The organism is Mycobacterium scrofulaceum (assembly GCF_001667885.1).
Taxonomy (GTDB): domain Bacteria; phylum Actinomycetota; class Actinomycetes; order Mycobacteriales; family Mycobacteriaceae; genus Mycobacterium; species Mycobacterium scrofulaceum_C.
This window is the reverse complement of sequence record NZ_LZJW01000049.1, coordinates 1-112,899: the sequence shown is the minus strand read 5'-3', so window position 1 is coordinate 112,899 and position 112,899 is coordinate 1. Positions and strand designations below refer to the sequence as shown.

The following is a 112,899-nucleotide window of genomic DNA, read 5'->3' as shown; positions in this document are numbered from 1 at the left end:
AACGTGTCCGACCCCGTCTACGCGCCGAACTCGTTCGGCGGTCCGCACGCCGACCCGGCGCGCGCAGCGGAGATCCGCTGGCATGCGGACGGCGACATGGTGCGAGCCGCGTACACGCTGCACGCCGAGGACGACGACTGGGGGCAGGCCGGCACCATGGTCCGCGACGTCCTCGACGACGCTGCCCGGGACCGCTTGGCGCACAACATCATTGGCCACGTATCCAAGGGTGTCAAGGAGCCGGTGCTGTCGCGGGTGTTCGAGTACTGGCGCAACGTCGACCCCGACCTCGGCAAGAAGGTCGAAGAGGGCGTGCGGGGTAACGGGGGCTGACCAACGCGCCGCCGTCCTGGCATGATCGCTTGAATGACCATGCGGGTTCGCGCGGCCGTGATCACCATCGGCCTGGCCATCGGGGGCGCGGTCGCGCCCCCCGTGGCGACCGCCCACCCGTCGGACCCGGGGGTGGTGAACTACGCCGTGCTGGGCAAGGGGTCGGTCGGCAACATCGTGGGCGGCCCGATGGGCTGGGAGTCGGTGTTCACCCGACCGGTCCAGGGCGACTGGGTGGACGTTGCGGTGTGCAACAACTGGGCCGACATCGGGCTGCCCGAGGTGTACGACGACCCGGACCTCGCGTCCTTCAACGGTGCCGTCACGCAGACGTCGGCCAACGACCAGACCCACTTCGTCAAGCAGGCGGTCGGGGTGTTCGCCACCGACGACGCCGCGGGCCGCGCCTTCCACCGCGTCGTGGATCGCACGGTGGGCTGCTCGGGCCAGACCACCGCGATGCATCTGGACAACGGGTCCACGCAGGTGTGGTCGTTCGACGGCGGGCCGCCCGGTCCGGCCGACGCGAACTGGACCAAGCAGGAAGCCGGCACCGATCGGCGCTGCTTCAATCAAACCAGGCTGCGCGAAAACGTGTTGCTGCAAGCCAAGGTCTGCCAATCTGGCAACGCCGGGCCGGCGGTCAACGTGCTGGCCGGGGCAATGCAGAATGCGCTGGGGCAGTGAGCGGGGTTCGGGAGCCGGGTCGGGCAGGCTTGAAAATCGGCACGATCGGGAATATGTCGGGGCCATCTGCTAGATGAAGAAGTGGCGGTTGCCGTCCCCTGGGCTGGGTGGGGAGACAGGTCCGCCGACGCGTGTTCAGGCTTGCTCAGGCCCGAAGGGATAGTGATATGACGTTCGCCGCTATCACTACCGCGGGCTCCGAGCTGGCCGGCCCCGAGATGGCCGACTCGCAGGCCGCCGCGCGCTACATCGCCGACGGCTGCCTGGTGGACGGCCCGCTGGGGCGCGTGGGTCTGGAATTGGAGGGCCACTGCCACGACCCGGCCGACCCGTACCGCAGGCCCGGCTGGGCCGAGATCGGCCAGGTGCTGGAGGGCTTGCCCGAGCTGCCCGGCGGCAGCCGGATCACTTTGGAGCCCGGCGGTGCCGTGGAGCTGTCCGGTCCGCCGGCCGACGGGGTGGTCAGCGCCATCGAGGGGATGCGGCGCGATCAGGCCGTGCTGCGGTCGGCGTTCGCCGCCGCCGGGCTGGGGCTGGTTTTCCTCGGGGCGGACCCGCTGCGCCCGCCCAAACGCATCAACCCGGGCGCGCGTTACCGCGCGATGGAGGAGTTCTTCGCGTCCAGCCGCTCGGGCGACGCGGGCTCGGCGATGATGACGTCCACCGCATCCATCCAGGTCAACCTGGACGCCGGGCCGCGGGCCGGCTGGGCCGCGCGCGTGCGGCTGGCGCACGCGCTGGGGCCCACCATGATCGCGATGGCCGCGAACTCCCCGATGCTGCGCGGCGAGTTCACCGGGTGGGCCTCCACCCGGCAATGGGTGTGGGGCCAGATGGATTCGGCGCGGTGCGGGCCGGTCCTGGGCGCCAGCGGCGACGACCCCGGAACCGACTGGGCGCGCTACGCGCTCAAGGCCCCGGTGATGCTGGTGCACGCACCGGACGCCGCCGCGGTCACGCAATGGGTGCCCTTCGCCGACTGGGTGGACGGCCGGGTGTTGCTCGGCGACCGCCGCCCCACCGTTTCCGACCTGGAATACCACCTGACCACGCTGTTTCCGCCCGTGCGACCGAGGCAGTGGCTGGAAATCCGCTATCTCGACAGCGTGCCGGACGAGTATTGGCCGGCCGTGGTGTTCACCCTGACGGCCCTGCTCGACGACCCCGGCGCGGCCGAATCCGCCGCCGAGGCGGTCGAACCCGTGGCCACCGCCTGGGACACCGCCGCCCGGGTCGGCCTGCGCGACCGGCGGCTGTACGCCGCGGCCAACAAGTGCGTGGCGATCGCCGCCGAGATGGCGCCGCCGGAACTCGTGGATTCGATGCAGCGGCTGGTCGACGCGGTCGAGCGGTGCCGATGTCCCGGCGACGATTTCTCCGATCAGGTGATCCAGCACGGCATCGCGCCCACAGTGGCGCGCCTGGCGCGAGGGGGGCTGTGAGTTCTCCTGATGGTGTCGGCCCGCCGCGGCAAGTCCCCCGCATGCGGGTGGTGCCCGCGGCGCTTGGTCTGCAGTCGTCATGCCGGGCGAGCCTTGCCGACGATTTGGCGCGGGCGCGGACGCGAACGTTGGGGCTGGTCGAATTCGACGACGCCGAACTGTACCGGCAGTACGACCCCTTGATGAGCCCGCTGGTGTGGGACCTCGCCCACATCGGTCAGCAGGAGGAGTTCTGGCTGCTGCGCGGCGGTGACCCCGGCCGTCCGGGCATGTTGCCGGCCGCCGTCGAGGGGCTCTACGACGCGTTCGTGCACACCCGCGCGAGCCGGGTCGAGCTGCCGCTGCTGTCCCCGGACCGCGCGCGGGCGTACTGCCGGACGGTGCGGTCGGCCGCCCTCGACGCCCTCGACGCCCTGCCCGAGGACGCCGACAGCTTCCCGTTCGCGTTGGTGATCAGCCATGAAAACCAGCACGACGAAACCATGTTGCAGGCGTTGAACCTGCGCAGCGGCGCCCCGCTGCTGCGCGACACCGTGGCCTTACCGCCGGGCCGGCAAGGCGTGGCCGGCACCTCGGTGTTGGTGCCCGCCGGCCCGTTCGTGCTGGGCGTGGACGCGGCGACCGAACCGTATTCGCTGGACAACGAGCGGCCCGCGCACGTCGTCGAGGTGCCGGCGTTCCGGATCGGCCGGGTGCCGGTCACCAACGGCGAGTGGCGGCACTTCGTCGACGACGGTGGGTACCGGCAGCCGCGCTGGTGGTCCGAGCGCGGCTGGGAGCATCGCCAACGCGCGGGCCTCACGGCGCCGCAGTTCTGGAGCGCCGACGGGCGCACCCGCACCCGGTTCGGCCACGTCGAAGACATCCCGGCCGACGAGCCGGTGCAGCACGTCACCTACTTCGAGGCCGAGGCGTACGCCGCGTGGGCCGGCGGGCGGCTGCCGACCGAGATCGAATGGGAGAAGGCCTGCGCGTGGGATCCGGCCACCGACAGCCGGCGCCGCTATCCGTGGGGGTCGCAGCCGCCGTCGGGCTCCCTGGCCAACCTGGGTGGCGCGGCGTTGCGGCCGGCGCCCGTCGGCGCCTACCCGGCGGGCGCCTCGGCGTACGGTGCGGAACAGATGCTGGGCGACGTGTGGGAGTGGACCTCCTCGCCGCTGCGGCCGTGGCCCGGGTTCGTCCCGATGATCTACGAGCGCTACTCGCAGCCGTTCTTCGACGGTGATTACCGGGTGCTGCGCGGCGGCTCGTGGGCGGTGGAGTCCAGCATCCTGCGGCCGAGCTTCCGCAATTGGGACCACCCGATCCGGCGCCAGATCTTCTCGGGCGTCCGGTTGGCTTGGGACGTCGAGGATTCCGCCTGATGTGCCGCCACCTGGGCTGGCTCGGCTCCGATGTCACCGTCTCCTCGCTGGTGTTGGACCCGCCGTACGGCCTGCGGGTGCAGTCGTACGCCCCACGGCGGCAAAAGCATTGCCTGCTCAACGCCGACGGATGGGGCGTCGGGTTTTTCGACCGCTCCGCGGACGGCCCAGTGCCGCGCCGCTGGCGCAGCCAGGCGCCGTTGTGGGGCGACGTGTCGTTCGACTCCATCGCGCCGGCGCTGCGCAGCCACTGCGTGGTCGCCGCGGTGCGTTCGGCGACGGTCGGCATGCCGATCGACGTCAGCGCGACGGCGCCGTTCACCGACGGCCAGTGGCTGTTGTCACACAACGGCGTGGTCGACCGCGCCGTGTTGCCCGTGACGTCGCGGGCCGAATCGGTTTGCGACAGTGCGTTACTCGCGGCCGCCATCTTCGACCGTGGACTCGACGCACTCGCCGAGACCATCACCGAGATCGCGGCGGCCGATCCGAACGCCCGGCTGAACATCCTGGCCGCCAACGGTTCTCGCCTGCTGGCGACCACCTGGGGTGACACGCTGTCCATCCTGCGCCGCGCCGACGGCGTCGTCCTGGCCAGCGAGCCCTACGACAACGACTCGGATTGGGAGGACGTGCCGGACCGCCACCTCGTCGAGGTCACCGCGGCCGGTGTCGCGCTGACCCCGCTGGATCACTCGGAAGGTTATCGATGACGCTGACTCTGTCCAACCACCTGGCCGCCGACTCCGCTTACCGGGCGCTGCGCCGCGACGTGTTCGACGGCCTGCAGCAGACGCCGAAGTCGTTGCCGCCCAAGTGGTTCTACGACTCGTTGGGCAGCCACCTGTTCGATCAGATCACCCGGCTGCCCGAGTACTATCCGACCCGCGCCGAGGCCGAGATCCTGCGCGCCCGCTCGGCCGACATCGCGGCGGCCAGCGAGGCCGACACGCTGGTGGAGCTCGGCAGTGGAACCTCGGAGAAGACCCGGCTGCTGCTCGACGCGCTGCGGGAACGCGGGCAGCTGCGCAGGTTCGTCCCGTTCGATGTCGACGCCGGCATACTCTCGTCGGCCGCGGCGGCCATCCAGCGGGAATACGTGGGCGTCGAAATCAACGCGGTCTGCGGCGATTTCGAGGAACACCTGAACGAGATCCCGACCGGCGGGCGCCGCCTGTTCGTGTTCCTGGGGTCCACGATCGGCAACTTGACACCCCAACCGCGCGCGCAGTTCCTCTCGAGCCTGTCCGCCCAGATGGGGCCGGGCGACACTCTGCTGCTGGGGACGGACCTGGTCAAGGACACCGACCGCCTGGTGCGCGCCTACGACGACTCGGCCGGGGTGACCGCGGCGTTCAATCGCAATGTGCTGGCCGTGATCAATCGGCAACTCGACGCCGACTTCGACGTCGAGGCCTTCCAGCACGTAGCGCGCTGGAACGCCGATGAGGAACGCATCGAAATGTGGTTGCGTGCCGGCCACGCCCAGCGGGTCCGCGTCGACGCGTTGGACCTGACCGTCGATTTCGCGGCCGGCGAGGAGATGCTCACCGAGGTGTCGTGCAAGTTCCGCCCGGACGGGGTTAACGCCGAATTGACCGGCGTGGGACTGCGTCCCACCCGGTGGTGGACGGACGCCGCGGGTGACTTCGGGTTGTCGCTGGCCGTCAAGTGACGCCCGCGGGATCGCTGGCTGACCGATGGCGGGCGGCCCGCCTGCCGGTGGCCGGGCTGCACCTGGACAGCGCGGCCTGTTCGCGCCAAAGCCTTGCCGTGATCGACGCCGCCACCCAGCACGCGCGCAACGAGTCCGAAGTCGGCGGGTACGTCGCGGCCGAAGCCGCCGCGCCCGCGCTCGATGCCGGACGGTTGGCGTTCGCCGCGCTGGCCGGCATGCCCGACGCGGAAGTGGTGTTCACCACGGGCTCCCTGAACGCCCTGGACCTGCTGCTCGGCGCCTGGCCGGCGGACCGCCGCCGGGTGGCGTGCCTGCCCGGCGAGTACGGACCCAATCTGGCGCTGCTGGACGCCCACGGATTCGACCGTCAGCTGCTGCCGACGCTCGAGGATGGCCGGGTGGCGCTCGACGACGCGGCGCTGGCCCTGGATGCCGACCCGCCCGATCTGGTCCACCTGACCGCGGTCGGCAGCCACAGCGGCGTGGTGCAGCCGCTGCCGATGGTCGCGCAACTGTGCCGGGAGTTGGGGCTGCCACTGGTGGTCGACGCCGCCCAGGCGCTTGGCCAGGTGGACTGCGCGGTCGGGGCCGATGTCACCTACGCGTCGTCGCGCAAGTGGATCGCCGGGCCGCGCGGTGTCGGTGCCCTCGCGGTGCGCCGTGAGCTGATGGAGGGTCTGCGGCCGCGGCTGGCGGCACCGGATTGGCTCGCGGGGTCCTTCTCGGTGGCCCAGCAACTCGAATTCGGTGAAGCCAATGTCGCTGCCCGCCTTGGGTTTTCGCTTGCGCTGGGCGAGCACCTGGCGTACGGGCCGGAGGCCGTGCGCGCGCGGCTTGCCGACCTGGGCGGCGACAGCCGTCGGGTGCTGGGCGACGTGGCCGGCTGGGCGGTGGTCGAAGAGGTCGAGGAGCCCAGCGCCATCACCACGCTGGCCCCCGTCGACGGCGCCGACCCGCAAGCGGTCCGATCGTGGCTGCTCGCCGAGCGGCGGATCCTCACTACCTTCGTGGGCGTGCAGCGGGCGCCCCTGCAACTGGCCGGGCCGGTGCTGCGGATCTCGCCGCACGTCGACACCACCACCGGCGACCTGGAGACCTTCGCCGAGGCGCTGATCGCCGCGACCGCGGCGACGTCGGCTTGAGAGTCAGGCCGCCTTGTGCGCCGTCAGCAGGTAGGCGGGCATCTTGGTCCGGCCCTTCTCGTCGCGGTCATGCGGCGGGAATTCGAAGGGCGCATCGGGAATCTCGACGGCATTCGACAGGATGAATGCCGGGCGGATCTCGTCGATTTCCCAATACTTGCTCACTGCGGCGCGCAGTTCGTCCTCGTCGACTTCGTTCGGCTTCGGTTGCATCTCTGCGGGAAAGGCGCCCTTGGCGAACACCAGGACGAACAAGCTGGCTCCCGGCGCGGCCGCGCGGTGGATGGAGCTCAGGTAGCCGTCGCGGCCCTCGACCGGAAGCGAGTGGAACAGCGTGGAATCGACGACGGTGGAGAACCGGCCGTCGTAACCGCGCAACGACGTGATGTCCGCCTGCACGAAGCTCGCTGTGGTCAGGCCGCGGTCCTGGGCGGCCTTGGTGGCCGCCGCGACCGCGGTCGGCGTCAGGTCGACACCGACCACCGTGTAGCCCTGGGCGGCGAGCGCCAACGACAGCTCGGCGACCCCGCAGCCGGCGTCCAGCACGTCGCTGCGGAACTTACCGGCCGCGGCCAATGCGGCCAGTTCCGGTTGCGGTTCACCGATGTTCCACGGCGGCGGACCCTGGAAGTGCGCCTGCTCCCGGTATGCGCTGTCCCAGTCCATGACCTGATCGTCCGGCATGGTTTTCAACGTACCCCGCGGTCAGGACTCCCAGGTGTGCACCGGTTCGTTGGCGTGCATGTGCTCGCAATACCGGCGCAGCATCTCGGCCAGTGCCGCCGGACGGGTCATCCCGGTCTCTTCCAGCGCGCGCACGGTGGACACCTGCCAGCTGGCGCCGTTGCGGCCGGTCCGGGCGCGGCCCTCGATGACCCCCAGGAAGCGGTCCCGCACGTCTGCGTCCACACCCCAGCGGCGCAGTCCCTCGTCGGCGATGGGCAGCAACGTGTCGAGGACCAGCGTGGTGGCCCGCACCTCGCCCAATCCCGGCCACTGCACCCGGGCGTCGATGCCGTTGCGCGCCGCCTCGAGGAAATTCGCTTGTGCCGCAGCGAAATCCATGCGCGCCCAGACCGGCTCGTGGTCCTCGGAAAGGCTACGCAGCAGGCCGTAGAAGAAGGCCGAATTGGCCAGCATGTCCACCACGGTCGGGCCGGCCGGCAACACCCGATTCTCCAGCCGCAGGTGCGGTCGCCCGTCGACCACGTCGTAGACCGGCCGGTTCCATCGGTATACGGTGCCGCTGTGCAGCCGCATTTCGGCCAGCCGCGGCGCCCGGCCCGCGGCCAGCTCGGCGAGCGGATCCTCGTCGGACACCTCGGGCAGCAGCGGCGGGAAGTAGCGGATGTTCTCCTGGTACAGGTCGAGGACCGAAGAGATCCACCTTTCACCGAACCACACCCGCGGCCGCACACCCTGGGACTTCAGCTCCTCGGGCCGGGTGTCGGTGGACTGCGTGAACAGCTCGATGCGCGTCTCGGCCCACAGCTGGTGGCCGAAGAAGTACGGCGAGTTGGCTCCCAGCGCTAGCTGCGGCCCGGCCACCGCCTGGGCCGCGTTCCAGTTGGCGGCGAACGTCTCCGGCGCGACCTGCAGGTGCAATTGGATGCTGGTGCAGGCGGATTCGGGCGCTATCGACACGGCCTGCCAGCTCAGCGGTTCGGGGCCGGAGATGTTGATCGGGATGTCCTCGCCGCGGGCGGTGAAGATCGAGTCGTTGAGCGCGGCGTACCGGCGCGAGTCGCTCATCCAGCCGGCAACCAGATGCTCGGGCATCAGCGTGGGCAGGATGCCGATCATCACGATGTGCGCCCCGCCGACTCCGGCCTTGATCTCGGCGTCGTTCAGGCTGGCCCGCACCTCGCCTTCCAGGTCCAGCGCGGTGTGTCCGGGCAGCGCGTGGGGCGGCACGTTGAATTCGATGTTGTAGGCACCCAATTCCGGCTGGAATGCCGGATCCCCGATGGCGTCCAGCACGTCGCGGTTCGACATCGCCGGCTGGTAATCGGCGTCGACGAGGTTGCACTCGATCTCCATGCCCGTGAGCGGCTTGTCGGCGTCAAAGCGCGACTGCGCCAGCATCGTCGCGAAGACGTCCAGGCATAACTGGAGCTTGCGCCGGTATTCCCGCCGATGTGCGCTGTTGTACGTGGTGCGCTTGACCTCTTCGCCCACACCGCCGATGGAACAGGGTAACCGGCGGTAACGCAAGCTACGCCGTGAGCTTGTCGTGCCGGGCAGACCGTGATGGACTCCTGACGTGTCCGAGTTTGTCGCCGCCATCGACCAGGGAACCACCAGCACGCGCTGCATGATCTTCGACCACGACGGGGCCGAAGTGGCTCGCCATCAGCTCGAGCACGAACAGATCCTGCCCCAGGCGGGGTGGGTCGAGCACGACCCGGTCGAGATTTGGGAGCGTACCTCCTCGGTGCTGATGTCGGTGTTGAACCGCGCCAACCTGACCGCCAAAGACATTGCCGCGCTGGGCATCACGAACCAGCGGGAAACAACGCTGGTGTGGAATCGGCGCACCGGGCGGCCCTATTACAACGCGATCGTCTGGCAGGACACCCGCACCGACCGCATCGCGTCGGCGCTGGAACGCGACGGCCGTGGCGAGGTCATCCGCCGCAAGGCGGGCCTGCCGCCCGCGACGTACTTCTCCGGCGGCAAATTGCAGTGGATCCTTCAGAACGTCGATGGGGTGCGGGAGGCCGCCGAAAGCGGTGACGCCCTGTTCGGCACCTCGGACACCTGGGTGCTGTGGAATCTGACCGGCGGCCCGCGCGGCGGCGTGCACGTCACCGACGTGACCAATGCCAGCCGGACCATGCTGATGAATCTCGAAACCCTCGATTGGGACGACGAGTTGCTGTCCTTCTTCGACATCCCGCGTGCGATGCTGCCGGCGATCGCCCCGTCGTCGTCGCCGCAGCCGTACGGCGTCTCCGCGCAAACGGGGCCGGTCGGGGGCGAGGTGCCGATCACGGGGGTCCTCGGTGACCAGCACGCCGCGATGGTGGGCCAGGTGTGCCTGGCGGAGGGCGAGGCGAAAAACACCTACGGCACCGGAAACTTCTTGCTGCTCAACACCGGCGAGACGATCGTGCGATCGGACAACGGGCTGCTGACCACCGTCTGTTACCAGTTCGGCGACGCCAAACCCGTGTACGCGCTTGAGGGTTCGATCGCGGTCACCGGAGCTGCCGTTCAGTGGCTGCGCGACCAGTTGGGCATCATCAGCGGCGCCGCGCAAAGCGAGTCGCTGGCGCGGCAGGTCGCCGACAACGGCGGCGTGTATTTCGTGCCGGCGTTCTCCGGGTTGTTCGCGCCCTATTGGCGATCCGACGCCCGCGGAGCGATCGTGGGGCTGTCGCGGTTCAACACCAACGCGCATCTGGCCCGCGCGACGCTGGAGGCGATCTGCTACCAAAGCCGCGACGTGGTGGACGCGATGGCGGCGGATTCCGGTGTGCGCCTTGAGGTATTGAAGGTGGACGGCGGCATCACCGCCAACGACCTCTGCATGCAGATTCAGGCCGACGTGCTCGGGGTCGACGTGGTGCGGCCGGTGGTCGCCGAGACGACCGCGCTGGGCGCGGCGTACGCGGCGGGTTTGGCGGTGGACTTCTGGGCCGATCCGTCCGACCTGCGGGACAACTGGCACGAAGACAAGCGATGGACGCCGGCGTGGACCGACGAGCAGCGCGCCGCCGGCTACGCCGGTTGGCGCAAGGCGGTGCAGCGGACCCTGGACTGGGTCGACGTGACCTGATCCAGGGTCCGCTGTGTCAGGGCCTAGTCCTCGCCCAGGATGCCGTAGACCTCGCGTCGCGCATTGTTGAGGATCTCGACGATGCGCTGCTGCTGCTCGGCGGTGGCGGTGTGCGCGGACTGCGCGACCGCGCCGAACAGCTGGCCGATGGCCGCCCGCAGGTTCATGTGACCCGGGTCGGCGCCTTCGGCGATTTCGTCCCACGGCGGGGTCTCGACCTTCTCGGCCGCCGCGCGGCCCTCGTCGGTCAGCTCGAACAGCTTCTTGCTGCCCTCGCTCTCGCTCGCGGTGATCAGGCCCTCGTCGGTCAGCAGTTGCAGTGTCGGGTAGACCGAACCGGGGCTGGGCTTCCAGAGCCCGTTGCTGCGTTCGGCGATCTGCTGGATCATCTCGTAGCCGTGCATCGGCCGCTCGGCGAGCAGCACCAGGATGGCCGCCCGGACGTCACCGCGCTTGCCGCGACCGGGGCCGCCGCGTCGCCATCCGCCGCGCCGGCCGCCAGGGCCGAAACCGAAACCCGGACCGAATCCGGGGCCGAACCCCGGGCCGAACCCGGGACCGAAACCAGGGCCGAATCCCTGGTCCCCCGCGTGGTCGCGGAGGTGTTCGAAGAATTCGCGCCGGGCCTGGCGCCTGGCGCCGTGCAGGGCGCGCCGCTGTACCGGGCCGGCGGCGAAGCCGAAGCCCTGACCGGCGAACGGTCCGATGGGGGGAGTGAATGGGTTGCTCATTGTTTGTAGTCCTCACGTTGTCGGAGAGCGCACCCGTCTGTGCGCTTCGAAGTATCACGATATATCGGAAACGATCGCGATGCAACGGGTGATGCCGCGGCGGCCCTCGTGAGGCCCTTGACCTGCGGTCGACGACCGCACCGGCCGCCACTCGCACGCCCGGCCCCGTTTGCGCGCGATAGGCGGCGGGTAGGAACTCTGGGATGAACGCTGACAACTCCAACCTCGCGGTGGGCAGCGGAACGTCCGGTGCGACCGGCCCCGCGCAGGGTGGCAGCGGACCCAGAAGTGGCGGCCGCAACGTGTGGCCCTGGGTCAACTGGGCGCTGGCGCTGGCCACGGTGCCCGCTGCCGCCATCGTGATGCTTTTCGCGCTGGGAGCGGTGATGAGTACCGACGGCTGCGCCGACGGCAATTGCCCGGGCCACGGGGGAATCGATTTCGGGGTCGCGTTCTACGGCGCCCCTGCCGTCGCCGTCGTGGTGATCGTGATTTCCCTGTTCACCGCCAAGCGTCGCGGCGGCATCGCGGTGCCCCTGTTCGGTTGGGCGCTGTTGATCGCCGACGTCCTGCTCATGGTGGCGAGCGTCTCCGGCTAGCGCACCCGTCAGCCCGGTGGCGAGAAACCGCCCGGGGCGGGATTCGACGGGGCCTGCCGCGGTGGGCCCGGGTCCGGCCACGGGACGGCTTGTTGTGGTGGCGCCGGAGGCCACGACTGCCACGGTGCCGGGCCGGCCTGCGGCATTGCGGGACGCAGCCTGGCCAATTCGCGGCGGTGCCGTTCGGCGAGCACGGCGGCGAGCACCAGCTCCGGCGGGGTGCCGGGCGGGGGCGGCGGCGCGATGCGGCTCATCACGTCGCCGGCGATGCGGTATGCCATCTGGAGGCGTAACTGGCGATCGAGTTGCGGTGCACGCGAAAGGAATTGGCGTGCGACCTCGGCCTGGCCGGGGGACAGTCCGGAAAGTTGCAGCGACGAGGCCCACCAGGCCAGCGAAGGCGGCATCACCGGCGGGGGACCCAGGCGCGGCCCGCGCTCGTTCACGACCACCGTGCCGGCGAAGATGTCGCCGATGCGCTTGGCCTTCGGCGACAGGATGCTGCAGATGACCGCCGGACTCCCGAACAGCATCCAGATCTCCACCACCGCAGCCAGGGCCCGAAAGAGGGCCTGGCGGAACCGTTCTGGGCCCCCGTCGTCGGACACCACGCGCAGTCCCATCGCGATCTTGCCCACCGAGCGCCCGCGCGTTGCCGTTTCGAGCGTCACCGGATAGCCGACGAGCACCAGCACCGTAAAGATCAGCAGCACGGCGGTGCTCAGCGCCGAGTCGTACTGGGTCAGCGTGGCGGCCCACAACATCAGTCCGAGCACATAGCAGACGACCATCACGGCGATATCGATCAGTGCGCTCAAAGTCCGCACCGGCAACTGGGCGATCTGCACGTCGAGCACGACCGCGTCGCCGGTCACCACCTCCGACATAACACCGAACGGTACAGGGCGATTAGGCTGCGCAGGGTGGACGTCGACGCATTCGTGCTGGCCCATCGCGGCACCTGGGACCGCCTGGACCGGCTGGTCGGGAAACGTCGCTCGCTGACCGGCGCCGAGGTCGACGAGCTGGTGGAGCTCTACCAGCGGGTGTCCACCCACCTGTCCACGTTGCGCTCGGCGTCGTCGGACTCGCTGTTGATCGGTCGGCTCTCGAGCCTGGTCGCGCGCGCCCGTTCCGTGGTGACCGGCGCGCACGCGCCGTTGAGCAGCACCTTCGTGCGGTTCTGGACGGTGTCCTTCCCGGTGGTCGCCTACCGGTCGTGGCGGTGGTGGCTGGGCACCGCGGTGGCGTTCTACGGCGTGGCCGTGGTGATCGCCTTTTGGGTGGCGGGCAATCCGGAGGTGCAGTCGGCCGCCGGAACCCCAAGTGACATCGAACAATTGGTCAACCACGACATCGCCGCCTACTACAGCGAACATCCCGCCGCCGCGTTCGCCCTGCAGATCTGGGTGAACAACTCCTGGGTGTCCGCGCAGTGCATCGCGTCGTCGGTCCTACTGGGACTGCCGATTCCGTTCGTGCTGTTCCAGAATGCCGCAAACCTGGGACTGATCTCGGGGCTGATGTTCCAGGCCGGCAAGGGTGGTCTGCTGCTCGGCCTGCTGATTCCGCACGGGTTGCTGGAGCTCACGGCGGTGTTCCTGGCGGGTGCCGCGGGCATGCGGCTGGGGTGGTCGGTGATCGCGCCCGGCGACCGGCCGCGCGGGCAGGTGCTCGCCGAGCAGGGCCGCGCCGTCGTCTCGGTCGCGATCGGTCTGGCCGGCGTGCTGTTGGTTTCGGGGCTGATCGAAGCGCTGGTCACGCCCTCGCCGTTGCCGACGTTCGTTCGGGTCGGCATCGGGGTCATCGCCGAGGCGGCGTTCCTCGCCTACATCGTGTACTTCGGTCGCCGCGCGGTGCGGGCCGGTGAGACCGGTGATATCGAGGACGCGCCCGACGTGGTTCCCACCGGCTAAAGCCGATTGCCCGCCTTCTCCTCATGCCGTTGCACGGCGTGCATCGTCGGCGGGCTAGAGCCGGCCGGTGGCCTTCATCGCCAGGTACCGGTCGGCCAGGGCGGGCGCCAGTTCGGCGGGTGGGGCGTCGACGACCTCCACCCCGCTGCGGCGCAGCCGCGTGGCGATCGCACGGCGGTCGTTGCGGGATCGTTCGGCGGCCGCCGCGTCGTAGACGGCGGCGGGATCCGAACGCCCGGCGGCCATTTGGTCGACCCGCGGATCCGCGACGGCCGCGACCATCAGGTGGTGTTTCGCCGACAGTTGCGGCAGCACCGGTAGCAGGCCCTCGTCGAGGGCGGTCGCGTTGAGGTCGGTCAGCAGCACGACGAGTGAACGCCGGCGGGCTCGCCGCGCGATGGCGGAAACCATTGCGGTCCAATCCGGTTCGAGCAGCGCCGGTTGTAACGGGGCCATCGCCTCGACGAGGTGCGCGAGCAGTTCGGTGCGAGAAGCCCCGAAGACGCCGGCCCGGGTGATCCGGTCGTGGGCGAGGAAGTCGACGTGGTCACCGGCCCGCGACGCGAGCGCCGCCAGCAGCAGCGCGGCGTCCATCGACCAGTCCAGCCGGGGCCAACCGGCGGGGTCGGCGGCGGTCGGGTCTACGCCCACCCGGCCCGCCGCGGTGCGCCCGGTGTCCAGCACGATCACGACACGCCGGTCGCGTTCGGGGCGCCAGGTGCGCACGACGACGTCGGCTCGCCGCGCGGTGGCGCGCCAGTCGATCGACCGGACGTCGTCACCGACGACATACTCGCGCAGTGAGTCGAATTCCGTTCCCTGCCCGCGGATCAGCGTGGGCAGCAGCCCGTCGATCTCACGCAGTTTGGCCAGCCGCGCCGGCAGGTGCTTGCGGGACAGGAAGGGCGGCAGCACCCGAAGCAGGCCGGGCACCGATTGTGAACCCTGCCGTCCCGCCAGTCCGAGCGGGCCGATGGACCGGGCGGTGACCACCGCCGCGCGCTGCTCGCCGCGGCGGACGGGCCGCAGTTGGGACTGGACGTGCTGGTGCTGCCCGGGGGGAATGTTGACCGGATGGATGCGGGGGCGCGCGCCCGCGCTGGGCGGCCACGCGTCGCGAACCTGGCCCCGGAATCGGCGCCGGCCGTGGTTGTGGATCAGCAGCCCGACGTCCACCTGCTGCGCGAGCCGGGCGGAGCGGTCCGGCGACCGGGTGTAGCGCAACTTGCGGGTGCTGGCCGCCAGCGCGATGTCCACGAACACCGCACCCAGAAGGGCGATCAGCAGCATCCCGAAAGTCCTTGCCGGCCAAGGGGAGAACGCGATGGGCAGGACGCACATCAGCGCGACCAGCCCGGTGCGTCCGGTCAGGACCACTAGCGGGGCACCGGAACCGACGCCAAGATTCCGTCGAGGACGCCGTCGGGGGTGGCCCCCTCGAGTTCGGCCTCGGGGCGCAGCATCACCCGGTGCCGCAGCGTCGATCGGGCCATGGCCTTCACGTCGTCGGGGGTGACGTAGTTGCGGCCGGACAGCCAGGCCCAGGAACGGGCCGTGGCCAGCAACGCCGTCGCCCCGCGCGGCGAGACGCCGAGCTGCAGCGCGGGCGAGGAGCGGGTGGACCCGACGATGTCGACGATGTAGCCCAGCACCTCGTCGGCGACCAGCACGTGGCGGACGGCGTCGCGCCCGGCCGCCAGTTCGGCGGGCCCGGCCACCGGTTTGATCGCCGACAGGTCGCGCGGATCGAAGCCGTGGGCGTGCCGGCCGAGGATGGCGATCTCCGAATCCCGCGGCGGCAGCGTCACATTCAGCTTCAGCAGGAAGCGGTCCAGCTGGGCTTCGGGCAACTGATAGGTGCCCTCGTATTCGACGGGGTTCTGGGTCGCGGCGACGATGAACGGGTCGGGCAGGGGCTGGGCCACGCCTTCCACGCTGACCTGGCGCTCCTCCATGGCCTCGAGCAGGGCGGCCTGCGTTTTCGGCGGGGTGCGGTTGATCTCGTCGGCAAGGAGCAGATTGGTGAACACCGGACCGGGACGGAACGTGAACGCGGCGGTGCGCGCGTCGTACACCAGCGACCCCGTGACATCGCCGGGCATCAGATCGGGGGTGAACTGCACGCGCTTGAACTCCAACCGCAACGCGGCCGCCAGCGCCCGCACCAGCAGCGTCTTCGCCACTCCCGGAACGCCTTCCAACAACACATGGCCGCGACACAGCAGCGCGATCACCAGGCCGCTGATCACCCCCTCCTGCCCGACGACGGCCTTGGCGAGCTCGCCGCGCAGCGCCAGCAGCGCGTCTCGCGCCGACTCAGCCGTGGGGGTGGTCTCCGCTGGGGAAGGGGTCTGCGTCACGTCCGTGTGACCTGCCTTTCGATGTCGTCGAGCGCACGGGCAAGTTGTAACAGGTCGTTGTCGGTCGCCGGGGGCGGGCCGAACAGCTGGTAGGAGACGTACGCCGGATCCGCCCCGCTGCGGGCGGCCACCGCGGCCGCCACCGCGGGCGCCGACGCGCCGGTGTTCAGTCCGAGCCGGGGCAGCAGCCGCTGCATGGTGGCGGTGCGCAGCGCGGCGGCGGCGCGGTCGCGGGCCCGGCGGGAGCGGTACAGCCGACCGCGGCCCTCGACGGTCTCCGACGCGCGCACCACGACGGGCAGTGCCTCGGCGACGAGCGGGCCGGCCCGCCGGCCCCGCCACAGCGCAACGAGCAGGACGACCAGGCACAGTTGCCAGACGATCCACGTCACGCTTCGCGGGATCAGGTCGGCGATCGAGCCCGGCGGCGGCGCTTCACCCTCGATCCGGTGGGGCGCGTACCAGACGAGCCGGGGGCAGGCGCCCGCGAGGTTCATCGCCAGGGCGGCGTTGCCCGCCTGCAGCAGGGCGCCGTTGGTCAGGAAGTCGGTGCTGCCGACCGCGGTGATGGTCCGCCCGCCGTCCCGGAAGCGGACGAGCGCGCCGCCGTAGCAACGGGTTAGGGGTCGGCCGTCGGTGGCTCGGTAGGTGTCGCTGGGGCCGAATCGAACCGGCCCGGCCCGGGTCGCCTCGCGCAGGGTGCAATCGGGGTCGCTGTCGAAGTCGTCGGCCGCCGAGACGCGCAGGCCGGGCATCAGTGCCTCGCGAGTGCGTGAGGTCGGTTCCACGAGCAGCAGATCGCCGGGCGCCCTGGACAGGCGGTCCAGCAGCGACTCGGTGAGGTATTGGCTCTGCGCCACCAGGATCAGCGAGTCGGGGCGCGCCGCCCGTTCGACATCGGCGATGTTGTCGGCGACAACGACGTCGACCCCGCCGTACCGCAGCAGCGCCACCAGCGCGTGCGCACCGTCGGGTCCTGTCGACGCCGGATCCATCCGCGCTCCCGGGCGCGGCGCGGTCAGGTAGGCATCGACACCGGCGATCAAGGCGAGCACGGTCAGGGTGAGGATCACCCAGCGCCAGGATCGCCAGCGCTGCAACGAAGTCGGGCCTGCCGGGTCGGGACGCGCCGTGGTCGCCATCACCGCACCTGTGCCCATGAGTCGGGCGCGGCGGGTTGCCCCGGACCCGCGGGGACAGCCGCCGAGCGGGAGCGCAGGTGGTCGTCGAGGTCGGCGATCATCTGGTATGCGCTCTGGGTTCCGGGGCGCTCCCCGTAGGTGACGTCGTTGAAAGCTGTTGCGGCCTGGGTCAATTCGCCGGCGAGGTGTGGCAGGGCGGCACCGGCGTCGACGGCCAGTTCGTTGGCGGTCCGGCCGGGTGCCGGGTTCAGGACACCGGTCTCCTCGAGCTGGCGGGCGACCGCCCGAAGCCGGTGCCGGATCGCCGCGGCCCATTCGCCTTGCGCCGCATAGTCTTCGGCCGTCGTCCGATGCTGGGCGGCGGTGAGCTGCCCGGCTTCGAATAACTGGTAGTCACCGCCGCGGTTGGTGCGCATGGTGCGTCGGGCGACGTGGATCGCGACCGCCAACGCGATCGCCAGCATGATGAAAAGCACGGTGGCCGTGAGCCACCCGCCGGGAAAGGAGGCGGTCTTCTGCAGCAGCCGGTAAATGAGCTCGTTGAGCCACTCGGCCATCTGATGCCCGGCCGAGCCCTTCGAGTAGATCGGCTTGTTGAGCTCGGCCTGGGCGGCCTCATGCGCGGCATCGCGGTCGATGTCGATGGAGGGCACTGTCCCACTCGTCCTCAGACCGGCCGCGTCAGCCAGAGGTTGTCGGTGGAGGCGGCGGCTGGCCCACCCGCGGCGCCGGTCTGCAGCACCAGATCGAAAGCCTCGGCACGCATTCGGCGATCCGTGTACAGCAGCGCGATGACCCCGGCGCTGAACGGTGCGGTGATGATCTCGCCGATCGCGCCGCCCACCGACGCGACCGCGGTGCTCACCAGGACCGCGGCGGTCGACGAGGTGATCATGAAGAACTGGCTGACGATGTTGAACGGCACCGCGACCGCCCCGCCGATAACGGAGGTCACCAGGAAGGTGAGCAGCCGGATGCCCAGCACCCGCCAGAAGCCGTTGTGGACCAGCCTGAACGATCGGGTGATGGCGTCCAGGACGGGCAGTCGCTCCAACACGATCAGCACGGGCGCGAACGACACCATCGTGTACAGGTACACCAGCAACGCGATCACGGCCAGCGCCAGCGGCAGACCGAGAACGACCACCGCCGCGGCGCGGCCGATGGCCGCCAGCACCCCGATGATCACCGCCACCAGGCCGGCGATGACCGCCAGCGCGGCACCTTCCAGCGCGGCAAGCCCGAGCAGGGGCAGCAGCCGGCCGCGGATCTTGGCCCAGGTTTCCCCCATGGTGATCGGCGTGCCGAATACCGCCCGCCCGACGATGACGGTGAGCATCCCGGACAGCAGCATGCTGCCCAGCCAGGCCACCACCGTGCCGGCGCCCACCGACGTCAACCAGGCGCCGATGACGCCGGTGGTCAGCTGGTCGGCCCGATCGGTCGTCAGCCTGCCGTAGGCGGCCAGCGGTCCGAAGAAGGCGGCCTTGGTGATGATCTGAATGACCACCACCACAATGGCGGTCAGCCCGAGCGTCGCCTTCGGGTTGGCCCGGACGTAGCCGACCGCGCCGTTGAAGATGTCGCCCAGCGTCAGCGGTCGCAGCGGGATGATGCCGGGTTTGACCGCGCCGGGGGCCAGTTGCGGCGGGCGGTAGCCGGGTGGGGGCCCGTATCCCGGTGGCGGGCCAACCGGATAGCCAGGCGGCGGCGCGGTCACCGGGTTCCGCGTTGTTTGCGGGCGGGCCCGTCGTTCGTCATGGGCTCCATCCTGTCGGTGGTCCGGGCATTTCTCAATCATGGTCAGGCGGTCGGCGCGTAGCGTCTCTGGCATGGCCGAACTCAAATCCAGGCTGCGGGCCGACCTTACCGACGCGATGAAGAGTAAGGACAAGCTGCGCACGGCAACCCTGCGCCTACTGCTCGCCGCGATCCAAACCGAGGAAGTCTCCGGCAAACAGGCCAGGGACCTCTCCGACGACGAAGTGATCAAGGTGCTGGCCAGGGAGTCCCGAAAGCGGGCCGAGTCGGCGGAGATCTACACCCAGAACGGCCGCGGGGAACTCGCCGCCAACGAGCACGCCGAGGCGCGGATCATCGACGAATACCTGCCGACGCCGCTCACCGAGGCCGAGCTGGCCGACGTCGCCGACACCGCGATCGCCCAGGTCGCCGAGGAGATCGGCGAACGCCCGAGCATGAAGCAGATGGGCCTGGTGATGAAGGCGGCCACCGCGATCGCGGCCGGCAAGGCCGACGGCGCCCGACTGTCGGCGGCGGTCAAGGAGCGGCTGTAGCCAGCACCACCCGGGTGCCGTCCGGGGCCCGCCTGGTCACGCGCCGGGCGTCGAGCTGCTCGAGAAGCGGAACAGCGACCCGCCGGGTGGTGCCGAGCGCCCGGCGCGCGTCGCTGACGGTGAACGGCTGCGGCAGCCCCGCGAGGACGCCGGCCGCCCGCTCCAGCGCGCCGGCCCCCAGCACGACGCCGTCGGCGATCCTGGCCAGCCGCCCGGCACGCACCGCGGCGGCCAGCTCCCGGGGTCCGAGCTTGAGCTCGGCCAGTTCGTCGGCCTCCGGCGCCCGGAAGGGCTCGGCGGCCAGCCACTCCTCGACCGTGCGCACGGCCTTGTCGACCCGGGCCGGCAGACCCGCGCCCGGCGAACGAACCACCCCGTCGGCCACCTGAAACCCGGTGCCCTCGAGCAGCTTCGGCAGCAGCTCGGCCGCGGGCATCCCGGCCCGCTGCCGCAGCGTCTCCAGCGGCATCCCGGCCGCGACGTCGTGCTCGTCCGCCCAGATCCGCACCGCCGCGATCGCGCGCTCGCGCCGCCCGGCCCACCACTCGGGATCCACCACCCAATCGCCCACCCGCTGGCCGGCGAGCGGCAGGCCCATCGCGCGCAGTTCGTCCGCCCGCGCGCAGGCGGGCGGCCGCGCCGCACCGGTCGCCAACTGCGCGGCCCGCTCCCGGGCGGCGCCCCGGCGGCGCAGCGCCGGCGGCCGGACGTCGAGCACCTTGATTCCCGCCGCGATCCGGTGCTCGCCGGGGTCGCGCAGCAGCCCGACGTCCCCGACGCGCAAGGGCAAGGGCCTCGCCAGGCGCAGCCGGGCCGCCGCGGGCCCGAGCGGACGCACCTGCACCGGCACGGCCGCGGACCCCACGTGCAGCACCAGCTGCCGGTGCAGCGCCCCCGCCGACCGCAGCGCGACGTCGACTTCCGCCGTATCCAGCCACACGCCCGGCGTCCGGACGGTGTCGCCGCGACCGATGTGCTGGCGGTCGACTCCCCGCAGGTTCAGCGCGACGCGCGCCACCGGACCCACCGCCGCCCGGTCGCGGCCCAGCGATTGCAGCCCGCGGACCGTCACGCGCCGGCCGGCGTGCTCCAACTCGTCGCCCACCCGTACCGTGCCCGCCGCGAGGGTGCCGGTCACGACGGTGCCCGCGCCCCGGACGGTGAAACTCCGGTCCACCCACAGCCGCACGTCGGCGCCCGGGTCCGGGGCCGGTAACCGGTCGGTCAGCGCCAGCAGCTCCGCGCGCACTCGCTCCAGGTCGGCCCCGATCGCGACCGGAGCGCCGGCCAACGAGGTGGCGGACAATCTCTCGCGCGCCTGCTCGATGGCCGGGCCGGGATCGGCGAGGTCCGCCTTGCTGATCACCACCAGCGCGTGGCGGACCCCGAGGGCGTCCAGCGCCGCGAGGTGCTCGTCGGACTGCGGCATCCAGCCCTCGGTGGCGGCGACGACGAACAGGACCGCCGGAACCGCGCCGACGCCGGCGAGCATGTTGGCGACGAACCGTTCGTGCCCGGGCACGTCGACGAACGCCAGCTGCCTGCCGCCGATCTCGGTCCACGCGAAGCCGAGGTCGATCGTCAGGCCGCGGCGCCGCTCCTCGTCCAGCCGGTCCGGCCACATTCCGGTGAGCCGGTGCAGCAGGGTCGACTTGCCGTGGTCGACGTGTCCGGCGGTGGCTAAGACGAACATGCCCGCACCGCCGCCGCGAGCAGCGCGTCGTCCTGCGGCGCCACCGTGCGCAGGTCGAGCAGGCAGCGGCCCGCCTCCAGCCGCCCGACGACCGGCGGGCTGGCGGCGCGCAGGGCGGCGGCGAAGGACTCGGGCAGGCTCACCGCGGCGCTGGGCAGCCGCACGTCCGGGGCCCCGCCCCCGCCGACGGCCGAGACGCAGTCCACCGGCTCGGCGTCCGGCAGCGCGGCGGCCAGCGACGCTGCGCGGGCCCGCAATTCGCTCAGGTCGGCGGCCAACGCCTCGGCCACCGGCGGGGGCGGCCCGGTCAGGGTGGCTTCCAGCGCGGCGAGGGTGAGTTTGTCGACGCGCAGCGCGCGTGCCGCCGGGTGGCGGCGCAGCCGCTCGATGAGCTCGGCGTCGCCCAGCAGCAGGCCGGCCTGCGGGCCGCCGAGCAGTTTGTCGCCGCTCGCGGTGACCAGGTCGGCGCCGTCGCGCAGCGTCGATGTGGCGTCGGGCTCGTCGGGCAGCACGGGGTGCGGGCACAGCAATCCGGAGCCGATGTCGACCACCAGCGGCACACCCAGCTTCGCCAGCTCCGCCACGCCGACCGCCGAGGTGAACCCGGTGACGTGGAAGTTGGACGGATGGACCTTCAGGACGAAGCCGGTCTGCGGCCCGATCGCCTCGGCGTAGTCGCGCAGGCTGGTGCGGTTGGTGGTGCCGACCTCGCGCAGCCGCGATCCGGCGGAGGCCAGCAGTTCGGGGATGCGGAACCCGTCGCCGATCTCGACCAGCTCGCCGCGGCTGAGCACGATCTCCTTGCCCGGGGCCAACGTCAGCGCCGTCAGTAACAGCGCGGCGGCGTTGTTGTTCACGACGTGCACGCCGCCGGCGGTGGGCACCGCCCGCGACAGCGCGGCCAGGGCGGCCCGGCCGCGCCGCCCGCGGCGGCCCGTGGTCAGGTCCAGCTCGACGTCCGTGGTCCCGGCCGCCGCGACCACCGCGTCGACCGCGGCCCGCGACAGCGGCGCCCGGCCCAGATTGGTGTGCACGACCACGCCGGTGGCATTGATGACCGGACGCAGGCTCGACGCGGTCGCCGGCAGGGCGGCGACCGCGTGCTCCGCGACCTGCTCGGGGTCGATCTCTCCCGCCCGCGCCCGCTGCTGCGCCTCGGCGATCACGGACTTCACCAGCGAGCGGCCGAGCACGCGCTGGGCTTCGACCAGGCGAGGGTCGGCGAGCAGGGTGTCGGTGCGCGGCACCCGCCGGCGCGGGTCGCTCATGCCGGGCTCGACGAAGTATGGCGGAGGCGGACGGGAATCGAACCCGCCAGCGGCAGCGTCTGCCGTTCGACGGTTTTGAAGACCGCGCCGGTCACCAGACCGGACACGCCTCCTCGGACCATGCCGACAATTATGTATCCGTGACCTATCGACTGACTCAGTACGCCCACGGCGGCGGCTGCGCGTGCAAGATCCCGCCCGGCGAGCTGGAGGACATCGTGCGCGGGCTGGGGGTGGGCGCGCCGCGCGACCCGGTCGGTGAGTTGTTGGTGGGCCTCGATCACGGCGACGACGCCGCCGTGGTGCGCATCGAGCGCGGCACGGCGCTGATCGCGACGACCGACTTCTTCACGCCCGTGGTGGACGACGCCTACGACTGGGGACGCATCGCCGCCACCAACGCGCTGTCCGACGTCTACGCGATGGGCGGGCGTCCGGTGGTGGCGGTGAACCTGCTGGGCTGGCCGCGCGACGTGCTGCCGTTCGAGCTGGCCGCCGAGACGCTGCGCGGCGGGTTGGACGTCTGCGGCCTGGCCGGCTGCCACCTCGCCGGCGGGCACAGCGTCGACGACCCGGAGCCCAAATACGGCCTGGCCGTCACCGGGATCGCGGATCCGAACCGCTTGCTGCGCAACGACTCCGGCAAGCCGGGCACGCCGCTGTCGCTGACCAAGCCGCTGGGCGTCGGGGTGCTCAACAGCAGGCACAAGGCCACCGGCGAGCGCTTCGAGCAGGCGATCGAGGCGATGACCACTTTGAACGCCGAAGCATCCGCCGCGGCGTTGGCGGCCGGTCTCGAATGCGCCACGGACATCACGGGTTTCGGGCTGCTCGGGCACCTGCACAAGCTGGCGCGGGCCAGCGGGGTGACGGCCGTCGTCGAGGCCGCGGCGGTGCCGTATCTGGACGGTGCGCGGGAGGCGCTGGCGGCGGGCTACGTCAGCGGGGGAACCCGGCGCAACCTCGACTGGGTGGCCCCCCACGCCGACCTGTCCGCGGTCGGCGAGGACGACGCCCTGCTGCTCGCCGACGCCCAGACGTCGGGCGGACTGCTGATCGCCGGTGAGATCCCGGGCGCGACCGTGATCGGTGAGCTGGTGCCGCGCGGCGAGCACACGATCGTGGTCCGTTGAGCGGGCGGGGTTTCATGCGCGCGCACTAGGGTAGAAGCCATGGCTATGCGCAAGCTTTTCCTGGAGTGGCCCGTCGTGCGTCAGCTGCGGTCGGGGGACAAGCTCGGCCGCGGGTCGGCGGTCACGTCGAAACAGACCCGCGCCGTCACGCCGCGCACGACGACGGCCGACCGCGTGGTCCAAAGCATCTGTCCGTACTGCGCGGTCGGTTGCGGCCAGAAGGTGTACGTCAAGGACGAGCGGGTGGTCCAGATCGAGGGCGACCCGGACTCGCCGATCTCGCGGGGCCGCTTGTGCCCCAAGGGCGCTGCCAGCGAACAGCTGGTGAACTCGCCCGGCCGGCAGCTGCACGTGCTCTACCGCCCGCCGCGGGCGACCGAATGGCAGCCGCTGGATCTCGACACCGCCATCGACATGGTGGCCGACCGCTTCGTCGAAGCCCGCCGCCACGCCTGGCAGGACATCGACAAGAAGGGCCATCCGCTGCGGCGCACCATGAAGATCGCCGCACTCGGCGGCGCCACACTGGACAACGAAGAGAACTACGTCATCAAGAAGCTCTTCACCGCCGCCGGCGCCATCCAGATCGAGAATCAAGCCCGTATTTGACACAGCTCCACGGTTCCCGGTCTGGGGACCTCCTTCGGGCGCGGTGGCGCCACCCAGACACTGCAAGACATGGCCAACGCCGACTGCATCGTCATCCAGGGCTCCAACATGGCCGAGTGTCATCCCGTCGGGTTCCAATGGGTCGAGGAAGCGAAAGCGCGCGGCGCCAAGGTGATTCACGTCGACCCGCGCTTCACCCGCACTTCGGCGGTCTCCGACAAACACATCCCGATCAGGGCCGGCTCGGACGTGGTGCTGCTCGGCGCCCTGATCAATTACGTCATCTCTCGCGATCTGTGGTTCTCCGAGTACGTGCTGGCGTACACCAACGCGGCCACCTTGATCAATGAGAACTACCGCGACACAGAGGATCTGAGCGGCCTGTTCTCCGGCTACGATCCAGAGACCGGACAGTACGACTCGTCGAGCTGGGCCTACGCCGGACAGGAAGAGGAGGCGAGCCGTCAGGAGCAGGGCGCCAGCGCCTCCGCCCGGGCGGCCGGCGACGTGCACGGCAGCGGTGGTCCACCCCTGCCACACGCCCGCGTGGTTCGCGACGAGACCCTGCAGCATCCCCGAACGGTGTTCCAGATCGTCAAGCGGCATTACGCCCGCTACACGCCGGAGATGGTGCGCGACGTGTGCGGTATCAGCCTCGAGGACTTCGATTACCTGGCGCGCGCGGTCACCGAGAACTCCGGCCGCGAGCGCACCACTTGTTTCGCGTATGCCGTCGGATGGACACAGCACACCCTGGGTGCCCAATTCATCCGCACCGCAACGATTCTGCAGCTGCTGCTGGGCAACGTCGGCCGCCCGGGCGGCGGCATCATGGCGCTGCGGGGGCACGCCACGATCCAAGGGTCGACCGATATTCCGACGCTGTTCAATCTGTTGCCGGGCTACCTGTCGATGCCGAAGGCCGGTGTGCACGACACGTACCGCGAATACATCGAAGCGGTCGGGCCGAAGAACCAAAAGGGTTTCTGGGCCGACGCGGATACCTACATGGTCAGCCTGCTGAAGGCATGGTGGGGTGACGCGGCCCGCGCGGACAACGACTGGGCCTACGACTATCTGCCGCGGCTGTCCGGGCCGCACGGCACCTATCAGACGGTGATGTCGATGCTCGACGACGAGGTCGACGGATACTTCCTGCTCGGCCAGAACCCGGCCGTCGGGTCGGCGCACGGCCGGCTGCAGCGCATGGGTATGTCGCACCTGAAATGGTTGGTGGTCCGCGATCTCAACCTCATCGAGTCGGCCACCTTCTGGAAGGACGGCCCCGAAATCGCTTCCGGCGAGCTGAAGACCGAGGAGATCGAGACCGAGGTATTTTTCTTCCCCGCCGCGACGCATGTCGAGAAGGCCGGCTCCTTCACCCAGACCCAACGCCTCGTGCAGTGGCGGCACAAAGCCGTCGACCCGCCCGGTGACTGCCAAAGCGAGCTGCAGTTCTTCGTCGAGCTGGGCAAGCGAATCCGCCAGCGGCTGGCCGGGTCCACCGACGAGCGCGACCGGCCCCTGCTCGATCTGACCTGGGACTATCCCACCGACGAGCACGGCGAGCCCGACGCCACCGCGGTGCTGGCCGAGATCAGCGGCTGTTACCTGACCGGCCCCAAGGCCGGGCAGCCCGTGCCGGGGTATACCGAACTGGGTGCCGACGGTTCGACATCGTGCGGGTGCTGGATCTACTCGGGCGTGTACGCCGAGGGTGTCAACCAGGCCGCCCGCCGGGCGCCGCTGGGCGGTCCAAGCCCGAGCCAGTCGGAGTGGGGTTGGGCGTGGCCCGCAGACCGGCGGATCCTCTACAACCGGGCCTCGGCCGACCCGGACGGTAAACCGTGGAGCGAGCGCAAGCGCTACATCTGGTGGGACGAGCAGCGCGCCCGCTGGGTGGGCGACGACGTGCCCGACTTTCCCGTCGACCGCGCCCCGCACGTACGGCCGGATCCCGACATCGGCGGCCCGGATGCGTTGGCCGGCGACGACCCCTTCATCATGCAGGCCGACGGCAAGGGCTGGCTGTTCGCGCCGAAGGGTATGGTCGACGGGCCGTTGCCCACGCATTACGAACCGCAGGAGTCGCCGGTCGCGAACGCGTTGTACCCCCAGCAGCGCAATCCGGGGCGAATCACCTTCCCGCGCAAGGACAATCTCAGCGCGCCCAGCGCCGGAGAGCCCGGCGCCGACGTGTATCCGTATGTGTTCACCACCTACCGGCTGACCGAGCATCACACCGCGGGCGGGATGAGCCGGTGGCTGCCCTACCTGTCGGAGCTGCAACCGGAGATGTTCTGCGAGGTTTCGCCGGAGTTGGCGGCCGAACGCGGTCTCGAGCCCTACGGGTGGGCGACGATCATCTCGCCGCGCGCGGCGATCGAGGCCAGGGTGTTGGTCACCAAACGTGTTGCGCCGCTTACGATCGACGGTCACACGGTGCATCAGATCGGCCTCCCATACCACTGGGGCGTCGGCGGCGATGCCGTGGTCAGCGGGGACGCGGCCAACGACCTGCTAGGCGTGACGCTCGACCCCAACGTGCAGATCCAGGAGTCGAAGGCCGGCTCGTGCGACATCCGCCCGGGGCGGCGGCCGCAGGGCGAGGACTTGCTGCGCCTGATCGCCGAATATCAGTCGCGCTCGGGAGCCACCACCGAGACCGGCAACGTACGGATCAGCGACGGCGTCTGGGAGGGGCAAGCCGATGGGTAAGCTGAGCGGACCGACCGACGCGACGAGGGACGCCGGTTGGGTCGAACCCAAGCCGCGCAAGGGTTTCTTCACCGACACCTCGATCTGCATCGGCTGCAAGGCCTGCGAGGTGGCCTGCAAGGAGTGGAACCGCAACCCGCGCGACGGCGACCTGGAACTGCTGGGTTCCTCCTACGACAACACCGGGGCGCTGGGCGCCAGCACCTGGCGCCACGTCGCCTTCGTCGAGCAGGGCCGCGACCGGATCGAGGAGGCACGCGAATCCGGCCGCGCCCTAATCGATTTGGGTATGCCTGCGCTGCCGGGTGCCGCGCCCGCACCGGACCTCACGCCGCCGGATACTCCGGAATTCCGCTGGCTGATGTCGTCGGACGTGTGCAAGCACTGCACCCACGCCGGGTGCCTCGACGTCTGCCCGACGGGTGCGTTGTTCCGCACCGAGTTCGGCACCGTCGTCGTGCAGGCCGACGTCTGCAATGGGTGCGGGACCTGTGTCGCCGGCTGCCCGTTCGGTGTGGTCGAGCGTCGCAGCGACGGCACCTACACGACGCCCGCGCAGCGTGCGGATCGTCCGGCCGAGACGCCCGTGGCCGGGGTGGCGCAGAAGTGCACCCTCTGTTACGACCGGCTCGTCGAGGACCAGATCCCCGCCTGCGCCAAGACCTGCCCGACGACGTCGATCAAGTTCGGTGATCACGACGACCTGGTGGCCACGGCCCGGGAACGGGTCGCGCGGTTGCACGCCCAGGGCCAGACCGAGGCGCGCCTCTACGGCGCCAACGAGCACGACGGCGTGGGCGGCACCGGCTCGATCTTCCTGCTGCTCGACGAGCCGGAGGTCTACGGCCTGCCGCCCGACCCGCGCGTGTGCACGGCCGACCTGCCGCAGATGTTCAAGAGGGCGAGCGTCGCCGCGGCGGGGATGTTCGCCGCCGCGGCGTGGGCGTTCTGGAAGGGCCGGTGAAACACCCATGAGCACTTCGGAATACGACAGCCTGCGCCCGCCGGAGCCTGCGGGCGGCAAGCGGCGCAAAGGCAGGCGGGCGGGCCGCCGGGGCGGGGGCGACGGATCCCGCGAGGTGCCGATGGTCCCCGAAGTCGAATTCAGTTCGTACTACGGGCGTCCGGTGGTCAAGCCCGCGCCATGGGGACATGAAGTCGCCGCCTACCTGTTCCTGGGCGGCGTCGCGGGAGGGTCGGGTCTGCTCGCGGCGGGTGCCCAGCTCACCGGCCGGGACACGTTGCGGCGCAACACCAGACTGTCCGCCCTGATCGCGGTGATGCTGGGCGCGGCGGCGCTGGTCAAGGATCTGGGCCGTCCCGAGCGCTTCGTCAACATGCTGCGGACGGTCAAGCTGACCTCGCCGATGAGCATCGGCTCGTGGATCCTGAGCCTGTTCAGCGCCGGGATCGGCGTCGCCGCGGTCTCCGAGGTCGACCGGATGACCGGTGAGCGAATCCCGTTGGGCCCGTTGCGGCCCGTGCTGCGCGCCGTCGAGGGACCGGCCGGATTGGAAGCCGCCGTGTTCTCCCCGCCGCTCGCCGTCTACACCGCGGTGCTGCTCACCGACACCGCGACCCCGACGTGGAACGCCGCCTACCGGGACCTGCCGTTCGTGTTCGTCAGCTCGGCGAGCCTGGCCGCGTCGGGGCTGGCGATGATCACCACCCCGGTCGCCGAAGCCGGCCCCGCCCGCACGCTGGCCGTCATCGGCGCGATCGGCGACCTGGTCTCCGCACGATTCACCGAATACCGGATGGACCCGGTGACCAGGGAACCGCTGCACCGCGGCAGACCCGGCCGGTTGTTGGCGTGGAGCGAGCGGCTGGCCGCGGCGGGCGGCCTGGGCGCGTTGCTCGGCGGGGGGCACCGCGGTGTCGCCGCCCTGTCCGGGCTGGCGTTGCTGTCGGCGTCGGCGATGCTGCGGTTCGGCTTTTTCGAGGCGGGGCTGGAGTCGACGCGCGACCCCCGCTACACGATCGAGCCGCAGAAACGCCGGCTGGAGGCGCGTCGCGCGGCCGGCGTCACGGGGGACTCGATCACCACCGCGGGCTGACCGGGGCGCGGTTGGTGCCGCCGCTCGCGAGCGTAAGCCCGCTGCGATTCTCGGCCCGATTTTTCGCACTGCGATTACGCTCGCGCGCGCAGGGGCGGCAGCGCCGGGCGTGCGGCGCGGTTTGCGCCGGGCGGACCGGGGTAACTATAGGGACATGACGAAGTTTGGCTACACTCTGATGACCGAGCAGAGTGGACCCAAAGACCTTGTACGACAAGCCGTTTCAGCCGAGGAGCGCGGTTTCGACTTCGAGGTGTGCAGCGACCACTTCTCCCCCTGGCTGACCTCGCAGGGCCATGCGCCCAACGCCTGGACCGTACTGGGCGCGGTGGCGCACGCCACCGAACGGGTCGACCTCTACACCTACGTGACCTGCCCGACGATCCGCTATCACCCGGCCATCGTCGCCCAGCAGGCCGCCACCGTGCAGATCCTGTCCGACGGTCGGTTCACCCTGGGCCTGGGCAGCGGCGAAAACCTCAACGAGCACGTCGTGGGCAAGGGCTGGCCGACCGTCGAGCGCAGGCAGGACATGCTGCGCGAGGCCATCAAGATCATCCGCGAGCTGTTCGGCGGCCAGCTGGTGAACTTCAGCGGCGAATACTTCCAGGTGGACTCCGCGCGCCTGTGGGACGTGCCCGAGGTCCCGGTCGCCATCGCCGTGGCGTTGTCCGGCGACAAGGGCGTCGAGAGATTCGCCAGGCTGGCCGACCACTTCATCGCGGTCGAGCCCGACGGGGAGCTCGTCGACGCCTGGCATGCCGCGCGCCAGGCCGCCAATCTCGCCGGCGGCGGCCGTGTGGTCGGTCAGATCCCGGTGTGCTGGGACCCCGACCGCGACACCGCCATCGAACGCGCCCACGACCAGTTCCGCTGGTTCGCCGGCGGGTGGAAGGTCAACGCCGACCTGCCGACGCCGGCCGGTTTCGCCGGCGCGACTCAGTTCGTCCGCCCCGAAGACGTCGCCGATTCCATCCCCTGCGGGCCCGACCTCGACGCGATCGTCGAGGCCGTGCGGCCGTATTGGGAGGCCGGGTTCACCGACGTGGCCCTCGTCCAGGTCGGCGGCGAATCGCAAGACCTCTTCCTGAAAGAGGCCGCCGAACCTTTGCTTGCCGCACTGCGTAGCGCAGCAAAGTAATCCCACGTTTGGGCGGTATCTGCCCGGGTACCCGGCCTCCATCGTGCGTGCCGGCCGTACGGGTGGCTGAGCCGCGCGACCACCGGCAAGCAGCGCCGGGTGCCCGTTGACCTGCAAAGCAGCTGTCTTGCAGCAACTTTGCCCGAGATGAGTTCGCCGCAAGGCAAGGAGAACTGACGATGGGCGATCGAAACGCCAACACCACCTCCGCGTTGGTCAAGGCGCTCAGCGGCGCCAGCTTCGGGCTGGGCTTGAGCGAGTTGGTGGCCCCCGGGAAAGTTGCTGCGATCGCCGGCGTCGACGACACGGCCCGGTCGCGCCGGGTCATCCGGGCGCTGGGCGCGCGGGAATGCGGCCATGGCGTGGCACTGCTGGGCGGTCCCGACAACATGGTCTGGACGCGGGTGGCCGGTGACGTCCTGGACATGGCGCTGCTGGTGGCCGGGGTGGCCGCCCGCGGCCCGGGCCGGCGCAGGCAGGGCACCATCTCGGCCGTCGTGCTCGCCGGCATCGGCGGACTGGACCTCTACACGGCGCTCCGCACGCTCGACGGCGGCGGCCGCCACGTGAACGGCTCCCGGCATCGCACCTTGCGGGCCGCGGTCACCGTGCGGCGCACGCCGGAGGAGGTGTACCGCTTCTGGCGGGACCTGCAAAACCTGCCCAGCTTCATGCACCACCTGAAGTCGGTCACGCCGACCACCGACGGGCAGTCGCATTGGGTCGCCAACGCCCCGGCCGGCAGGTCGGTGGAGTGGGACGCCCAGATCACCGAGGACGACCCCAACCGGCGGATCGCGTGGCAGTCGCTGCCCGGCTCGGTGATCGAGAACGGCGGCAGCGTCGAGTTCATGCCCACCGCCACCGGCGACGGCACCGAAATTCGCGTCAGGATCGGCTACCACATCCCGGGCGGCCTGTTCGGCAAGGCGGCCGCGAGCCTGTTCGGTGAGTCCCCCGAGCAGCAGGTCAACGACGACCTCCGCCGCTTCAAGCAAATCCTGGAAACCGGGCAGGTGTTGCGTTCGGACGGGTCGCCAGAGGGCACGGCGTCGGCCCGGCAGATGCACCAACAGCCCGCGCAACCGAACAAAGGAGCCAGCGTATGAAGGCCACCGTCTGGGCGGGCCGCAACAGCGTCCAAGTGGAGTCGGTCCCGGATCCGAAGATCCTCAACGATCGCGACGCCATCGTGCGCATCACCTCGACGGCGATCTGCGGTTCAGACCTGCACCTCTATGACGGTTACATCCCCACCGTGAAGCACGGCGACGTGCTGGGGCACGAATTCATGGGCGAGGTGGTCGAAGTCGGCAAGGGGGTCAACAACCTGGCGGTCGGCGACCGGGTGGTGGTCCCGTTCCCGATCGCGTGCGGGGCGTGCTCCGCCTGCCGGCGTGACCTGTACTCGCTGTGCGAAAACTCCAACCCCAACGCCGGCATCGCCGAGAAATTCATGGGCCACTCGCCGGCGGGGCTGTTCGGTTATTCGCACATGCTGGGCGGTTTCGCCGGCGGCCAAGCCGAATACGCGCGGGTGCCATTCGCGGACGTCGGGCCCCTGAAGATCGACGACGACCTGACCGATGAGCAGGTGCTGTTCCTGTCGGACATCTTGCCTACGGGCTACATGGGCGCGGAAATGTGTGACATCACCCCCGGCGACATCGTGGCGGTGTGGGGCGCCGGACCGGTCGGCCTGTTCGCGATCATGAGTGCCTATCTGCTCGGCGCATCGAAAGTCATTGTAGTCGAACAGGTTCCGTATCGGCTCGAGCTTGCCCAGAAGATCGGCGCCGTACCAGTCAACTTCGCCGAGACGTCGGTGCTCGAGGAATTGCGTGACCTCACCGCCGGCCGCGGACCGGACCATTGCATCGACGCCGTCGGCATGGAAGCGCGCAGCGGGTCCACCCCGGTGGATGCCTACGACCGCGTCAAACAGGCCGCCAGGCTGGAAACCGAACGCCCGCATGCCATCCGGGAAGCGGCGATGAGTTGCCGCAACGGCGGCACCCTTTCGATCATCGGGGTGTACGGCGGCCTGATGGACAAGTTCCCCATCGGGGCGGTCATGAACCGGTCGTTGACCATCAAGACCGGTCAGTGTCACGTGCACCGATACATGCGCCCGCTATTGGAGCGGATTCGCAACGGCGACATCGACCCGACCATTGTTGTCAGCCACCACTTGACCCTCGACCAAGCGCCCCACGGCTACGAAATCTTCAAGAACAAAGAGGACCGCTGCACCAAGGTGATCCTCAATCCGACGTAATGGAAAGTCCGTCGAAAGTCTGTCGATAAAAAAGGGGAATAGCCATGTCAAATGAATTGCAAGGCAAGAGGGTCGCGATTCTGGCGGCCGACGGCGTCGAGAAGGTCGAACTCGAGCAGCCCCGCGCCGCCCTGAAAGATGCCGGCGCCCAAGTCGAGCTTCTTTCGCTGAAGACCGGAGAAATCCAGGCCCGCAACCACGACCTCGAGCCGGCCGGAACCTTCACCGTCGACCGGGCGGTGTCGGACGCGTCGGTCTCCGAATTCGACGGCCTGGTGCTTCCGGGCGGCACGGTGAACCCCGACAAGCTACGGTTGGACAACTCCGCGGTCTCCTTCGTGCGCGACTTCGTCGCTTCCGGAAAGCCGGTCGCCGCCATCTGTCACGGCCCGTGGACGCTGGTGGAAGCCGGTGTGGCCGAGGGCCGGACGCTCACGTCTTATCCGTCCATTCGCACCGACCTGCGTAACGCGGGCGCCAACGTCGTTGACGAAGAGGTCGTCGTCGACGGCAATTTGATCTCGAGTCGCTCACCGTCGGACTTGCCGGCATTTTGCGCGACGATTGTCAACCAATTCGCGCATGCAGCCGCTGGTTAGCGGAAAACGGCCTTTCCCCACACCGTTTGAAGGCGACGGTTTGCGGGCATTACTCAGGCCAAGCAGTGATCGCCGCCGCGATCCGTAGAAAGGCCAAAGTTGACCACAACGTATCCAGGACCCGCTGTCTCGGCCGCTTCGAACGTGTATCAGCCCCAGGACGATTCCCGTTTACTGGTGAATGTGATGCAGGACAGTTCGCTCATCCCGGGGCGACGCATTCTCGACTTGTGTACTGGCAGCGGATTCGTCGCGATCGCCGCCGCCGGGATGGGCGGCGCGGACGTGACGGCCTTCGACATCTGCCCGCACGCGGTGGGCTGCTCTCGCAACAATGCGGCCGCCTTGGGTGTGAATGTCGATGTGCGCAAAGGCACCTGGAGCGATGCGCTCGACTGCGCGCCGTTCGACGTCGTCGTGTCGAACCCGCCATACGTGCCGACTCCGCCGAACGGCGACACGGAGTATATCAGCCCCAGCGCGGGTCCGTCGTGGGCATGGAACGCCGGTCCGGATGGCCGGATGGTCTTGGATCCGCTGTGCGAGGCGGCGCCGAAGTTGTTGTGCGACGGGGGATCCCTGCTGCTGGTGCACTCGGCGCTGGCCGGCGTCCAGCAATCACTCGATTCCCTCAAGTGGGCTGGGATGGACGCGAGAGTTGTTGCGTCCAAATGGATACCGTTCGGGCCGGTGATGACGGCCCGGGCGACGTGGCTGGAGAGCGTCGGCCTGATACCCCGCGGACTCCGGGAAGAGGAACTGATCGTGATCCGGGCGGACAAACGGTGACCACCCGCGTACAGGTGGTTGCCGGCGGGCCGGTGCTGGTGTCCGGTCCGGTGCGGATCGAGATGCCGAACGGCGAGGTCGTCGAGTCCGACCGGTTCATGGTGGCGATCTGCACCTGCCGGCGCAGCGAGAAGTACCCGTTGTGCGACACCAGCCATCGCCGATGCCGGAACCTGGCGCGCCGGACCGCTAGTCCAGCGCCCGCCGCAACGACGTCCGACCCTGCTGCCATGACGCCATAACCGCGTCGGCCAAACGGTTTTCGACCGCGGCGTGGGCTCGGATCCCGAACACGATGTCGCGATCGAGCTGCGGCTCCCGGGCGACCATATCCCCGACCACATCGATGCGCACGACGTGCTCGTGCACCGCGTCGGCCTCGACGTGTTCGGCATAGAACTCGACGCAGGCCGCCGGCGCGCCCATGCGCTGCAGCGCCCGCACCATGCGGCGGGATCCCGGCGGCGAGGTGATCTCCGTGGAGGCGAAGTGCCCGATCGCCGCGCCGCGCAGCTCGCGGTGCAGCCCGAACAGTGACATCAGGTTGACCGCCGCCAGCGCTTCGGCGGGGACCGCGTCCACGTAGGCCAGATACGTCGCGTCCAGATTCGCGGCCGCCATCAAATCGGCGAAGAGCTGCTGATGCAGCCGCGGGCCTTGCCCGGCGCCGTATTCATCGAATTCGATTGCCACGAAAGCCGCTTTCGCGACGCCCATCAGACGCGGAATGGCCCACGCATGCGGGTCGCCCTCCTTGAGGTGATACACCGAGCGGTGCACGAAGTATTCGCGCATCTGCTGCCAGGTGCCGCTGTCGCGCAGGTAATACGACGGGCCGGTGCCGTCGGCGGGCTCGACCGAAATGGCGTCCATCTCGGCGGCCGCCGTGTGATCGGGTGCGAGGGGTCCGACGTCGCGGCGCACCCCGGCCAGGAAGACGCGCTCCAGTTCGCCGCGTAACGCCAGCAGCGCCGGATTCCATTCCCAGCTGGGGTCCACGCCCGCGAAGCCCCGGTAGTGCAACTCGTAGCACATGCACAGCGCCAGCTGCAGATCCAGCCCGTAAGGGTCCGAGTCGCGAACGGACGCGCCGATGCGGGTCAGGTGGTCGTGTGACGGCGGCCCCGTCAGGGCGCGACGAACCGCGGTCGACAGCGGCCCGTGTGCCGCAGGCAGGGCGGGTTCGATCGAAATTGATGCGCGGGTCACGCCCACGACTACCCCCTATCCCGGGGCGACAAACGGTGCTCGGTCACTCCCGCTCGGCCGCGGCGGGCACGCGAAAGGTGATTTCGGCGGTAGTGCCGGTGGGAGTGCAGTCCATCTCCATCGCGTTGCTGAGCGCCCTCATCAGCAACAGACCCCGGCCCCCGTTTCCCGGGTCGGCGGCCGGCGTCTTCCACGAGCCCTGGTCGGTGATCCGCGCGCGGATCTCGTCGTCTGCGAGCTCGACGTCGAGGGTCATCGCGCCGACCGGTTGTCCGGAATACGCGTGTTCAACGCAGTTCGTGCAGGCCTCATTGACGACGAGCACGATATCGGCTCCGAGTTCGTCGGGCACACCGGCGCTGTTCAGCCAATCGACCAACCGATGCCGAACGCCGACCAATCGCTCTGCGCTGGCCTCGGCCTCGATCCGCAGGGGGGACTGCTGGTGCCGGTAGATCACCATCGCCACATCGTCGTCATACCCAGACGGAGGGGCCAACTCACGCAAAACCGCATCGGCAACGGAATCCAGCGGCAGCGTCGTCGTCTTCACCAGGACCGCCGCGGCCCGGTTGATCCCATCGTCGATGGATTCGTGCTTGCGCTCCACCAGCCCGTCGGTGAACAGCATCAGGGTGGAACCGCGCGGCAGTACGCGACTGGTCTGCGGACGCGGTTCCGCGCGGCGCACGGCCAGCGGCACCGACGCTGCGTCGGTCAACATCACGGTGGTGTCGGGTTCCGGCCCCACCAGGAGGGCTGGCATGTGGCCGGCGCTGCTGTACTGCAGGTCCCCGGATTCGGTGTCCAGGATGGCCAGGAAAACGGTGGTGCAGTATGCGTTCGGGATGAGCGAGGCCGCCGAGTCCAGCTGTTCGAGCAACAGGGCGGGCTCGGCCCCGTTGATCAGCAGCGCCCGCGCGGAGCTGCGCAGCTGACCCATGATCGCGGCCGCCGGCAGGCCACGGCCGACGCAGTCGCCGACCACGATGCCGATGCGGTGGTCGCCGATCGGCAGCACGTCGTACCAGTCGCCGCCGATCTCCAACGGCGGGACGGCGGGTTCGTAGCGCACGACGAAGCCCGGCGGCGGCTCCATCGTCGGCAGCAGGGCGCGCTGCAAGGTCAGCGACGTCTCGCGGGCGCTCTCGAACTGGCGGACGTGTTGCATAGCCAGGCTGAGGTGTCCGATGAGGACCGTGACCAGCAGCCGGTCTTCGGCACTGATCCAGCGTGGCGAGCGCAGTTCCAACCACAACGCCAGGTCACCCGCGCCGGAGAGCACGGCCACCAAACCCTGTGCCTTGCCGGGGTTGTCGGGCCGCTCGACCGTTCTCGCCGTCAGCGGCAGCTGATGACGGGCGTCCTCAAACGTTTGGCGCAGCCACGGATCCAGCCTGCGCCAAGGTATTTGGGACGGCTCGCCCGCCACCTGCACGGTCGGTTCACCCTCGCCGGTCGGCCATGAGATTGCGACCACGCGTTGCACGTCGATCGCCGTGCTGCACTCGTCCAGTGTGATGGACAGCAGCTCATCCACGCTCTTGGCCACCGCCACCGCCGTCGCCAGGCGCAGGACCGCGCTTTCCCTTGCGGCGAAGGCCCGTTCGGCGGTGATGTCACGGATCGTTCCCACGAAGACGTCCTGGTCGCTGCCGCTGCCCTGAACGGCGTTGATGCTGACCGTCACCCAGACCAGGTGCCCGTCGCGGTGCCGGATGGGGGTCTCGTAGGCGGTCGCGCCGATGCTCTGAACCAGCGCCTGTTGTTGGGTGGCGCCCTTCTGGTCGACCAGCCACGGGTGTGGCCACCGGTAGGGCAGACCCTCCGCCGGATAACCCAGGATCTCGATCAGGGCGCTGTTCATTTCGATCACGGAGCCCTCGTGATCGGCGACGAAGAATCCCTCCTGCAACGAATTGACAAGCGCCGTGCGGAATCTGTCACGATCGGCCAGACCCTCGGCGCGCGCACGCTCGCGCGCGAAGCGCCTGGTGCCGTCCAGGAATCCCCGCGTGGCGATGTCGAGGGGGACCAGCATCTGCAAGAGAAATTCCAGCGCGATCGGCGCGTCGATCTGAATGTCCTTGGCCAGACCGAGGATCAGCTGGACGTGCCGCTCGATGATCGCGAGCAGGCTGACTTCCTCTTGCAGGGCCCGCCGACCGAGTTCGTACGCGACGGCCAGGCTGTCCTCGTCCCGCGCCGCCATGTAGGCGCGCAACGCCGCGGCGTACTCGGCGTGAAAGTCGTCGCTGTCGCTCACGACGACACCCCCCGATGACGAGCCGCCAGCACCATCGCGTCGTCGGTTTCCTTGGCGTCCTTGCCGAGCAGCTCCTCGGCGATGACAACGGCGGTGGCCGAGAAGTCGATGTGGTCGAGGTAGTTCTCGGTGATGCCGTCGGTACTTATCACCAAGAGGTCGCCCGGCCGCATCGAAATGACCTGTGCTGGTTTGATTTCCGGGATGCGATAGCCGACGATTCCCGCGGTCAGCCGCGCGCTGGATCGGATCTGCACGCCGGTCGGGGACTTGGCCACCAGGTCGGCGGTGACGTTGCCGACGCCGGTCCAGGTCAGCGTGTTGGCCGCGAAGTCGACCCGCGCCAGGGTCATCGCGACCCCCCTGGTGCCCTCGAGGACGCGGTGACACAGCTGGATCAGCACCTCCAATCGCTCGGTGCTGGAGCGCGTGACGGCTTCGACGGCGCGCAGCGCGGCGGCCGCGGCTTCCGGGCCGTGGCCGAGGCCGTCCACCACGCCGAACAGAGCGGCGGCGCCGTCGATGTCGAGGGCGAGACCCCGGTCGCCCGAGGTGTATTCGCTGGGCAGGGGGCGCCCCGCCCTCGCCCACTCGATGGGACCGAACCTGCCGTTCTCATGCATGGGGCGGCACCCATTTCCACATCTCGACGACCGTCCCCTTGCCGAGCTCCGACTCCACGAACAGCCTGTCCATCAGCCGGCGGGAGCCGGGCAGGCCCATCCCCAGCCCGCGCCCGGTCGAATATCCGTCTTCCATCGCCCGTTCGATGTCGGCGATGCCCGGGCCCTCGTCCTCGGCGCGCACCACCAGGGCCTTGCGGCCCTCCCGGTCGGCCACGAACACCCGGACCGCGCCCCGGCCGGCGTAGCTGGTGATGTTTCGTGCGATCTCGGAGATCGCCGTGGCGATCATCGTGACGTCGGTGAGGGAGAATCCCAGATCGAGGGCGAGTTGATGTCCGGCTTTGCGAGCTTCGACGATGTCGTCGGAATTGTCGATGTCGACGACGATATCAGCCGCCACCGTCGCGCCCGATCGTTGGTTTCCGTTGCGCCAGTTGGCGGTTCAGCAGCGCCAAGCCCTCTTCGAGGTCGAGCGCGGTGTTCATGTCGTCGAACGCCAACCCCAGCTGGACCATGGCGAAGGCCACCTCCGGCTGCAGCCCGACGATCACCGTGTCCGCGCCGCGCAACCGGGTCATGTGCGCGATCGTGCGAAGCGACCGGGCCGCGAAGGAGTCCATCACGTCGATGGCGGTGACGTCGACGATGATGCCCTGCGCGCGGAACCGGCTGACCCGCTCCATCAGGTCGTAGCGCAGCCGCTCGGCGTCGGAATCGCTGAGCGCGGCCTGCACCGAGGCGATGAGAATCGCACCCTGTTTCAGAATCGGTACCGGCATGGGGCGCTCGCGTTCCTAATGTCTAGCCTGGCTGCTCACCGGTGCGGGAGACCTCGTAGCCCAGCAGTCGCTCGGCTTCCTCGATGCCTCCTTGCAGGTCGCCGACCGCGTTCATCTTGGACAGGTCAAGGCCGATCGTCACCAGCGTCAAGGCGATTTCGGAGGACAGGCCGGTGATGATGACGCTGGCGCCCATCAGGCCCGACGCGTCGACCGTCTGGACCAGGTGGTTGGCCACCGTGGAGTCGATGGTCGGCACACCGGTGATGTCGATGACCACCACTTTCGCGCGGTTCGCGCGGATGGCTCTCAGCAGCTGCTCGGTGACCTGGCGGGCGCGCTGGGAATCGAGCACGCCGATGATCGGCAGGATCAGCAGCTGCTCACGCACCTGCAGCACCGGCGTCGACAGCTCGCGGATCGCCTCCTGCTGCTGGCGGATGATGCGCTCGCGTTCCTGCACGAAGCTGACGGCCACGGTATTGGCGATGCGGTTGGCCGCCGGTTCATAGGCGTCCAGCACCCGGTTGAGCATCTCGAATTCGGCTTGGTACTTCTCGAACAAGGAGCGCGCCAGCACGTCGCGCAGCAACAACACGATGCCGACGACCTCGTCGGTTTCCACGCCCCGCGGAATGATGCGCTCGGAGAGGTCGCGCGCGTAAGCCTGCAGCGCCTCGACGCTACCGGTCTCGAGGACCTCCACGTAGTTGTCGTAGACGGCGGTCGCCTCGGAGAACAGCTCCTCGGGCGTCATTGCGGTGAGCAATTCGGCCTCGGTGATCCTGCGCGCCCATTCCTCGCGCAGCACCGTTCGGTTCTGCCGCAGATGCTGGACGAGCTGGGGCAGTAGGCCCTCACTGGAAATGCCGACCGCCTGGGCGGTGGCGCCCGCGCTGCTGAACTCCGACGGCGAATCTGACATGTGGCCTCCCGAGTACCGGTCCGCGCCCCGCCGTGTGCAGGCTCGATTTTGCGAGACTAGCGTGGGTTGTCGCGGGGCAGGTGTTGAGGGCATATTCTTCTCGCAGTTCGCAACGCAGGCTAGGCTTGCACCACACTTAAAGCCCAGGGACAAAGGATCGCCATTGTCAGCTCCTGATTCGATTACCACGTTGGTTGAGGACCACGATGGCGTGTCCGTGGTCAGTGTCAGCGGCGAAATCGATTTGGTCACGGCGCCGGCCCTGGAGCAGGCGATCGGCTCGGTAGTTGCGGAGAACCCGGCGGCACTGGTCATCGATCTTTCGGCGGTGGAGTTCCTCGGCTCGGTGGGGCTGAAGATCCTGGCGGCGACGTACGAGAGGCTGGGCAAGGCGACCGGGTTCGGTGTGGTCGCGCGCGGTCCGGCCACGAGGCGGCCGATTCATCTGACCGGGCTGGACAAGACGTTCCCACTGCACCCGACGCTGGATGACGCCCTGACCGCGGTGCGGGACGACAATATCAACCGCTAGGCGCTTCCAAATCGTCGACGCTTGCGGGACAACGCATTTGGTGGAATTGGATTGCAAATAGGCGGCCCGCCGAAGGCAATTCGAATTCAATAACCCGATTCTGCCGGGAAACGGCGCTGGCGGATACGACAGGTGCGATGATCACGGCTATGGACGTCGATCACCCGCAAGACGACCAGCACTGGGACAGCCGCGAGCGCGGCGAAACAGAAATCCAACGGCTGGACCGCAATTGGAACAGCTTGCTGCAGGAGCTGCGCGTGGTGCAGACCGGGGTGCAGCTGCTCACCGGTTTCCTGCTGACGTTGCCGTTTCAGCAGCGGTTCGACGTCCTGGCGCCCGCCCTGCGCGACGCCTACCTCGTCACGGTGGGTTGTTCGGTGGGCGCGACGGTGCTACTGATCGCCCCGGTCGGCATGCACAGGATGCTGTTCCGCCGACACCGCCTGCAGGTGTTGGTGTCGGCCGCCCACCGGTGCGCCTATGCCGGGCTGGCGTTGCTCGGCCTCGCGCTGACCGGGGTGACGGTCATCGTGTTCGCCGCCGTGGCCGGGCGCAGCCCGGGCCTGATCGCGGGAGCGTGTGCGCTGACGCTGTTTACGTTCTTCTGGTGGCTGTTACCGCTGTTGCTCCGCACTCGCGGCATGTAGCGCGAGTTCGTGGATTCGGGTGGAGTCCAGGTGGTCCAGTAGGTCTTGTGGATCGGCGAAGACCGGTGACGCACCCGCCGCCTGCAGTTCCTCGCGGGCGATGCCGCCGCTGAGCAACCCGATGCACGGCACTCCGGCGCCCCCGGCGGCCTGCGCGTCCCACACGGCGTCCCCGACGAACACGGCATGGTCGGCGTCCACCCCGGCCCGGTCCAGGGCGACCTGCACGATGCCCGGTTCGGGTTTGGCGGTGTCGACGTCCCGCGACGACGTGGTCTTTGAGATGACCTCCTCGCTATCGAGGACCTTGCGCAGGATTTCCAGTTCGTCGTCGGGCGCCGAGGTCGCCAGCACCACCTGCAAGCCCAGGTCGGCGACGCGGCGCAGCAACGCGCGGGCGCCAGGCAGCGGCGCGAGCAGGTGCGTGCTTTCCCGGTAATAGCGGCTGTGCCCGCCGCTCAACCGTTCCTGGACCTCGTCGGGCGCATCTTTGGAGAGGGTTCGCACCAGCGTGGAGCCGTCCATTCCGATGCAGCGGTGGATCTGCCACGCGGCCACGGGCAAGCCCTCGTCGTCGAAGGCGCGCACCCAGGCGTAGACGTGCAGATAGTTGGAGTCGACCAGGCTTCCGTCGACGTCGAATAGAACGGCGGGTTTCATCTGCGCGGCATACCCACGTCTGGGCCGGCTGACACGGGCGCGCGCCGCGGTTTGGGACCGGGGGCGGCGGGTAACCGCCGTGGATGATCCCGCGAAGCGGTTGCGGCAGCACGGCCGCGGGCCGGCCGCCTGGCGAGCCAGCGCGATCGGCGAACCGGATTCCGCGCGAACCGCGTTGAGACGCAAGCTTTCTCGAGAGGAGGGCAGTTGAATCCCCACAACGGCGACCCTGTCGATCACCAGCGGACCTCCCGTCAGCACGCCGGCGAAACCGTCACCAATGGCGCCAACGCGCCCGGCCTGGCCGGTTCGGCCGTCGCGGTGCTCGCCCTGATCGTGGGCCTGTTCGCGTTGGCGACCGGGCACTTGTCGGTGGGCGTGACCGCCGTGGTCCTGGCCGCTGTACTCGGAGCCGCGAGCGCGGTGTGGCTGGCGCGCACGCACCGCAAGGTGCGCGAGGCCGAACTTGCCTGGCACGCGGCCAATTCCGACGAGCCCGCCCCGCCGCCAAGCAGCTGACCCTGTGAGCTAACGAACACCGACCCAAAAGGGGCCGGTCAGACGTTTGATCGCGGTAGTGACCGGGTAAAAGCCGATCATGGTCGCGCCCGTCTCATTGCGAGCAGCAAACTATCCGGTCGAGTACGAGCGGGACTTCCCGCTGCTGGGCCTCGCTGCCGTGGCGGTCTGGGCGGTCAGCCTGGGGATCGGCTTGTTCGAGCTACTGGTGGGGCACGAAGGGGTGGCCATCGTTGCCCTGATCGTCTCGGTCGTCACGCCGTGGCTGGGGCTGGCGCTCGCGCATTACCCCGCCGCCGTCCGGCGCCTGCGGCAGCTCAAGGTCCGCCGGAGCAACTTTTTCGGGACGGCCGGTGTAACTCGCGCCTGAATGGGGTACAGCCTGCGCCACGGGATGACTACAGGAAAGTGCGTCAACCCGGCTCATCAGCAGGAAGGAACTGCCATGCCGACCGCAAGCGACTATGACGCACGCCGGGTCTCCGACATGGAAACTCAGGACAAGTCCGCGATACGCGAGCTAGCACCGACCTTGCAGGGATCCGCCACCGCGGTGGTCGATGAGGATCCCAACGACGTCCACTTCTTCGAGCTGCCCGGCGCCGACCTGTCGGGAGAAGAGCTCTCGGTGACCGTGATTCCCCAGCGGTCCGACGAGTTCACCTGCTCGAGTTGCTTTTTGGTGCAGCATCGCAGCCGGTTGCGCAGCACGAGCGCGGGCCTGCAGATCTGCGCCGACTGCGCGTAGCCCCGCAACCGTCGACGGGGTTGCACCGTTGGTGGGCAACCGATTTCAGGACTGCGCCCATTCGCGTTCGCACACGCCGCACCGCCGGGTGACCATCGCCCAGTCCGGTTCGTCCTTGGCGGGCTCGCGGATCAGGTGCGCAGAGGTGTCGCCGCAACCGGGGCAGGCGCAGATCGCGCGGTAGGGCTCCACCGATTGGGCCGCCATCAGCCGCAGGTTCTCCACCCGGGTGAAGGGCACGATCACCAGCGAATCGGGGCGGGGGAGCGGGTGCGGATTGTCGAACCACAACAGGCCACACGTCACCGTGGCCACCGCCGTGAAGACGGCCAGGATCATCGTCGGAATGTCCCAGGGCCAGTTCGGCGGGAGCGGGGTCAGCACGAGGACCACCAGCACGGCGGAAATCAGCGCCCCGATGATCGTGCCCGGTTTGGCGAACCGGTAACCGCCCACGTTCAGCGCTTCCCAGGCCTCGATCTCATGCTGGCGCTGCGCGATCTCCGCCAAGGTCGGGTGGCCGGGCGTCCCGGCCGGCGACGCGGCATCAGCAAATTGCGTGACCGCGCGGCCAACTCCGCGTCGCCGCCCTTGTTCGGGCGTCCGGCCCACCAGCGCCATGCGGGCTGAGCTTAATGGCAAAGCCGCATGGCCGCAGTGTCAGACGCTGTGGCCGGCTGTCCTGCCGGCTAACACGAACTGGGTCGGGGTGGCGGGATTTGAACCCACGGCCTCTTCGTCCCGAACGAAGCGCGCTACCAAGCTGCGCCACACCCCGCTTGAAGCTCCGACAGCCTATCGCACCCGCCCATCGGCTGGCCAAACCGCGGTGTGCCGGGTCACTGCCACCGGCAGGAACGCTCGAACTCCACCAGCGCCTCGGCCGGACCGCTTGGATCGAGTCCCTGCGCGCCGACCCATTCGTCGTTGAAGTAGGTGTCGTGATAGCGGTCGCCGCTGTCGGCGAGCAGCGTGACCACCGAACCGTTTCGCCGTTCGGCGACCATCTCGGCGAGCAAGCCGAAGGCGCCCCACAGGTTGGTGCCCGTCGAGGGCCCGACGCGACGGCCGAGGACGGCGCTGACGTGGCGGGCGGCGGCGATGGACGCCGCGTCGGGCACCGCCACCATCCGGTCGACCACGCCGGGCAGAAACGACGGCTCGACCCGCGGCCGGCCGATGCCCTCGATGCGCGACGAGGCGGGCATCACGACATCACACCGGTCCTCGGCGTAGGCCGGGAAGAACGCGGAGTTCTCCGGGTCGACCACGCACAACCGGGTCGCGTGCCGCCGGTAGCGGATGTAGCGGCCGATCGTCGCGCTGGTGCCGCCGGTGCCCGCCCCGACGACGATCCACTCCGGGATCGGATGCGCCTCCTCGCCCAACTGCTCGAAGATCGACTCGGCGATGTTGTTGTTGCCCCGCCAGTCGGTGGCGCGTTCGGCGTTGGTGAACTGGTCCAGGTAGTGCCCGCCGGTGTCGCGGGCGACGCGCTCGGCCTCGGCGTACACCTCGCTCGAGTTCTGCACGAAATGGCAACGGCCGCCTTGGGCTTCGATCAGCGCCACCTTCGACGAGCTGGTCGATGCCGGCATCACGGCGACGAACGGCAGACCGAGCAGGGCCGCGAAGTAGGCCTCCGACACCGCCGTCGAGCCCGACGAGGCCTCGACCACCGTGGTGTTCTCGTTGATCCACCCGTTGCAAAGGGCGTACAGGAACAGCGAGCGAGCCAGCCGGTGTTTCAGGCTGCCGGTGATGTGGGTGGTCTCGTCCTTGAGGTACAGCGCCACCTGAGCACCCGGGCCGTCCGCCGCCCACGCCTCCGGCAGCGGGTAGCGCAGCAGGTGCGTGTCCGCGCTGCGGCGGGCGTCGGCCTGGATCAGCCGGACCGCGTTGTCCGACCAGCTCCGGGATCGGCTGCGGACCGCGATCCGGGTCCGCTCGGTCAACGCACCGAAACTGTTGGCTGCGAACGGCTCAGGTCACTGGCCGAATCGCGGCCGCCCATCGGCGTGGCGATCAACGTCAGCAGGGTCGCCTCGGGCCGGCAGCAGAAACGCACCGGCGCGAAGGGCGAGGTGCCGATCCCGGCGGAGACGTGCAACTGCATGTTCGCACCCCACCGGGACGGCCCCTTGGCGCGCGACCGGTCCAGGCCGCAGTTGGTCACCAGGGCGCCGTAGACCGGCAGGCACACCTGCCCGCCGTGGGTGTGCCCGGCCATCACCAGTTGGTAGCCGTCGGCGGCGAAGCGGTCCAGCACCCGCGGCTCCGGCGAATGGGTCAGCCCGAGTCGCAGATTGGCGGCCGGGCTCGCCGGGCCCGCGATCGTCTCGTAGCGGTCCCGGTCGATGTGCGGGTCGTCGACACCGGCGGCGGCGACGTGCAGCCCGGCGACCTCGAACTCGCGCCGGGTGTGGGTCAGGTCGAGCCAGCCGCGCTCGGTGAAGGCCGCCCGCAGGTCCTGCCAGGGCAGCGGTTCACCGCGGACCCGGTGCGACGGGTTGGTCACGTAATTCAGCGGGTTCTTCAGGCGCGGCCCGAAGTAGTCGTTGCTGCCGAAGACGAAGACACCGGGCCGCGACAGCAGGTCGCCCAGGGCCTGCACCACCGCGGGCACCGCCTTGGGGTGCGCCAGGTTGTCGCCGGTGTTGACCACCAGGTCCGGTTCCCAGTTGCTGAGCTCCCGCAGCCAGGCCTGTTTGCGGCGCTGGGCGGGCAGCATGTGGAGATCGCTGATATGCAGCACCCGCAGCGGCGTGGAGCCCGGCGTCAGGACGGGCATGGTGATCTCGCGCAGCACGAACGCGTTGCGCTCGACGACCGCGGCGTAACCGATGCCGGCGACGGCCGAACCGAGCGCGACGGCACCGGTGCGTATCAGCGTGGACAGCGCCCCGCGACGATGCGGTCCGCGCAGCGGACCGCCGAGAAGCGGGGCCATTGAGCTTGCATCAGCCATGCTGGCAGCCTACTGCCGGTTGCGCTTTGGCAACGTATAGCTTGCGCCGCGGCGTCACAGCTCGCCCGGTCTACGGGGGCGGCTGCCCCGGCGGCGGGGGCGGCGGCGCCAGGAGCGGAATGGTGATCGGGGGCAGGCCCGGGATCTCCACCACCTGCGAGCCGACCGGTACCGGCGCGCCCTCCGGCGGTGGCGGGGGCGCCGGCGGGATGCCGTTGCTGACCTGGATGGTGATGATCGACCCGGGGATCGTCGCGCCGCTCGGTGAGGTTCCGACCACCTCGCCCTGCTTGGCGGAGCTGTTGACGAAGTTGTTCTGGTCGGCGACCTGGAAGCCGGCTTCCCTCAGTCGCGCGCGCGCCGCATCGATGTCCAGGCCGGCGACGCTGGGCACCCGCGACCCGGGTGAGCCGTCGACGTAGCGGGGATCGGTGGGCGGCAGCTGCACCGGGCCGAAGTTGGTGGCGATCGGTTTCATCGCCGTGAACCAGGTGCGGGCGGGCTCGTTACCGCCGTACAAGTCGCCCTCGCCGCAGTGGCGCAGCGGCGACGAGCACAGGTCCGTCGGTGAGGGGGAGTCGTCGTAGATGTAGTTGGCCGCGGCGTAGTGGTTGGTGAAGCCCACGAAGCCGGAGGAGCGGTGCGCCTCGGTGGTGCCGGTCTTACCGGACATCGGCAGCGTCCAGCCCGCGGCGCCGGCCGAACCGGAGGCCGTGCCGCCGCCCACCGCGTCCTTGCTCATCGCGTTGGCCAGGGTGTTGGCCAAGCCTTCGGGCACCACCTGGTCGCAGGTCTCGGTGGTAACGGCGACCTCGTTGCCGTGCCGGTCGATCAGCTTGTCGATCGGGTTGGGCGGGCACCACGTGCCGCCGGACGCCAGCGTCGCCGCGACGTTGGACAGCTCCAGCGCGTTGACCTCGATCGGGCCCAGCGTGAACGAGCCGATGTTCTGCCTTTTGACGAAGTCGGCCAGGCTCTCGTTGCTGTCGGGGTTGTAGTCGCGGGCGGTGCCGGGATCGGCGTAGGACCGCAGGCCCAGCTTGATCGCCATGTCCACGGTGCGGGTCACCCCGACCTGCTGAATCAGCTTGGCGAACGCGGTGTTCGGCGAGGTGGCCAGCGCCTCGGTCACATTCATCGACCCGCGGTAATTGCCGGCGTTGACCACGCACCAGTTGTCCTTGGGGCAGCCCTTGGCCCCACCGCTACCCATGCCCTTGGTCTGGAAGCGCGGCGGCACGTCGAGCGTGGCGTTGATGCCCATGCCCATGTCCAGGGCGGCGGCCGTGGTGAAGATCTTGAACACCGAGCCGGCGCCGTCACCGACCAGCGAGAAGGGCTGCGGCCGCATGGTCTGCCCGGCGTCGCTGTCCAGCCCGTAGGTCCGGTTGCTGGCCATCGCCATCACCTTGTGCGAGGTTTTTCCGGGCTGGATCACGCTCATCACGCTGGAGATGCCCGGCAGCGTCGGGCTGGCGAACTGGTCGATCGCCGACTTGACCGGCACCTGCACGTCGGGGTCCAGCGTGGTGCGGATCAGGTAGCCGCCGCGGGCCACCTGCTCTTTGCTGATCCCGGCGCGCGACAGGTACTCCTGGACGTAGTCGCAGAAGAACGCGCGATCGCCGGCGGCGATGCAACCCCGCGGGAGCTCGTTGGGCTGGGGCAGCACGCCCAGCGGGGCGGCCTTGGCGGCGCGCAGCGCGTCGGCCTCCTGCGGGATGTTCTCGATCATGGTGTCCAGCACCAGGTTTCGCCGCGCCAGCGCACCCTCGGGATTGGTGTAGGGGTTGAGCGCGCTGGTCGACTGCACCATGCCCGCCAGCAGCGCCGCCTGCTGCCAGTTCAGGTCCGAGGCGTTGATGCCGAAATAGGTCTGCGCCGCGTCCTGCACCCCGAACGACCCGTTGCCGAACGACACCAGGTTCAGGTAGCGGGTGAGGATCTCGGGCTTGGTGAAGGTCTTGTCGAGCGTGAGCGCCATCCGGATCTCGCGCAGCTTGCGCGCCGGGGTGGTTTCCACGGCGGCGCGCTTCTCGGCGTCGGTCTTCGCCGTCACCAGCAACTGGTAGTTCTTGATGTACTGCTGCTCGATGGTCGAGCCGCCGCGGGTGTCGACGTCGCCGCGTGCGTAGCCGGCCAGCCCGGTCAGCGTGCCCTTCCAGTCCACCCCGTTGTGGTCGGCGAACCGCTTGTCCTCGATGGACACGATCGCCAGCTTCATGGTGTTGGCGATCTTGTCGCTGGGCACCTCGAAGCGCCGCTGGGAGTACAGCCAGGCGATGGTGTTGCCCTTCGCGTCGACCATCGTCGACACCGCGGGCACCTCACCCTCGAGGAGTTGGGCCGAGCCGTTGGCGACGACTTCGGAGGCCCGGTTGGACACCAGTCCCAGCCCGCCGGCGAACGGAAACATCAGCGCCGTGGCGACGACGCCGGCCAGCAAGCAGTACCCCGCAAGCTTGAGGATCGTGAGAAAGGCCTGGGGGCGGTCTGACATGGCTACTACAGTAGCGGCCCCCAGTCACGCCGCCACGCTGCGAGTTCGCCCACTTTTTCGCGCGGTATTTGACCAGCGCTTTACGCCCGGCGTGGGGTTAAAATTTGCGCATGCGTCAGTGAGTGGACCCCTGATCGGACGTGTCCAAGATCACTTCTTCGCCTATCGTTTGGGACGAGACGGCACGCCCGTCCCAAAAAAAGCGTTATCGGACTGTTGCGCAATTGGTGGCTGACCACCTAACTTAGACACACGGTGAGATTCAGGTAACACCGATGTACACAGTGTGGCGTAGATCGCAGGTGAGGATCTGCACCCCAGGAGGGCGGTCGTGAGAGCGGCCGGTAGGGAAGGGAACAGTTCGTGTCAGGAACACGGCCTGCGGCGCGTAGGACAAACATTGCGGCCGCACAAGGGGTACTCCGCAGCGTTGATGCCGAAGAACGGATCGCCTGGGTTTCCAAAGCACTGTGTCGAACCACCGATCCGGACGAGCTCTTCGTTCGCGGCGCCGCGCAGCGCAAAGCGGCCGTTATTTGCCGGCACTGCCCGGTGATGCAGGAGTGCGGCGCCGACGCGCTGGACAACAAGGTCGAGTTCGGCGTCTGGGGCGGCATGACCGAGCGGCAGCGCCGCGCCCTGCTCAAGCAGCACCCCGAGGTGGTCTCCTGGGCGGACTTCTTCGACAAGAGGCGGACCCGCAGCGTCGGCTGACCCGAAGATCGACCGCCGCTGCTAGCGCAGGGGTCCTTGCGCCGCCGCGCGGGCCGCGTCATCGCCAACCGGTGCGATCTGATCGGCGAGGGCGCGCAACGCTTCCAGATCCGAGACGTCGAAGGGTAGTGACGGAACCCCGATGACGGGCACGTGCGGATTGGCCCCGGTGAACCGCGACAGCAACCTGATCTCCCGTTTCGCCGTCTGCGCGCGGTCGGCGTGAATCCTGAGCACGGCCGCGGCCAGCGACGCCGCCTCGGAGTCCGTCTCGGCCTCCAGTGTTTCCGTTCCGTCGATCGCCCGCTCGGCGGGCAACGAGCACAGCGTCGGGTGGGTGCGGTTCAAGACCAGCCCGGCCAGCGGCATGCCTTCGGTGGACAGCCGGTCGACGAAAAACGAAGCCTCGCGCAGCGCATCGGGTTCGGCCGCCGACACCACGACGAATTGCGTGCCCCGCCGCTTAAGCAGCGCGTACGTGCGATCGGCCTTCTCCCGGAAACCACCGAAGGTGGCGTCCAGCGATTGCACGAAGGCGGCCGCGTCGCTCAACATCTGTGAGCCGAGCACCGTCGACATCGCCTTCATCGCCAAACCCATTGCGCCGGTGACCAATCGGCCGATCCCTCGGCCCGGCGCGAGCAGCAGCCGCCACAGCCGGCTGTCCATGAAGCTGCCCAGCCGCTTGGGCGCGTCCAAGAAGTCCAGCGCGTTGCGCGACGGCGGGGTATCCACCACCACCAGGTCCCAGCGGTCCTCGGCCAGCAGTTGGCCGAGCTTCTCCATCGCCATGTACTCCTGAGTGCCGGCGAGCGAGCTGGCGACCGTTTGATAGAACTGGTTGTCCAGGATCGCTTGCGCGCGACCGGTTCCGGAGTACTGGACCACCATTTCGTCGAACGTGCGGCGCATGTCCAGCATCATCGCGTGCAGCTCGCCGGGAACCTCGGGCGCCAGGGGTACGCGCTGCGGGGTGTTGCCCAGGTCGTTGACCCCCAACGCCTGCGCCAGCCGCTTGGCCGGGTCGATCGTCAAAACGCAGACATTGCGGCCGTATTCGGCCGCGCGCAACGCCATCGCGGCCGCGGTGGTGGTCTTGCCCACCCCGCCGGCGCCGCAGCACACCACCACCCGGTTGGTCGTGTCGGCCAGGATCGCCGCCATGTCAAGCCTGTTCGGCGTGGTACTCATCGAACCCCCTGCTGCGCAAGCACTTCCGACAGCTCATAGAGGCTGCCCAGGTCGACGCCGTCGGAGATCGCCGGCAGTTCGAGCCGCGGCACCTTCAAGGCGTCCAGCTGTTGCGCGATCTCGGCGCGAGCGGCGATGACCGTCGCGTGTTCGATGGTTTCGGTCAGCAGGCCCGCGAATTCGGTGTCGTTCAGCTTGATTCCCGCCATTTCCAGCCCGGCCCGCACCGAGTCCGCGTCGACGTGGCCCTCGGCGGCTTTGGCCAGGTCGGCGGGCTGCAGGTGCGACGCGATGTTGCGATTCACGATCACGCTGCCGATCGGCAGCTCCATCTCGGCGAGCTCCTCGATGGCCTCGAGCGTTTCCTGCACCGGCAGCGCCTCCAACAGGGTGACGAGGTGGATGGCGGTCTGCTCGGAGTGCAGCAGCTTCACCACGCCCTCGCTCTGAGAGTGCACCGGCCCGCCCTTGGCCAGATCGGACACGGCTTTGGTGACGTCCAGGAAGCGGGCGATCCGACCCGTCGGCGGCGCGTCGACCACGACCGCGTCGTAAACCGGTTGCCGGTTCTTGTCGACGCGGACCACCGACTCCTTGATCTTTCCGGTCAGCAGCACGTCGCGCAGACCGGGCGCGATCGTCGTCGCGAACTCGATGGCGCCGATGCGGCGCATCGCCCGCCCGGCGATGCCGAGGTTGTAGAACATGTCCAGGTATTCCAGGAAGGCCGCCTCGATGTCGATGGCCAGGGCGTTGACCTGACCGCCGCGCTCGGCGGTCGCGATCTTGACCTCCTGGTAGGGCAGCGGCGGCACGTCGAAGAGTTGCGCAATGCCTTGCCGCCCTTCGACTTCCACCAGCAGAACCTTGCGGCCCCCGGCTGCCAGGGTCAGCGCCAGTGCGGCCGCTATCGTCGACTTGCCCGTGCCGCCTTTGCCGGTGACGAAATGCAGGCGGGCCTTCGACAACCGCGCCGGCCAGCCGACCGCGCTACCGCCGCTCGATGTGTTTGCCACCTTCGCATGCTAGCCCGGCCGGGGCGCGGCCCCCGGGCAGGCCAGAGTCGTTCACGCCCGACCGATAAGCTCGCGCCATGAGCCAACCGATCGCATGGGAATACGTCACGGTCCCGCTGCTGACGCACGCCACCAAACAGATCCTCGACCAGTGGGGCGCCGACGGTTGGGAACTGGTGTCCGTGCTGCCCGGGCCAACCGGCGAGCAACACGTCGCGTATCTGAAGCGCCCGAAGTAGATGACCGCGTCGGCCCGGCTCGCCGAACTCGGTGTCGCGCTGCCGGAGGTGGTGGCCCCGTTGGCCGCCTACGTGCCCGCGGTGCGGACGGGCGACCTGGTCTACACCGCGGGTCAGCTGCCGATGCAGGCCGGACAGCTGGCCGGGACCGGCAAGGTCGGGGCCCGGGTCAGCCCGGAAGAGGGCAAGGCGCTGGCGCGGATCTGCGCACTCAACGCCCTGGCCGCCATCGATTCGCTGGTCGGCATCGACGCGGTGACGCGGGTGGTCAAGGTCGTCGGCTTCGTCGCGTCCGCCCCCGGCTTCAACGGCCAGCCCAGCGTCATCAACGGGGCCTCCGAGCTGCTGGCCGAGGTGTTCGGCGACGCCGGCGCGCACGCGCGGTCCGCGGTCGGCGTGTCCGAGCTGCCGCTGGACGCGCCGGTGGAAGTGGAGCTGATCGTGGAGGTCGGCTCACGACCGTGACCGCCGCGCCCGAGTCGCTGAGCCACCCCGCCTACGGCAGGCTGCGGGCGGTCACCGAGACCGCCTCGGTTCTGCTGGCCGACAACCCCGGGCTGCTGACGCTCGAGGGCACCAACACCTGGGTGTTGCGCGGCAAGGGCAGCGACGAGCTGGTCGTCGTGGATCCCGGCCCGGACGACGACGAGCACATCGCCCGGGTTGCCGGGCTGGGCCGGATCACGCTGGTGCTGATCAGTCACCGGCACGGCGATCACACCGATGGCATCGACAAGCTGGTCGAGCGCACCGGTGCGACGGTTCGGTCCGCGGGCAGCGGGTTCTTGCGGGGCCTCGGCGGTCACCTGACCGACGGCGAGGTGATCGACGCGGCCGGCCTGAAGATCAAGGTGATGGCCACCCCCGGCCATACCGCCGACTCGCTGTCGTTTCTGGTCGACGACGCGGTGCTCACCGCGGACAGTGTGCTGGGCCGCGGCACGACCGTCATAGATTCCGAAGACGGCAGCCTGGCCGACTACCTGGAATCGCTGCGGCGGCTGCGCGGCCTGGGGCGGCGTACGGTGCTGCCCGGTCACGGGCCGGACCTGGCCGACCTGGAGGCCGTCGCGTCGGGTTACCTCATGCATCGGCACGAGCGCCTGGAGCAGGTGCGCGCGGCCCTGCGCGACATCGGCGAGGACGCCACCGCGCGCCAGGTTGTCGAACACGTCTATGTGGACGTCGACGAGAAACTCTGGGACGCGGCCGAATGGTCCGTTCAGGCGCAACTGAACTATTTGCAGCAAGACTGAAAAGCCGCAGGAGAAGTGCGAGTAAGGCCCCGCACAATTACGGGCCGACGCCATTTCCGCGATTGCCCCGCTTGGTTGCGCCCGCGCGTCGCGCGCGCTTACCTCGCTCGGGGTTCGGATTCTCGCTCGGTTGCGCCCGCGCTTCGCGCGCGCTTACCTCGCTCGGAGTTCGGATTCTCGCTCGGATGCGCCCGCGCTTCGCGCGCGCTTACCTCGCTCGGCGGGCCAGCCTTTCGGAGTCCGAAATCAGCACGCTCTTGCCCTCCAGGCGGATCCAGCCGCGGTGGGCGAAATCGGCCAGCGCCTTGTTAACCGTCTCCCGCGAGGCGCCCACCAGCTGGGCGATCTCCTCCTGGGTCAAGTCGTGGGTGACCCGCATGGCGCCACCCTCCTGGGTGCCGAAACGCTGGGCCAGCTGCAGCAGCTGCTTGGCCACCCGGCCCGGCACGTCGGTGAAGATGAGGTCGGCCAGATTGTTGTTGGTGCGGCGCAGCCGTCGGGCCAGCACCCGCAACAGCTGCTCGGCGATCTCGGGACGGTCGGCGATCCACGCCCGCAGCGCGTCGCGGTCCATCGAGACCGCGCGCACCTCGGTGATGGTGGTCGCGCTGGAGGTCCGCGGGCCCGGGTCGAATATGGACAATTCGCCGAACATGTCCGACGGGCCCATGATCGTCAGCAGGTTCTCCCGGCCATCGGGTGAGCGACGGCCGATCTTCACCTTCCCGGAGACGATGATGTAGAGCCGATCGCCCGGCTCGCCTTCGGCGAAGACCGTGTGTCCACGGGGAAAGTCGACGGGTTGCAGCTGCTTGGTCAGCGCGGCGACCGCGCCCGGCTCAACCCCTTGGAAGATTCCTGCCCTTGCCAGGATCTCGTCCACATTGCCTCTTCAAATTTCAACGTTTGTGATACGGCCAGGTTAATCCCGTGCTCGCGTGATGAGTCTAGCGGTAGGACATTTTGTCCAACGTGCAACGCTACACACGATTGACGTGTCTAGTGGCCTTAAACTGCGGATTGATCCGCGAATGCGCGTGTATTCGCGTCGGCAATGTCAGCTCGGTGTGGTCGATGAAGCTGGCGGCAAACGACGGCGCCGCGTGCCGGGGCGCGGCGGTCAGCCCGGCCAGCGCGGCCTCGGCGAGTTCGCGAGCGTCGCGGCGATGCAGGAATTCCACCGCCTCCGGCATGCCCTCCCGCGCCAGCGTGCGCAGGTCCACAAGCTCCGCGTGCTCGAAGAGCTCAGCGACCGCGATGATCGCGACGTCCTCGCGGGCCAGCCCCCGTTCGAGCCGTCCCAAGCCGAGCGCCGCCAGCATCAGCAGCCCCGGAACGCAGGCCACCAGCAACCATGACACAAGGAGAGTAAACATGGCCTCCAATCAACACGAGGTCTCGGCGAGATCACGAAATCAGTACTCTGTCGTAGGTGACAGCGGCGAAGTCGTCCGGACGCTCGAAGTCGGCACCTGCTCCAGCGGGCGGCGACGCCGCGCGGCGCTGGGCTGAGGAGACCCGGGTCGGCCTGGTGCGGCGGGCCCGCCGGATGAATCGGGCGCTCGCGCAGGCCTTTCCGGACGCACACTGCGAGCTGGACTTCACGACACCGCTGGAGCTGACGGTCGCCACCATCCTGTCGGCGCAGAGCACCGACAAACGGGTGAACCTGACGACGCCGGCACTGTTCAAGCGGTATCCCTCGGCGCTTGCCTACGCGCAAGCGGACCGTGACGAACTGGAAGCGCTGATCCGCCCGACGGGGTTCTTCCGGAACAAGGCGACCTCGCTTATCGGCCTGGGGCAGGCCCTCGTCGAACGGTTCGACGGCGAGGTGCCGTCCACCATGGAAGAACTGGTGACGCTGCCCGGGGTGGGCCGCAAGACCGCCAACGTCATCCTGGGCAACGCTTTTGGGGTTCCGGGCATCACCGTCGACACCCACTTCGCGCGGCTGCTGCACCGATGGCGCTGGACCACCGACAAGGACCCGGTCAAGATCGAGCGCGCGGCGGGCGAACTGATCGAACGCAGCGAGTGGACCATGTTGAGCCACCGCGTGATCTTCCACGGCCGTCGGGTGTGCCACGCGCGCAAGCCGGCCTGCGGGGTGTGCGTCGTGGCCAAGGATTGCCCGTCCTTCGGCCTCGGCCCCACCGAGCCGCTGCTGGCCGCGCCCCTGGTGCGTGGTCCGGAAACCGAACACCTGCTGGCGCTGGCCGGCCTGTAGAGCACGGCCTTGACGCGCACCACGCGCTGGACGATCGCGATCCTCGCGGTGGTGGCGGCGTTGGTGGCGGCCCTGGTGGCCCAGCTGCGCGATGAGTCCGCGACGACGACGCGGCCCGGCGCCGCGGTCAACGCCCCGGACCGCGAACACCGGGACGCCGACACGCCGGCGGCGCTTGCGGGGCCGCGGCAGCGGGCTGATCTGCCGCCGTGTCCCGGCGCCGGCGACGGCCCCGGCGCGCCGGCGTTGCGGGGGATCACGGTCGATTGCGCGGCGGACGGCTCGGTTGTCGACGTCGCCCGCGCCCTGGCCGGGCGTCGGGTGGTCCTGAACCTGTGGGCGTATTGGTGCGCGCCCTGCGCGGCCGAACTGCCCGCGATGGCGGAGTATCAACGCCGAGCCGGGCCGGACGTGACGGTGGTGACGGTGCACCAGGACGAGAACGAGACGGCCGCGTTGCTGCGACTGGCCGAACTGGGCGTTCGGCTGCCGACCCTGCAGGATGGCCGCCGTCGGGTCGCGGCGGCCCTGGGCGTCGTAAACGTCATGCCCGCGACGGTGGTTCTGCGGCCGGACGGTAGCGTTGCGCAGATGCTGCCGCGGGCTTTCGACAGTGCCGACGAGATCGCCGCCGCGGTCGGAAAAGACAAGGGATAAGCCGAAAATTGGACCGACTGGAACGCCCGGTGAGTGTTGGGGGCACGCCCCCGCCCGCGGGCGGTGGGGCCCCCGATCCCGCGCGCGGGGCCGTTCCCCTGACGCCCGACGCCTCCCCGCCCTGGCTGCGCCCCCTGGTCGATAACGTCGAGCGGATGCCGGAGGCGTACCGGCGCCGGCTGCCGGCCGACGTGCTGGCGATGATCACCGGCAAGGCGGTGTCGGCTTTGCGCGGCAGCGGCCGGGAAGCCGCCGTCCTGGTGTTGTTTTCGGGGCCGGAGTCCGCGCCCGCCGACGGCGGCGTCCCCGACGACGCCGACTTGCTGGTCACCGTGCGGGCCTCCACGCTGCGCCACCACGCGGGCCAGGCCGCGTTCCCCGGCGGCGCCTCCGATCCGACCGACGACGGCCCGGTGGCCACCGCCTTGCGGGAAGCCCAGGAGGAGACCGGAATCGACATCACCCGGCTGCGCCCCCTGGTCACGATGGAACGCACGTTCATCGCGCCGTCGCGGTTTCACGTCGTCCCCGTGCTGGCCTACTCGCCCGATCCCGGACCGGTGGCCGTCGTCAACGAGGCCGAAACCGCGATCGTCGCGCGAGTTCCGTTGCGCGCCTTCATCAATCCAGCCAACCGGTTGATGGTGTACCGGGGCGACCTCGGTCGCCGGTGGGCCGGACCGGCGTTTCTGCTGAACGAGATGTTGGTTTGGGGATTCACTGGCCAGGTGATTTGTGCGATGCTCGACGTCGCCGGCTGGGCCCAGCCCTGGGACACCACCGACGTCCGCGAATTGGACGCGGCGATGGCGCTGGTCGGCGACCAGGGTGGTGCCCACCGATGAACATGAACTCGATGACCCCGTCCCAGTGGCTGGACATCGCCGTGCTGTCGGTCGCTTTCATCGCGGCGGTCTCGGGCTGGCGCTCCGGCGCGGTGGGATCGCTGTTCTCATTCGTCGGGGTGTTGCTGGGCGCGATCGCGGGGGTACTGCTGGCGCCGCACCTCGTCAGCCACATCGCCGCGCCCCGGGCCAAGCTGTTCGCCGCCCTGTTCTTGATCCTCGCGCTGGTGGTGATCGGCGAGGTCGCCGGAGTGGTGCTGGGCCGGGCGGTGCGCGGCGCGATCCGCAGCCGCACCATCCGCACGGTCGACTCGTTCATCGGGGTGGGGGTTCAGCTCGTGGTCGTCTTGACCGCGGCCTGGCTGTTGGCCACCCCGCTGACACAGTCCAAGGACCAGCCGGAGCTGGCCGCCGCGGTCCGCGGCTCGCGGGTGCTGGCCCAGGTCAACGACGTCGCCCCGCCGTGGCTGAAGACGGTGCCCAAACGGCTTTCGGCCCTGCTGAACACCTCGGGCCTGCCCGCGGTGCTGGAGCCGTTCAGCCGCACCCCGGTGATTCCCGTCGCCTCGCCGGACCCCGCGCTGGCCAACAATCCGGTGGTGCAGGCCACCGCGCCCAGCGTCGTCAAGGTGCGCAGCCTGGCGCCGAGTTGTCAAAAAGTGTTGGAGGGCAGTGGGTTTGTGATCGCGCCCGACCGGGTGATGACCAACGCCCACGTGGTGGCCGGGTCCAACAGCGTGCAGATCTACGCCAGCGGAAGCCCGCTGGACGCGACCGTCGTGTCCTACGACCCGTCGGTCGACATCGCCATCCTCGCCGTCCCCAACCTGCCGCCCCCACCCCTGGCCTTCGCCCAGACCGAGGCGAAAACGGGTACCAGCGTTGTGGTGCTCGGGTATCCCGGCGGCGGTAACTTCACCGCGACCCCGGCCCGCATTCGCGAGGTCATCAAACTCAGCGGCCCCGACATCTACCGCGACCCGGCCCCGGTCACCCGCGACGTCTACACCATCAGAGCCAATGTGGAACAAGGCAATTCGGGCGGACCGCTGATCGACCTGAACGGTCAGGTGCTCGGCGTGGTCTTCGGTGCGGCCGTCGACGACCCCGACACGGGGTTCGTGTTGACGGCCGACGAGGTGAACAGTCAGCTCGCCAAGATCGGTGACACCCAACCGGTCACCACCGGCGCCTGCGTCAGCTGACCGCGGAGTCCAGGAACCGCATCAAGTGCCGGTTGATCTCCTCTGGCGCCTCTTCATGGCTGAAATGCCCTGCGCCGGCGACTGATACGTAACGCCCCTGCGGGGCGTAGCGCTGCGTCCGGTCGACCGGGTCCGCCAGCACGTAGGGGTCGGCCTCGCCGCGCAGGTGTAGCAGCGGCACGCTGAGCTGCTGGCTCATCGATTTCATGAAGCGCCGGCCCTCGTCGCGCAGCTGGCTGCGCACCGCCCAGCGTTGATATTCCAGCGCGCAGTGCGCCGCCGACGGAATCTGTATCGCCAGCCGCTGGTAACCGATCGCTTCGGAAAAATCTTCTGAGGCAAGCCATTTCGCGCAGCTGCGGCTGCGGACGAGGCGCTCGATCTCGGCACCGTTGTCGCGGGTCAGCAGTCGCTCCGGCAACACCGGCATTTGGTAGCGCAGCAGCGTCGCCAACAGAGCGTAACCCTGGTCGCGGCGGGTCAGCGTGGACCGGCGCAGCGCCGCTGGGTGCGGGGAACTGATCAGCGCGATGGCCGACACCAACCGCGCGTGCAGCAGCGCGGTGGCCCAGCACGCCAGCCCGCCGTCGGCGTGGCCGACCAGCGTCGCCGAGGAGTGACCCAGCGCGCGAATGAGGCCGGCGGTGTCGCCGGCCAGCGTCCATCCGTCGTATCCCCGGGGTGGCTTGTCGCTGCCGCCGTAGCCGCGCAGGTCGACCGCCACCACCCGGGCCCCGGTCAGTCCCCGCAACTGGTGACGCCACGACCACCAGAACGAACCGAAACCGTGCAGCAGCATCACCAAGGGTCGGGCGGTGGGCGGTGCGGCCGGGTCAGCGTCGCCGGGCAGCGCCTCCACGACATGGAACCGAATGCCGTTGGCGTGCACGTCCAAATGCCGCCACGGCCCGTCGATGCGGGTTACCGACGGGTCCGGCGGGGCCATTTACCAACCCGATGGATCGGTTTCGGGCTTCTCGTGCTTCCCGCGCTCTTCGAGCTGCTTGGCCGCGCCCTGCGCCTTGTCGTGACCCGGGGTGAGCGCGGTGCGCGTCTCCTTGACCGATTCGATGGTCTCCCGCGGCCCGCGGATCCGGCGCACCTTGAGGAAGCCCAGCAGCGCCAGCACCGCCCCCACCACCACCTGGATCCCGAACACGATCAGGAAAGCCACCCAGCGCCACAGCCAGGTGTCGAGCAGTTCGGCCACGAAGAAGAAGAAAAAGAACGTGGAGTAGAACAGCACCACCAGCGCGGCAATGAAGAAAACGCTGCCGGTCAGCCCCTTCTTGACGTCTCGGGTGATCTCGGCCCGGGCCAGCTCCACCTCGGCGCGCACCAGCGTGGAGACCTGCGTGGTCGCGTCCTTGATCAGGTCACCGATCGACGGCTCCGCGGGGCGGGCGTGCGGGTCGGTCAGGGGGATCGTGGTCAGGGTGCTGGGCACACCGTTCTTGCCATCGGGTTTGCTCACAGACGGTCCCCACTTTCGTCACTGCCCGGCTCGCTGTCGTCGCGGTTCATGTTGCCATGTGCCGCCAGGCCAGACGAGGCCAGCCGAAGACGGCCGCGTCCGGACCGGGGCCGACCCGGTCATCTGCGCCCCGTCGTGCGACTGATACCCGGTCAGAACGCGCCGAACCAGGCCCTTTGCCCGGGCCCGCACACCCGGCCGGGCAACGACCGTCGTGCCCCCGCCGCCACCCAACGGGCGCCGCGGTCGACGGGCCGCGCTCGGCACGGCGGCCGAGACGCCCGGCCGACTAGACTGGCGAAGCCGGTCCGGGTCCGGCCTGTCGATGGGAGTGGTGCTGTGCAGACGGCGCACCGGTGCTTCGTGGCGGCGATGGGGGCGGCGCTCCTGGTGCTGGTCGGCTACCCCGTGCGCGCCGCGGCCGCCGACGTCAGGATCCCGATGGGCGGCGGCGCCGGCATCGTCATCAACGGGGACACCATGTGCACCCTGACGACCATCGGGGGCGATACCGCCGGCGATCTGATCGGCTTCACCTCGGCGCACTGCGGCGGACCCGGCGCGCAGGTCGCCGCCGAGGGCGCGGAGAACGCCGGGATCCTGGGCACCATGGTGGCCGGCAACGACAACCTCGACTACGCGGTCATCAAGTTCGATCCCGCGAAGGTGACACCGACGGCCAACTACAACGGCTTCGCGATCAACGGTCTGGGCCCCGACCCCGCCTTCGGCGAGATCGCCTGCAAGCAGGGCCGCACCACCGGAAACTCGTGTGGCGTCACCTGGGGCCCCGGCCAGGACCCCGGCACCATCGTCATGCAGGTCTGCGGGCAGCCGGGCGATTCCGGGGCGCCGGTGACGGTGAACAACATGCTGGTCGGCATGATCCACGGGGCGTTCAGCGACAACCTGCCGACCTGCATCATCAAATACATCCCGCTGCACACGCCGGCCGTGGTGCAGTCGTTCAACGCGATCCTGGCCGACGTCAATGCCAAGCATCGGCCGGGCGCGGGGTTCACGCCCCTGCCGGCCTGATCCGGCTACTTCGAGGCTTGGATCGCGTCGAAAACGCTCGGGTCTAACAGCGTCGAGGTGTCCCCGAGCTCCCGCTTGTCGGCGATGTCACGCAGGAGCCTGCGCATGATCTTGCCGCTGCGAGTCTTGGGCAGTTCGGGCACCACATGGATCTCGCGCGGCTTGGCGATCGGTGAGATCTCCCGGGCCACCTCAGCCCGCAGCTCGTCGACGATTCCGTCGTGCACCTCGTAGTCGGCGCACAAGACGACGAACGCGCAGACGGCCTGTCCCGTGGTCTCGTCGGCCTTCGCGACCACGGCGGCCTCGGCCACGCCGTGGTGCCCGACGAGCGCCGACTCCAATTCTGCGCTCGAAAGCCGGTGCCCCGACACGTTCATCACGTCGTCGATGCGGCCCACCACCCAGATGGCGCCATCGCGGTCGTAATAGGCACTGTCGCCGGCGAAGTACCAGCCCTGCTCGGCGAATCGCGACCAGTAGGTCTCGACGTAGCGCTCCGGATCACCCCAGATGCCGCGCAGCATGGACGGCCACGGCTGGTCCAGGACGAGGTAGCCGGTGACGTGCTCGCCGTGATGGATCGTCGGCAGCAGGTGTTCGCCGTGGTCATCGACGATGCTCGCGGAGATGCCCGGCAACGCCCTCATCGCCGAACCCGGTTTGGCGGCGGCGACCCCGGGCAGCGGGGAGATCATCGCGGCGCCCGTTTCCGTCTGCCACCAGGTGTCCACGATCGGGAGGCTGTCTGCGCCGATCACCTTGCGGTACCAGCGCCACGCCTCCGGGTTGATCGGCTCACCCACCGTGCCCAGCAGTCGCAGGCTGGACAGGTCGTGCGCGTCGGGGATCTCACGCCCCCACTTCATGAACGTGCGGATCAGCGTGGGTGCGGTGTAATAGATTGTGACGCCGTACTTTTCGATGATCTCGAAGTGCCGGTGCTGGGTCGGCGAGTCGGGCGTGCCCTCGTAGAGCACCTCGGTGACCCCGTTGGACAGCGGACCGTAGACGCCGTACGTGTGGCCGGTGACCCAGCCGATATCGGCGGTGCACCAGAACACGTCGCGCTCGGGCTTGATGTCGAAGATGTAGTAGTGCGTGTAGGAGCTCTGAGTCAGGTAGCCGCCGCTGGTGTGCACGATGCCCTTGGGCTTGCCGGTGGTGCCGGAAGTGTAGAGCAGGAACAGCGGCTGCTCCGCGTCGAACGGCTCCGGGGTGTGTTCGGGCGACGCGGCGTCTACGACGTCGTGCCACCACAGGTCGCGGTCGTCGTTCCACGACACGTCGATTCCGGTGCGCCGCACCACCAGGACGTGCTCGACGGGGCTTTCGGAATCGTCTGTGTTTTCAATGGCTTCGTCGGCCGCGTCCTTCAGCGGTGCCGGCTTGCCGCGGCGGAATTGCCCGTCGCTGGTGATCACCAACTTGGCCTGGGCATCGGCGATCCGGGCCCGTAGCGCCTTCGCGGTGAAGCCGGCGAACACGACGCTGTGCATGATGCCCAGCCGGGCGCAGGCGAGCATCGAGATCACCGCTTCGGGGATCAACGGCATATAGATCGCGACGCGGTCGCCGGCGACCAGGCCCAGTCCGGTCAGCGCGTTGGCCGCTTTGCACACCTGCGCCTGCAGCTCGGAATAGGTCAGGCTGCGGCTGTCGCCGGGCTCACCCTCCCAGTGGATGGCGACGCGGTCGCCGAGGCCCGCCTCCACGTGGCGGTCCACGCAGTTGTAGGCGACGTTGAGCTTGCCGTCGGCGAACCACTTCGCGAACGGCGCCTGCGACCAGTCGAGCACTTCGGTGAACGGCGTCGACCAGGAGAGCCGGTTCGCCTGTTCGCCCCAGAAGGCCAGCCGGTCCTTCTCGGCCTCGCGATACATCTCCTCACCCGCGTTGGCCTGCTCGGCAAACGCCGGCGGCGGGGGGTACGACGACGGGCCTACGGCGTCGGTCGCGGTCACTGGCTTCCTCCTAGTGTCGAGGCTCGTCAACCGTCAGAGCCTAACGCCGCAAGGTGAAAAGGGAAGCGTCAAATTCAGGTATAACCGCGGCCGCGTGGCGGATAATCACCGATGTGCCCGGCCAGGAGCGGCGCATCCGCCGACGAGTCCACAGCTTCGCCGCGGCCGCAACGATTTACGCGGCCACCGCCCTGCTGGGATCACCGGCGCGCGCCGTGCCGATCGACACCGCAGACGCACCCACCCCGTGCTGGTCGGACCAGATCGCCGTCACCGCCTCGCCGACCCAGGCCGCCGTGGGCCACCGCTCGGCCACGCTGGTGTTCAGCCTCGCCGGCGGCGCGGAGCCCTGCACACTGACCGGATACCCCGGCGTCGACTCGGGGTCCGGCGGCCCGCTCATTCACGCCCAGCCGACTCTGCGCGGCTACATGGGTGGCCTGCCGGGTGGCGCCGACGTGCCGCCCACCGTGATCCTGTCCTTGTCCACTCAGGCGCAGGCCGTCGTGGAGGGAGTGGCCATCGACGCCAACGGCGAGCCCTGCCCGACTTATACCGACCTGCTGGTCAATCCGCCGGATACGACCGTGGTGCTGAGCGTGCCGGTCACCATCGATGCCTGCGCGTTGCAGGTGCATCCGGTGACGCCCGTCTGAGCGACGTCACGACTCGGCTTGCACCAAGCAGTAGACCCGCGGCGGCGTGGGGTACGCGTTGGCTTTTGTCCCCGGCGGACACTGCGTTTCGTCGGCGCTGCCGTCGATGCGCTTGTCGACCCTTAATTTTGCGTAGCGTGCTTGACCGCAATCGGCGGGTGTCAACGTCGTCGTCTCACGCTGGCCCGTCCTCAGGTAGCAGAGCCCTTGTTTGAGGTTGGGGACAAAACACAGCGTGTGGGATTCGTTGGTGAGGCGCGCGTAGACAGAGTCGCCGCGCTTGTTGTCGGGGCACGTCGCCGTCGGCCCGCCTATGGCGGCGAGCTCATAGGTCGCCACAGGATCACCGCAGTCGGTCGGTTGGTTGAGCGAACCCAGTTGGATCTCGAATTCGGTGAAGCACTGACCGATTCCCGGCATCGCGGCTCCCGATGGGGTTGGGTGGGCGGTCGTGGGCGAGCCACGACCGTCGCGCGACACGGCGCGCGCAACGTGGACGAGGACGTTCAGCCCGCCTAACGTCAGCAGCACGATACCGATGGTGATCAGCGCGGTGGCCGACTTGCTCGCCGGCCGCGGTGGCGGTACCGCGGGCGGGTAACCGGGATAGGGCGGTGGAGCCGGATACGGTCCCGGATACCCGATGGCCGGTGGCGGCGGCGGCCGATACGGGTAGCCGGGGTGGTACGGCGGCGGGGACTGCCGACGCCTGCGCGAGCGCTCTAGAAGGCCAATGATCAGACAGATCAAGCCGACTGCGGGAAGGCCGAACGCGAAGATCAATCGGCCGGCTAGCTCAGCCGATTCGTCCGAAGCCAGATACGCGACAGTCACGAGGAGGAGTGTAAATTCGCGGACCCGCGCCGGGCACTTCACCGCAAGCGACGTCGCAGGCCCTAGGGTCGGGTGTCATGCGTCGGATGCGGGCCGCCTTGCCGGTCTTCGTCGCCGGCTTGCTGGCGGTCGCGTCGCTGGTCGCGTGCGGCGGCGGGGCGTTGAGCCCCGACCTGGTGGTGGTCAACGGCGGGGAACCGCCGAACCCGTTGGTTCCGACCGGCACGAACGACAGCCTCGGAGGGCGGATCCTGGATCGGCTGTTCGCCGGTTTGGTGTCCTATGACGCCGCGGGCAAACCGTCGCCGGAGGTGGCGCAGTCGGTCGAGACGACCGACAACGTCAGCTACCGGATCGTTCTCAAGCCAGGCTGGAGATTCACCGACGGCTCGCCGGTGACGGCCCATTCATTCGTCGACGCCTGGAATTACGGCGCGCTGAGCACCAATGCCCAACTCCAGCAGAGCTTCTTCAGCCCGATCGTCGGCTACGACGAGGTCGCCGGCCTGACCGGAAACGGCAAGCCGGCCCGGACCACCATGTCCGGGCTGCAAGTGGTCAACGACCTCGAGTTCGACGTGCGGCTCAAGGCGCCGACCGTCGACTTCACGTTGCGGCTAGGACACAATGCGTTCTACCCGTTGCCGGACAGGGCTTTTCGGGACATGGCCGCGTTCGGCCGCAACCCTGTCGGGAACGGCCCATACGAGTTGGCGGACGGTCCGGACGGCCCGGCCTGGGAACACAACGTCAAGATCGACCTGAAACCCAACCCCGACTACCACGGCAACCGCCATCCCCACAACAAGGGCCTGCGGTTCGAGTTCTACGCCAACCTCGACACCGCATACGCGGACCTGCTGTCCGGCAATCTCGATGTGCTGGACACGATTCCGTCCAGCGCGCTGACGATCTACAAGCGCGACCTGGGCGGCAACGCGGCCAGCGGACCCGTCGCGGTCAGCCAATCGCTCGACACACCGTTGCGGCTACCGCACTTCGGCGGCGAAGAAGGCCGACTTCGCCGCCTGGCGCTGTCGGCGGCCATCAACCGGCCGCAGATCTGCCGGCAGATCTTCAACGGCACCCGCAGCCCGGCCCGCGACTTCACCGCCAGCTCGTTGCCCGGATTCGATCCGCACATCCCGGGAAACGACGCATTGGACTTCAATCCCGAACGGGCACGCCAACTCTGGGCGCAGGCCAACGCGATCTCGCCGTGGAGCGGGCGATACTCCATCGCGTACAACGCCGACAGCGGCCATCAAGAGTGGGTCGACGCGGTGGCCAACAGCATCAAAAACGTGCTGGGCATCGACGCCGTCGGCGCACCGCATCCCACCTTCGCGGGGTTCCGCACCCAAATCACCAACCGCACCATCGACACCGCGTTCCGCGCGGGCTGGATCGGTGACTACCCGTCGATGATCGAGTTCCTGGCCCCGCTGTACGCCACCGGAGCGGGATCCAACGACGTCGGATACTCCAACCGGGATTTCGACGCCGGCCTTGCCGACGCCGAGGCCGCACCGAACCTGCAGCAGGCGGATGTGCTGGTCAACAAGGCCCAACGAATCCTGTTGCGCGACATGCCCGCCGTGCCGCTCTGGTACTACATCGCGGTCGTCGGATGGTCGTCACAGGTGAGCGGCGTCAAGCTCACGTGGAACGGTCTGCCCGACTACGAGAACATCATCAAGGCGTAACGACATGGGTTGGTACATCGCTCGCCGGATCGCCGTCATGGTGCCCGTCTTCCTCGGCGCCACGCTGCTGATCTACGGCATGGTGTTCCTGTTGCCCGGCGACCCGGTGGCCGCGATCGCCGGGGACCGTCCGCTGACGCCGGAGGTCGCCGCGCAGCTGCGGGCCCGCTACCACCTCGACGATCCGTTCCTCGTGCAGTACCTGCGCTACCTCGGCGGCGTCCTGCACGGCGACTTGGGCCGTTCCTACTCCGGACTGCCGGTGAGCGACGTTCTCGCACACGCCTTTCCGGTGACGTTACGGCTGGCGCTGATCGCCCTGGTCGTCGAAGCGGTGCTGGGCATCGGTTTCGGGGTGATCGCCGGCCTGCGCACCGGCGGGATTTTCGACGCGACCGTGCTGATCGCCGGGCTCGTCATCATCGCGATCCCCATCTTCGTGCTGGGGTTTCTGGCTCAGTTCGTGTTCGGGGTGAAGCTGGGCCTCGCGCCGGTCACGGTGGGCGAGAGGTCGACGATCGGGCGCCTGCTGCTGCCCGGCCTCGTGCTGGGCTCGGTGTCGTTCGCCTACGTGGTGCGGCTGACCCGGTCGGCGGTGGCCGCCAACGCGCACGCCGACCATGTCCGCACCGCCACCGCCAAGGGGCTGTCGCGGCCGCGCGTGGTGACGGTGCACATCCTGCGCAATTCGCTGATCCCGGTGGTGACCTTCCTGGGGGCGGACCTTGGGGCCCTGATGGGCGGAGCCATTGTGACGGAAGGGATTTTCAACATCCACGGCGTCGGTGGGGTGTTGTATCAGGCCGTCACCCGGCAGGAGGCGCCGACCGTGGTGTCGATCGTGACGGTGCTGGTGCTGATCTATCTGATCACCAATCTCGCGGTGGACCTGCTGTATGCCGCGCTGGACCCGAGGATCCGGTATGGCTGAGCGCAGCGGCTTCTGGCGCGACACGTGGCGGGGGCTGCGCGGGCGGCCGAAGTTCGTCTTCGCCGGCCTGCTCATCCTGTTCATCGTCGCGGTGGCGGCGTTTCCGGCGGTGTTCACCGGGGCCGACCCCGGCTATGCCGATCCCAGCCAGAGCCTGCTTCCGCCGTCGGGCGCGCACTGGTTCGGCACCGACCTGCAGGGGCACGACGTCTACGCCCGCACCGTCTACGGCGCGCGGGCCTCGGTCACCGTCGGCTTGGGGGCCGCCCTGGTGGTCTTCGTCGTCGGCGGCGCGCTCGGCGCGCTGGCCGGCTTCTACGGCGGCTGGATCGACGCGCTGGTCTCCCGCGTCAGCGACGTATTCTTCGGCCTGCCGCTGCTGCTGGCGGCCATCGTGCTCATGCAGGTCATGCACCACCGCACGGTGTGGACCGTGATCGCCATCCTCGCCCTGTTCGGCTGGCCCCAGGTCGCCCGCATCGCGCGGGGGTCGGTCCTCGCGGTGCGCGCCAGCGATTATGTGCTCGCCGCGAAAGCATTGGGGCTGAGCCGCTTTCAGATCCTGCTGCGCCACGCGCTGCCCAACGCGCTGGGGCCGGTCATCGCGGTGGCCACCATCGCCCTGGGCGTCTTCATCGTCACCGAAGCCACGCTGTCCTACCTCGGCGTCGGGTTGCCGCCGACGGTGGTGTCCTGGGGTGGTGACATCAACCTCGCCCAGACGCGGCTGCGGGCGGGTTCGCCGATCCTGTTCTACCCGGCCGGCGCGCTGGCCATCACGGTCCTGGCCTTCATGACGATGGGTGACGCGCTGCGCGACGCCCTGGACCCGGCGTCCCGAGCGTGGCGGCCGTGACCGGCCCACCGCTGCTGGCCGTCGAGGGACTCAAAGTCAGCTTCGGCGACCACGCTGCCGTCCGCGGCGTGGACCTCACCGTCCTGCCCGGCCACACCGTCGCGGTGGTGGGCGAGTCGGGATCGGGAAAGTCCACCACGGCGGCCGCGATCCTCGGGCTGCTTCCCCCCGGCGGGCGGATCACCGCCGGGCGCATCGTCTTCGACGGATCCGACATCACCGGCGCCGACCGCCGGGCGCTGCGCGCGATCCGGGGACGCGAGATCGGCTACGTTCCGCAGGACCCGATGAGCAACCTCAACCCCGTCTGGAAGGTCGGCTTCCAGGTATCGGAAGCGCTGCGGGCCAACACTTCCGACGGCCGGACGCGGCGGCGTGCGATCGAGCTGCTCGGTCAGGCCGGCATGCCGGACCCGGCGAAACAAGCGGCTCGCTACCCGCACCAGCTGTCCGGCGGCATGTGCCAGCGCGCACTGATCGCGATCGGGTTGGCGGGCCGTCCGCGGCTGCTGATCGCCGACGAGCCGACGTCCGCGCTGGACGTCACCGTGCAGCGTCAGGTGCTCGATCACCTGCAGGGGCTGACCGCCGAACTGGGCACCGCGCTGCTGCTGATCACCCATGACCTGGCGCTGGCCGCCGAACGGGCCGAGTCCGTCGTGGTGATGCGCGACGGCGTGGTGGTGGAATCCGGTGCGGCGCGGTCGATCTTGCGCGACCCGCAGCACGAATACACGCGGCGGCTGGTGGCCGCGGCGCCGTCGCTGACGGTGCGCAGCCCCACCCGGCCGCGTCCGGCGGACCGCGGCGCGTCCGACGACATCCTTGTCGCCTCGGAGCTGACCAAGGTCTACCGCGAGTCTCGCGGCGTGCCGTGGCGACTCGCGGAATTCCGTGCCGTGGACGGGGTTTCCTTCCGGCTGCGGCGGGCCAGCACCCTGGCGATCGCCGGCGAGTCGGGTTCGGGCAAATCCACCCTGGCGCAGATGGTGCTCGGCCTGCTGGCGCCGAGTTCGGGCACCGTCGTTTTCGACGGCATCCGCATCGACGCCGCGCTGAGCCGGGACCGGCAATTGGCCTTTCGTCGGCGCGTGCAGCCGATTTTTCAAAACCCTTATAGCAGCCTGGATCCCATGTACACGGTGTTCCGCGCCATCGAGGAGCCGCTGCGCGTCCACCGTGTCGGCGACCGCCGGCAGCGCGAGCGTGCGGTGCGCGACCTGGTCGACCAGGTGGCCCTGCCGTCGTCGGTGCTGGGGCGGCTGCCCCGCGAGCTGTCGGGCGGCCAACGGCAGCGGGTGGCGATCGCCCGGGCGCTGGCGCTGCGACCCGAGGTGCTGGTTTGCGACGAGGCGGTCTCCGCGCTCGACGTCCTGGTGCAGGCGCAGATCCTGGATCTGCTGGGCGGCCTGCAATCCGAGCTGGGCCTCGCCTACCTGTTCATCAGCCACGACCTGGCGGTGATCCGGCAGATCGCCGACGAAGTCTTGGTGATGCGCGCCGGCCGCGTGGTGGAGCGGGGCGCCACCGAGGAGTTGTTCACCCGGCCCCGGCACGAGTACACCCGCCAGTTGCTGGAGGCCATCCCGAAGGTGCCGGCGTCCGATCGGTGAAGCCGGGATAGGTTGGCAACCTGTGACCGCTGATCCGCTGGCTCCGCTGATGGAGTTGCCGGGCGTCGCCGAGGCCAGTGACCGGGCCCGCGACGCCCTGGGTCGCGCCCACCGGCACCGGGCGAACCTGCGTGGCTGGCCGGTGACCGCCGCCGAGGCGGCGTTGCGGGCCGCCCGCGCCTCGTCGGTGTTGGACGGTGGCCCCGTGCGGCTGGAAGACCTCGCCGATTCGGCGATCGTCAGCGATCCGGTATTCGGCGGGGCGTTGCGGGTCGCCCAGGCGCTGGAGGGCGGCGAGGGCCCCCTGGTCGGGATTTGGCGGCGGGCTCCGCTGCAGGCGCTCGCGCGCCTGCACATGCTGGCGGCGGCCGACCAGGTCGACGAGGACCGGCTGGGCCGGCCCCGCGCCGATTCCGGCGTCGGGCCGCGGCTGGAGTTGTTGGCGGAGTTGGTAAGCGGGGGCACCCAGGCGCCGGCACCGGTGGTCGCCGCCGTCGCGCACGGCGAGTTGCTGACGCTGCGGCCGTTCGGCAGCGCGGACGGCGTGGTGGCCCGCGCGGTGTCGCGGTTGGTGACGATCGCCAGCGGGCTGGACCCACACGGTCTGGGTGTGCCGGAGGTGAGTTGGATGCGCCAGCCCGCGGACTATCGCGATGCGGCCCAGGGCTTTGCGGACGGAACGCCGGCGGGGGTGGGGGCCTGGCTGGTGCTCTGTTGCCGGGCGATGCGAGCCGGCGCGCAGGAGGCGCTGACGATCGCGGAGTCGGTGTCGGGCCGATAGCTGAATCGGTAGCGGGCGGCCGGCGGAAACGGCACCGGACAATGCAAAGCGGGCGACGTCCCGAACAATTCGGTCCGCCGCCCGCTAGCACGGAGCTCGGTTACCATGCGTGCACTTCGGGGCTGCGTGGGTTGGCCTCGGCGATCTTGCGATACTTCCGGTTGCAACCCCACCCAAAGGGCCGTCGACACCATCCATATTTCGCAATTACGCAGGCCCGCAACACTTCTGCCATTATCGCGGCTATGACTCCGCGTGGGTGCCGAGCACCGTGCTGGGCGCCCGGGTCGGGAGATCGAACCTTCTCTTCCGGATCGACCTTGGCCTCACCGGGCTTCCGTGGTTCCTTTGTACTACTAGACCCTTAGCGCAGCAAGGCCCAATTTCGTCAACAATCGCGAAGTGATGCGGAAATGTGTTTGCTGCGAAATGGGGGGCTAGAACGCGAAGCGGCGGAGCAGCGAATAGGTGACCGCGCCGGCCGCCAACGCGCTGACGCCCACCGCGGCGGTCGTCGCGATCGCGGCGCCCGACGGCGCCGGGATGCGGTCACGCAGCGACACCGGCCGGGAGAACGACAGCACCGGCCAACCGCGCTCGACGGCTTCCCGGCGCAGCCCACGATCGGGATTGACCACGCTGGGGTGGCCCACGGATTCGAGCATCGGCAGATCGGTGATCGAGTCGGAGTAGGCGTAGCAATGCTCCAGCGGGTAGCCCTCGCGGGCGGCCAGCTCGCGAATCGCTTGCACCTTGCCCTCGCCGTAGCAATAGAACGCGATCTCACCGGTGTACCGGCCGTCCTCGACGACCATGCGGGTCGCCATCGCGTGGGTGGCGCCAAGCGCGCGGGCGATCGGCGCCACGATCTCCTCACCGGAGGCCGAAACCACGACCACGTCGCGGCCGCACAACTTGTGCGCGGCGATCAAGTCCGCGGCTTCCGCGAACACCAGCGGGGTCACGATGTCGTGCAGCGTTTCGTTGACGATCGACTTGACCTGCTCCACGTCCCAGCCGGCGACCATATTCGTCATGTGAATCCGCATCCGGTCCATCTGGTCATGATCAGCACCGGAGAGCAGATAGATGAACTGGGCGTAGCTGGATTTGAGCACCGCGCGGCGGTTGAGCAGTCCCTGGTTGAAGAAGGGTTTGCTGAAAGCCAGCGTGCTGGACTTGGCGATGATGGTCTTGTCCAGATCGAAGAAGGCCGCTGTGCGGGCGCGGGGAGCGGTGCTTGCCGACGTCTGCTGCTCCTCGGCCGGGTCGAAGACGGTCACCGCCCCAGCATAGGTCGGTCGCCCGGCCGGGCTGCGGTTCTGGGCCCGAAATGGCCGCTCAGCAAAGTGGGACCGGCGGTAACGGCAGCGTTTTTGCGGCTCAACGTGTTCTTTCATAGAAAGAGCTATTGCGTTACCGCGGCTTGTCATGTGTATAGTAAGCATTACTCGGCCTGAGCCGAGGGTGTATCAGCCCGACCCCCCGGGGCTGATGCACGACGACCCTCGCCTCCTCCCCCCCTGGCGGGGGTCGTCCCTTTTCTGGGGTAAATTCCGCCCTCACCGGATCGCGCAGCGCGGCCGTCCGATTGGTTGCGGGCTTTCCGGCTCTGGTGTGCCGGCCGACGCGTTTGTGCACACTGGCGTCTCTCTCCACAAATCCCCAGTTTGGGACTGGTGTCCAATATCGCGGCTCCGCAGAGTGGGGCGTGTGACGAGCACCTCGCAGGCCGAAGCGGCGGCTCCCGCGGGCGTGCTCGCGGTGCTGGCGGACCCGGAACTGCGCCGCGAATTGGACCGGGTTGCCGCGGCCGTCGGCGTCCGGGTGGTCCATGCCGGCGGTGCCGTGAGCCGCAAGACGTGGTCGGCGGCCGCGGCCGTGGTACTGGACGAGGCGGCCGCCGAACGGTGTGGGCGGGCGGCGCTGCCCCGCCGCGCTCACGTGACCGTGCTGACGGCGGCCGACCCCGTGACCGCCACGTGGGCCGCGGCCGTCGCGGTCGGCGCCGAACACGTGCTGCGACTGCCCGAACGCGAGCGCGATCTGGTCCGCGCTCTCGCCGAGGCGGCGGAATCGTCGCGCGACGACGGGACGCGCGGCGCCGTCGTAGCCGTCATCGGGGGGTGCGGCGGGGCCGGCGCCTCGACTCTGGCGGTCGGCCTGGCGCACGCGGCCGCGGATGCGCTGCTGGTGGACCTCGACCCATGGGGCGGCGGGATCGATCTGCGGCTGGGCGCCGAGAACGTCCCGGGCCTGCGCTGGCCGGACCTGGCGCTGCAGGACGGTCGGCTCACCTGGTCGGCCGTGCGGGAGGCGCTGCCGCGGCTCGGGGGAGTCAGCGTCCTCTCCGGTACCCGGCGGGGGTGCGAGTTGGCGGCCGGGCCCGTGCACGCCATTGTCGACGCCGGCCGGCGCGGCGCGGTGACGGTGGTCTGTGACCTGCCGCGTCGTCTGACCGATGCGGCGCAAGCCGCGCTGAACGCGGCGGACCTCGTCGTCGTGGTCTGCCGCTGCGATGTGCCCGCGTGCGCCGCGACGGGCGCGCTGGCGCCGGTGCTCGCCGCGGTCAATCCCAACGTGGGATTGGTGGTGCGGGGGCCGTCGCCGGGCGGATTGCGGGCGGGCGAGATCGCCGAAATCACCGGGCTCCCGTTGCTGGCGTCCGTGAAGGCGCAGCCCCAGGTGGCCGAGCAGCTGGAGCGTGGCGGCCTGCGGCTGGGGCGGCGGTCGGCGCTCGCGGCGGCGGCTCGCCAGGTGCTGGCGGTGCTGCCCCGCGCGTCGGTGCCGGCACGAAAAGGCCGGGCCGCGTGAGTGATTCGCTGATCGACCGGGTGCGCGAGCGGCTGGCCGCCGAATCCGCGCCGCTGGGGCCCACCGTCGTGGCGGCCGCGATCCGGGCCGAGTCCCGCGGCATGCTCGGTGACACCGAGGTGCTGGCCAACCTGCGGGTGCTGCAGACCGAGCTGACCGGCGCCGGCATCCTCGAGCCGTTGTTGAGCGCGGACGGCACCACCGACGTGTTGGTCACCGCGCCCGACGCGGTGTGGGTCGACGACGGAAATGGCCTGCGGCGCACCCAGGTTCGGTTCGCCGACGAGGCGGCGGTGCGGCGCCTGGCGCAGCGGCTCGCGCTGGCGGCCGGTCGCCGGCTCGACGACGCGCAGCCGTGGGTGGATGGTCAGCTGACCGGGATCGGCGCCGGGTTCGCCGTGCGATTGCACGCCGTGCTGCCACCGGTGGCGGCCGGGGGCACGTGTCTGTCGTTGCGGGTGCTACGGCCGGCCAGTCAGGACCTGGCGGCCCTGATCGCGGCGGGTGCGTTGACGCCCGAGGCCGCCGCAATGATCGCCGACATCGTCGCCGCCCGGTTGGCCTTCCTGGTGTGCGGCGGCACCGGAGCGGGTAAGACGACGCTGTTGGCGGCGATGCTCGGCGCGGTCGCGCCCACCGAGCGGATCGTCTGCGTGGAGGATGCCGCCGAGCTGGCGCCCCGGCACCCGCACCTGGTGAAGCTCGTGGCCCGGTGCGCGAATGTCGAAGGCATCGGCGAAGTTCCGGTACGCCAGCTCGTTCGCCAGGCGCTGCGGATGCGGCCGGATCGCATCGTGGTCGGCGAGGTGCGGGGCGCCGAGGTGGTGGATCTGCTCGCGGCGTTGAACACGGGCCACGACGGGGGAGCGGGCACCGTGCACGCGAACAACCCGGCCGAGGTCCCCGCCCGGCTGGAGGCGCTGGGCGCGCTCGGCGGTCTCGATCGCGCGGCGCTGCACAGTCAGCTCGCCGCGGCCGTGCAGGTGCTGTTGCACGTCGCGCGTGACCGCGACGGGCGGCGCAGGCTCGGCGAGGTCGCCGTGCTGCGCCAGAGCGCGGGGCGGGTCCGGGCGGTCACCGTGTGGCGTGCCGACGAAGGCATGACCGACGACGCCGACCTCCTGCACCGCCTGCTGCGGAGCCGGATGCCGCCATGAACGGCTCGGTCACCGCTGCCCTGCTGCTGGCGCTCGCGCTCTCCGTCCTTCCGCCGTCACCGCGGCGCCGCCTGGCGCCGCCGCCGTCGAACCGTCGGTGGCGCCCGCGCGCCGGGCCGCGCGGGGCGGCCTGCCTCGCCGCGGGTGTGCTGGGTGCGGCAGCGGTGCTGCTGCCGCTGACGACGGTGCTCGCCGTCGCGGTCGTCGGCGCGACCGCGATCCTGCGCTATCGCCGCCGCCACCGCATCCGGGGCGCCCAGTGGGAGGGGCGCGCGCTCGAAGGCGCGCTCGACGTGCTCGTCGGCGAACTGCGCGTCGGCGCCCACCCGGTGCGCGCGTTCGGCGTGGCCGCCGGCGAAACCGCCGGCGCGGTCGCGGAGTCCTTCCGGGCGGTCGCGGCCCGGGCAAGATTGGGGGCCGACGTGCCGGCCGGCCTGCGCGCCGCGGCGAAATCGTCGGCGCTGCCCGCGCATTGGGATCGCCTCGCGGTGTGCTGGCAACTGGCCAGCGAGCACGGCCTGGCGATAGCCACCCTGATGCGCGCCGCGCAGCGCGATATCGCCGAAAGGCAACGGTTTTCGGCCCGGGTCGCGTCGAACATGGCGGGCGCGCGCGCCACCGCCGCGATCCTGGCCGGCCTGCCGGCGCTCGGCGTGCTGCTGGGCCAGCTGATCGGCGCGCGACCGCTGGCCTTCCTGCTCGACGGGCGCGCGGGGGGCTGGCTGTTGGTCGTGGGCTCGACGCTGGCGTGCGGCGGCCTGATGTGGGCCGACCGCATCACCGATCGGCTCGGGACATGACCACGGCGGCGGTCCTGCTGGCGATGGCCGCGTGGATCGGACCGGGCCCTGCGTTGCCGCGGGCGCGGGCGCGGGCACCCGGCCGCGAGCATCGGCCGCGCCCGGGGCGCGGGCCGGCGACCGGCACCGACCCGTTGGCCGTCGCATCCTGTCTCGACGTGATGGCCGTGTGCCTGGGCGCCGGCATGGCCGTGGCCACCGCCGCGTCCGCCGCCGCGGCGTCCGCCCCGCCCAAGCTGGCCCGCGTGCTGCGGCGCGCCGCCGACATGCTAGAGCTGGGCGCCGATCCCGTTGTCGCCTGGACCATTACGCCGCACCGGCGGGCGGATGAGGCCGACTCCCAGGTGGATGCGTTGCTGCGGCTGGCCCGGCGTTCGGCGGCCTCGGGTGCGGCGCTGGCCGAGGGTGTCGCCGAGCTGGCCGAAGACTCCCGGCACGACGCCGCGCAGGCGGCGACCGCCGCCGCCGAACGCGCCGGGGTGCTGATCGCCGGACCGCTCGGGTTGTGCTTCCTGCCGGCGTTCGTGTGCCTGGGGATCGTGCCGGTGGTGGCCGGTCTCGCCGGCGACGTCTTGCAATCGGGATTATGGTGAAAGGAAAGGGAAGCATTGCTGCACAACATGTTTCGACCATTGATCGCCCGCGTGACAATCCTGGTGTCCGACGAGTCGGGCATGTCCACGGTCGAATACGCCATCGGCACCGTGGCGGCGGCCGCATTCGGTGCGATCCTGTACACGGTCGTGACCGGGGATTCCATCGTGTCGGCGCTGACCAACATCATCGGTCGCGCGCTCAACACCAAGGTCTAGCCGGCAGTGCGGGCGCCAGCACCGTGGAGGCGGCTCTGGGCGTCGCCACCCTGGTGGTCGTGCTGGTGCTGTGTCTGGCCGCCGTCACGGCCGTCTCGATGCAGGTTCGCTGCGTGGACGCCGCCCGCGAGGCCGCGAGGCTCGCCGCGCGCGGCGACGAACGCTCGGCCCTTACCGCGGCCCGCCGCCTCGCCCCCGGCGGGGCGCGGGTCGAGGTGCACCGCGACGGTGAGTTCCTGGTGGCCTCCGTCGTCGCGCACTCGACGTTGTTGCCGGAGCTCGACATCGCGGCCAAAGCCGTTGCGGCGGCGGAGCCTTTGGGATGATCGCGGCTCGGTCACCCTGGTCGCGGCCTGGATGGTGGCGGTGTTGTTCTGCGTCACCGGGGCGGGCGCGTACCTCGGTGCGGTGGTGGTGGCGCGGCACCGCGCGCAGGCCGCGGCCGACCTAGCCGCGCTGGCCGCCGCGGCCCGGCTGCCGTCCGGCGCCGAAGCGGCCTGCGCCCGCGCGACGGCGGTGGCTCGGCGGATGCGGGCCGACGACACCGGGTGTGCGGTGGACGGCCTCGACGTCGTCGTCACGGTGCGGGTGGTGGTCTTCGGCGGCGCGGCGCGCGCCGCCGCGCGGGCGGGCCCGGCCAGTGGCTGAAGCGGGTCGGCGCTTGCCGGTCGTAATAGTCTGTCGGGGTGGTGCCGCACTGGCGGATCGGCCCGGTGATGCTGCCGGTGCATGGTGTCTTCGTGGCGCTGGGCGTCCTGGCCGCCGCGGTCGTGTTCATCGCCGAAGCCCGCCGGCGTGGGGCGGTCAACGAGCAATCGCTGGTGGCGGTGACCGGCGCCCTGGTCGGCGGTGCGGTGGGCATGCGCCTGTCCGGCTGGGCCGAGCACCTCGACGTCCGCCTCAACCCGACGTTGCTGCAGGCGTGGGAATTCGGGTCGCGCAGCATCCTGGGCGGGCTGCTCGGCGCGTACCTGGGCGTGCTGATCGCCAAGCGGATCGGCGGATACACCGGCAAGACCGGTGACCTGTTCGCCCCCGCGGTCGCCCTGGGCATGGCGATCGGACGCGTCGGCTGCCACCTCACCGAAGCGCCCGGACGCCCGACGAACCTGCCCTGGGGCATCCATGCGCCCGCCGGCGTGCCGAAGTGTCCGGGCTGCCTCACCGGCGCGGCGATGCACCCGTCGTTCCTCTACGAAATCGCTTTCCAGCTGGCCGCATTCGCCGTGCTGCTGTGGCTGCGCAACCGGGTGAGCCACCCGGGTGAGCTGTTCGTCCTCTACGTGGCCGGTTACGCGGTGTTCCGGTTCTTCGTCGAGTTCGTCCGGGCGAACGAGACGGTGTGGCTGGGCCTGACCCGGCCGCAGTGGTTCCTGCTGCCCTCGCTGCTCGTCATCGCCGTCAGGCTGCGCGTGGGATACCGGCGGGGTTATTACGACGCCGTGTTGCGGCGGGAGGCGGTTGCCACATGACGACGAACCCACCGCCCGGCCCGCCTCCGCCGGAGGGCTGGCCCCCTCCCGGCTGGCCCCCTCCCGGGTACCCGTATCACCCGAACCAGCCCTACCCGGCCTGGCAACCGCCACCGCCGCAACGCAAGCCGAGCGGCGGCGAGGTCTTCGGCGCGGCCATCGCCGGGATCGCCCTGTACGCCGGGATCAACGCCGTCGTCGGCCCGCTGGTGTTGTTCGGGCTCGCCAACACGATCGTGCCGAAGGCCGCCTTCGCGACGGGGGCCGTCCTGCTCGGGCTGATCGCCTTCGGGGGCGGGGGCGCGCTGTTGTTCGTCAAGGGAAGCGCGTGGGCGAGGGGGATCGGCATGGGATTGATGATCGGCTGGGCGCTCACCTCCATATTCACCGTCGGCATCTGCACCGGATTGAACCCGATGCTCTACCACATCACCCGATGAGCGGCATGGAACTGCGCGGCGACCGAATCCACCGCTACGTCAACGCCTTCTGCCCGCAATGTCACGCCGAACAACCCGATCGCCCGTTGAGTGACGTGGCGCGGCTCAGCGGCTGGCTCGCCGTGCGCGGTGACGGCCAGGTCTGGCTCGAACGCGGCTGTCCCCGGCATGGACTCGTACGGACGCTGTACGACGAAGACCCCGAAATCCTGGCCTACCTCGAGGAGTGGACCGCGCCCACCAAGGCCCACGTCCCCGACACCCCGGATAACTTCGACCCGATCCCGTCGGCCTATCTGCGCGGCCTGCCGCAGATGCAGACCCAGCACACCTGCATCCTGCTGCAGGACATCGCCGCGGCCTGCAACCTGCGCTGCCCGACGTGCTTCGCCGACTCGTCGCCGGACCTGCGCGACGTCGTCGCGGTCGGCGACGTGCTGGCCAACGTCGACCAGCGGCTGGCGCGCGAGAACGGGCGCCTCGACGTGGTGATGCTCAGCGGCGGCGAACCCAGCCTGCATCCGCAGCTGCCCGAGCTGCTCGCCGAACTGAGTTCGCGTCCGATCACGCGAATCCTGTTGAACACCAACGGTATACGGATAGCCCAGGACGACGAGCTGCTCGACCTGCTCACCGAGCACCGCGAACGCGCGGAGGTGTACCTGCAATACGACGGGATATCGCCGGCCGCGCATCGCCATCACCGCGGCGGCGACCTGTCCCGCATCAAGCAGACGGCGCTGCTCCGACTTTCCGGGCGCGAGATCTTCACCACACTGGTGATGACGGCGGCGCTCGGTGTCAACGACGACGAGATCGGCGACGTCGTCAAGCTCGCGCTGGACACGCCGTACGTCGGAGGCGTTTGCATCCAGCCGCAATTCGCTTCGGGGCGTTCGGATCTCATCGATCCGGGCAGGCGGCTCACCCACACCGGTGTGCTGAAACGGTTGGGCCCGCAGACCGGCGACCTGATCACCTGGCGGGACCTGACCGCGCTGCCGTGCTCGCACCCGCACTGCTGTTCGGTCGGATACGTGCTGCGTGACGACAACGGGCAATGGCGTTCGCTGGTCGCCCTGATCGGCCACGACAACCTCAAGGACAAGTTGGGGCTGGTCGCCAACCGGATCGCCGACTCCGACATTCCCCGCGAGTTGCGCCTGGCCGTGCGGGAATCGCTGATGGGCTTGCTGTCGGAGCAGTCCTCGCTGTCGCACCCGCAGATGTCGGACGTGTGGCGAATGATCTGCGAGAACTGCGACCTCGGCATGGCGACGTTGCTGACGGTGGCGTCCGCCGCGCTGCCCGGCCGCCGGCGGCAGCTGCGGCGGATGCTGGGCGAGCGTGTCGTGCGCATCACCGTCAAACCGTTCATGGACATGTCGACGATGATCGAAGAGCGGCTGGTGCAGTGCTGCGTGCACGTCGGCACTCGTTCGTCGCAGGACCAGTGCGCGCCCTTCTGCGCGGTGCAGGCCTGGCCGCAACTCGCCGGCCAGCGGCTGTCGGTGGCGGCCGAACGCCTGCTGCCGGTGGTGGGTTAGCCGGTCGGCCCGGGGCCGCCCGAGAGGCCCGCCGCGGCGAGCTCCTCGTCGGAGGGCAACCGCAGCGACACCAGGCCGGCGTAGGCGTCCGGTTCGAGTTCCACCCGGTTGACCGTGACGTGTACCGGCACCCAATCGTCATGATTGCCCGGCATGCGCAGCACCCGGCTCGTGGCACCCTGGGCGAATTCCTCCGTCATCGCCTCCACCAGGTGTTGATCGTCGGGATGCACCTTTGGCCTGCCGGTCTCACTGCCCCGCCAGTCGTAGAAGGTGCAGGGCTCGTCCAGCCACTTCAGCAGGGCCCAGTTCTTGAGGTCGATCAGCGCCCGGTGCACGCCGGCCTGGGCGAGTCCGCTCAGGATCCGTTGCGCCAGATCGTCTGTCGACACGGCCGGGCCCTTGAGTTCGGCGCGCCAGTTGATCGCCCGCGCGACCAGATGGTCCCGACTGTCGGGCCCCTCCTCCAAGCCGGTGCGCGCGACAAAGCCGATCCGCATCGGATTGCCCTGCCAGTCGGTGAGATCCCAAGTGCTGCAGATGGTTTGGTCGGGCTTGGCCTTGACGGCCATGGCGAGGACCTTGGTCTCGTTGGGATTGAGCTCGCGTGAGGGAAGATCTTCCGCGAAGGCTCGGCCGAAGGTGACCTCGACCTCCGGGTTTTTTCCGCTGTTGATCAGCGACTCCCGGGTGTCGGTGGCGACGCCCTGGGTCAGGTCCCACTTCAGCGGGCCCGGGATCGGCCGCTCCGGGGGTTCGACGTCGGCGGGGCCGGTCCACACGTGCACCCCGTGGATGTAGCCATCGGACATCACCACCGGTTCGGTGCGAATCACGCGGTCGCGCTTGGGGGTGATGCTGGTCAGGCTCTGGCCGGTCTGCACCGTTTCGGCGATCGCCGTTCGCACCGCGGACAGATACGGACTGCGGCGCAAGAACGTGGTGATGGGCACGAGGTTTTTGAGTTGGCGCCCCTGCGCCACCACGGTGGGTTCACCCCCCAGCGTCTCCACGAGCAACCAGTCGTGGCCCATGCGATGAGATTTTACGGCGAGGGCCCGAGTTGTTGGAACTTCGGGCCGCCCGGCCGTGTCGGAACCGGCCGGAGAAAACGCTATCGTTCTCTGCGCCAACGCCTTCGGGCGCAACGCCACAGCCGATGAAGTTGCCATGTCGCCGCGGCCTTGGTAGTTTGCTGCTGCGCCCGCGAGGCCGGGCCGCCAACCGCTCGCCGGTGAGCGTTCGTCGGACCGGGCGAGAGCACGCCGCCATTTCTTCAAGCAGCAGGAAATGCGCGCTTCCGACAGGTGTCAGGAGAGCATGTCCGCGGGGTCGACCGTCGAGGGGTCGGTCGTCATCCGCCGGGTTGCTCGGCGCGCGGCAATTGGGCGAGGACGAGCTCCAGCACTCGCACCGCACCCGCCTTGTCGAGCGGGTCGTTGCCGTTGCCGCACTTGGGGGACTGCACGCAGGACGGACAGCCCCGCGGGCACTCGCACGCCTCGATGGCGGCGGCCGTCGCACCCAGCCACGTGCCCACTTTGCGATAGCCGCGCTCGGCGAACCCGGCGCCGCCCGGATAGCCGTCGTAGACGAACACGCTGGGCAGACCGGCCGGATCCGGTCCTACCGCGGTGGACAAGCCGCCGATGTCGCCACGGTCGCAGCTGGCCACCAGCGGCAGCAGGCCGATCGCCGCATGCTCGGCGGCATGCAACGATCCGGGTATCCGCGGTGCCTCAATACCCTTGCGCTCCAACGCTTCTTGGGTGATGGTGTGCATCACAGCCGTGGTCGCCAGCGTCTGTTCGGGCATGTCCAACTCGATGAAGTCGATCACTTCCCCGGAGAGCCGGCGGCGCAGATACCCCACCACCTGGTGGGTGACGGTGACCGGCACCAGGCCCAGGGTGACGGGCCCGAACTGCGCGCGTTCTCCGGTACCGGTGACCGCGATGTCGGTGATTTCTCGGGCGAAGGTGGCGTATCCGGGGTCCTCGGCGTGCACGAAGGCGATCGCGTCGTCGAGGTCCAGCGAGTCGACGACGTAGCTCTCGCCCTGATGCAGGTAGACGGCGCCCGGGTGGACGGATGCCGGGGCCTGACCGACGCCCGTGCTGCCCAGCAGCCGTCCGGTGTCGGCCTCCACGATGACGATCTGACCGCCCGCCGAACCCCGGATGTCCACGGCGCCATGCGGTTCCAGGCCGGCCGCGGGGAAGTACTTGCCGTTGCGGCGCCGCAGCAGCCCGTCGTCGATCAGGCCCTCGGCCACCTCGGTGGCACCGAAGTCACGCACTTCCGCCTCGTCGAGCGGCATTTCGGTTGCGGCGCAGAGCAGTTGGGGTCCCAGGATGTAGGGGTTGGCGGGATCGATCACCACCCGCTCGACGGGCTTGCCCAGCAGCGCGGCGGGATTGTGGACCAGGTAGGTGTCGAGCGGGTCGTCACGGGCGATCAGCACGACCAGCGCGCCCTGCCCGCGCCGGCCCGACCGGCCGGCCTGCTGCCAAAACGAGGCGACCGTACCGGGAAACCCGGCGAGCACCACCGCGTCCAACCCCGCGATGTCGACACCCAGTTCCAGGGCGTTCGTGGTGGCCAGGCCGCGCAACCGGCCCTCCGCGAGGGCGCGCTCCAGCGCGGTGCGGTCCTCGGCGAGATAGCCGGCCCGGTAGGAGGCCACCTTGGCGGAAAGCTCCGGGGCGATGTCGTCCAGCCGCGCCTGGGTGCCAAGCGCGGTCAACTCCGCGGCGCGGCGCGACCGCACGAACGTGAGCGTCTGCGCCCCCTCGGCGACCAGGTCGGCCATCACCCGGGCCGCCTCCGCGCCGGCCGAGCGGCGCACCGGCGCACCGTTCTCGCCGAGCAGGTCGGGGCGCAGCGCCGGTTCCCACAACGCGACCGTGCGGGCGCCCTGGGGTGAGCCGTCCTCGGTGACCTCCTCGACCGGAAGGCCGATGAGTTCGGCGGCCGTCGCGCCGGGCGAGTCCGTCGTGGCGCTGGCGAACACGACCGTGGGCGCCGATGAGTAGCGCGCACACAACCGCAACAGCCGGCGCAGCACCATCGCCACGTTGGAGCCGAAAACACCACGGTAGTAATGGCATTCGTCGACGATCACGAACCGTAGACCGCGCAGCAACACCGCCCAGCGAGCGTGGTTGCGCAGGATCGACACATGGATCATGTCGGGATTGGAGAACAGCCACCGGGAACGTTCGCGCGCAAAGCGCCGGACTTCCGGCGGGCTGTCGCCGTCGTAGGCGGTGGGCGCGACGTCATGGCACCGCGGGACGGCGGCCGTCAACGCGTGCGCGGCCCGCAACTGGTCGTGCCCCAACGCCTTCGTCGGCGACAGGTACAGCACCCGGGCCCGCGGGTCGGTGGCCAGGGCGTTGAGGACCGGAAGCTGGTAGGCCAGCGACTTGCCCGACGCGGTGCCGGTGCTGACCACCACGTGGCGGCCGGCGTGGGCCAATTCCGCGGCCGCCGACTGGTGTGACCAGGGCGAATTGACGCCGCGCTCGGTGAAGGCCCGCACCACGTCGGGTTCGGCCCACGCCGGCCAGCGGTGCGGGCGGCCGCTTCGCGGCGGCAGCTCGGCGACGTGGCGCAACGGATGCTCGTCGGCGGCGGTACCGGCGAGGGCGGCGGCGAGCAGCTCGCTGCCGAAACTCGCCATCAGCGCCCTCCTTGGACTCGGCGACAGCGCAAGTCTGTCGCCGAAGCGATGAACATGGTTGACTATTTGCGGTCGCAGCTTCTGTGTTCGTGTCAAACTTTCGCAGGATCTTGTGTTGCGGCCGCGGTTCCTGCGAGGTTAATCGGTCGGGTGAAGTTCCGGCGACTGAGCGAGGTATGGCGGTCGTACCAGGCCCGGGGCATCGAAAGGCGATGCCCCGCACCCAGAAGAAAAGGAAAGATCGAGAGATGCCACAGGGAACTGTGAAGTGGTTCAACGCGGAGAAGGGCTTCGGGTTCATTGCCCCCGAAGACGGCTCCGCCGACGTGTTTGTCCACTACACGGAGATCCAGGGTTCGGGCTTCCGCACCCTCGAAGAAAACCAGAAGGTCGAGTTCGAAATCGGCCACAGCCCTAAGGGCCCCCAGGCCACCGGAGTGCGCTCCCTGTAAAGGACGAGCCGAATCTCCACGAACCCCCCGTGCAGTCCCGCCTAGCGGGCCCGCCGGGGGGTTTTCGTATTGCGGCTGGTGCGAAACCGCCGCCGCGCCGGTTGCCTCAAGACGCGGATGGCGGACCTGGCCTACTGTCGGTGGCGTGAGCCAGCTTTCCTTCTTCACGGCGGAGTCGGTGCCCCCCGCGGTCGCCGATCTGTCCGGGGTGCTGGCGGCTTCCGGCCAGATCGTCTTGGTCGGCGGCCCGGAGGGGCAGGGCGCGCGGCTTTCCGTGGTGGTGGATCAGGCCTGGCGCGCCGCCGCGTTGGCGGAGATGATCCGCGAGGCGGGGCTGGAACCCGAGATCTGCCGGACCGACGAGGACACCCCGTTGGTGCGGACGGCGGTGACCCCGGCTCTGGTGAGCCTGGCCGCCGAATGGACGCGCGGGGCGGTCAAGACGGTGCCGCCGCGCTGGCTGCCCGGGCCGCGTGAATTGCGGGCCTGGACGCTGGCGGCCGGTCACCCGGAGGGCGACCATTACCTGTTGGGCCTCGATCCCCACGCGCCCGATACCCATTCCCCGCTGGCGTCGGCTTTGATGCGGGTCGGAATCGCGCCGACATTGATTGGCACCCGCGGCGGCCGCCCGGCGCTGCGGATCAGCGGCCGTCGTCGGCTATCGCGCCTGGTAGAGAACGTGGGCGAAGCCCCCGACGGCGTCGACGCGTCAGCCGTGTGGCCGCGGGTATAACCGCGGAAAAAGATTTGTCCTGCGGGCGGTCGGTTTGCGAAGTCGCGCCCAAGGGTGCGAAATTGTCAGATGCCCGAAGGCGAAGGAACGCTGGCGTATCTGAATTTCCGCGGAATTTTTGACGCTGGCCTGTCATTCTTCTGCGGGGCGGCCTCGCAGGGGGGCCGAGATCAAGGATGGAGCGTAAGCGTAGTTGGCCGACCCGAATCTCAAGGACCGCGAAAGCGGCCGGGCTGGGAGCCGTAGGCGACTCGTCATCGTCGAGTCGCCCACCAAGGCCCGCAAATTGGCCGGCTACCTGGGCTCCAACTACATAGTGGAATCCTCCCGCGGTCACATCCGCGACCTGCCCCGCGCCGCCGCCGACGTGCCCGCGAAATACAAGTCGGAGCCGTGGGCGAGGCTCGGAGTCAACGTCGACCACGACTTCGAACCGCTCTACATCATCAGCCCGGAGAAGAAGAGCACGGTCAGCGAACTCAAGGGCTTGCTCAAAGGGGTCGACGAGCTCTACCTGGCCACGGATGGTGACCGCGAGGGCGAAGCCATCGCCTGGCACCTGCTGGAAACCCTGAAGCCGAACGTCCCGGTCAAGCGGATGGTGTTCCACGAGATCACCGAGCCGGCCATCCTGGAGGCCGCCGAAAACCCCCGTGACCTGGACATCGACCTGGTCGACGCGCAGGAGACCCGGCGCATCCTGGACCGGCTGTACGGCTACGAGGTCAGCCCGGTGCTGTGGAAGAAGGTGGCGCCGAAGCTGTCGGCGGGCCGGGTCCAGTCGGTGGCCACCCGCATCATCGTGCAGCGGGAACGCGACCGGATGGCGTTCCGCAGCGCCTCCTACTGGGACATCGTGGCCCAGCTGGACGCCAGCGTGTCCGACCCGCAGGCCTCACCGCCCACCTTTTCGGCTCGCCTGACCAACGTTGACGGACTGCGGGTGGCCACCGGCCGCGACTTCGACTCGCTGGGCCAGCTGCGCAAGGCCGACGAAGTGACCGTGCTGACCGAAACCCAGGCGAACGAGCTGGCCGCCGGGCTGCGCGGCGCGCAGCTGTCGGTCGCCTCGGTGGAGGAGAAGCCCTACACCCGGCGGCCCTACGCGCCGTTCATGACGTCGACGCTGCAGCAGGAGGCGGGCCGCAAGCTGCGGTTCTCGTCGGAGCGCACCATGAGCATCGCCCAGCGCCTCTACGAGAACGGCTACATCACCTATATGCGTACCGACTCGACCACGCTGTCGCAGTCGGCGATCAACGCCGCGCGCACGCAGGCGCGTCAGCTCTACGGCGAGGAATACGTCTCGCCGTCGCCGCGCCAGTACACCCGCAAGGTGAAGAACGCGCAGGAGGCGCACGAGGCCATCCGGCCCGCCGGCGAGGCGTTCGCCACCCCGGATGCGGTGCGCCGCGAGCTCGACGGCGACGAGTTCCGGCTCTACGAGCTGATCTGGCAGCGCACCGTGGCCTCGCAGATGGCCGACGCGCGCGGAACGACGCTGAGCCTGCGCATCAACGGCACGGCGGGCGGTCCCGCCGGAGAAAGGCAAGTGGTGTTCTCGGCCAGCGGGCGCACCATTACTTTCGCCGGTTTCTTGAAGGCCTACGTCGAGACCGTCGACGAATTGGCGGGCGGCGAGGCCGATGACGCCGAGAGCCGGCTGCCGCAGCTGACGCAGGGCCAGCGGCTGGATGCGATCGAGCTCACCCCCGACGGCCACGCCACCAACCCGCCGGCGCGCTACACCGAGGCGTCGCTGGTGAAGGCGCTCGAGGAGCTGGGCATCGGCCGGCCGTCGACGTACTCGTCGATCATCAAGACGATCCAGGACCGCGGCTACGTGCACAAAAAGGGCAGCGCGCTGGTGCCCTCGTGGGTCGCGTTCGCCGTAACCGGTTTGCTGGAACAGCATTTCGGCCGGCTCGTCGATTACGGCTTCACCGCCGCGATGGAAGACGAGCTCGACGCGATCGCCTCGGGGCAGGAGCGGCGCACCGACTGGCTCAACCGCTTCTACTTCGGCGGCGACCACGGCGTGGCCGATTCGGTGGCGCGCTCCGGCGGCCTCAAGAAACTCGTCGGCGTCAACCTCGAGGGCATCGACGCCCGAGAAGTCAACTCCATCAAGCTTTTTGACGACGAGCAGGGTCGGCCCGTGTACGTCCGGGTGGGCAAGAACGGCCCCTACCTGGAGCGCATGGTGGCCGGCGACGAGGGTGAGCTCGTGCCGCAGCGGGCCAACCTCAACGACTCGCTGACGCCCGACGAGCTGACGCTGGAGGTGGCCGAGCAGCTGTTCGCCACGCCGCAAGAGGGGCGCAGTTTGGGCGTCGACCCGGAGACGGGTCACGAGATCGTCGCCAAGGACGGCCGTTACGGGCCGTACGTGACCGAGGTCCTGCCCAAGGCCGACGATGACGACGGCAGCGCCGGCGCCCCGGCGAAGAAGGGGAAGAAACCCACCGGGCCCAAGCCGCGCACCGGTTCGCTGCTGCGCAGCATGGACCTGCAGACCGTCACCCTCGAGGACGCGCTGAAGCTGCTGTCGCTGCCCCGGGTGGTCGGCGTCGACCCGCAGACCGGTGAGGAGATCACCGCGCAGAACGGTCGCTACGGCCCATACCTGAAGCGCGGCACCGATTCTCGGTCGCTGGCGACCGAGGAGCAGATCTTCGAGATCACGCTGGACGAGGCGCTGAAGATCTACGCCGAACCCAAACGCCGCGGAAGGCAGGGCGCCGCCGCCCCGCCGTTGCGCGAGCTTGGTGCCGACCCGGCGACCGGCAAGCCGATGGTGATCAAGGACGGCCGATTCGGACCCTACGTCACCGACGGCGAGACCAACGCGAGCCTGCGCAAGGGCGACGACGTCCTGTCGATCACCGACGAGCGCGCCGCCGAACTGCTGGCCGACCGGCGGGCGCGGGGTCCGGTGAAGCGGCCCGCGAAGAAGGCGGCCCGCAAGAAGGCGCCCGCCAAGAAGGCCGCCAAGCGCAACTAGGTCTCCTAGTACCCGGGGCCGATCGACTCGCTGTGCAGCTCGTCGGCGGACCGCACTGGTTGGGAGTCCGTGGATCCGGCCAGCTTGACCGGCCGGGCCAGCTGGGTGGGGGCGGTGCGGCCCCGCAGCTCGACCACCTCGCCGACGTCCCAGCACAGGGCCTCGGCGTCCAGCGCGCCGCTGACCGCGATCGCGGACGCCAGCACGTGGCCGGACTCCAGCTTGGCCAGCTCGGTCAGCCGGGCGGCCTCGTTGACCGGGTCGCCGATCACCGTGTACTCGAAGCGCGCCTGCGCGCCGATGTGCCCGGCGATCGCCCTGCCCGCCGAGACCCCGATCCCGAACTCCGCCGACCCGATCACGGGGAGGAGTTCGTCGTGCAGCTCGCGGGCCGCGGCGAGCGCGCCACCCGAGGCGTCGGGATGTTCGATCGGCGCGCCGAAGATGGCCAGCGCGGCGTCACCCTGGAACTTGTTGACGAAACCGCCGTGCCGGCCGACGGTTTCGACCACCACCCGGAAGAACTCGTTGAGCAGGTGGACCACCTCGGCGGGTGGCCGGGTCGCGGCGAGCTTGGTGGAGCCGACCAGGTCGACGAACAGGACCGCGACGTGGCGCTCCTGGCCGCCCAGCTCGGTGCCGCGCTCGAGCGCCCGGCGGGCCACGTCCTCGCCGACATAGCGACCGAACAGGTCGCGCAGCCGCTGCCGCTCGGACAGGTCGCGCACCATGTCGTTGAAGCCGGCCTGCAGCAGGCCCAGCTCGCTGGCGTCGTAGATCTGCATGTGCGCGTTGTAGTTTCCGCGCTGCACCTCCGACAGCGCCCACCGCAGCTGGCGCAGCGGGTCGGCGATCGACATGGCGACCAGCAGGGTGCTGACGAAGCCGATGCCCAGCGCCGCCAGCGCCAGCAACAGGATCGGGGTGAACAGCTTCTCCGGGGTGGCGTGCAGCAGGGATGCCTTGTCCGCCATCACCGCCAGCACGATGGCCAGCACCGGCACGGCGGTGGACAGCATCCACGTCAGGATCTGCCGCAGGATCACACCGGGCGCCTGAACGTTCTCGGGGACGCCGCTGCGCAGGGCCGCCACGGCGACCGGCCGCAGCACCCGCTCGGACTGCAGGTAGCCGATGATGGCGGTCGCCGCCGCGCCGAGGCCGGTGGCGACAGCTACGACGGGCGCGGCGAAGCGGGCCACCGACCAGCTGGCGATGATGAACACCACGCCGCCGATCAACCAGGCCACCATGCTGATCAGCGTGCGGTAGAACGGCATTCGCAGGGCGCGGCTGCGGGCCAGCTCGGTCGCGGCCGGGTCGGCCTCGGCCAGCAGGTTGTCGCGGCGCTGCCAGCGGAAGACCGGCATCAGCAGCTTGAGGTTCACCATCCAGCCGGCCAGGAACAGCACCACCAGCGCGGTCCCGAAGACCGCCAGGTTCAGCACGGGCAGATCCTGCAGCTGGATGCGATCCTCGGGCGGCAGCGCGTACCGCAGGAAGCCGAGTACGAACAGGGCGCCGATGATGTCGGCTTGCAGCATGCTCAGCGAGAAGAGCGGCCACGGGGTGCGCACCACCCACCGGACGAATCCGCTGATCCGCCCGGGCAGTGCTGCCGGTGTCGCCACGATCCCACCGTATCGGTCAGCAGGGACTTGTCGGAAACTTACAACGATCTCGACGCGTCGCCGCGCGGGCCGAAAAGAGGGCGAATGTAACGGGATTGTCGCGATACGGTGGCCGATCGGTATATGTCGGCGGCGCTGGCTACTGTTACCGGTGATGTCCGGGGTGTTTACGCGGCTGGTAGGCCAGGACGTGGTGACGGCCGAGCTGCTCGCCGCCGCCAGGGCGGCGCGCGGTGACCTGGTTCACAGCGACGCGGGCAACGGGACTATGACACATGCCTGGCTGATCACGGGTCCCCCCGGGTCGGGGCGCTCGGTCGCGGCGCTGTGCTTCGCCGCCGCGTTGCAGTGCACTTCCGACGGGGAGCCGGGGTGCGGTCAGTGCCGGGCCTGCACGACCACCATGGCCGGCACCCATGCCGATGTCCGCCGGGTGATCCCGGAGGGGCTGTCCATCGGGGTGGACGACATGCGGGCCATCGTGCAGATCGCGTCGCGGCGTCCGGCCACCGGGCACCGGCAGATCGTGGTGATCGAGGACGCCGACCGCCTCACCGAGGGCGCCGCCAACGCGCTGCTCAAGGTCGTCGAGGAGCCGCCGCCGTCGACGGTGTTCCTGTTGTGCGCGCCGTCGGTGGACCCGGAGGACATCGCCATCACGCTGCGTTCCCGTTGTCGGCACGTCGCGCTGGTCACCCCGCCGACCGAGGCGATCGCCCGCGTGCTGGTCGAGAGCGACGGCCTGAGCCCCGAAACGGCGGACTGGGCGGCGTCGGTCAGCGGCGGCCACGTGGGCCGGGCGCGCCGGCTGGCCACCGATCCCGAGGCCCGGGAGCGCCGCGAGCGGGCGCTGGCGCTGGTGCGCGACGCCGCGACGCCGTCGCGGGCCTATGCCGCCGCCGAGGAGCTGGTGGCCGCGGCGGAAGCGGAGGCGGTGGTGCTCACCGCGGACCGCGCCGAAGCCGAGACCGAGGAGTTGCGGACGGCCCTGGGCGCCGGCGGCACCGGCAAGGGCACCGCCGGGGCGATGCGGGGCGCAGCGGGCGCGATGAAAGACCTCGAACGGCGGCAGAAGTCGCGTCAGACCCGGGCCTCGCGCGACGCGCTGGACCGCGCGCTGATCGACCTGGCGACCTATTTCCGCGATGCGCTGATGGTCTCGGCCGGCGCGGGGTCGGTGCGGCACAACCACCCGGACATGGCCGACCGGGTGTCGGCGCTGGCGGCGCATGCCTCGCCCCAGCGGCTGCTGCGCTGCATCGAGGCGGTCTTGGAGTGCCGCGAGGCGTTGGCGGTCAACGTCAAACCCAAGTTCGCCGTCGACGCCATGGTGGCCACCTTTGGCCAGCAACTTGGGTGACCCGGCCCGCCTGCCGTAGACTCGTGCCGCCCGCGTGCGGGTGTGCCGCCTTAGCTCAGTCGGTAGAGCGATTCACTCGTAATGAATAGGTCAGGAGTTCGATTCTCCTAGGCGGCTCCACATTTCCATCGACCGCGTCCCGCGCAAGAGGGTGCGCCGGGTGATCCCGTTTCCCGCTCCGCCGACCCGGGTAGGCACAGGCAAACACCCCGCCCGGACGGAGAACCGCGTGACCACCGCCGAACAGCCGCCCCCAGAAGGCGACCGACAACCCCCGCAAGCGAGCGAGGGCGACGACGAGAAGCCGACCACCGAGCGCGACGACGACACGTCAGCCGGCTAGGCCGGCACGAGGAAGCCCACCGGGCCCGACGCGAGGCACAGCGCCAGCGCCGTGGTGTTGGCGCGCACGGTGATCGCATCCCCGGCGCCCGGCAGGCGGGCGAAGACGCGGTTGAGTCCCGGGTGCACGGACACCTTGACCTCGGGCCCCTGCGTCAGCGCCAGCGTCATCGTTCCCTCGCTGTTGGCCAGATAGTTGAGCTCGACGCTCCAGTCGGCGGGTAACAGCGGTCCGTCGAGGACCAGGCGTGCGGGCTTGTCCGGCTGCGCGAAATACCCGCATTGCGGCATCGGTCCCGGCACGATCGTCCGCACCCAGGTCACCCGCGCCTTGACCAGGTGACCCGAGCTGTCCAGCATGCGCAATTGCGTTGTGCCCGAGGCGAATTCGGGCCTATCCCGCAGCAGTGCGAACAGGTGGCTGGCCAGGTTCTCCGGCGCCGCCACCCGCTGCAGCACCAGCGGATCGACCTCCTGATCCAGTAGCGGTGCCGTCGAGGCCGCGTGCGCCGCGGCCAAATCGGCCATCGCGTTCCGCAGATACGGCTGGGTCGGATTGTCACGCCAACTGGTCAAGAACGTCGCCGTCGAATACAGGCTGCTGGCCACGAACGACATCGCCACGCCCAGCGTCACCGCCACGCGCGCGGGCGAGGCGTCCAGCCAGCGCGGCGCGGTGGGCCGGTTCGGCGCACACAACCCGACGGCGGCCAGCAGCGCCAGCACGAACACGAGATCCGGGAAATACCGCAGGGTTTGGGCGAGTTCGAGCGCGGTCTGTTTCGACGAGCGCATCAGGTAGATGGGCACCTGGCAGGCGACGGCGTAGCCGGCCGCGGTCACCCACACCGGTCCGATGCGCTGCTTGCGCAGCAGTGAGACAGCGAGGGTGCCGGCCAGCGCCAGCCAGCCGAGCGCCATCACCACCGGCGGTGGCGTCGCCCATGGCGAGGCAGGCGCCCACCGGTCCCAGTGCCACGGCCCGCCGGCCAGCCCCGGCACGATGCCGTGCGTGATCGATCGCGCGAGCAGCTCCGAGGTCATCGCCAGGTCCGAACTCCACCGCCGCTGGTTCACCACCGCCAGGTACAGCGCGATCCAGCCCACGGTGAGCGTCAGCGTCGCGATCCACAATCCCCGCCCGGCCCGCCACACCGTCAGCATTGCCGCCCGATCTCCCCGGACGTGGTACAGCAGCGCGGCCACCGCGAACGCGACGAACGGGATCACCGCGGCCTTCTCGAAGAACAGCAGCCCGCCGAAGTAGACCAGCGTCCCCGTCACGGCGTAGCGCCGATTGCCGGTGCGGACCAGCAGGATCGCGTCGGCGCAGACCCAGGCCAGCGCCGCCAGCATCGGCAGCGAGTTCAGCGCCGCAGCCCACCACGCGAACCCCGGCACGGCCAGCGGGGTGAACAGCGCGAACGTCAGCGGGATCAGCACCACCGGCCGCCAGCCCAGCATGACGTGCAGGGCCCGCAGCAGCGCCAGCGACGCCAGCAGCTGCAGCACCAGCAGGCTGATCGCCGGGCCCGTCCAGTTCAGCGGAGCGACCCGGATGATCGCGCCGCCGAGCAGGAAGGCGCCCGGCATGACGTGACCGTCGTGGTCGTCGAACAGGTACGCCGGCGAGAGCAGGTTGTGGGTGCCGGCCTTGCCGATGAGGATCAGGTCGTCCCAATAGAAGTAGCCCCCGAATGCCAGCGCCGCGCGTATGCCCAGCTGGATGGCGATCAGCGCGATGGCCACGGCCGCTATGTATGGTGGGCCGGTGCGCGCACTGGTTACCGGGGCAGCCGGATTCATCGGGTCGACGCTAGTCGACCGCCTCCTGGCCGACGGCCACACGGTCGTGGGGCTGGACAACTTCGCCACCGGCCGCGCGACGAACCTCGAGCACCTGGCCGACAACCCGTCGCACGTCTTCGTCGAGGCCGACATCGTCACCGCGGATTTGCGGGCCATCTTCGACGAGCACCGCCCGGAGGTGGTGTTCCACCTGGCGGCCCAGATCGACGTGCGGCATTCGGTGGCCGACCCGCAATTCGACGCCTCGGTCAACGTCATCGGGACCGTGCGGCTCGCCGAGGCCGCGCGGCAGACGGGGGTGCGCAAGGTAGTGCACACGTCGTCGGGCGGATCCATCTACGGCACCCCGCCGGTGTATCCGACCCCCGAGTCGGTGCAGCCCGACCCGGCCTCGCCGTACGCCGCCGGAAAGGTGGCCGGGGAGATCTACCTCAACACCTTCCGGCATCTCTACGGCCTGGATTGCTCGCACATCGCGCCGGCCAACGTGTACGGCCCCCGCCAGGACCCGCACGGGGAGGCCGGCGTGGTGGCGATCTTCGCCCAGGGCCTGCTGTCGGGGAAGCCGACCAGGGTGTTCGGCGACGGCGGCAACACCCGCGACTACGTGTTCGTCGACGACGTGGTGGACGCCTTCGTCAAGGCCGCCGGCGAAGCGGGCGGCGGTCAGCGCTTCAACGTGGGCACCGGCGTGGAAACGTCGGACCGGCAACTGCATTCGGCGGTGGCCGCCGCGGTCGGCGCGCCCGACGACCCGGAGTTCGACCCGCCGCGCCTGGGCGACCTGAGGCGGTCGTGCCTCGACATCGGTTTGGCCGAACGGGTTTTGGGGTGGCGGCCGCGGGTGGGGCTCGACGACGGCGTGCGCCGCACGGTCGAGTACTTCCGTCAGGCGCACACTTATTGACCTTGCGCCGAGCGCGGGCCCGGCCCGCGTGCACACGGGTCGCGGTTGCTACACGTTCGACGCGGAGTGCGGAACGTCGGGCTCCTCGGCGCCCTCGAGCGCTACCGCCCGGGCGAGGCGCGCGTAGCGCAGTTCCAGGTCCTTGAACCGCATGTAGGTGCTGAGCGTGGTGAAGCAGAACGCCATGACGAGCGCGTAGAGCATCAGGTCGGTGCCGCGGCGCACCCCGAACCAGTTCGCGACGACGGTGGTGTCGTCGGGCCGCAGCACGGCATAGACGCCGGCCAGCACGAAGACGACGTAGCCGACCTTGACCCAAGCCCGAGACCGCGCGTTCCTGCGGGACCGCAGCAGGTAGACCAGCAGCGCGATGATCGTGCCGATCAACAGCACCTGGATCCAGTTCATCGTGTAGTCCTCCCTCGCAGGAACCCGTCGAAGATGATGTTGACGCCGTTGAGGAGCGGCTGGCCCTTCGACTTCGAGTATTCGGTGTACAGCACCTCGACCGGTTGTTCGGCCACGCGCCAATGGTTTTCGGCGATCAGCATGATGAACTCGTTGGCGTGACTCATGCCGCTCATGGTGATGTCGAGCGCGTCGGCCACCTTCTTGTTGAACACGCGCAGCCCATTGTTGGTGTCGGTCAAGCCAAGTCGGCGACCGCGCCGGCTCAGCCGCGCGGCGGTCTGCAGCACCAGCCGCTTCACGAGCGGCGGCCGGGCGCCCACGCGGACGCCGAACCGCGTCCCGATGACGACATCGACGTCCTCCGCGCAGAGCCGGTCGACCATCGCGGCCAGATCCTTGACCCGGTGTTGCCCGTCACCGTCGAACGTGGCGAAGACCTGCGCCCCAGGCTGTTTGCGGGCGTACTCGACGCCGGTCTGGATGGCCGCGCCCTGTCCCAGGTTGATCGGGTGACGCACCAGGTGCGCACCGGCCCGCCTGGCGATCTCGCCCGTGCCGTCGGCGCTGCCGTCGTCCACGCACACGACATTGTCGAAGACGGAACGCACATCGGCGACCACCTCGCCGATGACGGCAGCTTCGTTGAAGGCGGGGATGACGACCCAGGCGCCCGAGTATTTGGCTTCAGTAACCATCTAGCCCACCAGGTTAGCCAGGATCAGCCGGCTAAGCGGTCGGCGCGCGCCAGCGCCATCAGATGAACGCCGATTCCGACCAGCGGGCCGCACAACAAGCCGACCACGGTGCGGGTCTGCAACGCCAGCGGTAGGAGCAGCAGCAGGCCCGATGCCACCGTCGCGCCCACCCAGCCCAGCGCGTACGCCCGGTGCAACGCGGCCGCGACGGCGCCGGCACCGGTGAGTGTCAACATGGCGATCGCCACCGCGGCGGCCGTCAGCCACGCCAGCAGCGCGCCGCTGGCGTGGTACTGCGGCCCGAACGCGACCCGCAGCAGCCACGGGCCCACCACCCCGGCCGCCAGCACCCCGACCGCGCCGATGCCCCCGATGATCCCCGCGGGGGCGATCAGGGCACGAATGCGGTCGCTGCGCGCGTCGACGAAGTGCGCGATCAAATTGCCCTGCATGGCCGTCAGCGGGACCAGGAGCGGCGCGCGCGTCAGCGTCACCGCGAGGATGATCACCCCGCCCTCGGCGCCGAGCTCGCTGCTGGTCAGCTTCAGCAGCACCGGAAACCCCATGACCAGGATCGCGCTGGCACCCGCGGCGGTGATCGAGTGGGCGGCCCCGCGCAGGAAGGTCTGCGCCCCGCCGGGCGTCAGCAGCCGCGACGCCGCCCTGGCCGAGGGCGAGGCGGCCAGCATGATCAGCCACGCAACCGCGCCCGCCACCGTGGCCCACAGGAAACCGACCAGCCGCCAGCCCAGTACGACGGTCGCGGTGGCGACCGCCACCCGGATGACGGCGTCGGTCACCATCAGTGCCCCGTAGCCGGTCCACCGATCGGTGCCGGCCAGCATGCCCAGCAGGGTGGCGTGCACGCAGAAACCGGCCAGCCCCACGCTGAGCAGCGCCACCGACAGCCAGCGTTCCTCGACGAAGACCCGCCCGCCCCACAGCGGTGAGGTCCCGGCGATCACGATGGCCGCGCCGACGCCGACCAGCATGGCGACCCGCAGCGGGTGGGTTCGCGGTTCGTCCCCAACCGGCAACACCGCCGGCAGGTGCCGCGTCGAGCGGACCTCCCGGGTGGTCTCTTGAAGCAGGCCATTCGCGGCGCCGCTGACCAGGCCGAACGCCCCCCAGAACACGCCGAACACCGAAAAGCCGCCCGGGGCCAGGTCGCGGGCGGCCAGGTAGATCACCGCATAACCGCACAGGGCGGTCACCGCCGTCGCGGTGGCGACCCGGGCCACGCTGCCGCGCGTGATCGGACCGGCACCGGTCGAGGCTTGGGTACCGCCGACTTCGGGCATCGCCACAATCTGAAAATAGTAAGTCCCGTGGACACGGGTCTGCGGCGGCGACCGGGGTTCGCTATCGTGGGCGGCTGTCGGAAAGGACCTTGGCCGCCTTGCGCATCTTCGGGATCTCGCTGTTGGTCACCGTGGCGGCCCTGGCGGTCGGATACGCCCACGGCGGCCTGAAGGACCTCTTCCTCCTGCTGGTGCTGGCCACCCTCGAGATCTCGCTGTCGTTCGACAACGCCATCATCAACGCCGCGATCCTCAAGCAGATGAGCCCGTTCTGGCGGCAGATGTTCCTGACGGTCGGGATTCTCATCGCGGTATTCGGGATGCGGCTGCTCTTCCCGCTGCTGATCGTGTGGGCGACCGCGGGCCTCGACCCGGTCCGCGCGATGGAGTTGGCGCTGCATCCACCGCCGCACGGCGCGCTGGAATTTCCCGACGGCTCACCCAGCTACGAAAAGCTGATCACCGCCGCGCATCCGCAGATCGCGGCATTCGGTGGGACGTTCCTGTTGATGCTTTTCCTCGATTTCGTGTTTCACGACCGAGACATCAAGTGGCTCAAATGGATCGAGATCCCGTTCGCCCGCATCGGGCGGCTGGGCCAGGTGCCGGTGGCGGTGGCCGCGCTCGCGCTGATTTTGGTCGGCACGCGGCTGGCGCGTTCCGGTGAGGAGCAAGCCACCGTCCTGACGGCCGGGTTGCTGGGCCTGGTGACGTACTTGGTCGTCAACGGTCTGAGCCGCGCGTTCCGGCCGCCGGACATCGAGGCGGCGTCGGCGGGCAAGGCGGCCGGCAAGGCCGGCCTGACCATGTTCCTCTACCTCGAGGTGCTCGACGCCGCCTTCTCGTTCGACGGGGTCACCGGCGCGTTCGCGATCACCTCGGACCCGATCGTGATCGCGTTGGGTCTCGGACTGGTGGGCTCGATGTTCGTCCGGTCGATCACCATCTTCCTGGTGAAGCAGGACGCGCTGGACCGTTACGTGTACCTGGAGCACGGAGCGCATTGGGCGATCGGGGTGCTGGCGGTGATCATGCTGCTGTCCATCAATCCCCGATTCGAAGTTCCCGACCCGGTCACCGCCTCGGTCGGGGTGCTGTTCATCGGGGCCGCGCTGAGCTGGAGCGTGCTGCGCAATCGGCGCCAGGCCAAGGCCGCCGCGGCGGCGCCGGTCTAGGCCTCGATCTGGCCCGCGATGCGCCGCTCGATGCCCACCCTCGCGGGGGCCGGCAGCGCGATCAGTCCGTCGAGTTCCTTGCTCGCCCGCGCGTAGGCATGCTGTCGCTCCTCGCGGGTGGCGGCGTCGTCCTGCGCCAGGTGCAGCAGGCTCTGGGCCCGCGCCATCCGTTGTTGCTCGTCGGCCGAGAAGTCGCTGCGGCGCCGGCGGATCGCCTCAGCCTCGGCGATCTCGAACGCGCTGACGTACTCGTGGACGGCGTCGCGGTATTCGGCCAAGGCCTCCCGGTCGCCGAGCAGGCCCTCGGGGGGTTCCGGCCGCAGCAGGTCCGCGTGCCGCTTCGCCTTGTGAAACGCGACGGTCAGCGGCGCCCGCATGTCGGTCATCATCGGGAAGTCCAGCAGTCGCGCGACGTCGACCTCGTAGTCGAGCCACCGCGCGTCGGTCCGGTCATGGGCGTCAACGAGTTTGGCGATCTCCCGGCGGTCGCTGTCCCGGTTGGTCCGCGCCCGGCCCGAGGCCTCGGCCACCGCGATCTTGGCTTGCTGCTTGAGCCGATACCGTTCGAGCCGTCGCTCGGCCCGGCGCTCGTTGGCGGCGGCGATCGCGCGAAGGCCCCCGCCGACCGCGCCGCCCAGCGGAAAAACCAGCCACCAGAAGTTGGCCGCGAAATGCAACACCGGGGTCACATCGCCAGGATGCCACCGGAAATCGGCGGGTGGTTACGCCGTGAGCGTCACCGCACGTCGTCAGTGCCCGTTGGACTTGAACCGCTCCACGGAGCGCTGCACCTCGGCCTCGGCGTCCGCGCGCCCGACCCAGTCGGCGGCCTTGACGAACTTGCCGGGCTCCAGGTCCTTGTAGTGCACGAAGAAGTGCTTGATGACGTCCAGCTCGAACTCGGGGACGTCGCCGATGTCCTGGATGTGGTCCCAGCGGTGATCGCCGGCCGGCACGCACAGCACCTTATCGTCGCCGCCCTTTTCGTCGGTCATCCGGAACATGCCCACCGGGCGCGCCTCGACGATGACTCCCGGGAAGACGGACTGCGGCAGCAGCACCATCGCGTCCAGCGGATCGCCGTCCTCACCGAGGGTGTCCTCGATGAAGCCGTAGTCGGTCGGGTAGCCCATCGAGGTGTACAGGTAGCGGTCCAGACGCACCCGCCCGGTCTCGTGGTCGATCTCGTACTTGTTCCGCTGGCCTTTCAGGATCTCGATGGTCACATCGAATTGCACTGTGCGCTCCTTAAATCTGGGCGTTTCGCGGTGGTCCCGTCGCGTCGGGGATCACCCTAGTCGAGGCCTTTGCGGCGGATTCGGCAGAATGGGCGGTAGACAGTCAGGAGAGCGATGGGTCCCACTCGCTGGCAAAAATCCACCCATGTGTTCGTCGGGTTGGCCGTGCTGGCGTTTGTCGCCGCGGTCGTGGCGGCGGCAACGTTTTTCACCTCGGCGGGGCACGGCGGCAACAATTCGCACGCCCCGATACCGCCCCCGCACGCGCCGACGGTCAAGCCGGGAATGGTCCCGGTCAGTGACACCGCCGAGACGCCCAGCCCCGCCGGGGTCGCGGCCGTGCTCGGGGCCGTGGCGGCCGATCCGAACCTGGGCAGGCTGGGCGCGCGGGTCACCGACGCCCTGACCGGAAAAGAGCTTTGGCAAGTGGCCGCCGACATGCCGCTGGTGCCGGCGTCGACCAACAAGGTGCTGACGGCGGCCGCGGCCCTGCTCACCCTGGACCATCAGGCCCGGATCAGCACGCGCGTGGTGGCCGGCAGCCAGAACGCGCAGGGACCCGTCGTGCTCGTCGGTGCCGGTGACCCCGTGCTGTCGGCGGCGCCACCCGGCGTCGACACCTGGTACCGCGGATCGGCCCGGATCAGCGACCTCGTCGAGCAGATCCGGCGCAGCGGCGTGACGCCGACCGCGGTGCAGGTGGACACCTCGGCGTTCAGCGGGCCGACGATGGCGCAGGGCTGGGACGCCGCCGACGTCGACAACGGGGACATCGCGCCGATCGAGTCGGTGATGATCGACGCCGGGCGCATCCAGCCGACCACCGTCAACTCCCGGCGCTCCCGCACCCCGGCGCTGGACGCCGGGCGGGAGCTGGCCAAGGCGCTGGGCCTGGACCCCGCCGCGGTGACGGTCGCGACGGCGCCGTCGGGGGCGCGGCAGCTGGCCGTCGTGCAGTCCGCGCCGCTGGTCCAGCGGCTCTCGGAGATGATGGACCACTCCGACAACGTGATGGCCGAGTGCATCGCCCGCGAGGTGGCGGCCGCGATCAACCGGCCGCGCAGCTTCGCCGGCGCCGCCGACGCGGTGTCCAACCGGTTGAGCACCGCACACGTCGACACCGGGGGCATCACGCTGATGGATTCCAGCGGGCTTTCGGTGGACGACCGGTTGACCGCCAAGACGCTCGACGGGGTGCTGCAGGCCGCGGCCGGACCCGACCAGCCGGCGCTGCGGGCGCTGCTGGACCTGCTTCCAATCGCCGCCGGCAGCGGCACGCTGGCCGACCGCTTCACCGACGCCGCGTCCAATCAGGGCCCGGCCGGCTGGCTGCGCGCCAAGACCGGATCGCTGACCGCCATCAACGCCCTGGCCGGGGTGCTCACCGACCGCAGCGGACGAGTGCTGACGTTCGCCTTCATCTCCAACGCCGCCGGCCCCAACGGCCGCAACGTGATGGACGCCCTGGCCACCAAGCTGTGGTCCTGCGGGTGCTCATGAGCCCGCCCTCGGAGCTGACGCTCGGCACCGCCGTCGACTGGGGATTCGCCGCCACGGTCGGCCAGCGGTTGGCCCGTCCCGGCCCGCCGTCCAGCGACTACACCCGTCGCCAGGTGATCGACGAGCTGACCAGCGCGGCCGCCAAGGCCGAACCGCCGGTGCGTGAGGTCACGGGCCTGGTCACCCAGGGCGCGGTGCCGGCCGCGCGCATCGTCGACCGTCAGCAATGGATCGGCGCGGCCGCCGAGTCGATGCGGGTGATGATGAACGGGGCCGAGAAGCCGCGGGGCTTCCTCACCGGCCGCGTCACGGGCGCGCAGACCGGCGCCGTGCTGGCGTTCGTGTCGTCCGGGATCCTCGGGCAGTACGACCCGTTCGCCGCCGCGAAACAGGGTTGCCTGCTGCTGGTGTATCCGAACGTGATCGCCGTGGAGCGGCAACTGCGGGTCGAGCCCTCCGATTTCCGGCTGTGGGTCTGCCTGCACGAGGTGACGCACCGGGTGCAGTTCACCGCCAACCCGTGGCTGTCCGAGCACATGTCGCGGGCGCTGGCGCTGTTGACGCGCGACGCCGGTGAAGACATCGGGCAGGTGGCGAGCCGGCTCGCGGAATACGTGCGCAAGCGCGGCGACGGCGCGCCGGACAGCCCCTCGGGAATCGTCGGCCTGGTGCGTGCCGTGCAGTCCGAGCCGCAGCGGCAGGCCCTCGACCAGCTGCTGGTGCTGGGCACGCTGTTGGAGGGCCACGCCGACCATGTGATGGACGCCGTCGGACCCATGGTGGTGCCGTCGGTGACCACCATTCGCCGCCGATTCGACGAGCGCCGCAACCGCAAGCAACCGCCGCTGCAGCGCCTGCTGCGCGCGCTGCTGGGCCTCGACGCCAAGCTCAGCCAGTACACGCGCGGCAAGGCGTTCGTCGACCATGTGGTGGGCAAGGTCGGGATGGAGCGGTTCAACGCCATTTGGACCGGACCCGAGACGCTGCCCCTGCCCGCCGAGATCGAGGACCCCCAGCGATGGATCGACAGGGTGCTGTAGGGCAGCTGCGCGCGGCTGTCGAGGCGTTCGTCAATACCCACATCGCCACCGTCGAACAGTGGTGCGTAGCGCTGTCCGGTGGCCCCGATTCGCTCGCGCTGACCGCGGTCGCCGCCCAGCTGCGGCCCACCACCGCCGTGATCGTCGATCACGGCCTGCAACCCGACTCCGCCGCGGTCGCGGAAACCGCACGGGCGCACGCCGTCGGCTTGGGATGCGTTGCAGCACAAGTTGTTCGGGTGCACGTGGGCAACGAAGGCGGCCCGGAGGCGGCGGCCCGCGCCGCCCGTTATGCCGCGTTGAGCGCGTACCACGACGGGCCGGTGCTGCTGGGCCACACGCTCGACGATCAGGCGGAGACCGTGCTGCTCGGGCTGGGTCGCGGGTCGGGCGTGCGGTCGATCGCCGGGATGCGGCCGTACGACCCGCCTTGGGGCCGGCCGTTGTTGGGGGTGCGGCGCGCCGTGACCCACGCCGCGTGCCGCGAGCTGGGTCTGACGGCCTGGCAGGATCCGCACAACACCGATCCCCGCTTCACGCGCACCCGATTGCGCCTCGAGGTGCTGCCGCTGTTGGAGGACGTGCTCGGCGGCGGGGTGGCCGAGGCCCTGGCGCGCACGGCCACGGCGCTGCGCGAGGACACCGAGCTGATCGACACCCTCGCCGCCCAGGCTTTGCCCGACGCCAAGGCGGGCGCGGGGTTGCAGGCGCAGGCGCTGGCCGCGCTGCCCGCCGCGGTGCGGCGCCGGGTGATCCGCGGCTGGCTGCTGGCGGGCGGCGCAACCGGCTTGACGGACAAGCAGATCCGCGCCGTCGACGCGCTCGTCACCGCCTGGCGCGGGCAGGGCGGGGTGGCGGTCGGATCCGCGCTGCCCGACGAGCGGTTGATCGCGGGGCGGCGCGACGGCGTCCTGACCCTGTGGCGGGAACCGGTCCGATAGGCGCAATACCGGGGTCGCCGTTGGTTATTCGGACGTTGGCGTGGCACTCTGTGGGCGTGGCCCAGATCTCCTCGGCGATCACCCCCGCGCAGCCCGTGGAGCTGTATCCGGGGGACATCAAGTCGGTCCTGCTCACCGCCGAGCAGATCCAGGCGCGGATCGGCGAACTCGGCGAGGAGATCGGCGGGCACTACAGCAACGTCATGGCCGAGACCGGCCAGGATCTGCTGCTGATCACCGTGCTCAAGGGTGCTGTGATCTTTGTCACCGACCTGGCGCGGGCGATTCCGGTGCCCACCCAGTTCGAGTTCATGGCCGTCAGCTCCTACGGGTCCTCGACGTCGTCGTCCGGTGTGGTGCGGATCCTCAAGGACTTGGACCGTGACATCGAGGGCCGCGACGTGCTGATCGTGGAGGACGTCGTCGACTCCGGTCTGACCCTGTCCTGGCTGCTGCGCAACCTCACCAGCCGCCACCCGCGTTCGCTGCGGGTGTGCACGCTGCTGCGCAAGCCCGACGCGAAGGGCGCCAACGTCGACATCGCATATGTGGGCTTCGACATCCCGAACGACTTCGTCGTCGGTTACGGACTGGACTACGACGAGCGCTACCGCGACCTGTCGTACATCGGCACCCTGGATCCCAGGGTCTACCAGCAGTAGCGGGGCGGGTCGCCGCCATCGGGCTAGCGGCGATCGCAAGCGCGGCGGAGCCGGGCGCGGCGGGTCGCCGCCATCGGGCTAGTCCAGCTCCCAGACCGCGGTCACCGAGAAGACCACCGTCTGCTGGCCGGGTTCCAGCGGGACCGCGCTGGGCATGGCCTTGGGCGGCGCGGGCGGCCCACCCGTCGTTGGTTCGGTCGCCTCCGAGATGGACAGCACCCTGCCCAGCCGGAGTCCGGACAACTGGGCGTATTGCTCGGCGCGGTTCTTTGCGTCGTTGAACGCTCGCGCGCGGGCATCCTTGACCAGCTGTGAGTCGTCGGCGATGGAGTAGCTCACCGATTTGATCCGGGTGGCGTCGCCACCCGTGCCGACGATGAGGGCCAGCATCCGGGAGGCGGCGTCGGGCGGGTGGATTTTGACCATGATGGCGTTGGTGGCGCGGTAGCCGGTGATGGCGGCGGTGCCGTTGGGCTCCGGGTTGTTGAACTGCGGCTGCAGCGAGACCTCGGTGGTGCTGATGTCCTTGTGGTCGACGCCCGCGCCGGTGAGCGCATTGATGACCGCTTGCTGGCGGTCGTTGGTCTGGTTCATCGCCGAGGTCACATCGGGCGCGGTGAATTCGATGCCGACGTCGGCGGTCAGGGTATCCGGAACACCCTGGACTTGCCCCGATCCGATGACGGTCACCTGACGGGGATTGACGCCGGGTGCGGGCGCCGACGGCGGGGAATCGCAGGCCGACACCGTGGCGGTGACCGACCCGGCGACGGCCAGGACGATCCACTTGCGGGCAAATCTCGGGACATTCCTTGCGACCGGCATGCCTGGCACCCTAGCCGCTGGGGCAAGCCGAGGCTACGGGTTGCCCGGTGGCGGGCGAGTCGTTCGGTTGTTCTCTGCGAATGTCGCTGTCCGACAATGGTATTGCTGCGGAAAACCGGGATCTCGCCCGAGTTGCGGCATGCCCGGGGCGGGTGGCTCGTCGCGGTCTGGCGCCCGGCGATCCTCTGCTCGCTGCAGGCAAACGCTTCCGGCTAATCTAGCAACCTCATATAGGTACATATATGACTCCAAACATATTGGTTTGTAATGACTTTCATGCAGAATCCAAATTTCCCAGCATTTCCTTCCAGCTAAGTGAACAGTTATCGACCCGGTCATGAATTGGCGGGTCCAGAGCTGTCATCTTTGGGCACGACCCCCTTAACGTGTCGGGGCGTCCGACGTTGGCGCTGAAAGTGATTGATTACAAGCTGATTTGAGGAGGGGATATGTCGTTCGTGCTTGCGCAGCCGGAGATACTCGAGGCGGTCGCAGGGGAGTTACATGGCATCAACGCGGCTGTACGGGAGGGAAATTCGGCCGTGGCCGTTCCGACGACCGGGGTGGTTCCCGCCGCCGCCGATCTGGTGTCGATATTGACCGCGGCGCAGTTCTCGTGGCATGCGCGGCTCTTCCAGGAGGTCAGTGCTGAAGCCGTGGCGGTTCGCGAGCAGTTGGCGACGACGCTCGCTGTCAGCGCCGGTTCCTATGCCGCCACGGAGATCGCCAACGCCGCCGCGGTCGGTTAGGGGAACGTCATGCTCGACTTTGCGCAGCTGCCACCGGAGGTCAATTCCGCGCTGATGTATTCGGGACCCGGTTCGGGGCCCCTGCTCAGCGCCGCCGCAGCATGGGACGGGCTGGCCGCCGAGTTGCATGCTGCGGCATCCGCCTATGGCGCGGTCATCGCGGGTCTCGGCGACGGGCCGTGGCAGGGGCCGGCCGCGGCCGCCATGCTGGCGGCAGCCGTGCCGCAGGTGACGTGGCTCCGCGGCACGGCCGGGCATGCGGAAGAGGCTGCCGCTCAAGCGATGGCGGCGGCGGGCGCCTACGAGGTGGCGTTCGCCGAAACGGTGCCGCCGCCGGTAATCGCGGCGAACCGGGCGTTATTGATGGAACTGCTGGCGACGAACGTCCTCGGTCAGAACACCGCGGCGATCGCGGCCACCGAGGCGCAATACGGCGAGATGTGGGCGCAGGACGCCGCCGCCATGTACGGCTACGCCGGCACATCGGCCACGGCGGCGGCCTTGCCGCCGTTCGAACCGGCGGCACCCACCACCAATCCGGCCGGGGTCGCGGGTCAGGCCGGGGCGCTGAGCCAAGCGGCCGCCAACAGCGGTACCCAGGGGCTGGACGCGGTGCCGCAAACGCTGTCGTCGCTGGCCGGGTTGCCGAATAACCCGGCGTCTGCCAATCCCACGTTTTCGCTGGGCGGGATCAGCCTGAATCCCGAAGGGGATGGGCTGGTCATCGGCGGTCCGCTGGGTGATCTGTTGGAGGGTCTGACGGGCTCGCAGACCCTGGATGCCAGCACGCCCTTCGACGCGTTCATCCGATTGATCTCGCCCACAAGGCTATTCACCACCTCGTTCAAGGACATCCAGGGAATCGCTCAGGGCATGATGCCCGCCGCCAAGTCCGCCACCGAAGGGGCCGCCAAGGCCGCTGAGGCGGCTCTGCCCGCCGCGGTTTCGGCCGGCGCGGGCGTGGGGTCGATCGGCTCGATCGGCGGAGCCGTCGGTAAGGCGGCGTCGATCGGCGGCTTGTCCGTGCCCGCGGGCTGGGCGAGCGCGGCCCCCGTCGCTCCGCCGGTCACTGTGGCGCTCAACGGTTTCAGCACGGCGGGGGCGGTCGAACCGGCCACGAACGCGGTGGGTGGGGTGCCGATGACGCCGCTTGGCGGGATGGGCCGCAGCGCGGCGGCCCAGTCTGTCGTGCCCCGATACGGCTTCAAGCCCACGGTCATCGCTCAACCTCCCGCGGGCGGCTGAGGGTCGAAGCTTCGGGAGTTGCGGCCGAAACGTGCCCTTTTCCGCAACTGGGTCACGTCTCCCGAGTGTCAGCCTGAGATCGCCTCCCGCCGCGAATAGTTCTGTGGCGCGGCGTTGACGGCGCCGAGCTCAGTCGCGCGACTCCTCGGCCATCGGGTTGGGCATCAGCACTCGCTGACGGGTCGTGACACGGAACGGGTCCAGCGACTGCCCTTCACTCAGGGCGCCGTGCACATCTTCGGGCGTGATCAGTCCAAGTTCCACCTGCAGCCAGGTGGCGCTCAGCCCGAATGCGTGCGCGGCGCGCCTGGCCTCCTCGGCGTCGGGGAAGTCGTCGGCGTTGGCGCGCCCGCCGGCCCCGTACCAGCGCCCCTTGGTAACTCCGCAGGCGTCGCGCAACTGCTCGATGGTGATGTCGCGGTTCAACGTCGCTTCGAGCAGGCGCTTCAATCCCCAGCCTGCGGCGTTCGTACGTGGCATCCATCAAGAGTAACTCGGTGCCAAAACCTGGGCAAAGCGTCTCCACCCGCGAGTTCTTAGCCAAAATCAAGAAATATCTACCTAAGACTAGACACAGATTCCTAATTCATGACATAGTGTCCGCAAGCGCGACAAGAGAAGCCAAAACCAGGCATCACGAGGAGAAGCACATGTCGTTCCTGACCACACTGCCGGACCTGTTGCTTGCCGCGGCCGGCCAGCTGCAGTCGATCGGCTCCGCGGTGACCGCCGCCAACTCAACGGCCGCGTTCTCGATAACGGGAGTCGTCCCGGCGGCGGCCGACGAAGTCTCCGTGGTCACTGCGGCCACCTTCGCCGGTTATGGGCAGCAGTACCAGGCCATCAGCGCCGAGGCCAGCATGATCCACGAGCAGTTCGTCAGCGCCCTGGGGCTCAGCGCCGATTCGTATGCGGCCACCGAAGCCGCCAATGCGACACAGGCGGCCGGCGGCCACTTGCCGCCCGCGCACATGGTCCCCGTCGCGCCCGCGCGGCCCGCGCCTGCCGCGCCGGCCCGCGTTTCGCCCCCGGCGCCTCGGCGCGTGACGCCGCCCGCGCCCGGTCGATCGACGCCCGGCACCCCGATCGGCGCGGGCACCGCCGCGCCCGGACCGCTGGCGGCGACGACGTCCGTCGGCGCGGGCTGGCAAGGGGGCGGCGGCTACGGCCGTGGCAACTACGGCTACATGACACCGCAGCACGGCGGCTACGCCAATGCCAATTACGGCCGTCACACGACACCGCAGCACGGCGGCTACGCCAATGCCAACTACGGTGGCCACCCCGCGCACGCGGCGCGCGTCGCCGCACCGGATTTAGCTGCCGGTCAACACATCTCGCCTTCGCAGCTCGCGCCGACGGCGCCCGTTCACCGAGAGTCGCTCGCCGCCGCGATACCGGCGGAAAAGGTGCTGCCCATGCACTTGCCCGCCGGCATGCCCGGTGAACACGTCGTGCAGGCGCACGCAGCTCTCAAAGCTGTAGCCGGTCCAAAACCGTTGCCGGCGTTGGCATAGCGAAAACGACCTTAAGAGAGGAATGCAGTCATGGATTTTGGTGCGATGCCCCCGGAGATCAACTCGGGTCTGATGTACGCGGGCCCGGGACCGGGTTCGATGCTGGCGGCGGCGACGGCCTGGGAAGGACTGGCCGCGGAGCTGCGCGCAGCCGCGACGAGCTACGGGTCGGCCATCTTGACCCTCACCGACGCCGGCTGGCAGGGCCCGTCGTCGGCGGCCATGGCGGCCGCCGCGGCGCCCTACGTGGCGTGGATGCATGCCACCGCCGCGCAGGCCGAACAGGCCGGTATGCGGGCGGCTGCTGCCGCGGCCGCTCATGAGGCGGCGTTCGCCGCCACCGTGCCGCCGCCGATGATCGCAGCCAACCGCTCGTTGCTGATGATGCTGGTCGCGACCAACTTCCTGGGGATCAACACCGCGGCGATCGCGACCACCGAGGCGCAGTACGCCGAGATGTGGGCCCAAGATGCCGCGGCGATGTACGCCTACGCCGGGTCGTCGGCCGCGGCGGCGATGCTGACACCAATGTCGGTCGCCCCGCCCACCACGAACCCCGGCGGAGCGGCGGCCGCGGCCAACATGCAGGGCGCCACCCAGGGCCTGGCGATGGCGCTGCCGTCCTCGCTCAATTCGTCCGCGTCGTCCTTGCTAAGCGGCTTCCCATCAGCCGTCAGCAGTTTCACCGGTTTGCTCGGCACGCCCTTCGGAGGACAGGGCGCCGGCACGGCCGCGTCGGGGCTGGGCGGGATGACGGCGTCGAACGCCGGCCTTGCCGCCGCCATGCGCGAATCGGGGGTCGTCTCTCGCGTCGGGACGCCCGGAATGGAGCACCTGGTTCCGGCGGCGCCGTCGATGCGCGCACCGCAGATGTTGGCGCCGGCGCGGCTGATGCCGTCCGCGGCCATGGGCCAGGCGACTCCTGTCGGAGGTTTGTCGGTGCCGCCGAGTTGGCAAGCGGCGACTCCGGAGGCCGCCGCGCCGACGGCCACGCCGTTGGGTGCCGCGGGCGCCCCGATGCTGGCCCCCCGCGGTATCCCCGCGGGGCAGGTGGGCGGCATGGAGATGCGCGGATTCGGCGCTGCGGTGCCGGCTCGCGCCAGCGTATTGCCGCAACTGGTCGGATGACGAAAGGAGCCAACCTCGACACACCGATGACCAAAGCCTTATTTGACAACAACTTTCGAAGGAGAATTGCAATGACAGCACGATTCATGACCGATCCGCACGAAATGCGTGCGATGGCGGGCCGCTTCGAGGTCCACGCCCAGACGGTCGAGGACGAGGCCCGCAAGATGTGGGCATCGTCGATGAACATCGCCGGCGCCGGCTGGAGCGGCCAGGCGCAGGCGACCTCGTACGACACCATGGACCAGACCAATCAGGCGTTCCGCAACATCGTCAACATGCTGCACGGCGTGCGCGACGGGCTGGTTCGAGACGCCAACAACTACGAGCAACAAGAGCAGGCTTCACAGCAGATTCTGGGCAGCTAGCCCACCAACCCAAAGCAGGAGACGAGCAACCATGACCATCAACTATCAATTCGGCGATGTCGACGCCCACGGCGCCACCATCCGCGCGCAGGCCGCGTCGCTGGAGGCCGAGCACCAGGCGATCGTGCGCGATGTGCTTGCCGCCGGGGACTTTTGGGGCGGCGCAGGGTCTGCGGCGTGCCAGGAGTTCATCATCCAGCTGGGCCGCAACTTCCAGGTGATCTACGAGCAGGCCAACGCCCACGGGCAGAACGTGCAAACCGCCGGCAGCAACATGGCCAGCACCGACAGCGCCGTCGGGTCCAGCTGGGCCTAGCGCGGCGTAGGCCTAAGGGGTGACCAGAACCTTGCAGTGTCGCTCGGGGTCGGCGAGGTCGTCGAAGGCCGCGCCGACCCCGTCCAGGCCGACCTCCCCGGTGATCAGCGGGCTGACGTCGATGTCACCCTCGGCCAGCGCGCGCAGCGAGTCGGTGAACTCCTCTGGGGTGTACGCGAGAACGAATTGGACGTTGATCTCTTTGGCGATCGCGAAGAACGGATGCACGGTGTCGGGCTGCATGCAAACGCCGGCGACCACCAGGCGAGTGCCGGGCCGGGCCCGCAGCAATACGTCGTCGATGATCCCGGGCACGCCGACCGCCTCGAACACCACAGCCGGTTTGACGGAGTCGAACGGCGAACCCTGCGCCGCGTCCAGCGCCTGATGGGCGCCCATGGCGGTGCCCAGTTCGCGACGCTTCGGCGAAAAGTCGGATGCCACAATGTTTTCCACACCGCGGGCGCGCAGAGCCGCGATGATTGCTATGCCGATCGGGCCGCAGCCGATGACCAGGGCCGTCTCGCCGGGGGCGATGTTGGACTTGTTGACGGCGTGCAGGCCCACCGCCATGGGTTCGGTCAGGGCGGCATGTTTGAAGTCCAGGCCGTTGGGGACGGGCAGCAGTAGTGGCGCCGAGAGCAGCATGCGTTCGGCGTAACCGCCGATTGTGCTGTTGCTGTAGACGATTGGCTCGGCCCCTCTGGCCGACAGCAGCACCGGCAGCGAGGTGACCAGCGTCCCGGGCGGGTGGGTGTCGGTGTCGGGGCCTGCCTCGAGCACCTCGGCGCTGAACTCGTGCCCCATGAAGATGTCGTGGTCAAGGTCGACGTGCATGCCGCCTCGACCGCCGGCCACCCGATTGCTCATTTCGAGCACCTGCGCGCCGTGCGCGGCGAAATGCAAGTCCGAGCCGCAGATCCCGCACGCCCGCACGCCGACGAGCACCTGCCCTGTCTCCGGCACGGGATCGGGCACATCGTCCCGGTAGACCATCCGGCCGTTGCGCAATACCGCGGCCCGCATCAGCTCCTCACGCCCTTCTGTTCGTCGACATGCTCGGTGATGGCCTTCACCACGGCCTCACCGGCTCGGCCGATCAGCTGATCGCGATTGCCCTTGGCCCAGTCGTGCGATGAGCGTGACGCTTCGAGCTGCCCCTTGAAGTGGGGAATCACTTTGCGCGCCATCAGGTCGTAACAGTGATACGTCGCCTCGGGGGAGGCCCAGTCGTGGCCCAGCATCAACAACGTGCCGAAACCGCCTGAGCGCTCGAGCAGGTCTTCGATGTGGGCGATGGCGTCGTCGGGCGTGCCGATGCAGCAGTTGCCCTTGGCCGCGTAGTCCTCGACGAACTCGTGGGGCGACTGGGCACCTTCGACGGAGTTGGCCAGCGGCACGAACCCCGCCGCGCCGAAGTAATTGGCGAAATCCTGCAACCCGTAAGTGCAGTCGTCGATGGCCTTCTCGCGGCTGTCGGCGATGTGCATGATGCTCAGGACACGCCAGTCGGCCCGATTCGGCTCGTCCCGGCCGACTTTGGCGGCCTGTTCGCGTACCACGTCCCAGGTGGTTTCCAGGGCGGCGAACCCGCCCGGAACCGACATCGACAGCGACAGCAACGACGTGCCCAATGCGCCCGCCAGCCGCGGCCCGGACGGTGAAATCATTGCCGCCGTGGAGATCTCGGGGTATGGCCAGGTGTAGGGCCGGATGTGCAGCTGCGCGTCGCGCAATGTGAACCAGTCGGTATGGCGGTCTATGCGCTCCGACGGCCCGGCCCGGAACAACGCGAGGATCGCCTCGAGCGATTCCTGCATCATGTGCCGTTGATCGACCGGGTCGATGCCCATCATGTAGGCGTCCGAGGGCAGCGCGCCGGGGCCGGTGCCGAACATCACCCGGCCGCGGGTGAGGTGGTCGAGCAACACCCACCGATCGGCCACCATCAGCGGATGGTGGTAGGGCAGCGAGACCACTCCGGTGCCCAGCCGAATGTGTTTCGTCCGCTCCGCGGCGGCCGCGATGAACACCTCCGGGCAGGCGATCAGTTCGTAGCCGCCGGAATGGTGTTCGCCGAACCACGCCTCGTCGAAACCGAGCCGGTCCAAGGCGACGACGCGATCCATGTCGTATTCCAAAGCCACCGTTGGTGATTGGCCGATCGGGTGAAACGGTGTGATGAAGACACCGAACCGCAGGGGCGCGTTCATCGCAGCTCCAATCCGTTGATGAAGTCCAATAGGGCCGAGTTCACCTCGTCCGGTCGTTCCTGCTGCAGCCAGTGCCCGGCGTCGTCGATCATCACCTGCCGGTAGGGGCCGGTGATCAATTGCGCCGCGCGGTCGGCGCGGGTGAACGACAACACCGGGTCGGCGGTACCGCCGATAAACAGCGCGGGCACAGTGATTTTGGCGTCGGCCAGCTCTGGGGTGGTCTCCCAGTTGCGGTCGAAGTTGCGGTACCAATTGAGGCCACCGGTGAATCCCGTGCGGGAGAATTCGCTGATGTAGTGGTCCAGCTCGTCCTGGCTGAGCCAGTCCGGCAGTCGGTCGGGCTCGGGTAGACGATCGATGAATCCCTCGGGACCGGGCGCCACCATGCGCGCAGCCGACAGCGGGTCACCCGATGTGCGCAGGCCTCCCAGCATCCTGCGCATCGTGCGGGCCGGGTCACCGTTGAGCTCGGCGTCGGCGACGCCCGGCTCCTGGAAGTACAGGATGTAAAAGAATCTGTCGCCCAACATCTTGCGCCATGCCCTCGTCGGCGCCACATGCGAGCGGGGCACGGCCGGGACGCTGAGCGCGGCGACGGCCGCGACTCGATCCGGGTGTAACAGCGGCGCATTCCACACGACGGCGGCGCCCCAGTCGTGTCCGACCCAGACGGCGCGCTCCGCGCCGACGTCGTCAAGGAGACCGACCAGGTCGGCGGTCAGATGGTGGATGTCGTAGGCCTCGATCGCTTCGGGGCAAGAGGAGCCGCCATAGCCACGCTGATCGGGCGCCAGCACGTGGTAGCCGGCCTCCGCGAGGACCGGGATCTGGTGGCGCCACGAGTAAGCCAATTCGGGAAAGCCGTGGGCCAAAATGACCACCGGCGCGCCGCGCTCTCCCGCCTCGACCACCCGCAGTCGTACACCATTGGTTTCCACTAACCGTTCGGTTGATTTGGGCACCATGTCACCAAAGCACACCCCTTCCGGGGGTGAGAAGTATTCACGCTGATTGCGAATAGCATTCCAATGGCTTTGGTCGCCTGGTAGATATCGCCGTGAAGCCCTCGCTTTACATGGAAGTAGGTGCACGCGGCATGCAGCGGCTCGACCACGTCGTCCTCTGGACGAGAAATCCGCGCGCCTCGATGGATTTCTATACGAGGGTGGTGGGGTTGGCGCCGGTCCGGTTTGCCGAGTTCGAGGCCGGCGACGCGCCGTTCCCGAGTGTCCGGGTCTGCGAGGACTCGATCATCGACCTGTCGCCGATCGCCGGCGTCGCCGGTACCGAGGCGCTGACGCGGGCCGACGGCAGCGCCGGACACCCGGTGAATCACGTTTGTCTTGCTCTGTCGAAGTCCGAATACGACGCATTGGATCGACGCCTGCAAGCGGAGGGAGTGGACACCAGCGCGCGGCTGGGCCCCAACTTCGGGGCGCGGGGTTGGGCGCCGCAGGCCTTTTACTTCACCGACCCGGACGGCAACGTGATCGAGGCCCGCTATTACGAGTAGCGAACTTCCGACGGGTCCGCCCGCCACCGAACGTCACGCCAGCTTGGCGATCGCCGGCCACCGTCGCGCTGGCGTGAGGCTCGGCGCGACCGCAAGGGAACTCTCGGTCGTTGTATCGACAGAACTGTGGCGACCCGGCCCCCGCAAGCGGGTGGTGCCCCCAGCACCCCGGCTCTGCCGGGGCTGGCGATCGCCACGGTGCGGATGGTGGCGACCCGCTGCACCCCGGCTCTGCCGGGGCTGGCGATCGCCACGAGCGGTAACCTGGACTTTTCCAGCTGCGTGTATATCGGGGAAGGACCTGGCCAGCAAGGCCGATGATTGATGAACCGGAAAAACGTTATCCGCACCATCACGGCGATTGCCGTCGTGGTGCTGCTCGGTTGGTCGTTCTTCTATTTCAGCGACGACACCCGCGGCTATAAACCCGTCGACACATCGGTGGCGGTGGCCCAGATCAACGGCGACAACGTCAAGAGCGCGCAGATCGACGATCGCGAGCAGCAGTTGCGGTTGACCCTGAAGAAGGGCAACAACGACACCGACAATTCGGACAAGGTCATCACCAAATTCCCGAGCGGGTACGCGGTCGACCTGTTCAACGCGCTGAGCGCCAAGAACGCGAAGGTCAGCACGGTCGTCAACCAGGGCAGCATCCTCGGCGAACTGCTCGTCTACGTCTTGCCGCTGCTCTTGCTGGTGGGTCTGTTCGTGATGTTCTCCCGCATGCAGGGCGGGGCCCGAATGGGCTTCGGGTTCGGCAAGTCACGGGCCAAGCTGCTCAACAAGGACATGCCCAAGACCACGTTCGCCGACGTCGCCGGCGTCGACGAGGCGGTCGAAGAGCTTTACGAGATCAAGGACTTCCTGCAGAACCCCGGTCGCTACCAGGCGCTGGGCGCCAAGATTCCCAAGGGCGTGCTGCTCTACGGCCCGCCGGGAACCGGCAAGACGCTGCTGGCGCGCGCGGTCGCCGGTGAGGCCGGGGTGCCGTTCTTCACCATCTCCGGCTCGGACTTCGTCGAGATGTTCGTCGGTGTCGGCGCATCGCGGGTGCGCGACCTGTTCGAACAGGCCAAGCAGAACAACCCCTGCATCATCTTCGTCGACGAGATCGACGCGGTGGGCCGCCAGCGCGGCGCCGGCCTCGGCGGCGGTCACGACGAACGTGAGCAGACGCTGAACCAGCTGCTGGTGGAGATGGACGGCTTCGACCCACGCGCCGGCGTGATCCTGATCGCGGCCACCAACCGGCCCGACATCCTGGACCCGGCGCTGTTGCGGCCCGGCCGCTTCGACCGGCAGATCCCGGTGTCCAACCCCGATCTGGCCGGCCGGCGGGCCGTCCTGCAGGTGCATTCCAAGGGCAAGCCGATCGCCCCGGACGCCGACCTCGACGGCCTCGCCAAGCGCACCGTCGGCATGACCGGCGCCGACCTGGCCAACGTCATCAACGAGGCCGCGCTGCTGACCGCCCGGGAGAACGGCACCGTCATCACCAGCGCCGCGCTCGAGGAGGCGGTGGACCGGGTCATTGGCGGTCCCCGCCGCAAGGGCCGCATCATCAGCGAGCAGGAAAAGAAGATCACCGCCTACCACGAGGGCGGCCACACGCTGGCGGCCTGGGCGATGCCGGACATCGAGCCGATCTACAAGGTGACCATCCTCGCGCGCGGGCGCACCGGCGGGCACGCGGTCGCGGTGCCCGAGGAGGACAAGGGCCTGCGGACCCGGTCGGAGATGATC

General features: G+C 69.5%; 113 protein-coding genes, 3 tRNA genes and 1 pseudogene (1 of these 117 only partly in view). 70 read left to right on the top strand and 47 right to left on the bottom strand.

Annotation, left to right across the window (positions count from 1 at the left end; genetic code table 11):
• The 7 genes from A5681_RS06630 to egtE all read left to right on the top strand — a co-directional run.
• Nucleotides 1-333 carry the end of a catalase gene (locus tag A5681_RS06630; protein WP_067270912.1) on the top strand. It extends 1,116 nt beyond the left edge of the window, so only the last 333 of its 1,449 coding nucleotides appear in the window; its start codon lies off the left edge, out of view; the stop codon is at nt 331-333.
• 39 nt (nt 334-372) lie between these two features.
• Nucleotides 373-1,020 carry a sensor domain-containing protein gene (locus A5681_RS06625; protein ID WP_156737880.1) on the top strand — a complete coding sequence of 216 codons (648 nt, stop codon included), beginning with the start codon at nt 373-375 and terminating at the stop codon, nt 1,018-1,020.
• 167 nt (nt 1,021-1,187) lie between these two features.
• Entirely contained in the window at nt 1,188-2,462 is a 1,275-nt protein-coding gene (egtA, locus tag A5681_RS06620) for an ergothioneine biosynthesis glutamate--cysteine ligase EgtA (protein WP_067270904.1), read from the top strand.
• Between the two features lie 41 nt (nt 2,463-2,503).
• Complete coding sequence (gene egtB, locus A5681_RS06615) at nt 2,504-3,826, top strand: ergothioneine biosynthesis protein EgtB (protein ID WP_067270900.1); 1,323 nt, start codon at nt 2,504-2,506, stop codon at nt 3,824-3,826.
• Complete coding sequence (egtC, locus tag A5681_RS06610) at nt 3,826-4,539, top strand: ergothioneine biosynthesis protein EgtC (RefSeq protein WP_067270895.1); 714 nt, start codon at nt 3,826-3,828, stop codon at nt 4,537-4,539. Before egtB ends, egtC begins: the two co-directional genes overlap by 1 nt.
• Nucleotides 4,536-5,501: an L-histidine N(alpha)-methyltransferase gene (gene egtD / locus A5681_RS06605; RefSeq protein WP_067270891.1), complete on the top strand. Its 966-nt coding sequence runs from the start codon at nt 4,536-4,538 to the stop codon at nt 5,499-5,501. The genes egtC and egtD overlap by 4 nt, the downstream gene beginning before the upstream one ends.
• Nucleotides 5,498-6,646, top strand: a complete 1,149-nt coding sequence (egtE, locus tag A5681_RS06600; protein WP_067270888.1) for an ergothioneine biosynthesis PLP-dependent enzyme EgtE — start codon at nt 5,498-5,500, stop codon at nt 6,644-6,646. The genes egtD and egtE overlap by 4 nt, the downstream gene beginning before the upstream one ends.
• A 3-nt stretch (nt 6,647-6,649) precedes the next feature.
• Here egtE and A5681_RS06595 read toward each other — a convergent pair whose 3' ends face one another.
• Nucleotides 6,650-7,330: a class I SAM-dependent methyltransferase gene (locus A5681_RS06595; RefSeq protein WP_067270884.1), complete on the bottom strand. Its 681-nt coding sequence runs from the start codon at nt 7,328-7,330 to the stop codon at nt 6,650-6,652.
• Nucleotides 7,331-7,351: 21 nt separating this feature from the next.
• Nucleotides 7,352-8,824 carry a glutamate--cysteine ligase gene (locus tag A5681_RS06590; protein WP_067270881.1) on the bottom strand — a complete coding sequence of 491 codons (1,473 nt, stop codon included), beginning with the start codon at nt 8,822-8,824 and terminating at the stop codon, nt 7,352-7,354.
• Nucleotides 8,825-8,960: 136 nt separating this feature from the next.
• Between A5681_RS06590 and glpK the strand changes: the two genes are divergently transcribed.
• A complete protein-coding gene (gene glpK, locus A5681_RS06585; RefSeq protein ID WP_067271052.1) occupies nt 8,961-10,427 on the top strand; it encodes a glycerol kinase GlpK in 1,467 nt (488 codons plus the stop codon).
• A 23-nt stretch (nt 10,428-10,450) separates the two neighbouring features.
• Here the strand turns inward: glpK and A5681_RS06580 are convergent, their stop codons facing one another.
• On the bottom strand, nt 10,451-11,158 hold the full coding sequence (locus tag A5681_RS06580; RefSeq protein WP_067270879.1) for a PadR family transcriptional regulator: 708 nt from the start codon (nt 11,156-11,158) through the stop codon (nt 10,451-10,453).
• A 203-nt stretch (nt 11,159-11,361) separates the two neighbouring features.
• On the opposite strand from A5681_RS06580, the gene A5681_RS06575 reads away from it, so the two are divergent.
• The gene (locus A5681_RS06575; RefSeq protein WP_067270875.1) at nt 11,362-11,757 is read left to right on the top strand and encodes a hypothetical protein; all 396 of its coding nucleotides are present in this window, start codon (nt 11,362-11,364) and stop codon (nt 11,755-11,757) included.
• 8 nt (nt 11,758-11,765) lie between these two features.
• Here the strand turns inward: A5681_RS06575 and A5681_RS06570 are convergent, their stop codons facing one another.
• Nucleotides 11,766-12,644 (bottom strand): RDD family protein, encoded by an 879-nt coding sequence (locus A5681_RS06570; protein ID WP_067270872.1) that lies wholly within the window; start codon nt 12,642-12,644, stop codon nt 11,766-11,768.
• A gap of 36 nt (nt 12,645-12,680) precedes the next feature.
• Between A5681_RS06570 and A5681_RS06565 the strand changes: the two genes are divergently transcribed.
• Nucleotides 12,681-13,673, top strand: coding sequence for a stage II sporulation protein M (locus A5681_RS06565; protein WP_067270869.1), 993 nt, complete (start codon nt 12,681-12,683; stop codon nt 13,671-13,673).
• Nucleotides 13,674-13,727: 54 nt separating this feature from the next.
• Here the strand turns inward: A5681_RS06565 and A5681_RS06560 are convergent, their stop codons facing one another.
• The 5 genes from A5681_RS06560 to A5681_RS06540 are packed head-to-tail and all read right to left on the bottom strand — an operon-like array spanning nt 13,728 to nt 19,009.
• Nucleotides 13,728-15,050, bottom strand: coding sequence for a DUF58 domain-containing protein (locus A5681_RS06560; RefSeq protein ID WP_067270867.1), 1,323 nt, complete (start codon nt 15,048-15,050; stop codon nt 13,728-13,730).
• On the bottom strand, nt 15,050-16,033 hold the full coding sequence (locus tag A5681_RS06555; RefSeq protein ID WP_067270864.1) for an AAA family ATPase: 984 nt from the start codon (nt 16,031-16,033) through the stop codon (nt 15,050-15,052). Before A5681_RS06555 ends, A5681_RS06560 begins: the two co-directional genes overlap by 1 nt.
• Nucleotides 16,030-17,175 (bottom strand): DUF4350 domain-containing protein, encoded by a 1,146-nt coding sequence (locus A5681_RS06550; RefSeq protein WP_067270861.1) that lies wholly within the window; start codon nt 17,173-17,175, stop codon nt 16,030-16,032. The genes A5681_RS06555 and A5681_RS06550 overlap by 4 nt, the downstream gene beginning before the upstream one ends.
• Nucleotides 17,175-17,828, bottom strand: coding sequence for a DUF4129 domain-containing protein (locus tag A5681_RS06545; RefSeq protein WP_067270857.1), 654 nt, complete (start codon nt 17,826-17,828; stop codon nt 17,175-17,177). Before A5681_RS06545 ends, A5681_RS06550 begins: the two co-directional genes overlap by 1 nt.
• Nucleotides 17,829-17,842: 14 nt before the next feature.
• Entirely contained in the window at nt 17,843-19,009 is a 1,167-nt protein-coding gene (locus A5681_RS06540) for a hypothetical protein (RefSeq protein ID WP_067270854.1), read from the bottom strand.
• Between A5681_RS06540 and A5681_RS06535 the strand changes: the two genes are divergently transcribed.
• A complete protein-coding gene (locus tag A5681_RS06535) occupies nt 19,008-19,472 on the top strand; it encodes a GatB/YqeY domain-containing protein (protein ID WP_067270850.1) in 465 nt (154 codons plus the stop codon). The two genes, A5681_RS06540 and A5681_RS06535, sit on opposite strands and share 2 nt — an antisense overlap.
• Here the strand turns inward: A5681_RS06535 and A5681_RS06530 are convergent.
• The 3 genes from A5681_RS06530 to A5681_RS06520 form a co-directional block, all read right to left on the bottom strand.
• Nucleotides 19,456-21,165, bottom strand: coding sequence for a selenocysteine-specific translation elongation factor (locus tag A5681_RS06530; RefSeq protein ID WP_067270844.1), 1,710 nt, complete (start codon nt 21,163-21,165; stop codon nt 19,456-19,458). The two genes, A5681_RS06535 and A5681_RS06530, sit on opposite strands and share 17 nt — an antisense overlap.
• Nucleotides 21,153-22,433: an L-seryl-tRNA(Sec) selenium transferase gene (gene selA, locus A5681_RS06525; protein WP_067270840.1), complete on the bottom strand. Its 1,281-nt coding sequence runs from the start codon at nt 22,431-22,433 to the stop codon at nt 21,153-21,155. Before selA ends, A5681_RS06530 begins: the two co-directional genes overlap by 13 nt.
• Before the next feature lie 18 nt (nt 22,434-22,451).
• Nucleotides 22,452-22,546: transfer RNA gene (locus A5681_RS06520), tRNA-Sec, on the bottom strand.
• Nucleotides 22,547-22,573: 27 nt separating this feature from the next.
• Between A5681_RS06520 and selD the strand changes: the two genes are divergently transcribed.
• From selD to A5681_RS26320, 10 genes are all read left to right on the top strand, one after another.
• Entirely contained in the window at nt 22,574-23,566 is a 993-nt protein-coding gene (gene selD / locus A5681_RS06515) for a selenide, water dikinase SelD (RefSeq protein ID WP_067271037.1), read from the top strand.
• Nucleotides 23,567-23,605: 39 nt separating this feature from the next.
• Nucleotides 23,606-26,893, top strand: a complete 3,288-nt coding sequence (gene fdh / locus A5681_RS06505; RefSeq protein WP_197498521.1) for a formate dehydrogenase — start codon at nt 23,606-23,608, stop codon at nt 26,891-26,893.
• The gene (locus tag A5681_RS06500; RefSeq protein ID WP_067270820.1) at nt 26,886-27,857 is read left to right on the top strand and encodes a 4Fe-4S dicluster domain-containing protein; all 972 of its coding nucleotides are present in this window, start codon (nt 26,886-26,888) and stop codon (nt 27,855-27,857) included. The genes fdh and A5681_RS06500 overlap by 8 nt, the downstream gene beginning before the upstream one ends.
• A 7-nt stretch (nt 27,858-27,864) precedes the next feature.
• Nucleotides 27,865-28,950, top strand: coding sequence for an NrfD/PsrC family molybdoenzyme membrane anchor subunit (gene nrfD / locus A5681_RS06495; RefSeq protein ID WP_067270816.1), 1,086 nt, complete (start codon nt 27,865-27,867; stop codon nt 28,948-28,950).
• A 154-nt stretch (nt 28,951-29,104) separates the two neighbouring features.
• Entirely contained in the window at nt 29,105-30,091 is a 987-nt protein-coding gene (locus tag A5681_RS06490; RefSeq protein WP_067270813.1) for an LLM class F420-dependent oxidoreductase, read from the top strand.
• A 179-nt stretch (nt 30,092-30,270) separates the two neighbouring features.
• On the top strand, nt 30,271-31,200 hold the full coding sequence (locus A5681_RS06485; RefSeq protein WP_067270811.1) for an SRPBCC family protein: 930 nt from the start codon (nt 30,271-30,273) through the stop codon (nt 31,198-31,200).
• On the top strand, nt 31,197-32,369 hold the full coding sequence (locus A5681_RS06480) for a zinc-dependent alcohol dehydrogenase (RefSeq protein ID WP_067270808.1): 1,173 nt from the start codon (nt 31,197-31,199) through the stop codon (nt 32,367-32,369). Before A5681_RS06485 ends, A5681_RS06480 begins: the two co-directional genes overlap by 4 nt.
• Nucleotides 32,370-32,413: 44 nt before the next feature.
• Nucleotides 32,414-32,968, top strand: a complete 555-nt coding sequence (locus A5681_RS06475; protein ID WP_067270805.1) for a type 1 glutamine amidotransferase domain-containing protein — start codon at nt 32,414-32,416, stop codon at nt 32,966-32,968.
• Between the two features lie 99 nt (nt 32,969-33,067).
• Nucleotides 33,068-33,757, top strand: a complete 690-nt coding sequence (locus A5681_RS06470) for a HemK2/MTQ2 family protein methyltransferase (protein ID WP_067270803.1) — start codon at nt 33,068-33,070, stop codon at nt 33,755-33,757.
• Nucleotides 33,758-33,819: 62 nt separating this feature from the next.
• Nucleotides 33,820-33,999: a CDGSH iron-sulfur domain-containing protein gene (locus tag A5681_RS26320; RefSeq protein ID WP_331710629.1), complete on the top strand. Its 180-nt coding sequence runs from the start codon at nt 33,820-33,822 to the stop codon at nt 33,997-33,999.
• Here A5681_RS26320 and A5681_RS06465 read toward each other — a convergent pair.
• The 6 genes from A5681_RS06465 to A5681_RS06440 are packed head-to-tail and all read right to left on the bottom strand — an operon-like array spanning nt 33,947 to nt 39,562.
• Nucleotides 33,947-34,966 (bottom strand): iron-containing redox enzyme family protein, encoded by a 1,020-nt coding sequence (locus A5681_RS06465; protein WP_067271033.1) that lies wholly within the window; start codon nt 34,964-34,966, stop codon nt 33,947-33,949. The genes A5681_RS26320 and A5681_RS06465 overlap by 53 nt on opposite strands.
• Before the next feature lie 43 nt (nt 34,967-35,009).
• Entirely contained in the window at nt 35,010-37,232 is a 2,223-nt protein-coding gene (locus A5681_RS06460; protein WP_067270801.1) for a SpoIIE family protein phosphatase, read from the bottom strand.
• The gene (locus A5681_RS06455) at nt 37,229-37,855 is read right to left on the bottom strand and encodes a SpoIIE family protein phosphatase (protein ID WP_067270798.1); all 627 of its coding nucleotides are present in this window, start codon (nt 37,853-37,855) and stop codon (nt 37,229-37,231) included. The genes A5681_RS06460 and A5681_RS06455 overlap by 4 nt, the downstream gene beginning before the upstream one ends.
• The gene (locus A5681_RS06450) at nt 37,848-38,258 is read right to left on the bottom strand and encodes an anti-sigma regulatory factor (protein ID WP_067270795.1); all 411 of its coding nucleotides are present in this window, start codon (nt 38,256-38,258) and stop codon (nt 37,848-37,850) included. Before A5681_RS06450 ends, A5681_RS06455 begins: the two co-directional genes overlap by 8 nt.
• The gene (locus tag A5681_RS06445; protein ID WP_067270791.1) at nt 38,248-38,637 is read right to left on the bottom strand and encodes an STAS domain-containing protein; all 390 of its coding nucleotides are present in this window, start codon (nt 38,635-38,637) and stop codon (nt 38,248-38,250) included. Before A5681_RS06445 ends, A5681_RS06450 begins: the two co-directional genes overlap by 11 nt.
• A 22-nt stretch (nt 38,638-38,659) precedes the next feature.
• Complete coding sequence (locus A5681_RS06440) at nt 38,660-39,562, bottom strand: STAS domain-containing protein (protein ID WP_067270785.1); 903 nt, start codon at nt 39,560-39,562, stop codon at nt 38,660-38,662.
• 163 nt (nt 39,563-39,725) lie between these two features.
• Between A5681_RS06440 and A5681_RS06435 the strand changes: the two genes are divergently transcribed.
• Nucleotides 39,726-40,094: an STAS domain-containing protein gene (locus tag A5681_RS06435; RefSeq protein ID WP_231996225.1), complete on the top strand. Its 369-nt coding sequence runs from the start codon at nt 39,726-39,728 to the stop codon at nt 40,092-40,094.
• A gap of 149 nt (nt 40,095-40,243) precedes the next feature.
• Complete coding sequence (locus tag A5681_RS06430; protein ID WP_067270778.1) at nt 40,244-40,744, top strand: DUF6328 family protein; 501 nt, start codon at nt 40,244-40,246, stop codon at nt 40,742-40,744.
• On the opposite strand, the gene A5681_RS06425 is transcribed toward A5681_RS06430, so the two are convergent.
• Entirely contained in the window at nt 40,712-41,404 is a 693-nt protein-coding gene (locus A5681_RS06425) for an HAD family hydrolase (RefSeq protein WP_067270774.1), read from the bottom strand. The two genes, A5681_RS06430 and A5681_RS06425, sit on opposite strands and share 33 nt — an antisense overlap.
• A gap of 207 nt (nt 41,405-41,611) precedes the next feature.
• On the opposite strand from A5681_RS06425, the gene A5681_RS06420 reads away from it, so the two are divergent.
• The 3 genes from A5681_RS06420 (at nt 41,612) to A5681_RS06410 (ending at nt 42,671) form a co-directional block, all read left to right on the top strand.
• Complete coding sequence (locus A5681_RS06420) at nt 41,612-41,923, top strand: hypothetical protein (protein WP_067270770.1); 312 nt, start codon at nt 41,612-41,614, stop codon at nt 41,921-41,923.
• 79 nt (nt 41,924-42,002) lie between these two features.
• Complete coding sequence (locus A5681_RS06415) at nt 42,003-42,293, top strand: hypothetical protein (RefSeq protein ID WP_067270768.1); 291 nt, start codon at nt 42,003-42,005, stop codon at nt 42,291-42,293.
• A 75-nt stretch (nt 42,294-42,368) separates the two neighbouring features.
• A complete protein-coding gene (locus A5681_RS06410; protein WP_067270765.1) occupies nt 42,369-42,671 on the top strand; it encodes a DUF4193 domain-containing protein in 303 nt (100 codons plus the stop codon).
• Nucleotides 42,672-42,716: 45 nt separating this feature from the next.
• On the opposite strand, the gene A5681_RS06405 is transcribed toward A5681_RS06410, so the two are convergent.
• The 5 genes from A5681_RS06405 to ponA2 all read right to left on the bottom strand — a co-directional run bounded on the left by A5681_RS06405 (nt 42,717) and on the right by ponA2 (nt 48,139).
• A complete protein-coding gene (locus A5681_RS06405) occupies nt 42,717-43,292 on the bottom strand; it encodes a hypothetical protein (RefSeq protein ID WP_067270762.1) in 576 nt (191 codons plus the stop codon).
• A gap of 83 nt (nt 43,293-43,375) precedes the next feature.
• A tRNA-Pro gene (locus tag A5681_RS06400) sits at nt 43,376-43,449 on the bottom strand.
• A gap of 61 nt (nt 43,450-43,510) precedes the next feature.
• Nucleotides 43,511-44,626 carry a PLP-dependent cysteine synthase family protein gene (locus A5681_RS06395; RefSeq protein ID WP_067270758.1) on the bottom strand — a complete coding sequence of 372 codons (1,116 nt, stop codon included), beginning with the start codon at nt 44,624-44,626 and terminating at the stop codon, nt 43,511-43,513.
• Nucleotides 44,623-45,621, bottom strand: coding sequence for a metallophosphoesterase (locus A5681_RS06390; protein ID WP_082968216.1), 999 nt, complete (start codon nt 45,619-45,621; stop codon nt 44,623-44,625). Before A5681_RS06390 ends, A5681_RS06395 begins: the two co-directional genes overlap by 4 nt.
• Nucleotides 45,622-45,709: 88 nt before the next feature.
• The gene (gene ponA2, locus A5681_RS06385; RefSeq protein ID WP_067270752.1) at nt 45,710-48,139 is read right to left on the bottom strand and encodes a transglycosylase/D,D-transpeptidase PonA2; all 2,430 of its coding nucleotides are present in this window, start codon (nt 48,137-48,139) and stop codon (nt 45,710-45,712) included.
• A 363-nt stretch (nt 48,140-48,502) separates the two neighbouring features.
• Here ponA2 and A5681_RS06380 point away from each other — a divergent pair, with 363 nt between their 5' ends.
• Nucleotides 48,503-48,853, top strand: coding sequence for a WhiB family transcriptional regulator (locus A5681_RS06380; protein ID WP_065443482.1), 351 nt, complete (start codon nt 48,503-48,505; stop codon nt 48,851-48,853).
• Nucleotides 48,854-48,874: 21 nt separating this feature from the next.
• Here the strand turns inward: A5681_RS06380 and A5681_RS06375 are convergent, their stop codons facing one another.
• Nucleotides 48,875-50,044: an ArsA family ATPase gene (locus A5681_RS06375; RefSeq protein WP_067270749.1), complete on the bottom strand. Its 1,170-nt coding sequence runs from the start codon at nt 50,042-50,044 to the stop codon at nt 48,875-48,877.
• Nucleotides 50,041-51,060, bottom strand: a complete 1,020-nt coding sequence (locus A5681_RS06370) for an ArsA family ATPase (protein ID WP_067270745.1) — start codon at nt 51,058-51,060, stop codon at nt 50,041-50,043. The genes A5681_RS06375 and A5681_RS06370 overlap by 4 nt, the downstream gene beginning before the upstream one ends.
• A gap of 77 nt (nt 51,061-51,137) precedes the next feature.
• Between A5681_RS06370 and A5681_RS27040 the strand changes: the two genes are divergently transcribed.
• Genes A5681_RS27040 through A5681_RS06360 form a run of 3 tightly spaced genes read left to right on the top strand, consistent with a single transcriptional unit; the run spans nt 51,138 to nt 52,555 of the window.
• Nucleotides 51,138-51,299, top strand: a complete 162-nt coding sequence (locus A5681_RS27040; RefSeq protein WP_073871548.1) for a DUF4177 domain-containing protein — start codon at nt 51,138-51,140, stop codon at nt 51,297-51,299.
• On the top strand, nt 51,300-51,764 hold the full coding sequence (locus A5681_RS06365; protein ID WP_067270741.1) for a RidA family protein: 465 nt from the start codon (nt 51,300-51,302) through the stop codon (nt 51,762-51,764).
• Nucleotides 51,761-52,555, top strand: coding sequence for an MBL fold metallo-hydrolase (locus A5681_RS06360; RefSeq protein ID WP_067270738.1), 795 nt, complete (start codon nt 51,761-51,763; stop codon nt 52,553-52,555). The genes A5681_RS06365 and A5681_RS06360 overlap by 4 nt, the downstream gene beginning before the upstream one ends.
• Before the next feature lie 208 nt (nt 52,556-52,763).
• On the opposite strand, the gene crp is transcribed toward A5681_RS06360, so the two are convergent.
• Both crp and A5681_RS06350 read right to left on the bottom strand, forming a co-directional pair.
• Nucleotides 52,764-53,438, bottom strand: a complete 675-nt coding sequence (crp, locus tag A5681_RS06355; protein ID WP_044508824.1) for a cAMP-activated global transcriptional regulator CRP — start codon at nt 53,436-53,438, stop codon at nt 52,764-52,766.
• A 97-nt stretch (nt 53,439-53,535) separates the two neighbouring features.
• A complete protein-coding gene (locus A5681_RS06350) occupies nt 53,536-53,931 on the bottom strand; it encodes a hypothetical protein (protein WP_067270735.1) in 396 nt (131 codons plus the stop codon).
• 173 nt (nt 53,932-54,104) lie between these two features.
• Between A5681_RS06350 and nth the strand changes: the two genes are divergently transcribed.
• Genes nth through marP form a run of 4 tightly spaced genes read left to right on the top strand, consistent with a single transcriptional unit; the run spans nt 54,105 to nt 57,492 of the window.
• On the top strand, nt 54,105-54,785 hold the full coding sequence (nth, locus tag A5681_RS06345) for an endonuclease III (RefSeq protein ID WP_067270730.1): 681 nt from the start codon (nt 54,105-54,107) through the stop codon (nt 54,783-54,785).
• Nucleotides 54,786-54,794: 9 nt separating this feature from the next.
• Nucleotides 54,795-55,442: a TlpA family protein disulfide reductase gene (locus tag A5681_RS06340; protein WP_067270727.1), complete on the top strand. Its 648-nt coding sequence runs from the start codon at nt 54,795-54,797 to the stop codon at nt 55,440-55,442.
• A gap of 29 nt (nt 55,443-55,471) precedes the next feature.
• Entirely contained in the window at nt 55,472-56,287 is an 816-nt protein-coding gene (locus A5681_RS06335; RefSeq protein WP_067270723.1) for an NUDIX hydrolase, read from the top strand.
• An 11-nt stretch (nt 56,288-56,298) separates the two neighbouring features.
• The gene (gene marP, locus A5681_RS06330) at nt 56,299-57,492 is read left to right on the top strand and encodes an acid resistance serine protease MarP (protein WP_156737872.1); all 1,194 of its coding nucleotides are present in this window, start codon (nt 56,299-56,301) and stop codon (nt 57,490-57,492) included.
• Here marP and A5681_RS06325 read toward each other — a convergent pair.
• Both A5681_RS06325 and A5681_RS06320 read right to left on the bottom strand, forming a co-directional pair.
• On the bottom strand, nt 57,485-58,438 hold the full coding sequence (locus A5681_RS06325; protein ID WP_067270717.1) for an alpha/beta fold hydrolase: 954 nt from the start codon (nt 58,436-58,438) through the stop codon (nt 57,485-57,487). The two genes, marP and A5681_RS06325, sit on opposite strands and share 8 nt — an antisense overlap.
• Nucleotides 58,439-58,966, bottom strand: a complete 528-nt coding sequence (locus A5681_RS06320) for a phage holin family protein (protein ID WP_067270714.1) — start codon at nt 58,964-58,966, stop codon at nt 58,439-58,441.
• 339 nt (nt 58,967-59,305) lie between these two features.
• On the opposite strand from A5681_RS06320, the gene A5681_RS06315 reads away from it, so the two are divergent.
• The gene (locus tag A5681_RS06315) at nt 59,306-60,004 is read left to right on the top strand and encodes a serine protease (protein WP_156737871.1); all 699 of its coding nucleotides are present in this window, start codon (nt 59,306-59,308) and stop codon (nt 60,002-60,004) included.
• A gap of 5 nt (nt 60,005-60,009) precedes the next feature.
• Here the strand turns inward: A5681_RS06315 and acs are convergent, their stop codons facing one another.
• Nucleotides 60,010-61,968: an acetate--CoA ligase gene (acs, locus tag A5681_RS06310; RefSeq protein WP_067270710.1), complete on the bottom strand. Its 1,959-nt coding sequence runs from the start codon at nt 61,966-61,968 to the stop codon at nt 60,010-60,012.
• 113 nt (nt 61,969-62,081) lie between these two features.
• Between acs and A5681_RS06305 the strand changes: the two genes are divergently transcribed.
• Complete coding sequence (locus A5681_RS06305; RefSeq protein ID WP_082968214.1) at nt 62,082-62,624, top strand: DUF4232 domain-containing protein; 543 nt, start codon at nt 62,082-62,084, stop codon at nt 62,622-62,624.
• Between the two features lie 6 nt (nt 62,625-62,630).
• Here A5681_RS06305 and A5681_RS27615 read toward each other — a convergent pair whose 3' ends face one another.
• Nucleotides 62,631-63,155 carry an LppU/SCO3897 family protein gene (locus tag A5681_RS27615; protein WP_231996224.1) on the bottom strand — a complete coding sequence of 175 codons (525 nt, stop codon included), beginning with the start codon at nt 63,153-63,155 and terminating at the stop codon, nt 62,631-62,633.
• Between the two features lie 380 nt (nt 63,156-63,535).
• Here A5681_RS27615 and A5681_RS06295 point away from each other — a divergent pair, with 380 nt between their 5' ends.
• Genes A5681_RS06295 through A5681_RS06275 form a run of 5 tightly spaced genes read left to right on the top strand, consistent with a single transcriptional unit; the run spans nt 63,536 to nt 69,345 of the window.
• A complete protein-coding gene (locus A5681_RS06295) occupies nt 63,536-65,164 on the top strand; it encodes a peptide ABC transporter substrate-binding protein (RefSeq protein WP_067270707.1) in 1,629 nt (542 codons plus the stop codon).
• Between the two features lie 4 nt (nt 65,165-65,168).
• On the top strand, nt 65,169-66,095 hold the full coding sequence (locus tag A5681_RS06290; protein WP_067270703.1) for an ABC transporter permease: 927 nt from the start codon (nt 65,169-65,171) through the stop codon (nt 66,093-66,095).
• Nucleotides 66,088-66,951, top strand: a complete 864-nt coding sequence (locus A5681_RS06285; protein ID WP_067270700.1) for an ABC transporter permease — start codon at nt 66,088-66,090, stop codon at nt 66,949-66,951. Before A5681_RS06290 ends, A5681_RS06285 begins: the two co-directional genes overlap by 8 nt.
• Nucleotides 66,939-68,564, top strand: coding sequence for a dipeptide ABC transporter ATP-binding protein (locus tag A5681_RS06280; RefSeq protein WP_067270697.1), 1,626 nt, complete (start codon nt 66,939-66,941; stop codon nt 68,562-68,564). Before A5681_RS06285 ends, A5681_RS06280 begins: the two co-directional genes overlap by 13 nt.
• 22 nt (nt 68,565-68,586) lie before the next feature.
• On the top strand, nt 68,587-69,345 hold the full coding sequence (locus tag A5681_RS06275; protein ID WP_067270692.1) for an oxidoreductase: 759 nt from the start codon (nt 68,587-68,589) through the stop codon (nt 69,343-69,345).
• A 437-nt stretch (nt 69,346-69,782) separates the two neighbouring features.
• On the opposite strand, the gene A5681_RS06270 is transcribed toward A5681_RS06275, so the two are convergent.
• The gene (locus tag A5681_RS06270) at nt 69,783-70,628 is read right to left on the bottom strand and encodes an HAD-IB family hydrolase (RefSeq protein WP_067270688.1); all 846 of its coding nucleotides are present in this window, start codon (nt 70,626-70,628) and stop codon (nt 69,783-69,785) included.
• 481 nt (nt 70,629-71,109) lie between these two features.
• Between A5681_RS06270 and ssd the strand changes: the two genes are divergently transcribed.
• Genes ssd through A5681_RS06220 form a run of 10 tightly spaced genes read left to right on the top strand, consistent with a single transcriptional unit; the run spans nt 71,110 to nt 78,387 of the window.
• Nucleotides 71,110-72,159, top strand: coding sequence for a septum site-determining protein Ssd (ssd, locus tag A5681_RS06265; RefSeq protein WP_082968222.1), 1,050 nt, complete (start codon nt 71,110-71,112; stop codon nt 72,157-72,159).
• Nucleotides 72,156-73,316 (top strand): TadA family conjugal transfer-associated ATPase, encoded by a 1,161-nt coding sequence (locus A5681_RS06260; RefSeq protein WP_067270685.1) that lies wholly within the window; start codon nt 72,156-72,158, stop codon nt 73,314-73,316. Before ssd ends, A5681_RS06260 begins: the two co-directional genes overlap by 4 nt.
• Complete coding sequence (locus A5681_RS06255) at nt 73,313-74,116, top strand: type II secretion system F family protein (RefSeq protein WP_067270681.1); 804 nt, start codon at nt 73,313-73,315, stop codon at nt 74,114-74,116. The genes A5681_RS06260 and A5681_RS06255 overlap by 4 nt, the downstream gene beginning before the upstream one ends.
• Nucleotides 74,113-74,709, top strand: coding sequence for a type II secretion system F family protein (locus tag A5681_RS06250; RefSeq protein ID WP_067270678.1), 597 nt, complete (start codon nt 74,113-74,115; stop codon nt 74,707-74,709). Before A5681_RS06255 ends, A5681_RS06250 begins: the two co-directional genes overlap by 4 nt.
• A 27-nt stretch (nt 74,710-74,736) precedes the next feature.
• A complete protein-coding gene (locus A5681_RS06245; RefSeq protein WP_067271016.1) occupies nt 74,737-74,928 on the top strand; it encodes a DUF4244 domain-containing protein in 192 nt (63 codons plus the stop codon).
• Between the two features lie 23 nt (nt 74,929-74,951).
• A complete protein-coding gene (locus A5681_RS06240; RefSeq protein WP_082968213.1) occupies nt 74,952-75,254 on the top strand; it encodes a TadE family type IV pilus minor pilin in 303 nt (100 codons plus the stop codon).
• 31 nt (nt 75,255-75,285) lie between these two features.
• A complete protein-coding gene (locus A5681_RS06235) occupies nt 75,286-75,576 on the top strand; it encodes an Rv3654c family TadE-like protein (RefSeq protein ID WP_231996223.1) in 291 nt (96 codons plus the stop codon).
• A gap of 38 nt (nt 75,577-75,614) precedes the next feature.
• Nucleotides 75,615-76,400, top strand: a complete 786-nt coding sequence (locus A5681_RS06230; protein ID WP_067270674.1) for a prolipoprotein diacylglyceryl transferase — start codon at nt 75,615-75,617, stop codon at nt 76,398-76,400.
• Nucleotides 76,397-76,840 carry a hypothetical protein gene (locus A5681_RS26310; RefSeq protein WP_082968211.1) on the top strand — a complete coding sequence of 148 codons (444 nt, stop codon included), beginning with the start codon at nt 76,397-76,399 and terminating at the stop codon, nt 76,838-76,840. Before A5681_RS06230 ends, A5681_RS26310 begins: the two co-directional genes overlap by 4 nt.
• 5 nt (nt 76,841-76,845) lie before the next feature.
• Nucleotides 76,846-78,387 carry a radical SAM protein gene (locus A5681_RS06220; RefSeq protein WP_067271003.1) on the top strand — a complete coding sequence of 514 codons (1,542 nt, stop codon included), beginning with the start codon at nt 76,846-76,848 and terminating at the stop codon, nt 78,385-78,387.
• Here the strand turns inward: A5681_RS06220 and A5681_RS06215 are convergent.
• Complete coding sequence (locus tag A5681_RS06215) at nt 78,384-79,421, bottom strand: PAS domain-containing protein (protein WP_067270671.1); 1,038 nt, start codon at nt 79,419-79,421, stop codon at nt 78,384-78,386. The genes A5681_RS06220 and A5681_RS06215 overlap by 4 nt on opposite strands.
• Nucleotides 79,422-79,741: 320 nt before the next feature.
• On the bottom strand, nt 79,742-82,072 hold the full coding sequence (locus A5681_RS06210; RefSeq protein WP_067270667.1) for a DEAD/DEAH box helicase: 2,331 nt from the start codon (nt 82,070-82,072) through the stop codon (nt 79,742-79,744).
• A 248-nt stretch (nt 82,073-82,320) separates the two neighbouring features.
• On the opposite strand from A5681_RS06210, the gene cspA reads away from it, so the two are divergent.
• The 3 genes from cspA (at nt 82,321) to topA (ending at nt 86,264) form a co-directional block, all read left to right on the top strand.
• Nucleotides 82,321-82,524 (top strand): cold shock protein CspA, encoded by a 204-nt coding sequence (gene cspA, locus A5681_RS06205; protein WP_007772268.1) that lies wholly within the window; start codon nt 82,321-82,323, stop codon nt 82,522-82,524.
• Between the two features lie 145 nt (nt 82,525-82,669).
• Nucleotides 82,670-83,260, top strand: a complete 591-nt coding sequence (locus tag A5681_RS06200; RefSeq protein ID WP_067270664.1) for a hypothetical protein — start codon at nt 82,670-82,672, stop codon at nt 83,258-83,260.
• 193 nt (nt 83,261-83,453) lie between these two features.
• On the top strand, nt 83,454-86,264 hold the full coding sequence (gene topA / locus A5681_RS06195; RefSeq protein ID WP_067270659.1) for a type I DNA topoisomerase: 2,811 nt from the start codon (nt 83,454-83,456) through the stop codon (nt 86,262-86,264).
• Nucleotides 86,265-86,269: 5 nt separating this feature from the next.
• On the opposite strand, the gene A5681_RS06190 is transcribed toward topA, so the two are convergent.
• Nucleotides 86,270-87,943, bottom strand: coding sequence for an adenylate/guanylate cyclase domain-containing protein (locus A5681_RS06190; RefSeq protein ID WP_231996228.1), 1,674 nt, complete (start codon nt 87,941-87,943; stop codon nt 86,270-86,272).
• 106 nt (nt 87,944-88,049) lie between these two features.
• On the opposite strand from A5681_RS06190, the gene A5681_RS06185 reads away from it, so the two are divergent.
• Both A5681_RS06185 and A5681_RS06180 read left to right on the top strand, forming a co-directional pair.
• Nucleotides 88,050-89,255, top strand: coding sequence for a DNA polymerase III subunit delta' (locus tag A5681_RS06185; protein WP_067270655.1), 1,206 nt, complete (start codon nt 88,050-88,052; stop codon nt 89,253-89,255).
• 44 nt (nt 89,256-89,299) lie between these two features.
• Nucleotides 89,300-89,375: transfer RNA gene (locus A5681_RS06180), tRNA-Thr, on the top strand.
• 219 nt (nt 89,376-89,594) lie between these two features.
• Here A5681_RS06180 and A5681_RS06170 read toward each other — a convergent pair.
• Nucleotides 89,595-91,403, bottom strand: a complete 1,809-nt coding sequence (locus tag A5681_RS06170; protein ID WP_197498520.1) for a hypothetical protein — start codon at nt 91,401-91,403, stop codon at nt 89,595-89,597.
• Here A5681_RS06170 and A5681_RS06165 point away from each other — a divergent pair.
• Entirely contained in the window at nt 91,369-92,313 is a 945-nt protein-coding gene (locus A5681_RS06165) for an NAD-dependent epimerase/dehydratase family protein (RefSeq protein WP_156737870.1), read from the top strand. The two genes, A5681_RS06170 and A5681_RS06165, sit on opposite strands and share 35 nt — an antisense overlap.
• 48 nt (nt 92,314-92,361) lie before the next feature.
• On the opposite strand, the gene A5681_RS06160 is transcribed toward A5681_RS06165, so the two are convergent.
• Genes A5681_RS06160 through A5681_RS06150 form a run of 3 tightly spaced genes read right to left on the bottom strand, consistent with a single transcriptional unit; the run spans nt 92,362 to nt 94,720 of the window.
• A complete protein-coding gene (locus A5681_RS06160; protein ID WP_067270645.1) occupies nt 92,362-92,721 on the bottom strand; it encodes a DUF2304 domain-containing protein in 360 nt (119 codons plus the stop codon).
• Nucleotides 92,718-93,419 carry a glycosyltransferase family 2 protein gene (locus A5681_RS06155; protein WP_067270642.1) on the bottom strand — a complete coding sequence of 234 codons (702 nt, stop codon included), beginning with the start codon at nt 93,417-93,419 and terminating at the stop codon, nt 92,718-92,720. Before A5681_RS06155 ends, A5681_RS06160 begins: the two co-directional genes overlap by 4 nt.
• Nucleotides 93,420-93,442: 23 nt before the next feature.
• Entirely contained in the window at nt 93,443-94,720 is a 1,278-nt protein-coding gene (locus tag A5681_RS06150; protein WP_067270639.1) for a hypothetical protein, read from the bottom strand.
• Between the two features lie 89 nt (nt 94,721-94,809).
• On the opposite strand from A5681_RS06150, the gene A5681_RS06145 reads away from it, so the two are divergent.
• Entirely contained in the window at nt 94,810-95,895 is a 1,086-nt protein-coding gene (locus A5681_RS06145) for a DUF475 domain-containing protein (protein WP_067270635.1), read from the top strand.
• Here the strand turns inward: A5681_RS06145 and A5681_RS06140 are convergent.
• Together A5681_RS06140 and A5681_RS06135 are read right to left on the bottom strand one after the other, a co-directional pair.
• The gene (locus A5681_RS06140) at nt 95,892-96,584 is read right to left on the bottom strand and encodes a hypothetical protein (protein ID WP_067270632.1); all 693 of its coding nucleotides are present in this window, start codon (nt 96,582-96,584) and stop codon (nt 95,892-95,894) included. The two genes, A5681_RS06145 and A5681_RS06140, sit on opposite strands and share 4 nt — an antisense overlap.
• 60 nt (nt 96,585-96,644) lie before the next feature.
• Nucleotides 96,645-97,133, bottom strand: coding sequence for an inorganic diphosphatase (locus A5681_RS06135; protein ID WP_067270629.1), 489 nt, complete (start codon nt 97,131-97,133; stop codon nt 96,645-96,647).
• Between the two features lie 114 nt (nt 97,134-97,247).
• Here A5681_RS06135 and dacB point away from each other — a divergent pair, with 114 nt between their 5' ends.
• From dacB to hpt, 4 genes are read left to right on the top strand one after another with little or no spacing between them, the layout of a single operon-like run.
• Nucleotides 97,248-98,633, top strand: coding sequence for a D-alanyl-D-alanine carboxypeptidase/D-alanyl-D-alanine-endopeptidase (dacB, locus tag A5681_RS06130; RefSeq protein WP_156737869.1), 1,386 nt, complete (start codon nt 97,248-97,250; stop codon nt 98,631-98,633).
• Nucleotides 98,630-99,673, top strand: coding sequence for a zinc-dependent metalloprotease (locus A5681_RS06125; protein WP_067270995.1), 1,044 nt, complete (start codon nt 98,630-98,632; stop codon nt 99,671-99,673). Before dacB ends, A5681_RS06125 begins: the two co-directional genes overlap by 4 nt.
• Complete coding sequence (tilS, locus tag A5681_RS06120) at nt 99,652-100,614, top strand: tRNA lysidine(34) synthetase TilS (RefSeq protein ID WP_067270622.1); 963 nt, start codon at nt 99,652-99,654, stop codon at nt 100,612-100,614. The genes A5681_RS06125 and tilS overlap by 22 nt, the downstream gene beginning before the upstream one ends.
• Before the next feature lie 50 nt (nt 100,615-100,664).
• On the top strand, nt 100,665-101,276 hold the full coding sequence (gene hpt, locus A5681_RS06115; RefSeq protein WP_067270619.1) for a hypoxanthine phosphoribosyltransferase: 612 nt from the start codon (nt 100,665-100,667) through the stop codon (nt 101,274-101,276).
• A 78-nt stretch (nt 101,277-101,354) separates the two neighbouring features.
• Here the strand turns inward: hpt and A5681_RS06110 are convergent, their stop codons facing one another.
• On the bottom strand, nt 101,355-102,101 hold the full coding sequence (locus tag A5681_RS06110; RefSeq protein ID WP_067270616.1) for an SIMPL domain-containing protein: 747 nt from the start codon (nt 102,099-102,101) through the stop codon (nt 101,355-101,357).
• Between the two features lie 449 nt (nt 102,102-102,550).
• Here A5681_RS06110 and A5681_RS06105 point away from each other — a divergent pair, with 449 nt between their 5' ends.
• Together A5681_RS06105 and A5681_RS06100 are read left to right on the top strand one after the other, a co-directional pair.
• The gene (locus A5681_RS06105; RefSeq protein ID WP_067270613.1) at nt 102,551-102,850 is read left to right on the top strand and encodes a PE family protein; all 300 of its coding nucleotides are present in this window, start codon (nt 102,551-102,553) and stop codon (nt 102,848-102,850) included.
• Between the two features lie 9 nt (nt 102,851-102,859).
• Nucleotides 102,860-104,095 (top strand): PPE family protein, encoded by a 1,236-nt coding sequence (locus A5681_RS06100; RefSeq protein WP_067270610.1) that lies wholly within the window; start codon nt 102,860-102,862, stop codon nt 104,093-104,095.
• A gap of 129 nt (nt 104,096-104,224) precedes the next feature.
• Here the strand turns inward: A5681_RS06100 and A5681_RS06095 are convergent, their stop codons facing one another.
• The gene (locus A5681_RS06095; protein ID WP_156737867.1) at nt 104,225-104,575 is read right to left on the bottom strand and encodes a hypothetical protein; all 351 of its coding nucleotides are present in this window, start codon (nt 104,573-104,575) and stop codon (nt 104,225-104,227) included.
• Between the two features lie 170 nt (nt 104,576-104,745).
• Here A5681_RS06095 and A5681_RS27610 point away from each other — a divergent pair.
• From A5681_RS27610 to A5681_RS06075, 4 genes and pseudogenes are all read left to right on the top strand, one after another.
• Nucleotides 104,746-105,039: pseudogene (locus A5681_RS27610) on the top strand (PE family protein); the annotation flags it as partial.
• A gap of 603 nt (nt 105,040-105,642) precedes the next feature.
• Complete coding sequence (locus A5681_RS06085) at nt 105,643-106,740, top strand: PPE family protein (RefSeq protein WP_067270600.1); 1,098 nt, start codon at nt 105,643-105,645, stop codon at nt 106,738-106,740.
• A gap of 71 nt (nt 106,741-106,811) precedes the next feature.
• Nucleotides 106,812-107,108 carry a WXG100 family type VII secretion target gene (locus tag A5681_RS06080; RefSeq protein WP_067270597.1) on the top strand — a complete coding sequence of 99 codons (297 nt, stop codon included), beginning with the start codon at nt 106,812-106,814 and terminating at the stop codon, nt 107,106-107,108.
• 31 nt (nt 107,109-107,139) lie between these two features.
• On the top strand, nt 107,140-107,424 hold the full coding sequence (locus A5681_RS06075; RefSeq protein ID WP_067270593.1) for a WXG100 family type VII secretion target: 285 nt from the start codon (nt 107,140-107,142) through the stop codon (nt 107,422-107,424).
• Between the two features lie 12 nt (nt 107,425-107,436).
• Here the strand turns inward: A5681_RS06075 and A5681_RS06070 are convergent, their stop codons facing one another.
• From A5681_RS06070 to A5681_RS06060, 3 genes are read right to left on the bottom strand one after another with little or no spacing between them, the layout of a single operon-like run.
• A complete protein-coding gene (locus A5681_RS06070; protein ID WP_067270590.1) occupies nt 107,437-108,450 on the bottom strand; it encodes a zinc-binding dehydrogenase in 1,014 nt (337 codons plus the stop codon).
• Nucleotides 108,450-109,637 (bottom strand): LLM class flavin-dependent oxidoreductase, encoded by a 1,188-nt coding sequence (locus A5681_RS06065; protein WP_067270586.1) that lies wholly within the window; start codon nt 109,635-109,637, stop codon nt 108,450-108,452. Before A5681_RS06065 ends, A5681_RS06070 begins: the two co-directional genes overlap by 1 nt.
• Nucleotides 109,634-110,602 carry an alpha/beta fold hydrolase gene (locus A5681_RS06060; protein ID WP_156737875.1) on the bottom strand — a complete coding sequence of 323 codons (969 nt, stop codon included), beginning with the start codon at nt 110,600-110,602 and terminating at the stop codon, nt 109,634-109,636. The genes A5681_RS06065 and A5681_RS06060 overlap by 4 nt, the downstream gene beginning before the upstream one ends.
• A gap of 134 nt (nt 110,603-110,736) precedes the next feature.
• On the opposite strand from A5681_RS06060, the gene A5681_RS06055 reads away from it, so the two are divergent.
• The gene (locus A5681_RS06055; protein WP_067270987.1) at nt 110,737-111,153 is read left to right on the top strand and encodes a VOC family protein; all 417 of its coding nucleotides are present in this window, start codon (nt 110,737-110,739) and stop codon (nt 111,151-111,153) included.
• Nucleotides 111,154-111,477: 324 nt separating this feature from the next.
• The coding region (gene ftsH, locus A5681_RS06050; protein ID WP_156737866.1) for an ATP-dependent zinc metalloprotease FtsH at nt 111,478-112,899 on the top strand (1,422 nt) is incomplete at its 3' end.

Coding starts and splice junctions, on each gene's coding strand:
- A5681_RS06625 (WP_156737880.1), top strand. CDS start 373: ATGCGGGTTCGCGCGGCCGTGATCACCATCGGCCTGGCCATCGGGGGC.
- egtA (WP_067270904.1), top strand. CDS start 1,188: ATGACGTTCGCCGCTATCACTACCGCGGGCTCCGAGCTGGCCGGCCCC.
- egtB (WP_067270900.1), top strand. CDS start 2,504: ATGCGGGTGGTGCCCGCGGCGCTTGGTCTGCAGTCGTCATGCCGGGCG.
- egtC (WP_067270895.1), top strand. CDS start 3,826: ATGTGCCGCCACCTGGGCTGGCTCGGCTCCGATGTCACCGTCTCCTCG.
- egtD (WP_067270891.1), top strand. CDS start 4,536: ATGACGCTGACTCTGTCCAACCACCTGGCCGCCGACTCCGCTTACCGG.
- A5681_RS06595 (WP_067270884.1), bottom strand. CDS start 7,330: ATGCCGGACGATCAGGTCATGGACTGGGACAGCGCATACCGGGAGCAG.
- glpK (WP_067271052.1), top strand. CDS start 8,961: ATGATCTTCGACCACGACGGGGCCGAAGTGGCTCGCCATCAGCTCGAG.
- A5681_RS06580 (WP_067270879.1), bottom strand. CDS start 11,158: ATGAGCAACCCATTCACTCCCCCCATCGGACCGTTCGCCGGTCAGGGC.
- A5681_RS06575 (WP_067270875.1), top strand. CDS start 11,362: ATGAACGCTGACAACTCCAACCTCGCGGTGGGCAGCGGAACGTCCGGT.
- A5681_RS06570 (WP_067270872.1), bottom strand. CDS start 12,644: ATGTCGGAGGTGGTGACCGGCGACGCGGTCGTGCTCGACGTGCAGATC.
- A5681_RS06550 (WP_067270861.1), bottom strand. CDS start 17,175: ATGGCGACCACGGCGCGTCCCGACCCGGCAGGCCCGACTTCGTTGCAG.
- A5681_RS06535 (WP_067270850.1), top strand. CDS start 19,008: ATGGCCGAACTCAAATCCAGGCTGCGGGCCGACCTTACCGACGCGATG.
- A5681_RS06540 (WP_067270854.1), bottom strand. CDS start 19,009: ATGCCAGAGACGCTACGCGCCGACCGCCTGACCATGATTGAGAAATGC.
- A5681_RS06530 (WP_067270844.1), bottom strand. CDS start 21,165: ATGTTCGTCTTAGCCACCGCCGGACACGTCGACCACGGCAAGTCGACC.
- selA (WP_067270840.1), bottom strand. CDS start 22,433: ATGAGCGACCCGCGCCGGCGGGTGCCGCGCACCGACACCCTGCTCGCC.
- A5681_RS06500 (WP_067270820.1), top strand. CDS start 26,886: ATGGGTAAGCTGAGCGGACCGACCGACGCGACGAGGGACGCCGGTTGG.
- nrfD (WP_067270816.1), top strand. CDS start 27,865: ATGAGCACTTCGGAATACGACAGCCTGCGCCCGCCGGAGCCTGCGGGC.
- A5681_RS06490 (WP_067270813.1), top strand. CDS start 29,105: ATGACGAAGTTTGGCTACACTCTGATGACCGAGCAGAGTGGACCCAAA.
- A5681_RS06485 (WP_067270811.1), top strand. CDS start 30,271: ATGGGCGATCGAAACGCCAACACCACCTCCGCGTTGGTCAAGGCGCTC.
- A5681_RS06480 (WP_067270808.1), top strand. CDS start 31,197: ATGAAGGCCACCGTCTGGGCGGGCCGCAACAGCGTCCAAGTGGAGTCG.
- A5681_RS06475 (WP_067270805.1), top strand. CDS start 32,414: ATGTCAAATGAATTGCAAGGCAAGAGGGTCGCGATTCTGGCGGCCGAC.
- A5681_RS26320 (WP_331710629.1), top strand. CDS start 33,820: ATGCCGAACGGCGAGGTCGTCGAGTCCGACCGGTTCATGGTGGCGATC.
- A5681_RS06455 (WP_067270798.1), bottom strand. CDS start 37,855: ATGCATGAGAACGGCAGGTTCGGTCCCATCGAGTGGGCGAGGGCGGGG.
- A5681_RS06445 (WP_067270791.1), bottom strand. CDS start 38,637: ATGCCGGTACCGATTCTGAAACAGGGTGCGATTCTCATCGCCTCGGTG.
- A5681_RS06440 (WP_067270785.1), bottom strand. CDS start 39,562: ATGTCAGATTCGCCGTCGGAGTTCAGCAGCGCGGGCGCCACCGCCCAG.
- A5681_RS06430 (WP_067270778.1), top strand. CDS start 40,244: ATGGACGTCGATCACCCGCAAGACGACCAGCACTGGGACAGCCGCGAG.
- A5681_RS06425 (WP_067270774.1), bottom strand. CDS start 41,404: ATGAAACCCGCCGTTCTATTCGACGTCGACGGAAGCCTGGTCGACTCC.
- A5681_RS06415 (WP_067270768.1), top strand. CDS start 42,003: ATGGTCGCGCCCGTCTCATTGCGAGCAGCAAACTATCCGGTCGAGTAC.
- A5681_RS06410 (WP_067270765.1), top strand. CDS start 42,369: ATGCCGACCGCAAGCGACTATGACGCACGCCGGGTCTCCGACATGGAA.
- A5681_RS06405 (WP_067270762.1), bottom strand. CDS start 43,292: ATGGCGCTGGTGGGCCGGACGCCCGAACAAGGGCGGCGACGCGGAGTT.
- A5681_RS06390 (WP_082968216.1), bottom strand. CDS start 45,621: ATGGCCCCGCTTCTCGGCGGTCCGCTGCGCGGACCGCATCGTCGCGGG.
- ponA2 (WP_067270752.1), bottom strand. CDS start 48,139: ATGTCAGACCGCCCCCAGGCCTTTCTCACGATCCTCAAGCTTGCGGGG.
- A5681_RS06375 (WP_067270749.1), bottom strand. CDS start 50,044: ATGAGTACCACGCCGAACAGGCTTGACATGGCGGCGATCCTGGCCGAC.
- A5681_RS27040 (WP_073871548.1), top strand. CDS start 51,138: ATGAGCCAACCGATCGCATGGGAATACGTCACGGTCCCGCTGCTGACG.
- A5681_RS06365 (WP_067270741.1), top strand. CDS start 51,300: ATGACCGCGTCGGCCCGGCTCGCCGAACTCGGTGTCGCGCTGCCGGAG.
- A5681_RS06350 (WP_067270735.1), bottom strand. CDS start 53,931: ATGTTTACTCTCCTTGTGTCATGGTTGCTGGTGGCCTGCGTTCCGGGG.
- nth (WP_067270730.1), top strand. CDS start 54,105: ATGAATCGGGCGCTCGCGCAGGCCTTTCCGGACGCACACTGCGAGCTG.
- marP (WP_156737872.1), top strand. CDS start 56,299: ATGACCCCGTCCCAGTGGCTGGACATCGCCGTGCTGTCGGTCGCTTTC.
- A5681_RS06325 (WP_067270717.1), bottom strand. CDS start 58,438: ATGGCCCCGCCGGACCCGTCGGTAACCCGCATCGACGGGCCGTGGCGG.
- A5681_RS06295 (WP_067270707.1), top strand. CDS start 63,536: ATGCGTCGGATGCGGGCCGCCTTGCCGGTCTTCGTCGCCGGCTTGCTG.
- A5681_RS06290 (WP_067270703.1), top strand. CDS start 65,169: ATGGGTTGGTACATCGCTCGCCGGATCGCCGTCATGGTGCCCGTCTTC.
- A5681_RS06285 (WP_067270700.1), top strand. CDS start 66,088: ATGGCTGAGCGCAGCGGCTTCTGGCGCGACACGTGGCGGGGGCTGCGC.
- A5681_RS06255 (WP_067270681.1), top strand. CDS start 73,313: ATGAACGGCTCGGTCACCGCTGCCCTGCTGCTGGCGCTCGCGCTCTCC.
- A5681_RS06250 (WP_067270678.1), top strand. CDS start 74,113: ATGACCACGGCGGCGGTCCTGCTGGCGATGGCCGCGTGGATCGGACCG.
- A5681_RS06245 (WP_067271016.1), top strand. CDS start 74,737: ATGTTTCGACCATTGATCGCCCGCGTGACAATCCTGGTGTCCGACGAG.
- A5681_RS06235 (WP_231996223.1), top strand. CDS start 75,286: ATGGTGGCGGTGTTGTTCTGCGTCACCGGGGCGGGCGCGTACCTCGGT.
- A5681_RS26310 (WP_082968211.1), top strand. CDS start 76,397: ATGACGACGAACCCACCGCCCGGCCCGCCTCCGCCGGAGGGCTGGCCC.
- A5681_RS06220 (WP_067271003.1), top strand. CDS start 76,846: ATGGAACTGCGCGGCGACCGAATCCACCGCTACGTCAACGCCTTCTGC.
- A5681_RS06215 (WP_067270671.1), bottom strand. CDS start 79,421: ATGGGCCACGACTGGTTGCTCGTGGAGACGCTGGGGGGTGAACCCACC.
- A5681_RS06210 (WP_067270667.1), bottom strand. CDS start 82,072: ATGGCGAGTTTCGGCAGCGAGCTGCTCGCCGCCGCCCTCGCCGGTACC.
- cspA (WP_007772268.1), top strand. CDS start 82,321: ATGCCACAGGGAACTGTGAAGTGGTTCAACGCGGAGAAGGGCTTCGGG.
- A5681_RS06185 (WP_067270655.1), top strand. CDS start 88,050: ATGTCCGGGGTGTTTACGCGGCTGGTAGGCCAGGACGTGGTGACGGCC.
- A5681_RS06170 (WP_197498520.1), bottom strand. CDS start 91,403: ATGAATCCGGCTGCCCCGGTAACCAGTGCGCGCACCGGCCCACCATAC.
- A5681_RS06160 (WP_067270645.1), bottom strand. CDS start 92,721: ATGAACTGGATCCAGGTGCTGTTGATCGGCACGATCATCGCGCTGCTG.
- A5681_RS06155 (WP_067270642.1), bottom strand. CDS start 93,419: ATGGTTACTGAAGCCAAATACTCGGGCGCCTGGGTCGTCATCCCCGCC.
- A5681_RS06150 (WP_067270639.1), bottom strand. CDS start 94,720: ATGCCCGAAGTCGGCGGTACCCAAGCCTCGACCGGTGCCGGTCCGATC.
- dacB (WP_156737869.1), top strand. CDS start 97,248: ATGGGTCCCACTCGCTGGCAAAAATCCACCCATGTGTTCGTCGGGTTG.
- A5681_RS06125 (WP_067270995.1), top strand. CDS start 98,630: ATGAGCCCGCCCTCGGAGCTGACGCTCGGCACCGCCGTCGACTGGGGA.
- tilS (WP_067270622.1), top strand. CDS start 99,652: ATGGATCGACAGGGTGCTGTAGGGCAGCTGCGCGCGGCTGTCGAGGCG.
- A5681_RS06110 (WP_067270616.1), bottom strand. CDS start 102,101: ATGCCGGTCGCAAGGAATGTCCCGAGATTTGCCCGCAAGTGGATCGTC.
- A5681_RS06105 (WP_067270613.1), top strand. CDS start 102,551: ATGTCGTTCGTGCTTGCGCAGCCGGAGATACTCGAGGCGGTCGCAGGG.
- A5681_RS06100 (WP_067270610.1), top strand. CDS start 102,860: ATGCTCGACTTTGCGCAGCTGCCACCGGAGGTCAATTCCGCGCTGATG.
- A5681_RS06095 (WP_156737867.1), bottom strand. CDS start 104,575: ATGCCACGTACGAACGCCGCAGGCTGGGGATTGAAGCGCCTGCTCGAA.
- A5681_RS06085 (WP_067270600.1), top strand. CDS start 105,643: ATGGATTTTGGTGCGATGCCCCCGGAGATCAACTCGGGTCTGATGTAC.
- A5681_RS06080 (WP_067270597.1), top strand. CDS start 106,812: ATGACAGCACGATTCATGACCGATCCGCACGAAATGCGTGCGATGGCG.
- A5681_RS06075 (WP_067270593.1), top strand. CDS start 107,140: ATGACCATCAACTATCAATTCGGCGATGTCGACGCCCACGGCGCCACC.
- A5681_RS06070 (WP_067270590.1), bottom strand. CDS start 108,450: ATGCGGGCCGCGGTATTGCGCAACGGCCGGATGGTCTACCGGGACGAT.
- A5681_RS06065 (WP_067270586.1), bottom strand. CDS start 109,637: ATGAACGCGCCCCTGCGGTTCGGTGTCTTCATCACACCGTTTCACCCG.
- A5681_RS06055 (WP_067270987.1), top strand. CDS start 110,737: ATGCAGCGGCTCGACCACGTCGTCCTCTGGACGAGAAATCCGCGCGCC.